This is a genomic window from Streptomyces sp. NPDC050564, from assembly GCF_044457265.1.
Taxonomy (GTDB): Bacteria; Actinomycetota; Actinomycetes; order Streptomycetales; family Streptomycetaceae; genus Streptomyces.
Genome location: NZ_JBITGS010000005.1, coordinates 261,739 through 345,825, shown reverse-complemented (window position 1 = coordinate 345,825; position 84,087 = coordinate 261,739). Strand labels below are relative to the sequence as shown.

General features: G+C 70.0%; 72 protein-coding genes, 1 tRNA gene and 3 pseudogenes (1 of these 76 only partly in view). 43 read left to right on the top strand and 33 right to left on the bottom strand.

All coding sequences use genetic code 11. The features are described from left to right. Positions 1-244 precede the first annotated feature (244 nt). Both ACIBK0_RS11015 and ACIBK0_RS11010 read right to left on the bottom strand, forming a co-directional pair. Entirely contained in the window at positions 245-991 is a 747-nt protein-coding gene (locus ACIBK0_RS11015; protein WP_399077961.1) for an ankyrin repeat domain-containing protein, read from the bottom strand. Between the two features lie 106 nt (positions 992-1,097). Further along, positions 1,098-1,994 carry a hypothetical protein gene (locus ACIBK0_RS11010; RefSeq protein ID WP_399077958.1) on the bottom strand — a complete coding sequence of 299 codons (897 nt, stop codon included), beginning with the start codon at positions 1,992-1,994 and terminating at the stop codon, positions 1,098-1,100. A gap of 220 nt (positions 1,995-2,214) precedes the next feature. Here ACIBK0_RS11010 and ACIBK0_RS11005 point away from each other — a divergent pair, with 220 nt between their 5' ends. The 3 genes and pseudogenes from ACIBK0_RS11005 to ACIBK0_RS10995 form a co-directional block, all read left to right on the top strand. Next, positions 2,215-2,997 (top strand): S1 family peptidase, encoded by a 783-nt coding sequence (locus ACIBK0_RS11005; RefSeq protein WP_399077956.1) that lies wholly within the window; start codon positions 2,215-2,217, stop codon positions 2,995-2,997. Positions 2,998-3,723: 726 nt separating this feature from the next. Continuing rightward, entirely contained in the window at positions 3,724-4,200 is a 477-nt protein-coding gene (locus tag ACIBK0_RS11000) for a GNAT family N-acetyltransferase (RefSeq protein ID WP_399077953.1), read from the top strand. A 120-nt stretch (positions 4,201-4,320) separates the two neighbouring features. Beyond that, positions 4,321-7,386: pseudogene (locus ACIBK0_RS10995) on the top strand (endo-alpha-N-acetylgalactosaminidase family protein); the annotation flags it as partial. Here ACIBK0_RS10995 and ACIBK0_RS10990 read toward each other — a convergent pair. Further along, positions 7,278-9,122, bottom strand: a complete 1,845-nt coding sequence (locus ACIBK0_RS10990; RefSeq protein ID WP_399077950.1) for a beta-galactosidase family protein — start codon at positions 9,120-9,122, stop codon at positions 7,278-7,280. The pseudogene ACIBK0_RS10995 and the gene ACIBK0_RS10990 sit on opposite strands and share 109 nt — an antisense overlap. Before the next feature lie 147 nt (positions 9,123-9,269). On the opposite strand from ACIBK0_RS10990, the gene ACIBK0_RS10985 reads away from it, so the two are divergent. The 6 genes from ACIBK0_RS10985 (at position 9,270) to ACIBK0_RS10960 (ending at position 17,049) form a co-directional block, all read left to right on the top strand. Then, positions 9,270-10,178, top strand: a complete 909-nt coding sequence (locus ACIBK0_RS10985; protein ID WP_399077948.1) for a helix-turn-helix domain-containing protein — start codon at positions 9,270-9,272, stop codon at positions 10,176-10,178. Between the two features lie 20 nt (positions 10,179-10,198). After that, a complete protein-coding gene (locus ACIBK0_RS10980; RefSeq protein WP_399077945.1) occupies positions 10,199-10,567 on the top strand; it encodes a chorismate mutase in 369 nt (122 codons plus the stop codon). A gap of 142 nt (positions 10,568-10,709) precedes the next feature. Further along, positions 10,710-11,261 (top strand): two-component system response regulator, encoded by a 552-nt coding sequence (locus ACIBK0_RS10975; protein WP_399077942.1) that lies wholly within the window; start codon positions 10,710-10,712, stop codon positions 11,259-11,261. A 94-nt stretch (positions 11,262-11,355) separates the two neighbouring features. Next, entirely contained in the window at positions 11,356-13,845 is a 2,490-nt protein-coding gene (pepN, locus tag ACIBK0_RS10970) for an aminopeptidase N (protein ID WP_399077940.1), read from the top strand. Positions 13,846-14,260: 415 nt separating this feature from the next. Continuing rightward, positions 14,261-15,631 carry a pyridoxal phosphate-dependent decarboxylase family protein gene (locus ACIBK0_RS10965; RefSeq protein ID WP_399077938.1) on the top strand — a complete coding sequence of 457 codons (1,371 nt, stop codon included), beginning with the start codon at positions 14,261-14,263 and terminating at the stop codon, positions 15,629-15,631. Then, positions 15,628-17,049, top strand: a complete 1,422-nt coding sequence (locus tag ACIBK0_RS10960) for a lysine N(6)-hydroxylase/L-ornithine N(5)-oxygenase family protein (RefSeq protein WP_399077936.1) — start codon at positions 15,628-15,630, stop codon at positions 17,047-17,049. Before ACIBK0_RS10965 ends, ACIBK0_RS10960 begins: the two co-directional genes overlap by 4 nt. Before the next feature lie 168 nt (positions 17,050-17,217). Here ACIBK0_RS10960 and ACIBK0_RS10955 read toward each other — a convergent pair whose 3' ends face one another. Continuing rightward, on the bottom strand, positions 17,218-19,023 hold the full coding sequence (locus ACIBK0_RS10955) for a bifunctional metallophosphatase/5'-nucleotidase (RefSeq protein WP_399077934.1): 1,806 nt from the start codon (positions 19,021-19,023) through the stop codon (positions 17,218-17,220). Positions 19,024-19,161: 138 nt separating this feature from the next. Between ACIBK0_RS10955 and ACIBK0_RS10950 the strand changes: the two genes are divergently transcribed. Both ACIBK0_RS10950 and pyk read left to right on the top strand, forming a co-directional pair. Beyond that, positions 19,162-19,899, top strand: a complete 738-nt coding sequence (locus ACIBK0_RS10950; RefSeq protein WP_399077933.1) for an SIMPL domain-containing protein — start codon at positions 19,162-19,164, stop codon at positions 19,897-19,899. Between the two features lie 211 nt (positions 19,900-20,110). Further along, positions 20,111-21,547 carry a pyruvate kinase gene (pyk, locus tag ACIBK0_RS10945; RefSeq protein ID WP_399077932.1) on the top strand — a complete coding sequence of 479 codons (1,437 nt, stop codon included), beginning with the start codon at positions 20,111-20,113 and terminating at the stop codon, positions 21,545-21,547. 102 nt (positions 21,548-21,649) lie between these two features. Here pyk and ACIBK0_RS10940 read toward each other — a convergent pair whose 3' ends face one another. From ACIBK0_RS10940 to ACIBK0_RS10930, 3 genes are all read right to left on the bottom strand, one after another. Next, a complete protein-coding gene (locus ACIBK0_RS10940) occupies positions 21,650-22,075 on the bottom strand; it encodes an alkyl sulfatase dimerization domain-containing protein (protein WP_399077930.1) in 426 nt (141 codons plus the stop codon). Between the two features lie 9 nt (positions 22,076-22,084). Continuing rightward, entirely contained in the window at positions 22,085-22,873 is a 789-nt protein-coding gene (locus ACIBK0_RS10935) for a helix-turn-helix domain-containing protein (RefSeq protein ID WP_399077928.1), read from the bottom strand. Positions 22,874-22,959: 86 nt separating this feature from the next. Further along, a tRNA-Leu gene (locus ACIBK0_RS10930) sits at positions 22,960-23,043 on the bottom strand. Positions 23,044-23,145: 102 nt separating this feature from the next. Here ACIBK0_RS10930 and ACIBK0_RS10925 point away from each other — a divergent pair. Continuing rightward, the gene (locus ACIBK0_RS10925; RefSeq protein ID WP_399077926.1) at positions 23,146-23,802 is read left to right on the top strand and encodes an ANTAR domain-containing response regulator; all 657 of its coding nucleotides are present in this window, start codon (positions 23,146-23,148) and stop codon (positions 23,800-23,802) included. A gap of 79 nt (positions 23,803-23,881) precedes the next feature. On the opposite strand, the gene ACIBK0_RS10920 is transcribed toward ACIBK0_RS10925, so the two are convergent. The 8 genes from ACIBK0_RS10920 to ACIBK0_RS10885 all read right to left on the bottom strand — a co-directional run bounded on the left by ACIBK0_RS10920 (position 23,882) and on the right by ACIBK0_RS10885 (position 33,527). After that, complete coding sequence (locus ACIBK0_RS10920; RefSeq protein WP_399077924.1) at positions 23,882-24,598, bottom strand: ABC transporter ATP-binding protein; 717 nt, start codon at positions 24,596-24,598, stop codon at positions 23,882-23,884. Next, the gene (locus ACIBK0_RS10915) at positions 24,595-25,485 is read right to left on the bottom strand and encodes an ABC transporter ATP-binding protein (RefSeq protein ID WP_399077922.1); all 891 of its coding nucleotides are present in this window, start codon (positions 25,483-25,485) and stop codon (positions 24,595-24,597) included. The genes ACIBK0_RS10920 and ACIBK0_RS10915 overlap by 4 nt, the downstream gene beginning before the upstream one ends. 5 nt (positions 25,486-25,490) lie before the next feature. Beyond that, positions 25,491-27,257, bottom strand: a complete 1,767-nt coding sequence (locus ACIBK0_RS10910; RefSeq protein WP_399078035.1) for a branched-chain amino acid ABC transporter permease — start codon at positions 27,255-27,257, stop codon at positions 25,491-25,493. Between the two features lie 5 nt (positions 27,258-27,262). Further along, positions 27,263-28,195 carry a branched-chain amino acid ABC transporter permease gene (locus ACIBK0_RS10905; protein ID WP_399077920.1) on the bottom strand — a complete coding sequence of 311 codons (933 nt, stop codon included), beginning with the start codon at positions 28,193-28,195 and terminating at the stop codon, positions 27,263-27,265. A 111-nt stretch (positions 28,196-28,306) separates the two neighbouring features. Further along, positions 28,307-29,527 carry a branched-chain amino acid ABC transporter substrate-binding protein gene (locus tag ACIBK0_RS10900; protein WP_399077918.1) on the bottom strand — a complete coding sequence of 407 codons (1,221 nt, stop codon included), beginning with the start codon at positions 29,525-29,527 and terminating at the stop codon, positions 28,307-28,309. Positions 29,528-29,925: 398 nt separating this feature from the next. Next, on the bottom strand, positions 29,926-30,588 hold the full coding sequence (locus tag ACIBK0_RS10895; RefSeq protein WP_399077916.1) for a hypothetical protein: 663 nt from the start codon (positions 30,586-30,588) through the stop codon (positions 29,926-29,928). A 136-nt stretch (positions 30,589-30,724) separates the two neighbouring features. After that, positions 30,725-31,186 carry a PaaI family thioesterase gene (locus ACIBK0_RS10890; protein ID WP_399077914.1) on the bottom strand — a complete coding sequence of 154 codons (462 nt, stop codon included), beginning with the start codon at positions 31,184-31,186 and terminating at the stop codon, positions 30,725-30,727. Positions 31,187-31,247: 61 nt separating this feature from the next. Continuing rightward, positions 31,248-33,527, bottom strand: coding sequence for an FdhF/YdeP family oxidoreductase (locus tag ACIBK0_RS10885; RefSeq protein WP_399077912.1), 2,280 nt, complete (start codon positions 33,525-33,527; stop codon positions 31,248-31,250). A gap of 124 nt (positions 33,528-33,651) precedes the next feature. Between ACIBK0_RS10885 and polA the strand changes: the two genes are divergently transcribed. Together polA and ACIBK0_RS10875 are read left to right on the top strand one after the other, a co-directional pair. Beyond that, the gene (polA, locus tag ACIBK0_RS10880; protein WP_399077910.1) at positions 33,652-36,378 is read left to right on the top strand and encodes a DNA polymerase I; all 2,727 of its coding nucleotides are present in this window, start codon (positions 33,652-33,654) and stop codon (positions 36,376-36,378) included. A gap of 481 nt (positions 36,379-36,859) precedes the next feature. Continuing rightward, positions 36,860-37,843 carry a serine hydrolase gene (locus ACIBK0_RS10875; RefSeq protein ID WP_399077908.1) on the top strand — a complete coding sequence of 328 codons (984 nt, stop codon included), beginning with the start codon at positions 36,860-36,862 and terminating at the stop codon, positions 37,841-37,843. On the opposite strand, the gene ACIBK0_RS10870 is transcribed toward ACIBK0_RS10875, so the two are convergent. Further along, positions 37,764-38,618, bottom strand: a complete 855-nt coding sequence (locus ACIBK0_RS10870; RefSeq protein WP_399078033.1) for a DUF4184 family protein — start codon at positions 38,616-38,618, stop codon at positions 37,764-37,766. The two genes, ACIBK0_RS10875 and ACIBK0_RS10870, sit on opposite strands and share 80 nt — an antisense overlap. A 282-nt stretch (positions 38,619-38,900) precedes the next feature. On the opposite strand from ACIBK0_RS10870, the gene ACIBK0_RS10865 reads away from it, so the two are divergent. The 3 genes from ACIBK0_RS10865 to ACIBK0_RS10855 all read left to right on the top strand — a co-directional run bounded on the left by ACIBK0_RS10865 (position 38,901) and on the right by ACIBK0_RS10855 (position 41,922). After that, complete coding sequence (locus ACIBK0_RS10865; protein ID WP_399077906.1) at positions 38,901-40,589, top strand: lytic murein transglycosylase; 1,689 nt, start codon at positions 38,901-38,903, stop codon at positions 40,587-40,589. 143 nt (positions 40,590-40,732) lie between these two features. Continuing rightward, complete coding sequence (locus tag ACIBK0_RS10860) at positions 40,733-40,867, top strand: SPW_0924 family protein (protein WP_399077904.1); 135 nt, start codon at positions 40,733-40,735, stop codon at positions 40,865-40,867. Between the two features lie 62 nt (positions 40,868-40,929). After that, the gene (locus ACIBK0_RS10855) at positions 40,930-41,922 is read left to right on the top strand and encodes a DUF3068 domain-containing protein (RefSeq protein ID WP_399077902.1); all 993 of its coding nucleotides are present in this window, start codon (positions 40,930-40,932) and stop codon (positions 41,920-41,922) included. On the opposite strand, the gene hrpB is transcribed toward ACIBK0_RS10855, so the two are convergent. Then, positions 41,912-44,458 (bottom strand): ATP-dependent helicase HrpB, encoded by a 2,547-nt coding sequence (gene hrpB / locus ACIBK0_RS10850; RefSeq protein WP_399077900.1) that lies wholly within the window; start codon positions 44,456-44,458, stop codon positions 41,912-41,914. The genes ACIBK0_RS10855 and hrpB overlap by 11 nt on opposite strands. Positions 44,459-44,604: 146 nt before the next feature. Continuing rightward, entirely contained in the window at positions 44,605-45,465 is an 861-nt protein-coding gene (locus ACIBK0_RS10845) for a class I SAM-dependent methyltransferase (protein WP_399077898.1), read from the bottom strand. 337 nt (positions 45,466-45,802) lie between these two features. Here ACIBK0_RS10845 and rpsA point away from each other — a divergent pair, with 337 nt between their 5' ends. Continuing rightward, complete coding sequence (gene rpsA, locus ACIBK0_RS10840; RefSeq protein ID WP_399077896.1) at positions 45,803-47,302, top strand: 30S ribosomal protein S1; 1,500 nt, start codon at positions 45,803-45,805, stop codon at positions 47,300-47,302. A 150-nt stretch (positions 47,303-47,452) separates the two neighbouring features. Here rpsA and ACIBK0_RS10835 read toward each other — a convergent pair whose 3' ends face one another. Next, entirely contained in the window at positions 47,453-48,415 is a 963-nt protein-coding gene (locus ACIBK0_RS10835; protein ID WP_399077894.1) for a right-handed parallel beta-helix repeat-containing protein, read from the bottom strand. 300 nt (positions 48,416-48,715) lie between these two features. On the opposite strand from ACIBK0_RS10835, the gene ACIBK0_RS10830 reads away from it, so the two are divergent. The 4 genes from ACIBK0_RS10830 (at position 48,716) to ACIBK0_RS10815 (ending at position 52,482) form a co-directional block, all read left to right on the top strand. After that, positions 48,716-50,242, top strand: a complete 1,527-nt coding sequence (locus ACIBK0_RS10830) for a flavin monoamine oxidase family protein (protein ID WP_399078031.1) — start codon at positions 48,716-48,718, stop codon at positions 50,240-50,242. Between the two features lie 201 nt (positions 50,243-50,443). Continuing rightward, positions 50,444-51,382: a PAC2 family protein gene (locus ACIBK0_RS10825; protein ID WP_399077892.1), complete on the top strand. Its 939-nt coding sequence runs from the start codon at positions 50,444-50,446 to the stop codon at positions 51,380-51,382. A 60-nt stretch (positions 51,383-51,442) separates the two neighbouring features. After that, positions 51,443-52,051, top strand: a complete 609-nt coding sequence (gene coaE, locus ACIBK0_RS10820) for a dephospho-CoA kinase (RefSeq protein ID WP_399077890.1) — start codon at positions 51,443-51,445, stop codon at positions 52,049-52,051. Between the two features lie 50 nt (positions 52,052-52,101). Continuing rightward, the gene (locus tag ACIBK0_RS10815) at positions 52,102-52,482 is read left to right on the top strand and encodes a tetratricopeptide repeat protein (RefSeq protein WP_399077888.1); all 381 of its coding nucleotides are present in this window, start codon (positions 52,102-52,104) and stop codon (positions 52,480-52,482) included. A 7-nt stretch (positions 52,483-52,489) separates the two neighbouring features. Here the strand turns inward: ACIBK0_RS10815 and ACIBK0_RS10810 are convergent, their stop codons facing one another. After that, entirely contained in the window at positions 52,490-52,786 is a 297-nt protein-coding gene (locus ACIBK0_RS10810; protein WP_399077886.1) for a DUF6343 family protein, read from the bottom strand. Positions 52,787-52,880: 94 nt separating this feature from the next. Here ACIBK0_RS10810 and ACIBK0_RS10805 point away from each other — a divergent pair, with 94 nt between their 5' ends. From ACIBK0_RS10805 to ACIBK0_RS10795, 3 genes are all read left to right on the top strand, one after another. After that, positions 52,881-53,867: an acyltransferase domain-containing protein gene (locus ACIBK0_RS10805; RefSeq protein ID WP_399077884.1), complete on the top strand. Its 987-nt coding sequence runs from the start codon at positions 52,881-52,883 to the stop codon at positions 53,865-53,867. Between the two features lie 69 nt (positions 53,868-53,936). Beyond that, positions 53,937-54,626, top strand: a complete 690-nt coding sequence (locus ACIBK0_RS10800) for a class I SAM-dependent methyltransferase (RefSeq protein WP_399077880.1) — start codon at positions 53,937-53,939, stop codon at positions 54,624-54,626. 130 nt (positions 54,627-54,756) lie between these two features. After that, positions 54,757-55,206 carry a DoxX family protein gene (locus tag ACIBK0_RS10795; RefSeq protein WP_399077878.1) on the top strand — a complete coding sequence of 150 codons (450 nt, stop codon included), beginning with the start codon at positions 54,757-54,759 and terminating at the stop codon, positions 55,204-55,206. 98 nt (positions 55,207-55,304) lie between these two features. Here the strand turns inward: ACIBK0_RS10795 and ACIBK0_RS10790 are convergent, their stop codons facing one another. Beyond that, positions 55,305-55,868, bottom strand: a complete 564-nt coding sequence (locus tag ACIBK0_RS10790) for an RNA-binding S4 domain-containing protein (RefSeq protein ID WP_399077876.1) — start codon at positions 55,866-55,868, stop codon at positions 55,305-55,307. 436 nt (positions 55,869-56,304) lie between these two features. Between ACIBK0_RS10790 and ACIBK0_RS10785 the strand changes: the two genes are divergently transcribed. Together ACIBK0_RS10785 and pip are read left to right on the top strand one after the other, a co-directional pair. Then, positions 56,305-57,075, top strand: a complete 771-nt coding sequence (locus ACIBK0_RS10785) for a uracil-DNA glycosylase (protein WP_399078029.1) — start codon at positions 56,305-56,307, stop codon at positions 57,073-57,075. Between the two features lie 9 nt (positions 57,076-57,084). Further along, complete coding sequence (pip, locus tag ACIBK0_RS10780; protein ID WP_399077874.1) at positions 57,085-58,047, top strand: prolyl aminopeptidase; 963 nt, start codon at positions 57,085-57,087, stop codon at positions 58,045-58,047. Between the two features lie 122 nt (positions 58,048-58,169). Here pip and ACIBK0_RS10775 read toward each other — a convergent pair whose 3' ends face one another. After that, complete coding sequence (locus tag ACIBK0_RS10775; RefSeq protein ID WP_399077872.1) at positions 58,170-58,847, bottom strand: GntR family transcriptional regulator; 678 nt, start codon at positions 58,845-58,847, stop codon at positions 58,170-58,172. A gap of 150 nt (positions 58,848-58,997) precedes the next feature. Here ACIBK0_RS10775 and ACIBK0_RS10770 point away from each other — a divergent pair, with 150 nt between their 5' ends. Together ACIBK0_RS10770 and ACIBK0_RS10765 are read left to right on the top strand one after the other, a co-directional pair. Then, on the top strand, positions 58,998-60,473 hold the full coding sequence (locus tag ACIBK0_RS10770) for an NCS1 family nucleobase:cation symporter-1 (RefSeq protein WP_399077870.1): 1,476 nt from the start codon (positions 58,998-59,000) through the stop codon (positions 60,471-60,473). A 2-nt stretch (positions 60,474-60,475) separates the two neighbouring features. Further along, positions 60,476-61,213, top strand: coding sequence for an aspartate/glutamate racemase family protein (locus ACIBK0_RS10765; protein ID WP_399077868.1), 738 nt, complete (start codon positions 60,476-60,478; stop codon positions 61,211-61,213). A 239-nt stretch (positions 61,214-61,452) separates the two neighbouring features. Here the strand turns inward: ACIBK0_RS10765 and ACIBK0_RS10760 are convergent, their stop codons facing one another. Beyond that, the gene (locus ACIBK0_RS10760) at positions 61,453-61,869 is read right to left on the bottom strand and encodes a RidA family protein (protein ID WP_399077866.1); all 417 of its coding nucleotides are present in this window, start codon (positions 61,867-61,869) and stop codon (positions 61,453-61,455) included. Between the two features lie 450 nt (positions 61,870-62,319). Between ACIBK0_RS10760 and ACIBK0_RS10755 the strand changes: the two are divergent. The 3 genes and pseudogenes from ACIBK0_RS10755 to ACIBK0_RS10745 form a co-directional block, all read left to right on the top strand. Further along, a pseudogene (locus tag ACIBK0_RS10755) lies at positions 62,320-62,673 on the top strand (nucleotidyltransferase domain-containing protein); the annotation flags it as partial. A gap of 66 nt (positions 62,674-62,739) precedes the next feature. Next, the gene (locus ACIBK0_RS10750; RefSeq protein ID WP_399078027.1) at positions 62,740-63,471 is read left to right on the top strand and encodes a hypothetical protein; all 732 of its coding nucleotides are present in this window, start codon (positions 62,740-62,742) and stop codon (positions 63,469-63,471) included. A 694-nt stretch (positions 63,472-64,165) separates the two neighbouring features. After that, a complete protein-coding gene (locus ACIBK0_RS10745; protein WP_399077864.1) occupies positions 64,166-66,037 on the top strand; it encodes an FUSC family protein in 1,872 nt (623 codons plus the stop codon). A 3-nt stretch (positions 66,038-66,040) separates the two neighbouring features. On the opposite strand, the gene ACIBK0_RS10740 is transcribed toward ACIBK0_RS10745, so the two are convergent. Beyond that, positions 66,041-66,994, bottom strand: a complete 954-nt coding sequence (locus tag ACIBK0_RS10740; RefSeq protein ID WP_399077862.1) for an endonuclease/exonuclease/phosphatase family protein — start codon at positions 66,992-66,994, stop codon at positions 66,041-66,043. A gap of 147 nt (positions 66,995-67,141) precedes the next feature. Between ACIBK0_RS10740 and ACIBK0_RS10735 the strand changes: the two genes are divergently transcribed. The 3 genes from ACIBK0_RS10735 (at position 67,142) to ACIBK0_RS10725 (ending at position 68,503) form a co-directional block, all read left to right on the top strand. Further along, positions 67,142-67,408, top strand: a complete 267-nt coding sequence (locus tag ACIBK0_RS10735) for a hypothetical protein (protein ID WP_399077860.1) — start codon at positions 67,142-67,144, stop codon at positions 67,406-67,408. A 65-nt stretch (positions 67,409-67,473) separates the two neighbouring features. Then, on the top strand, positions 67,474-68,184 hold the full coding sequence (locus ACIBK0_RS10730) for a DUF899 domain-containing protein (protein ID WP_399077858.1): 711 nt from the start codon (positions 67,474-67,476) through the stop codon (positions 68,182-68,184). A gap of 145 nt (positions 68,185-68,329) precedes the next feature. Beyond that, positions 68,330-68,503, top strand: coding sequence for a hypothetical protein (locus ACIBK0_RS10725; RefSeq protein ID WP_369245843.1), 174 nt, complete (start codon positions 68,330-68,332; stop codon positions 68,501-68,503). A gap of 94 nt (positions 68,504-68,597) precedes the next feature. Here ACIBK0_RS10725 and ACIBK0_RS10720 read toward each other — a convergent pair. The 3 genes and pseudogenes from ACIBK0_RS10720 to ACIBK0_RS10710 form a co-directional block, all read right to left on the bottom strand. Then, positions 68,598-70,459, bottom strand: a pseudogene (locus ACIBK0_RS10720) (ABC transporter ATP-binding protein). A gap of 262 nt (positions 70,460-70,721) precedes the next feature. Then, positions 70,722-71,087 carry a hypothetical protein gene (locus ACIBK0_RS10715; RefSeq protein ID WP_399078025.1) on the bottom strand — a complete coding sequence of 122 codons (366 nt, stop codon included), beginning with the start codon at positions 71,085-71,087 and terminating at the stop codon, positions 70,722-70,724. Positions 71,088-71,164: 77 nt separating this feature from the next. Beyond that, positions 71,165-71,929, bottom strand: a complete 765-nt coding sequence (locus ACIBK0_RS10710; protein ID WP_399077856.1) for an ATP-binding protein — start codon at positions 71,927-71,929, stop codon at positions 71,165-71,167. A 179-nt stretch (positions 71,930-72,108) separates the two neighbouring features. Here ACIBK0_RS10710 and ACIBK0_RS10705 point away from each other — a divergent pair, with 179 nt between their 5' ends. From ACIBK0_RS10705 to ACIBK0_RS10695, 3 genes are all read left to right on the top strand, one after another. Then, complete coding sequence (locus tag ACIBK0_RS10705; protein ID WP_399077854.1) at positions 72,109-72,969, top strand: helix-turn-helix transcriptional regulator; 861 nt, start codon at positions 72,109-72,111, stop codon at positions 72,967-72,969. Further along, positions 72,970-73,233 carry a DUF397 domain-containing protein gene (locus ACIBK0_RS10700; RefSeq protein WP_399077852.1) on the top strand — a complete coding sequence of 88 codons (264 nt, stop codon included), beginning with the start codon at positions 72,970-72,972 and terminating at the stop codon, positions 73,231-73,233. 104 nt (positions 73,234-73,337) lie between these two features. Beyond that, positions 73,338-74,141 carry an SAM-dependent methyltransferase gene (locus tag ACIBK0_RS10695; RefSeq protein ID WP_399077850.1) on the top strand — a complete coding sequence of 268 codons (804 nt, stop codon included), beginning with the start codon at positions 73,338-73,340 and terminating at the stop codon, positions 74,139-74,141. On the opposite strand, the gene ACIBK0_RS10690 is transcribed toward ACIBK0_RS10695, so the two are convergent. Next, complete coding sequence (locus ACIBK0_RS10690) at positions 74,054-74,512, bottom strand: hypothetical protein (RefSeq protein WP_399077848.1); 459 nt, start codon at positions 74,510-74,512, stop codon at positions 74,054-74,056. The genes ACIBK0_RS10695 and ACIBK0_RS10690 overlap by 88 nt on opposite strands. A gap of 113 nt (positions 74,513-74,625) precedes the next feature. Further along, positions 74,626-76,035: a PLP-dependent aminotransferase family protein gene (locus ACIBK0_RS10685; RefSeq protein WP_399077846.1), complete on the bottom strand. Its 1,410-nt coding sequence runs from the start codon at positions 76,033-76,035 to the stop codon at positions 74,626-74,628. A gap of 47 nt (positions 76,036-76,082) precedes the next feature. Between ACIBK0_RS10685 and ACIBK0_RS10680 the strand changes: the two genes are divergently transcribed. Further along, positions 76,083-76,610: a carboxymuconolactone decarboxylase family protein gene (locus ACIBK0_RS10680; RefSeq protein ID WP_399077844.1), complete on the top strand. Its 528-nt coding sequence runs from the start codon at positions 76,083-76,085 to the stop codon at positions 76,608-76,610. A gap of 176 nt (positions 76,611-76,786) precedes the next feature. Here ACIBK0_RS10680 and ACIBK0_RS10675 read toward each other — a convergent pair whose 3' ends face one another. From ACIBK0_RS10675 to ACIBK0_RS10665, 3 genes are all read right to left on the bottom strand, one after another. Beyond that, entirely contained in the window at positions 76,787-78,274 is a 1,488-nt protein-coding gene (locus ACIBK0_RS10675) for a glutamate synthase subunit beta (RefSeq protein WP_399077842.1), read from the bottom strand. Between the two features lie 336 nt (positions 78,275-78,610). Then, on the bottom strand, positions 78,611-79,090 hold the full coding sequence (locus ACIBK0_RS10670) for a DUF1772 domain-containing protein (RefSeq protein WP_399077840.1): 480 nt from the start codon (positions 79,088-79,090) through the stop codon (positions 78,611-78,613). A 311-nt stretch (positions 79,091-79,401) separates the two neighbouring features. Next, positions 79,402-80,094: a DUF2293 domain-containing protein gene (locus ACIBK0_RS10665; protein ID WP_399077838.1), complete on the bottom strand. Its 693-nt coding sequence runs from the start codon at positions 80,092-80,094 to the stop codon at positions 79,402-79,404. A gap of 232 nt (positions 80,095-80,326) precedes the next feature. Between ACIBK0_RS10665 and ACIBK0_RS10660 the strand changes: the two genes are divergently transcribed. The 3 genes from ACIBK0_RS10660 to ACIBK0_RS10650 all read left to right on the top strand — a co-directional run bounded on the left by ACIBK0_RS10660 (position 80,327) and on the right by ACIBK0_RS10650 (position 82,005). Beyond that, on the top strand, positions 80,327-80,959 hold the full coding sequence (locus ACIBK0_RS10660; RefSeq protein WP_399077837.1) for a uridine kinase: 633 nt from the start codon (positions 80,327-80,329) through the stop codon (positions 80,957-80,959). Between the two features lie 59 nt (positions 80,960-81,018). Next, the gene (locus ACIBK0_RS10655; protein ID WP_399077836.1) at positions 81,019-81,432 is read left to right on the top strand and encodes a PPOX class F420-dependent oxidoreductase; all 414 of its coding nucleotides are present in this window, start codon (positions 81,019-81,021) and stop codon (positions 81,430-81,432) included. Between the two features lie 144 nt (positions 81,433-81,576). Continuing rightward, positions 81,577-82,005, top strand: a complete 429-nt coding sequence (locus tag ACIBK0_RS10650) for a CBS domain-containing protein (RefSeq protein WP_399077834.1) — start codon at positions 81,577-81,579, stop codon at positions 82,003-82,005. 103 nt (positions 82,006-82,108) lie between these two features. On the opposite strand, the gene corA is transcribed toward ACIBK0_RS10650, so the two are convergent. Continuing rightward, positions 82,109-83,236 (bottom strand): magnesium/cobalt transporter CorA, encoded by a 1,128-nt coding sequence (gene corA / locus ACIBK0_RS10645; protein ID WP_399077832.1) that lies wholly within the window; start codon positions 83,234-83,236, stop codon positions 82,109-82,111. Between the two features lie 260 nt (positions 83,237-83,496). On the opposite strand from corA, the gene ACIBK0_RS10640 reads away from it, so the two are divergent. Beyond that, a protein-coding gene (locus ACIBK0_RS10640) for a methyltransferase domain-containing protein (protein WP_399077830.1) crosses the window boundary here: on the top strand, positions 83,497-84,087 show its 5' portion. 204 nt of this gene lie beyond the right edge of the window; the window shows 591 of its 795 coding nt (coding positions 1-591); the start codon lies at positions 83,497-83,499; the stop codon falls past the right edge of the window.

The window sequence follows — 84,087 nt, the reverse complement described above, 5'->3', positions numbered from 1 at the left end:
GGGGGGGGCCCGCCCCCCCCGGGGGGGGGGGGGGGGGGGGGTTCTTGGGGGGGGGGGGGGGGGGGGGGGGGGGGGGGGGGGGTTTCCCCCCCCCCCCCGCCCCTGCCCGTCACTCGGGGTCTCCGCCCCCAACCCCCATCGGGCTGAACGGCCTTGTCCTCAAACGCCGGAGGGGCTGAAAATCAGCCCCTCCGGCGTTTGACGGGTACGGCGAAGAGGCGAAAAATCCCTGAACGGCCCCCGCTCAGGGAGCCGCCCCCAAGGCCGTCTCCAGAAGCGCCGCTGTCTCGGCATGCCCCGTCTGCTGGTCGTCGGCGGCGAACGGGTGACCTTCCGCGTCGAGGAGCTGGACCTCGACGATGATGCCGTCCTCCGCCGGATAGCGGTGGGTCGCGTACGGGTGACCGGGGCCGTGGGTCCGGGCCAGGCCCGCGCGGAGTTCGGCCTCCACGTCCAGGGACAGCCACCGGCGGGCCTCGGCGAGAGCCTCGGCGACCGCCTGCGCTCGGTACGCGAGAAGGACTCGCACGCACCCCGGCGAACCGCGGTGCGCGGCCGCCACGAGCGGCGGCTCGCCGGTCGGGCCGGGCCGGTTCGGGTCCGCACCGGCCGCGAGGAGGGCCTCCGCCACCTCGGTGTGTCCGCGCCGCAGCGCCCACGTCAGGGCGGTGAAGCCGAACGCCTCCACCGTGTCCGGGCCGGCCCCGGCCGCGAGCAGTGCGCGCACCACCGACGTATGGCCGCCGCAGGCCGCACCGCACAGCGGAGCGTCCGTACCCTGACTGAGCCGGTCGGGGGCTGCGCCGGCCGCCAGCAGCAGTCGTACGATGCCGGGTTGGTCGCTCACAGCGGCCAGATACAGCGCCGTCTGGCCGTCCTCGTCCACCGACTCCGGGCTCACGTCGGAGCGCAGCAGCAGCCCTACGACCGCGTCCTCGTCACCCTCGTACACAGCGGTGAAGAGGCGCGCCGCGGGGTCGTTCGTGCTCATCCTTCGACCCTCGCTCGCGAAGGACGCCTGAGGCAAAGGCTTTTGGGGTGTTCTGTCTCACCTCTTACGCCTCACCTCTCACTCTTCGCCCCTCACATCTCACCGGTCACGTGTCGCACTCCAGCACCGTCCGGCACAGCGCGCAGCGTGCCCGAACCCGGCCGCGCACCGGCACCCTGATCCGCTGGTGGCAGGTCGGGCAGGGGAACGACACACGCAAGGGGCCGCGGGTGTCCGGGGTGAAGGCGTAGGGGACACCGGGGTGGGAGCCGGGGGCGTGGTGGTCCTGGGCGTAGCGGCGGTCCTTCGCGTAGCGGCGGCGGCCTGCCCAGCCGGCGGCGGTCAGCGGGGGCTGCTGTTCGTCGCGGCGGGCCTGCGCCATGCCCTTGGCGTACGCGGTGTACGCCTGCGGGCTGGTGAACCAGATCGCGGGGTCCTCGCCGAAGACGAGGGCACGTTTGGCGAGGACGTAGCCGAACTCCTCGGGAGTGAGGTAGCCGAGCTTCTGCGAGGACGCCGCGTCCTCGCGGTAGGCGTCAAGCAGGAGCCAGCCGGCGCCGAGGTACGTCGCGGCCGTGTCCGTGAGGATCTCGGTGTCGCGGGTGCCGGGGAAGGAGAGGTCGAGGCGGTGCAGATAGACGTGCATCACCTCGTGGGCGAGGGCGGCGCCGATGTCGCGGCGGTGGGTGCGGAAGCGGTCGTTGAGCTCGATGAAGTACTCGGGGCCCGCGGCGAGTTCGACGTTCGCCGCGTGGGTCATCTCACGGAAGCCGATGATCATCCGGGCGTCCGGCAGCCGGTAGTGCCGCACCATCTCGCGGGCCACGCGCTGCGCGCCCAGATGCAGGTCGTCGATGTCGGCGAAGGCCACGTCGGCGGGGGCCACGCTGGTCGCGAAGGTGTGGATGGTGTCGTACGAGAGCCGCTTGTAGAGCGCGGTGATCGACGCCCGCACCATGTCCAGATGCGGGAAGCCGTGCTCGACAGGTCCGCCGTTGGCCACGTCCGCACCCCCTGAAGACGTCAGCACTGGATTCCACTCTAAGCGGGCTTTCTCCCGGCGGCGGGGTGGCCGGGCGCACGGAGCGGTGTCTGGCCGGAATGCGGCTCTTGCCCGGGCTGCGTGGCGGTCCCCATAATCCGCACCAGCTTGGCAGGGGCATGCCATCACAACCTCTCCATGCCCTGCGCCTCGCGTTCAACCCCCCACGAAAGGAAGCGCGTTGAAGTCTCTCAAGAAGTCCAGCTTCATAAGAAGAGCGCTCGCCGTTGCCACGGTCGCGCTCGCCGCGGTGTCTCTGCAGCCGCTGTCCGCCCAGGCCGCGCCCGCGCCCGTCGTCGGCGGGACCCGGGCCGCGCAGGGCGAGTTCCCGTTCATGGTGCGGCTGTCCATGGGCTGTGGCGGCGCCCTCTACACCAAGAGCATCGTTCTGACCGCCGCGCACTGCGTGGACGGCTCGGGCACCAACACCTCCATCACCGCCACCGCCGGCGTCGTCGACCTGCAGAGCAGCAGCGCGATCAAGGTCAAGTCGACCAAGGTGCTCCAGGCGCCCGGCTACAACGGCAAGGGCAAGGACTGGGCCCTGATCAAGCTCGCCAAGCCGATCGAGCAGCCCACCTTGAAGATCGCCACCACCACCGCGTACAACAACGGGAACTTCACCGTCGCCGGCTGGGGCGCCACCCGCGAGGGCGGCGGTCAGCAGCGCTACCTGCGCAAGGCCACCGTACCCTTCGTCGACGACGCCACCTGTCAGCAGGCGTACGGCAGTGACCTCGTCCCCGGTGACGAGATTTGCGCCGGATTCGTCCAGCAGGGCGGCGTCGACACCTGCCAGGGCGACTCCGGCGGGCCCATGTTCCGCAAGGACAACACGGGTGCCTACATCCAGGTCGGGATCGTCAGCTGGGGCCAGGGCTGCGCCGAGCCTGGATACCCGGGCGTGTACAGCGAGGTCTCGACGTTCGCGGCCGACATAGCCCGGGCGGCGTCCGGACTGTGAGGGCCGGGGCCGTCGCCCCGTACGCATGACGGTGCGGGCGCCCGTGACCCCGGTTGCGGGCGCCCCGCTGCGCCGGTCCCATGGAGGGGAGAGCCCGTTTCCGGGTCCCGTTTCCGGGTCCCGAATCGGGAGCCCCTTTCCGGAGCCGTCTCGGGAGCCGGCCTCGGCCCCACCGGCCTGGAGGTACGCGACGACGGCACCAAGCGGCTCCCCGGCCTCCCCGGCAGCGCCTTCGGTTTCGTCGGTCTCACCGAACGCGCCACCGCCCTTGGGGGCACCCTCACGGCCGGCCCCGCACGGGAGGGCGGCCGGCAGGTCCGCGCGTGCTGCCGTACGAGAAGACCGGCCGGCGATGACGCGGCAGCGTACGGCGGTGGAAAGCCCCCCTCGGCTGTGGCGTGCGTCGTGCGCCGGCGGTGGGAGTGCGTTCGGTTGTGGTGCGTGTCCGGCGGTGGGAAGGCCGTTGGCTGTGGTGCGTGACCGGCGGTGGGAAGGCCCTCGGCTGTGGCGTGCGTCGTGCGCCGGCGGTGGGAGTGTGCTCGGCTGTGATGCGTGTCCGGTAGCGGGAGTGCGCTCGGCCGTGGCGTCCGGTGGCGGAAAGGCCCTCGGCTGTGGTGCGTGTCCGACGGAGGGAGTGCGCTCGGCCGTGACGCGTGACCCGTGCCCCGTGCCCCGTGCCGAAAATGCCTTCGGCGGTCGTCCCGGGGCGCTGGCATACTCCGCGCCATGACCACCGAAGAGCACCCCGCCGACCCCACCCAACAGCTGCCCGTCTCCGCATCGTTGGAGGTCGGCGGCAAGGACCGCGCCCTGGAGCGGCGGCTCGACGACGAGCTCACCGCGTTCAACGCGGAAGCCACCGGCGCCGGTGTTCCCGCGCCGCTCTCGGTCCGCGTGACCGACGCCGCGGGCGAACTCGTCGGCGGGCTCACCGCCTGGGTCTGGGGCAGTTGCTGCGCGGTCGACATGCTGTGGGTGCGTGCGGACCAGCGGCACGCGGGCTGGGGGAGCAAGCTGCTCCGGGCGACCGAGGAGGAGGCCGCCCGGCGCGGCTGCGCCGAGATGATCGTCTCGTCGTTCACTTTCCAGGCCCCCGACTTCTACCGCGGGCACGGCTACCGCGAGACGGGCCGCACGGAGGGCATCCCGGGCGGGCATCAGGACGTGCACTTCCACAAGGTGCTGCAGGCGTCGGACCGTTAGACCACCGACCCGTTAGTCCAACTCCTCTCCCTCCTTTGTCCATGGGCACGTTCGCCCCACCCGGCGCAGGCTGACGGCACGGAACCCGCCCCCAGGAGGAGTGACTTGCAGCCCTCAGCCATGCCTTCACACGCCCTGCCCTCGGACTCGTTCGCACCCACCCGCCGCGCCGTCGTCGCGGCGGGCGCCGCGGCCGGAATCGGGGCCGCACTCGGTATGCCGGGTACGGCCTCCGCCGAGGCGGCCGCCTCCGGCGAGGACCTCGTCATCCGCTCCCGCGCCCTCGAGGTCCGCGTCGCCGCCGCCTTCCCGCGGATCGTCTCGTACACCGACCGCGCCACCGGCGCTGTCCTGCACGGTCAGGAGGACGAGGTCACCTCCGTGCTCGTCGACGGCACCGAGCGCACCCCGACGGTCACCGCCACGGCGGGCGACACCGCGGTCGCGTACCGGCTCGCCTTCGACGGCGGCACCACGATCGACGTCGAGATCTCCGTGACGAACCGTCAAGTGGCCTGGCGCGTCACGGAGATCGCGGACACCGCGGCCCTCCCCGTCGGAACGCTCCGCATCCCCGGCCTCGCCCTGCTCTCCGTCCGCAGCGATCAGTCCGGCGCCCAACTCCTGGCCGCCCGCATTCAGTTGGACAAGTCCCGGAGCGGCGACACCCTGCTCACCCCGACCGCCGACAGCCCGACCGACACGGCCACCGGATGCGCGTACGCCGTCGTCGCGCACCACGGACTCGCGGCTGCCGTGGAGACCAACACGGTCTATGACAAGCCCGACGGCACCAGCTCGTGGGAGAACGGCAGGCTGTGGCGGCAGACGGTCCGCAAGGACGGCTACGTCAAGGCGCAGCTCACCCCCGGGCAGTGGACCCACCGCGCGGCGACCGCCACCGACACCGAGCCCCTTCCGTACGCCACGGTCATCGTCACCGGCGACCGCAACGGGGACGGCGTGATCGACTGGCAGGACGCGGCGATCGCCTTCCGCGACATCATGGTCAGCCCGCTCGGCGCCGACGAGACGTATCTGCGTGTCGTCCCGCACATTCCCTTCAACTTCGCCTCGCAGGCCACCAATCCGTTCCTCGCCACCCTCGACAACGTCAAGCGGATCTCCCTGGCGACCGACGGACTGCGGCAGTTCACCCTCCTCAAGGGCTACCAGTCCGAGGGCCACGACTCCGCGCACCCCGACTACGCGGGCAACTACAACGAGCGCGCGGGCGGCCTGGACGACCTCAACACCCTGGTCGGCGAGGGCAGGAAGTGGAACAGCGACTTCGCCGTCCACGTCAACGCCACCGAGTCCTACCCCGTCGCCCACGCCTTCTCCGAGACCCTCGTCGACAAGACCAACGAGCAGTGGGACTGGCTGGACCAGTCCTACCGGATCGACCAGCGCCGCGATCTCGTCTCCGGCGACATCGTGCGTCGCTTCGCGGACCTGCGGGCCGACGCACACCCTGCCCTCAATTCCCTCTACATCGACGTCTTCCGCGAGTCTGGGTGGACCTCCGACCGACTCCAGCGCGCCCTGCGCGACCAGGGTTGGCACGTCACCTCCGAGTGGGGCCACGGCCTGGAGCGCTCCTCTCTGTGGTCGCACTGGGCGACCGAGACGGACTACGGCCCCGACACATCCCGCGGCGTCAACTCACGGCTCGTCCGCTTCATCCGCAACCACCAGAAGGACGTCTTCGCCGACAAGTGGCCCACCTTGCTGGGCATCGCCCGCATGGGCAACTTCGAGGGCTGGACCGGCAAGACCGACTGGACCTACTTCTACGACCTGATCTGGACCCACTCGCTGCCCGCCAAGTACCTCCAGGCGTTCCCGATCAGGACGTGGGGCGAGCACGAGATCACCTTCGAGGGGGCCACGTCCGTCTCCGACGCCGACGGCACCCGTCGCATCACCACCGACGGACGGCTCGTCTACGACGGAGGCTCTTATCTCCTCCCCTGGGACCCCAAGAAGCCCACGAAGCTGTATCACTACAACCCCGCGGGCGGCAGCAGCAGCTGGCGGCTCCCGCGCGCATGGGAGGGACTGTCCCGGGCCGCCCTGTACCGGCTCACCGACCAGGGCCGGGTGTTCCTGACATACGTCCCCGTACGCGCCGGCAGGATCACCCTCGACGCCTCGGCCAAGCAGCCGTACGTCCTCTACCGCACCCGCGTCGCCGACACCCCCGACCCCGCCTGGGGCCAGGCCACTCCGCTCCACGACCCGGGCTTCAACTCCGGCTCCCTGAAGGGCTGGACGGTCAGTGGTCCCGCCTCCGTCGAGCTCAGCGACCTCGGCGACTACGAGCTGGTGATCGCCTCCGGCGGCGCCGCCACCGTCTCCCAGCGGCTCACCCGTCTGAAGCCCGGCCCGTACGCCGCCTCCGTCCAGGTCGAGGTCGGCGAGAGCGCGGACGACACCCGCAAGGCGTCCCTCCACATTCGTACCGCCGACGGTGTCACCGCCGCCAACTGGACCGAGACGTCCACCGCGGGCAACTACGTCGCCGCCGACCGCAAGCACGGCACCCGCTTCCAGCGGCTGTTCACGTACTTCACGGTGCCCGAGGGCGGCGGAGGGGTCGACCTCACCCTGCGCGCCGCCGCCGGGCACGCGCGCGTGCGGTTCGACAACGTAAGGGTCGTGCCGGCACGCCCTACGGCGAAGCAGGGCACCCTCGTCTTCGAGGACTTCGAGAACGTCCCCCAGGGCTGGGGCCCCTTCGTCAAGGGCGACGCGGGCGGCGCCACCGACCCGCGCACCCACATCGCCCAGCGGCACGCGCCGTTCACCCAGCGCGGCTGGAACGGCAAGACGATCGACGACGTCATCGACGGCTCCCAGTCGTTGAAGTCGCGCGGCGAGAACGACGGCCTGGTCTACCGGACCGTGCCGCACACCGTCCGGTTCGAGCCGGGCAGCCGCTACCGGGTCACCTTCCGCTACGAGAACGAGAAGGCCGGGCAGTACTCCTGGATCACCGCCGTCGACCGAGGGGCGACGACGAGCGAGACCGACCGCACCGACCTGCCCGTCGCCACTGAACCGGCCGAAGTGACCTACGAGTTCACCGCGCCCCGGGACGGCGAGGCCTGGGTCGGACTGCGCAAGATCGGGGACGACGGCACGGCGGAGTTCTCCCTGGACTCCTTCGAGGTCACCGAGGTCTCCAGGGTCACCGAGGTCTCCTGAGACGGTGGAGCCTCCTGAAGCTCCAGCACCCACACCTCGTTGACGCCCTCGCGCAGGACAGGACCAGGGACGTACAGCGAGCGCTGTGGACCCACGGACCAGTACCGTCCGAGATTGAATCCGTTGATCCAAACGAACCCCCGGGTCCAGCCCGGGAGTTCGAGGAAGGCGTCCCCGGCGCCGCGCACCTCGACGGTGCCGCGGTACAGGCCGGGGGCGCCGTCCTCGGGGAGTTCCCGGAAAGGGATACGCCCGATGTCGTCCAGGGCGTCGAGACGCAGCCCTCGCGCCCGCACTCCGTGCAGATACTGCCGCTCGTGCAGCACGCCCCCCGTGATGCCCTTCGGCTCGCCGGTGCGCGGCCCGTAGTTGACCCTCCCCAGGGACTCCACCCACAGCTCCACGCGCGCGTGCCCCACGACGGGCTCCTTGAGCTGCGGCTCGTCCTCGGTGAGCACCCCGGCCCGCGCGCCGTCGACGTACGCCACCGCGAGGTCCCGCAGCCCACGCAGGGTCAGCGGATAGGGCTGCCGGGGGCCGGGCACGGTCACCTCGTACTTGACCAGCCCCTGGTCCACGTCCAGTTCCTCGAAGGTCGGCGGCACGGGGTACTCGCCCCCGGGGCCGCCCAGCGTCTCCAGGACGGCGTCCAGGGAGGCCCATTGCCGAAGGCCGGCCGACGCGGACGCCCCGAGGCGCGCGGGCGGCGGCGGTACGTCGGGCAGCGGCCCGTCCGCGTACCCGGCGAGGATCTCCCGGAAGCGCCAGAACTTCTCGGTGGGGCGCCCGAGCTCGTCGATCGGCGCGTCGTAGTCGTAGGAGGTGACGTCCGGCTCCAGCGGGCCCTCGTGCAGATCGCCGCCGCCCCGGTTGGCGCCCGCCCAGCCGGCGAAGTTGGTGCCCCCGTGCGCCATGTAGACGTTGACCGAAGCCCCGCACTCCAGGATCTCCCGCAGCGCGTCCGCCGCGTCCCCCGGATCGCGTACGACGTGATCGGCGCCCCAGTGGTCGAACCAGCCGCACCAGAATTCCATGCACATCAGCGGGCCCTTCGGCCGGTGCCGGCGCAGTGTCTCGAAGGCCACGCGCGCGTGGGAGCCGAAATTGGCGGTCGCCAGGATGCCGGGGATCGAACCGCCGGTGAGCATGTGGTCCTCGGGGCCGTCCGAGGTGAACAGCGGAACGCTCACGCCCTCGGCGCGCAGCAGCTCGGCCAGCCGGCGCAGATACACCTGGTCGGAGCCGTAGCTGCCGTACTCGTTCTCGACCTGCACCATCAGCACCGGGCCGCCACGGTCGATCTGCCGCGGCACGATCTCGCCCAGCAGATGGTGGAACCAGCGCTCCACATGTCCCAGATACTCGGCGTCCCGCGTCCGGATCCGCCCGGTCAGCCAGTGCGGCAGCCCGCCGTTGTCCCACTCGGCGCAGATGTACGGCCCGGGACGCACGATCGCCCACAGCCCGGCCTCACGCGCCGCGTCCAGAAAGCGGCCCAGCTGCCGGACCTCCCGGAAGACGCCGGGGCGAGGCTCGTGGAGATTCCACGGAACGTACGTCTCCACACAGTTGAGCCCCATCGCCCGCAGCATCCCCAGCCGATGCGCCCACTGCTCCTCGTGCACCCGGAAGTAGTGCAGTGCACCGGACAGCAGCCGCACCGGGCGTCCGTCCAGCAGAAAATCCGTGTCCCCCACCGTGAACTCGCTCATGGCCACACGATCACCCCCTGGCGGCGGCCGCGTCCATGGACAAAGATCAGCGCTGATTGGACGCAAGCGACGCGTACGGGCACGCAGTGACGTTCAGGTACGTGTGCAGACACGCCGGAGTCGCCGAGCGGGGCGGGAGAAAAGCGGATGTACCACACCTGGATGCGCTATTTCACCCCCGCACCTGTCCATCACCGGCTCGGCCTCGCCTGCCTCGGCGTCGGCCTCCAGCACGGCGAGCTGCCCGTCGTCGGACCGCGCAACCTCGACCACCACGTCGCCGTCGTGATCAGCGCGGGCAGCGGCTGGTACCGGACCCCCGACGGGCACCGCCACCGAGTCACCGCGCCCGCCCTGATCTGGCTCACCCCCGGCGTACCGCACCACTACGGGCCCGACCCGAGCTGGGACGAGTGCTTCGTCGACTTCACCGGGCCCGCGACAGCGACATACACCGAACTCGGCTACATCGAACCGGACCGGCCCGTCGTGCCCCTCGCCGACGCGGGCGCCGCCCGCGCCGTCGTCGGCCGCATCGCCCGCGCCGCCCGCCGCGGCAACCCCCTCCTCGAGGTCGAGACGGGCGCCGCCGTCCACGAACTCCTTGTCGCCCTGCGCCGCGCCCGCGCCGACCTCGCCCCTGACGGCGACGAGGTCCTGCAGGCCCTCGCCCGCGACGCCTTCCAACCGCTGTCCGTCGCCGAACACGCGGCCCGGCACGGGATGACCCCCGCCGAACTGCGCACCGCCGTCCGCCGCGGCGCCGGATGCAGCCCCAAGGACTACCTCCTCGGTATCCGCCTGGGCCGCGCCAAGGAACTCCTCGCCGCCACCGAGCTCCCGGTCGCCGCCGTCGCCCGCCGCGTCGGCTACGACGATCCCGCCTACTTCTCCCGCCTGTTCACCCGCCGCGTCGGCATGGCGCCCGTCCGCTTCCGCGAGCAGCAGGGCCGAACCGTCCCCGGCGGCTGGAGCAACCGGATACCGGACCCCGACGATCCGCCGATGATCGAGGGGCCGCACGCCACCCAGGGACCCATGATCGAGCCGCTGTAGGCCACGTAGGGTTGGACCCCATGACGACGAGCAACACCAACGAAGCGACCGGCGGCGGAAGCGGCCAGGTCGACCCCGCGGTCCGCGCCGAACTCGCCCGGCTGCGCGACAGCATCGACAACATCGACGCCGCCGTCGTGCACATGCTCGCCGAGCGGTTCAAGTGCACCCAGCAGGTCGGCCACCTCAAGGCCGCACACCAGCTGCCGCCCGCCGACCCGTCCCGAGAGGCCCACCAGATCGCCCGGCTCCGCCGGCTCGCCGAGAACGCCAAGCTGGATCCGGCCTTCGCCGAAAAATTGCTGAATTTCATCATCGCCGAGGTCATCCGCCACCACGAGCGCATCGCGGACGACGCGGGCAACGGTACGGCCGACGCGGGGGAGTGACACCGGGCGGTCGCAGCGTGCATGCTGCGTGAGCACTCTTCGCCGGGCACTCGCCGCCGGCACTTCCCGCCACAACCACGGGCGCACCTCGTGAGTCGGAACGGGCAGAAGCTGGTATGTCCAAACGAGGGGACGTCGGGCCATGCCGTCTGATGCCAAGATCCTCATCGTCGATGATCATGAGGACACGCTGTACGCCCTGGAGAGCGCGCTGGCCCCGCTCGGCTACCAGGTGTCCCGCGCGACCAGCGGCGACGAAGCGCTCAAGGAAGTCCTGCGCGGCCAGGTCGGGCTGCTCCTCCTCGACGTGCGCATGCCCGGCGTCAGCGGCCTGGACGTCGTGCGCTACATGCGGCGCGTGGAGCAGACCCAGCACATCCCCATCATCCTGCTCACCGGCTTCGGCCCGGACGCCGAACTCGCCTCCATCGCCTTCGGCCTCGGCGTCGCCGACCTCGTCATGAAGCCCGTCGACCCCTGGGCGCTGCGCACCAAGGTCCGCTACCTGTACGACACCCACCGGCGCCACCGAGCCCTCGAACGGGAGCTGCGCGAACTGCGCGCCCAGGCCAAGGGGCACATACCGCCCGTCCCCGTCCCCGTCCCCGGCCCAGGCCTGCCGCACCCGGACACCCGTGTCCCCGGCCGCCGCGAGGTCCGCAACAAGAAGCTGGAGCAGGATCGCACCCCGTAGCCGACGCGCGCCTGCCCCCGCGGCCACCGTGGGACATAAAGCTCGTATCGGGCCACCTCTGTGCCCTGTCAGCAGCATCAGGCAGCATGGCCCCATGTCCGTACTGACGCGCGACGAAGCGCAGACCCGTGCCAAGCTCCTCGACGTCCACCACTACGGGATCGAACTCGATCTGACCCGCGGGGACGAGACCTTCGACTCCCTGACCGTCATCCGGTTCACCGTCCGCGCCGACGCGGACACCTTCGTCGAGCTGAAGCCCGCCGAGCTGCGCTCCGTCACCCTCGACGGGCAGCCCCTCGACCCCGAGACCCTCGTCGAGAACCGGCTGCCGCTCAAGGGACTGACCGCGGGCGAGCACGAGCTGCGCGTCGACGTCTCCATGCGCTACTCCCGCACCGGCGAGGGCATGCACCGCTTCACCGACCCCACCGACGGCGAGACCTACCTCTACACCCAGCTGTTCATGGAAGACGTCCAGCGTGTCTTCGCCGCCTTCGACCAGCCCGACCTGAAGGCCGTCTTCGACCTGTCCGTCACCGCCCCCGACGGCTGGACCGTCCTCGCCAACGGCGTCACCGAGCACCTCGGGGAGGGCCGCTGGAAGGCCGCGCCCACCCCGCTGATCTCCACCTACCTGGTCGCCGTCGCCGCGGGACCCTGGCACTCCGTCCGCACCGAACACCGCGGCCTGCCCTTCGGCATCCACTGCCGCCGCTCCCTGGCCCCCCACATGGACGCCGACGCCGACGAGATCCTCGACGTCACCCGCGCCTGCTTCGACCGCTACCACGAGAAGTTCGACGAGCCCTACCCCTTCGACTCCTACGATCAGGCGTTCGTCCCCGAGTTCAACGCCGGCGCCATGGAGAACCCCGGGCTCGTCACCTTCCGCGACGAGTTCATCTACCGCTCCGCCGTCACCGACACCGAGCGGCAGACCCGCGCCATGGTCATCGCCCACGAAATGGCCCACATGTGGTTCGGCGACCTCGTCACCCTGCGCTGGTGGGACGACATCTGGCTGAACGAGTCCTTCGCCGAGTACATGGGCTACCAGACCCTCACCGAAGCCACCCGCTTCACCGACACCTGGACCGACTTCGGCGTCGCCCGCAAGTCCTGGGGCTACGACGCGGACCAGCGCCCCTCCACCCACCCCGTCGCCCCCGACCCGGACGCCGTCCCCGACACCGCGTCCGCCATGCTCAACTTCGACGGTATCTCCTACGCCAAGGGCGCCTCCGCCCTGCGCCAACTGGTGGCCTGGCTCGGCGAGAAGGACTTCCTCGCCGGCATCAACACCCACTTCGCCCGCCACAAGTTCGCCAACGCCACCCTCGCCGACTTCATCGACAACCTCGCCTCCGCCACCGAACGCGATGTGCACGCCTGGGCCGACGCCTGGCTGCGCACCACCGGCGTCGACACCCTCACCCCCACGATCACCGCGGCGGCCGACGGCACCCACACCCTCACGGTGCGGCACGACGGCAGCCGCCCGCACCGCATCGCCGTCGGCCTCTACGACCAGGACCTCACCGGCGAGGGCCGCCTCACCCTGCGCGAGCGCCTCGACGTCGACGTACCGCAGGCCGAGCCGACGGCGATCGGCAAGCGCCCCGCCCTGCTCCTCCTCAACGACGGCGACCTGTCCTACGCGAAGGTCCGCTTCGACCCCGCGTCCTTCGAGACCGTCCACGCGGCCCTCTCCGGCCTGCCCGACCCGCTCACCCGGGCCGTCGTCTGGAATGCCCTGCGCGACGCCGTACGCGACGGCGAACTGCCCGCCATGGCCTACATCGACGCCGCCCGTGCCCACCTCCCGCACGAGACCGACCTCGCTCTCGTCCAGGGCGTCCTGTCCTTCGCGGCCGCCCACATCGCCGACCGCTACCTGGCGCCCGAGGAGCGCCCCGCCGCCCTCGCCACCCTCACCGCCCTGTGCCGCGACCTCATCCGCCGCACCGAGGACGGCTCCCACCCCGGACTGCGCCTCACCGCCGTACGCCACTTCATCGACGTCGCCGCCCACCCCGACACCATCAGTGCCTGGTTCTCCGAAGGCACCGTGCCCGGCGGTCCCGAGCTCGACCCCGAACTGCGCTGGCGCATCCTCGGGCGGCTCGCCGTCCTCGGCGCCGTCGACGACGCCGTCATCGACGCCGAACTCGTCCAGGACCCCAGCGCCACCGGCCAGGAAGGCGCGGCACGCTGCCACGCCGCGCTGCCCGACCCCGAGGCGAAGCGCACGGCATGGGAGGCGATGTTCTCGGCCGACGACCTCTCCAACTACCTCTTCACCGCCACCGCCCAGGGCTTCTGGCAGCCCGAACAGGCCGACCTCGTCCGCGAGTACGTCGAGCGCTACTGGCCCGACGCCGTGGCCGTCGCCGCCCGCCGCGGCCCCGCGATCGCCGAGGCCGCGGGCCGTTGGGCCTTCCCCGTCCACGCCATCTCCGCCGAGACCCTCGCCCTCGGCGAGGCCTGCCTCCGAGACGCCGACCCCATCCCGGCACTGCGCCGCAAGCTCGCCGACCAACTCGACGACCTGAAAAGGGCATTGCGGGTACGCGAGGCGTAGGGTTCCCGCCCACGCCCCCGGGCCCCGCTCAAAGAACTCCCAGTTGCCCGCGCCCCTTCAGGGACGCGGGCAACTGCGCGGCCAGCCTCCACCCACCCTCAGCCGAAAGCTGCACGGGACGGGCAGGGCCGGCGGGGGCGAACAAAACCCACCGCATCCACAGGCGGCCGGCGGTCATCGAACAGCAGGTCTGCGACAACGGGCCCACAGTGGACCCACTCCTTCGGCGCCCCACGTCAATACGAGACGTCAACCCGGCCCGGGCGCAAGACATCTAGCACCTTCGCCGACCCAACACGTTTCCTCCGCACGGCAGTACCCCCTTTTGGGTCGGATCGTTTCCTATACGGGCGCGCAGACCCCAAATGCGTACACCCTTGGATTCCCCGCGCCGCGCGCCCACCGGAGGACCCCCATGAGCACGCCGCCCCTCGCCTCAGGCCCCGAAGGTCCCGGCGCACTGCGGCCGTTGCTCGAGACCGTCCTCGACGCACTCCAAGAGGGCGGCGCCGCCCGCGGAGGACCACTGCCCGCGGGGGGACCCGAGGCGGTGGCACGGCGCGTACGGGACGCGGTCGGCGACGTACTGCCCCGGCAGGGCGGCGAGGACGCCCTGCACATCCTCGTGCGGGCCCTCGCCGAGGGCGCCGCCGACCCCGCAGACCCGCTCTGCGCGGCCCACCTGCACTGCCCACCCCTCGCCGTCGCCACCGCAGCCGACCTCGCCGCCTGCGCCCTCAACCCGTCCCTTGACTCCTGGGACCAGGCGCCGGCCGCCTCGGAGCTGGAGGCCCTCGTCACCAGGGCACTGGCCCACGAGGTGTACGACGCGCAAGGCGCCGCCCTCGTCACCACCGGCGGCACCGAGTCCAACCAGCTCGCCCTCCTCCTCGCCCGCGAAGCCCACGGCGGCGTGCAGCTCGTCTGCGGAGCCAACGCCCACCACTCCCTGCACCGAGCCGCCTGGCTGCTCGGCCTGCCCGACCCCGTCGTCGTCCCCGCCCCTGCAGGAACGATGGACCCGGCCGCCCTCGACGAAGCCCTCACCGAGTTGCACGGCCCGCGCGGCTCCTTCGTCGTAGCCGCCACCGCGGGCACCACCGACGCAGGTCTCATCGACCCGCTGCCCGACATCGCCGACCTGTGCGCCGCCCACGGTGCCCGCCTCCACATCGACGCCGCCTATGGCGGAGGCCTCCTCTTCAGCGACCGGCACCGCGCCCGACTCGACGGGCTCGGCCGCGCCCACACCGTCACCCTCGACCTGCACAAACTCGGCTGGCAGCCCGTCGCCGCCGGACTCCTCGCGGTACGCGATCCCAACGACCTCGCCGTACTGGAACACCGCGCCGACTACCTCAACGCCGACGACGACACCGAGGCAGGCCTCCCCGACCTCCTCGGCCGCTCCCTGCGCACCACCCGCCGCCCCGACATCCTCAAAATCGCCGTCACCCTCAAAACCCTGGGCAGGGACGGCATCGGCGCCCTCGTGGACCAAGTCTGCGCCCGCGCCGGAGAGCTGGCCGACCTGATAGCCGCCCACCCCGGCTTCGAGCTCTACGACCGGCCGGTCATCAGCACCGTCCTGTTCCGGCCCGCGGGGGCCACCGACGACACCATCGCCGCCGTACGCCGCACCCTCCTGCACGAAGGCCGCGCCGTCCTCGGCCGCGCCGCGCTCGACGGCCGCCTCTGGCTCAAAGCCACGCTCCTCAACCCCTACACCCGGCCGGGCGACCTGGCCGCGCTCCTGAAACTGGTGGAAGGACACACACCCCGATGAGCCCGACGCCCACCCCTCCACGCCCCGCCGCCGAAGCACCCCGCGACCTGGTGGGGATCGGCATCGGCCCCTTCAACCTCTCCCTCGCCGCCCTCGCCCACCCCCTCGTCGAACTCGACACCGTCTTCTACGAACAACGCCCCGGCTTCGACTGGCATCCCGGCCTCCTCATCGACGGCGCCACCCTCCAAGTTCCCTTCCTCGCCGACCTGGTGACCCTCGCCGACCCCGTGAACCCGTGGTCGTTCCTCAACTACCTCAAGGCCCGCGAACGCCTCTTCCCCTTCTACTTCGCCGAGCGCTTCCACATCCAGCGCGCCGAATACGACGCCTACTGCCGATGGGTCGCCGACAGCATCCCCGGACTCCACTTCGGCCACCAGGTCGACGCCGTCCGCTGGAACCCCGAACGCGCCCTGTTCGAAGTCGACTTCACCCAGCTCGGCACCGACGGAGAAGCCCAATCCCTCGGCCGCTCCTACACCCGCAACATCGTCCTCGGCGTCGGCACCGCCCCGCACATCCCCGAACCCCTCAAACCCCTCGTCGAAGCCCCGGGCGTGCCCGTCATCCACGCCTCGGACTACCTCAAACACCGCGAGCAGTTCCTCACCGCCGAACACATCACCGTCATCGGCGCGGGGCAGTCCGGCGCCGAAGTCTTCCTCGACCTCCTGCGCAACCGCCCCTCGGGCCGCGAGAAGATCCACTGGCTCGCCCGCACCGAAGCATTCGCACCCATGGAGTACTCCAAGCTCGGCCTGGAACACTTCACCCCCGACTACACGCGCTACTTCCACGCCCTCACCGAACCCGTCCGTGACCGGCTCGTCGCCGCCCAATGGCAGCTCCACAAAGGCATCGACGCGGACACCATCGCCGCCATCCACGACGAGCTCTACCGCCGCACCCTGCACGGCGGCTGGCCCGACGCCGTCCTCACCCCCGCCGTCACCGTCCGCACCGCGGGCCGTGTCGCCACCGCCAAGGTCGAACTCCACCTCGAACACGGCCAGCAGGGCGCCCGCTCCCGGCTCACCACCGACGCCGTCGTCCTCGCCACCGGCTACCGCGAACGCCCCCTCGGTCAGATCCTCGCCGGACTCGACCCCTATCTGCGCCGCGACGGCAGCGAACGCCCCCGTATCGACGACCAGTTCCGCCTGGTCCTCGAACCCTCCGTCGCCGGTCACGTCTACGTCCAGAACGCCGAACTCCACACCCACGGCGTCGGCGCCCCGGACCTCGGCCTCGCTGCCTGGCGCAGCGCCACCATCCTCAACTCCCTCACCGGCAAGGACCCCTACCCGCTGCCCGGCCGAACCGCCTTCACCACCTTCGGACTCGAACCGCGCCCGCAGGTCCCACCCGCACGCCGGACGACCCCGGCCCTCACCTCCCTCGTCGAGGGACGGTAAAACGCCGGCGGGCGCGGAAGACGCCCGTCGGCGACGAGGCCGCCCGGCGTGCGACTCAGCAACCGCTACGGCAACGCGCCCCTGGACATCGCCGGGGCGCGCGTCGCCGGACGGACCGCTCTGGAAACGGACCGCTCTGGAAACGGACCGCTCTGGAAACGGACCGCTCTAGAAGACGGGCGTGCCGTCCCGCGTCAGCTTCCAGTCCACCGAAGCGAACTCCTTCGGGTCGAGCGTGCCCTTCGCGGTCACCCACTCGGAGATCCGCGTACGGATCTCCGTCGACTCAGACCACACCTCGGTGGCCGAAGCGACATGCGGGAAGGCACCGCCGCCATTGGCGCGGTAGTTGTTCACCGCCAGCACGAACTGCTGCGCGTCGTCCAGCGCCGCGCCGTTGTAGGTCAGGTTCTTGATCCGCGAACCTTCCGCCTGCGCGATGTCGATGTCGTACTGAAGACCCGACACGTAGTCGTAGTTGTAGTCCGGGCGGTTGTTCGCGTTCGTCAGCTTCTCCACGTCGATCGTGGCGTCCGCCGCCGTCTGCACGAAGTAGTTCGCCGAGTACTCCAGGTACGCCCGGATCTGCGCCCCCGTCATCACCTTCGCGACCAGTGTGTTGTCGTACACGTACAGGCTCGACAGATCCCGGATCGTCACGTCGCCGGCCGGAATCTCCGACGTACGGGAGAACGGCGACGCCTGCGCGATCACCGGCAGCGACGCGTACGCCGTGCCCGCCAGCGCCGCCTTGACCACGTCCTCCTGCACCTTGGTGATCAGGTCGATGATCGGGGCGTCCTTGTACCGCGCCTCCACCGTCGTCAGCGTCTGGGTCGCCGTACCGACCACCTGGTTGACGTACGCCACGACCACGTCGTGCTCGTCCTTCAACAGCTTGGTGATCTTCGGGTCGTCGGCCACCGAGTTCGAGTTGCGGACCGCCGCCGCCACCGACGCGACCTGCCACTTCCCCTTCTCGAGGACCAACTCGAAGTCGAATACCGACAGCCGCTCCGCGTACGCCAGCGGCTCCGACAGCACGACCGTCCTGCCGGTCGCCGCGTTGGTGACCTTCAGCTCGGGAATCTCCACATGCGCGTGCCCCACGAGAATCGCGTCGATACCCGGCACCTGCTGCGCGACCAGCGCCGCCGAGTTCTCGACGTACGGCAGCTGATCACCGTACGACGAGGTGCCCGACGAGCCGGAGTGCGCCGACACGACCACGACGTCCGCACCCATGGACCGCAGCTTCGGCACCCACTTCGCCGCCTGCTCCTCCAGGCCCGGGAACGTCAACCTGCCCTGGACGTAGGCCTTGTCCCAGATCGCGATCCCCGGGTTCGTCAGACCGAGGACCGCCACCTTCACCGGCGGGGCGCCCGGGACGTGGAACTTCTTGATGAAGTACGGAGGGAACGCCGGCTTCAGCGTCTTCGCGTCCAGCGCGTTCGCGCCCAGCAGCGGGAAGCGACACTGCGACTCGAACTTCCGCAACGTCTCGATGCCGTAGTTGAACTCGTGGTTGCCGAGCGCCGCGGCGTCGAACCCGATCGCGTTCATCGCCTGCGCCATCGGGTGGACGGGACCGCCCTTGGCGGTGATCGGGTCCACCTTCGCGTAGTAGTACGTCAAAGGAGTGCCCTGGATCGTGTCGCCCGCGTCCAGCAGCAGCGTGTTGCAGCGGCCCTTCTCCTTGCGGATCTCGTTCACCAGCGTCGAAATCCGCGCAAGACCCTGCGCGTTGCCCGCCTTGTCCGTGTACTCCGCGTCCTTGAAGTAGTCCCAGTTGAAGACGTGGCCGTGCAGATCCGTCGTGCCCATCACCGTCAGCGAGTACCGCTTCGGGGACTTCTTGCCCCCCGAGACCTCGGCAGCCCGCGCCGCCGGAGCCGCGGCCGCCCCGGCGAGCGCGACCCCCGCACCCGTCACGGCGGACTTCTTCAGGAACTTCCGGCGGTTCAACGGCATCTCTGTGGCTCCTCGGGAAAAGGTCAACGACGCGCGTAGATTCTGGCCCAACAGCCAACCCCGCAACAGGTCCAGGAGGTTTCGATCTGATGACCTGTGAGCGCCACAACCGGCCCTCCCGGTGACAGAGTGGGACGTATGGCCCCCACCGCGGACTCCACCTCACAAGAACCCCAACCCGCCGTCCCCTACGGCACACCCGAATCCCCGCGCATCGCCGTGCGAGGCGAAGCCCACCTCGAAGTCGACCCCGAGATCGCCCGCATCGGCATCACCGTCGAGGCCCACGGCCGGGACCGCCGCGAAGCCCTCGCCGATCTCACCCGCCGCAATGCCGCCGCCCTCGACCTCGTCAAGTCGTACGGCGACGCAGTCGAACGCCTGGAAACCGGCGCCTTCTCCATCAGCCCCGAACTCAGCAGACGCGGCCGCGGCGAACGCGTCCGTACGTACCACGGCCGCGTCCACATCAGCGCCGAACTCACCGACTTCACCGCACTCGGCGAACTCACCTCCGCACTCGCGGACCGCGACCTCACCCGCGTCGACGGCCCCTGGTGGGCCCTGCGCCCCGACTCACCCGCCCACCGCACCGCCAGGCAGCAAGCCGTCCGGGAAGCCCTCCAACGCGCCCGCGAATACGCCGAGGCGCTCGGGACCCACCTCTCCGCCCTCGTCGAACTCGCCGACATCGGCGCCGAAAGCACCCCACCGTATGCGTTCGAAGCCCAGGCCTCCCGCGCCATGCGCACCAGATCCGCCTACGGCGGCGGCCCCATCGAGGACGAAGCCGCCGCCCTCGACCTCGAACCCCAACGCCAACACGTCTACGCCCAGGTCAACGCCCGATTCACGATGGCGCCGCCGCAGTTGTAGAGAAAGTGACGGTCGGTGACCGACTGCTTCTCCTGTGCGGGCTCGCGCAGGTGAATGGATAAATGCGACCGAGGTGTGCCCAAATCCCGTTCTGCTCATCGGAGCGCACCCTCGCACAATTCAACAGTTGTCAATAGCTCTTCACGCAAAGGTTGTTGGGTAGTCACGTCCGACCAATTCTCTACCCGCCGGTAAGGCCTAGGCTCGAACCATGCGCCGAGCAAAAATCGTCTGTACATTGGGCCCCGCCACCGACTCGTACGACCAGATCAAGGCCCTGGTCGAAGCCGGAATGGACGTAGCCCGCTTCAACCTCAGCCACGGCACCTACGCCGAACACGAGGAGCGCTACCACCACGTGCGAAAGGCCTCCGACGAGACCGGCCGCAGCGTCGGAATCCTCGCCGACCTTCAAGGCCCGAAGATCCGACTCGGCCGCTTCAGCGAAGGCCCCGTACTCCTTGAACGCGGAGACACTTTCACCCTCACCGTCGAAGAAGGCGTCGAAGGTGACCGCCAGACCTGCGGAACGACCCACGAAGGGCTCGCGGCCGACGTCACCCCCGGTGAACGCATCCTCGTCGACGACGGCAAAGTCACCCTAGAGGTCACCGCCGTCGACGGCCCCCTCGTCCACACCACCGTCGTCGAAGGCGGCATGGTCTCCGACCACAAGGGCCTCAACCTTCCCGGCGTCGCCGTGTCCGTCCCCGCCCTCTCCGGCAAGGACGAAGCAGACCTCCGCTGGGCCCTCCGCACCGGCTTCGATGTCATCGCACTGTCGTTCGTCAGAAGCGGCAAGGACATCCACGACGTCCACCGCATCATGGACGAAGAAGGCCGCCTCCTCCCCGTGATCGCCAAGGTGGAGAAGCCCCAGGCCGTCGACAACATCGACGACATCGTCGCCTCCTTCGACGGCATCATGGTCGCCCGCGGCGACCTCGGCGTCGAGATGCCCCTGGAACAGGTCCCCATCGTCCAGAAGCGCGCCATCAAGCTCGCCAAGCGCAACGCCAAGCCGGTCATCGTCGCCACCCAGATGCTCGACTCGATGATCGACAACTCCCGCCCCACCCGTGCGGAAGCCTCGGACGTCGCGAACGCGGTCATCGACGGCACGGACGCGGTGATGCTGTCCGGGGAGACCAGCGTCGGCAAATACCCCGTCGAGACGGTCAGGACCATGGCGCGGATCGTGGAGGCGGCGGAGGAGGACATCCTCGCCAAGGGTCTCCCGCCCCTGACCGAACGCAACAAGCCCCGCACCCAGGGCGGCGCCGTCGCCCGAGCCGCCGCCGAAATGGGCGACTTCCTCGGCGCCAAGTTCCTCGTCGCCTTCACCCAGTCCGGCGACACCGTCCGGCGCCTGTCGCGCTACCGTTCGCCCATCCCCCTGCTGGCCTTCACCCCGGCCCAGGCCACCCGCTCCCAGCTCAATCTCACCTGGGGCGTCGAAACGTTCCTCGGCCCCCACGTCGACTCCACCGACGCCATGGTCGACCAGGTCGACGAACTCCTCCTCAATTACGGCCGCTGCCAGAAGGGCGACATCGTCGTCATCACCGCAGGCTCCCCGCCCGGAGTCTCCGGCTCGACGAACCTCGTACGCGTCCACCACATCGGCGAGGACGACAGCCCCAAGTAGGACGACAGTCCCCAGTAGTTCGCAAAGCGGGGCCCTTCTCAAGGAGAGCCCCGCTTGGGCATTCCTACGGCGTGACGGTGTTGAAGTCCGCCGGCGTCACGATCACCGAGAACAACTCGGGGAGCGGCGCCCTGTCGCCGGAGGTCGGAATCGACCGCAGCCCCTACCGGCCAACAGCCGCAACAACTGGGCTTCGGCCGCTCGGCAATGGGCTCCGCGAAAACTCGAGGATTGAGCGGAGTCGCCGCAAAACCGCAGATCGCCATCCCGAATGAATCCCCGAGCCTTCGAAACAGCGGTCGGCACCCCGCCCGATGCCTTCACATACCGCTTCGCCTCCGCGACTGGCGGATGCTCCCACAAATGCGCGGGATTCCCATCGAACCAGCCCAGGTGACGCTGATAAATACCCTTCACGTGATGGCTCGGAGACCCGTAATAACCCCGGTTCGCCCACACCTCGGCAAGCGCCGGAGGCAGCACGAACTCCTCCGCGCTCTCCCACCCGGGCGAGCGGTGACGGGTCATATTGCGGGGTCAGTACTTGGGGCCTACGTGGGTGTCCATGAGGGCGACGGAGGCCTTCTTGGCGACGGAGATGTTGTAGGGGCTCCCGTTGCGGGTGCTGTGGGTCCATTGGATGCCGAGCTTGTCCAAGGTGTCGGTGTAGAGCTGGCGGATGTCGTCGGAGACGTTGGTGAAGAAGTACCGGGGGTACTCGTAGCGCTTGCGCTCACCGCCGACGAGACGGGTCGTCCAGTTGGTGATGCGGCAACCGTCGGAGTGGATGAGCCCGCGGATGAACTCCCACGGGTGGACGTCGACGATGGCTTGCTGCCAGGGAACGAGGTCGATTCGGCGCTCGTGTTTCTTGCCGGGGCCGTGCTGAGGGAAGAGGCAGTGCAGGTGTTTCGAGTAGACCTTCACGTTGCTGCAGCCGGTCCTGCGGACGCGGCACACGGCGTTGTCAGGAAAGACAGCGCGCATGGCTCGCTCGCAGCCGTCCATCAGACCCGACCACGATTCGGTGCAGGTGATCATGAGATTGGGCACGCGGTGCTCGGAGTAGCGGCTGATGTGGCCATCGCCTAGATACAGACCGAGCAGGTAGCTGTACGAAGGTGCGTCCAGGTCGCGTCCGTCGCATCGGGGGCACTTCGGGTCATGCTTCCCTGGACACTCGCCGCGTTTCGCGCGGTCGATGTGCTTCCAGTAGCCAACCGTGCCGAGTGGGACGTTGAGCTTCCGCGCTACGTCTGCGTTCCCGGTACCGCCGCGCAGCAGCGTGAGTGCCTTCTGTCGCACCTCTGTGCCGTGAAAGTTCATGCGAGCACTGTGTGTCACTGACCGTGACCCTGTGCACGAAAAAGCGGATGTTCACGAGAACGCGAACCTCCGCTTCTTCCTGAAGGTGCCCGGTGTGGGATTCGAACCCACATGCCCAAAGGGCACGGCATTTTGAGTGCCGCGAGTCTGACCAGTTCCTCCAACCGGGCAAGTTGTGGAGCTGTCGGGAAGCATACCGGGTGACCAGAGCTCCCTGCAGCTAGGTAGGCTCTTGAGCAGCAGCACTGCCCGGCCCGTAACGAGGAGCCCCCGTGACCGCCCCCGAGTCGCCCCAGCCCGTAGACGCGCCCGACGACGACAAGTCGCACGTGCCTCCGCTGACGACCCGCGTCGTCATCGCTGAGGACGAGGCGCTGATTCGTCTCGACCTCAAAGAGATGCTGGAGGAAGAGGGGTACTCCGTCGTAGGCGAGGCGGGCGACGGTGAGCAGGCCGTCGAGCTGGCCCGGGAGCACAAGCCGGACCTGGTGATCCTCGACGTGAAGATGCCCAAGCTGGACGGGATCTCGGCGGCGGAGAAGATCGCCGAGGAGTCCATCGCCCCCGTTCTCATGCTGACCGCCTTCTCGCAGCGCGACCTCGTCGAGCGTGCGCGCGACGCCGGCGCCATGGCGTACCTCGTGAAGCCGTTCAGCAAGAGTGACGTCGTACCGGCGATCGAGATGGCCGTGTCGCGGTTCACCGAGCTGAAGGCGCTGGAGAAGGAGATCGAGGATCTCACGCAGCGCCTGGAGACGCGGAAGCTGGTCGACCGTGCGAAGTCGGTGCTGCAGACCGAGTACGGGCTGACCGAGCCTGCCGCGTTCCGGTGGATTCAGAAGACTTCCATGGACCGTCGTATGTCCATGCAGCAGGTCGCCGAGGCAGTCATTCAGGACGCCGAGGAGAAGAAGTCCGCGAAGGGCTAGTTCCAGCCCCGCTGCACAGCGAGAGAGGCCCGCGCCCCCCTGACAAGGGCGCGGGCCTCTTCGTATCCCCGGAGTGAACTCAGTCCTCGCCGAGGTACGCCTTTCGTACGGACTCGTCGTGCAGCAGGTCCTGCCCGGTGCCGGAGAGGACGATGTTGCCGACCTCCATGACGTGTCCTTGGTCGGCGAGGGAGAGCGCCGCCTGGGCGTTCTGCTCGACGAGGAGGATGGTCGTGCCGGAGGCCTTGAGTTCGGCGATGGTGGCCATGATCTTCTGCATCATGATCGGCGAGAGGCCCATGGAGGGTTCGTCGAGCATGAGCAGCTTGGGCTGGGACATCAGGGCGCGTCCCATGGCCAGCATCTGCTGTTCGCCGCCCGAGAGGGTTCCTGCCGCTTGCTTACGGCGCTCGCCCAGGATGGGGAAGAGGTCGTACGCGCGCTGGATGTCCTTCTCGATGCCTGCCTTGTCGGAGCGCAGGAACGCGCCGAGTTGGAGGTTTTCGGCGATCGTCAGCCGGGGGAAGATGTGACGTCCCTCGGGGGAGTGGGCGAGGCCCAGGGCGACGATCTTGTGGGCGGGGACTCCGGAGAGGGGTTGGCCGTCGAAGAGGATGCGGCCTCCGCTGGGCTTGAGGAGCCCGGAGAGGGTGCGCAGGGTGGTCGTCTTGCCGGCTCCGTTGGTGCCGATGAGGGTGACGATCTGCCCGGCCTCGACGGTGAAGGAGATGCCCTTGACGGCTTCGATCTTGCCGTAGGCGACCTTGAGGTCTTCGACCTCCAGCAGTGCGGTCACTGGGCGGTTCCTTCCTTGCTGGTGCTGCTCTGCGCGTCGTTGGCGTCGGAGGCTTCCGCGGCCTCGGCGGCTTCGACTTCGGCGACTTCGTCGTCGCCCGGGGCGCCTTCGAACGGTTCACCGAGGTAGGCGGCGATGACGCGTTCGTCGCCCTGGACGACCTCCGAGGTTCCCTCGACGAGCTTTTCGCCCTGGACGAGGCAGGCGACGCGGTCCGACAGGTTGAAGATGAAGCGCATGTCGTGCTCGATGACGAGGACGGCGATGCCCCGGTCGCGGATGGCGAAGACGAGTTCTTCGGTCGCCCGCGTTTCTTGGGGGTTCATGCCGGCGGTGGGTTCGTCGAGGAGCAGGAGGCCGGGCTCGCTGGCCATGGCGCGGGCGATTTCGAGCTTGCGCTGTTCGCCGTAGGGGAGGTTGCGGGAGAGGTGGTCGGCCTTGTGGGCGAGGCCGATGAACTCCAGCAGTTCCATGGCGCGTTCACGCGAGGCTGCCTCCGCCTTGCGGAAGCCCGGGCCGCGGAGCAGGGCCGACCACAGGCCCTCCTTCGTCCTGGTGTGGCGGCCGACGAGCACGTTTTCCAGGACGGTCATGTTGGCGAAGAGCCGGATGTTCTGGAAGGTGCGGGCGATGCCGGCGCTGGTGACCAGGTGCGGCTTGGGCGGGAGGACGGTTCCTTTGTAGGAGACCTTGCCCTCTGTCGGCACGTACAGGCCGGTCAGGCAGTTGAAGAAGGTCGTCTTGCCGGCGCCGTTGGGGCCGATGAGGCCGACGATCTCGCCGGTGTTGACGGTGAGGTCGACGCTGCGTACGGCGGTGAGGCCGCCGAAGCGCATGGTGACGCCGCTGGCTTCGAGGACGGGCGTGGGGGCTGTGGTGGTGGTCATGTGGGTCACGCCCCTGCCTTGGTGACGCCGACGGTGCTGTCGGGCAGGCCTTGTTCGGGGATGTCGAGTTGGCCGGTGTCGTGGAATTCGAGCTGGCGGCGGCGGTTGGCGATGATGCCCTCGGGGCGGAAGCGCATGAGGATCACCAGCGCGAGGCCGAATGCCAGGAGCTGGTACTCCTTGAGGAAGCTGAGCTTCTCGGGGAGGAGGTAGAGCAGCGTGGCGCCGAGGATGGGGCCGTTGACGGTGCCCATGCCGCCGAGGACGACCGCGGCGAGCAGGAAGGCGGAGTTCGGGGGCACGGAGCCGGCGAACTGGTACGGGGCCGGGTTGACGCTGTATCCGACGTGGGCGCTGACCGTACCGGCAAGGCCTGCGAGCGACGCACCCAGCGCGAAGGCGATGAGCTTGACGCGGAAGCCGTTGATGCCCATGGCGGTGGCGGCGGTCTCGTCCTCGCGGATGGCGATCCAGGAGCGGCCGATCCGGGAGTCGGCGGCGCGGTTGAAGACGAGGACGACCAGCGCGGTGATGAGCAGCATCAGCAAGAAGTAGTTCGCGAAGCGGCCGAGGGTGACTCCGCCGACGTCGTGGGTGCTTCCGAAGTTGAACCCGAAGATCTTGAGGTCCGGGATCATGGAGATGCCGTTGGGGCCGTTGGTGAGGTTGGGCCCGGAGGAGCCGTCCATGTTGTTGACGGAGATGCGGAAGATCTCTCCGAAGCCCAGGGTGACGATGGCGAGGTAGTCGCCGCGCAGTCGCAGGGTGGGGGCGCCGATGAGGACGCCGAAGACGAGCGATGCGGCCATACCGGTGAGCATGGCGGCCCAGAAGGGGAACTGGACGCCGGAGAAGCGGGAGAACTCGGAGCCGGAGACGAGGGCCGCGGCGTAGGCGCCGACGCCGAGGAAGGCGACGTATCCGAGGTCGAGGAGTCCGGTGAGGCCGACGACGATGTTGAGGCCGAGGGCGACGGTGGCGACGACGAGGATGTTCACGCCGAGGTTGGCGTTGTGCTCGTTGTTCTCGACGAAGGGGAAGATCGCCGCGGCGAGGAATGCCATGGAGGTGGCGAATCCCTTGTGGCGGGCGTTGAGTTCGGCGAAGCGGTCGAAGAGTCCGGCGGTGAGCAGGGCCCAGGTGCCGAAGATGATCAGGAGCAGGTAGCCGAGGAACGTTTCGCTTGCGTCGGGGTCGACGCCGATGCCGTAGGTGAAGACGATCAGGGCTACGACGGTGGCGCCGGTGATGACGAGGCGCTCGCCCCAGGCGGGGAGCTTGGCGGCCGGGGGGATGTTGTCGGGCTTGCTGACCCAGTCCTTGAAGGTGTCGCCGGGGCTGGGGAGTGCCAGGGCGCCGAGGAGGGCGACCAGGGAGCCGACGGCGGCGATGTAGGCGCCGGGGTCGAGGGCGACGAGGCCCTTGAGGTCGACGGCGATGGCGATGGCGCTGAACCAGCTGACCGCGAACGCGGAGGCGGTGGCGAGGACGACGGGCTGGGTGGCGCCTGCCGGGTTGAGCCAGCCGAGGCCGCGGACGCGCCAGAGGGTGAGCGCGAAGAGCAGGGTGAGGGCGCCGGCGACGAGGTCGAGGATCTGGAGTCCGGCCGGGGAGCCGTAGTAGGTGAGGTCCCCGGGGAAGTCGGACGTGTAGGTCCAGGACATGAAGGTGCTGGCGATGGTGGCGAGGGCGCCGATGGCGATGAGGGCGCGGGCGGCCGTCTGGGGGAGTGCGATCAGTCCGCGCTCTGCCGTGTTCTCGATGGTTGCCATGGTGCTCACGCCCTGTCCGCGACGCGTTCGCCGACCAGGCCTTGTGGCCTGAACAGCAGTACGAGGATGAGGAGGACGAAGGCCCAGACGGAGGACCAGCCGCCGCCGCCGAGCTGCTGCATGCCGGGGATGCCGTCGATGTAGCTGGTGGCCATCGTTTCGGCGAGGCCGAGGACGAGTCCGCCGATCATGGCGCCGTAGATGTTGCCGATGCCGCCGAGGACGGCTGCGGTGAAGGCCTTGAGACCCATCTGGAAGCCCATGTCGTACTTCACCGTGCCGTAGCGCAGGCCGTACGCGACGGCTGCGACGGCGGCGAAGAAGCCGCCGATGGCGAAGGCGATGACGATGATGCGGTTGGTGTCGATGCCCATGAGCTGGGCGGTGTCCGGGTCCTGTGCGGTGGCCTGCATGGCGCGGCCGGTGCGCGAGAGGCGGACGAAGAAGGCGAGGGCGGCCATGCAGATGGGGGCGGCGATGATGACGAAGACGGAGCCGCTCTGGACGCTGACGGAGCCGATGTGCCAGGGACCGAAGGGGAGTTGCGGGAAGTTGATGTCGGTCTTGGCGTCGGGGTACCAGTTGAAGACGGCCTGCTGGAGGGCGAGCGAGAGGCCGATGGCGGTGATCAGTGGTGCGAGGCGTGGTGCTCCGCGAAGTGGTCGGTAGGCGAAGCGTTCCGCCCCGACGGCGATGAGGACGGCGACGAGTCCGCCGCCTATCAGCATCGCTGGAAGGGCTATCCACATGGATGTGCCGTCGGGCAGGACGTAGAGGTAGACCGTGAGTGCGCCGAAGCCGCCGGTCATGAAGATCTCGCCGTGGGCGAAGTTGATGAGCTGGACGATGCCGTACACCATCGTGTAGCCGATGGCGATCAGCCCGTACATCGAGCCGAGGAACAGCCCGTTGGCCAGCTGCTGCGGCAGGGTGTTCACCGCATGGCCTCCATGTGGTGGGGAGAGTTGAGCAGGGCGTATGAAACGGGCCGCGCGGTGACGGGTGGTCTGGCCGCGCGGCCCTTGGGTGGTGCTAGCGGCAGGTGGAGATCAGCCGTTGAAGGTGCCGCTCTTGACGGCCTTCCACTTGCCGTCGACGACCTGGTAGACGGTGAGCTGCTTGTTGGTGGTGTCGCCGTACTGGTCGAAGGAGACCGGGCCGGCGATGCCGTCGAACTTCGTCTTCTGGACCTCGTCCACGATCTTGGCGCGGGCGCCGTCGGGGATCTTGCCGTCCTTCACGACGTTGCCGATGGCCTTGATGATGGCGGTGGCGGCGTCGTAGGAGTAGCCACCGTAGGTGCCGTAGTCGCCCTTGAGGCCGGAGGCCTTGTACTTCTTGATGAACTCGGCGGCGGAGGGCAGGGAGTCGACGGGCTGGCCGACGGAGGTGACGAGGTCGCCTTCGGAGGTCTTGCCGGCGGTCTCGATGTAGGTCGGGGTGAACATGCCGTCACCGCCGAAGAGCGGGATCTTGGCTCCGCCGTCCTTGAGCTGCTTGGTGAGCTTCTCGGACTCGTCGTACTGGCCGCCGTAGTACACGAGGTCGGCCTTGGCGTTCTTGATCTTGGTGACGAGAGCCGAGAAGTCGGTGTCGCCGGTGTTGACGTGGTCCTCGCCCGCGACCTTTCCGCCCGCCTTGGTGAAGCCGGCCTTGAAGAGCTTGGCGAGGCCGGCGCCGTAGGTCTGCTTGTCGTCGACCACGAACACCTTGCGCTTCTTCAGGGTGTTGTAGGCGTAGTCGGCGGCGAAGCCGCCCTGGAGGGCGTCGGTGGTGGCGGTGCGGAAGTACGTCTTGAAGGGACGCGACTTCGAGGTCTGCCAGTTCTTGCCCTGGGTGAGCTCGGGCGCCGTGTTGGACGGCGAGATCTCGACCAGGTTGGCGGTGGCGAAGACCTGCTGCATCTGGGTGGCGACGCCGGAGTTCAGCGGGCCGACGACACCGAGGACCTTGTCGTTCTGGACGAGCTGGGTGGCGTTCTGCTGGCCGGAGGCCGGGATCGCCTTGTCGTCGAGCGCAACGACCTTGAACTTCACGCCGGGAACGGTGTTGTTCTTGTTGGCGTCGTCGACAGCGATCTGGACGCCGCCCTGGATGCCGAGGCCGGTGGCGGAGTTCTGACCGGTCAGCGGCGCGTCCACGCCGATGATGATCTCGGTCTTCTTGCTGCTCTTGCTGTCCCCGCTGTCGTCGCGCGAGCCGCAGGCGGTCAGCGTGAGTGCTCCCGTAGTGAGCACGGAGGTGAGTATGACCAAAGAACGCTGTCGCACGTTGAATCCTCTCCCTGGCGCGGCACCCCAGGGTGGGGGCCGTGAGTCTCGCCGGGCCGTACTGGGTGGTACAGGCCGTGCAGTAGACGCGCCCGGCGGCGCGGTGACTGGCCGTGACTATAAGCGCAGGTAGGGGGAGCTCACAGGAGCCTAAGGAAGGCTGTGACGCTCTTGTTATGCGGGGGATGTCCTGGCGGGAACAGAATGGTCAATTCGGGCATTTCAGGATGCAGTTCGAGGATGTTGCTACCTGTTCGCATCGTGAGAACGCCCTGTTCCGGTTCATGGGGCAGAGCGGGTTCGGCTGTTGTGGCTGTGGGCTGGGGCATTGCGTCACACGCGGCGCGGAGGGTCGTGGGGCGCGAGCATTGCTTCATTACGGCAGAGGTAACCCACTGTTACCGGCGTGTGAGGCCGCGCCAAGTGTCCCGGTCGAGAGAAGTGGGCGCGGGGGAGGCCGTGTTGGGGAAGCAGGCGGCGCGCAGGTCGGTCCACAGGTCGCGCGGGTAGGTGCCGCCAAAGAGAAAGCTCTGCTGCTGCCGTGCGGTCCTGTTGCTGAGGAGCAGGTCGAGGTGGGGGAGGTCGAGGGCGGGCGGCAGGGCGGCGCACTTGTATACGGAGATGCGCACGGTGATCAGGCGGGGAGACCCGGCCTTCACTGTCAGTGGCAGTGGGGGTGTGGTGGTGGCGGCCAACTCGGGTAGTCCGGGGCCGACTTGGTGGACGGTGACGGGACTGCCGCGGGCGACGTCGATCTCGAACCGGTAGGTCGCGGAGGTGGGCCCGCGGCCCTTGTAGTGGAGGGTGGTGACGCCGGCGGGCCAGGGGTAGGGATTCGGGGTGGCCTGGGTGACCGGGCTCGGGTGCAGGGTGAAGAAGGTGCCGGTGGCAGCCGCGGCGACGATCAGGGCCTGCAGGAGGCGACGGCGGGAGCGGGGGAGCGCCGCCCAACGGGTGGTGGCGGGCGCGGATTTCGACCACAGCAGGTCGGTCGGGGAGTCCTCGTGAGGGCCGTCGGTGTCATCGGGGTGGTACGGCTCGACGGGCCCGATGCCGGTCATGCTTCACGCTATGCCGGAGCGTGGGGCTCCGCCAATGCCCGCTCGCGCCCCGGGGCACCGCGCGGCGGGTGCCCCGGCGCTTAGGGAGGCGGGCGAACTCCCGCACCGCGCACCGGGGAGCGGGTGCCCTTCGACGTCAGTGGGTGGGCGCGTCCTTGAGGACGCAGGTCAGGCGGGCGCTGCAGACGCGCTTGCCGTCCTCGTCCGTGATGGCGATCTCGTACGTCGCCGAGGTGCGCCCGCGGTGTACGGGTGTGGCCACGCCGGTGACCAGGCCGGAGCGCACTCCGCGGTGGTGCGTGCAGTTCAGGTCGACGCCCACGGCGATCTTGGAGCTGCCGCCGTGGAGCATGGCGCCGACGGAGCCGATGGTCTCGGCGAGGACGGCGGAGGCGCCTCCGTGCAGCAGGCCGTAGGGCTGGGTGTTGCCCTCCACCGGCATGGTGCCCACGACGCGGTCCGAGGAGGCCTCGACGATCTGCACGCCCATGCGGGCGCCGAGGTGGCCCGCGGAGAACAGCGCGGGCAGGTCGACGCCGAGCGCGGCGTACTCGTCGATGACCTCTTGCGGGAACTTCACGGTGTGCTGCTCGCCCATCGGGCCCGGCTCCGTTCGTCGTGGATCGCTTCGTCGTGGATCACTCTCACTGAGCAAACGCTCAGTCGGTTGCTGATTGTTCCAGACGTACGACGACGGACTTGCTGGCAGGGGTGTTACTGGTGTCGGCGGTCGCGTCCAGCGGGACGAGGACGTTCGTCTCCGGGTAGTAGGCGGCCGCGCAGCCCCGCGCGGTCGGGTAGTGCACGACGCGGAAGCCGGGCGCACGCCGCTCGACGCCGTCCGTCCACTCGCTGACCAGGTCGACGTAGGAGCCGTCCGAGAGCTTCAGCTCACGCGCGTCCTCGGGGTTGACGAGCACGACCCGGCGACCGTTCTTGATCCCCCTGTAGCGGTCGTCCAGGCCGTAGATCGTGGTGTTGTACTGGTCGTGCGAGCGCAGGGTCTGCAGCAGCAGGCGGCCCTCGGGGAGCCTCGGGTATTCGACGGGAGCGGCCGTGAAGTTGGCCTTGCCGGTGGCCGTCGGGAAGCGGCGCTCGTCGCGCGGGGCGTGCGGGAGCGCGAAGCCCCCGGGGTGCGCCACGCGCGCGTTGAAGTCCTCGAAGCCGGGGATCACGCGCGCGATGCGGTCGCGGATGGTCGCGTAGTCCTTCTCGAACTCCTCCCAGGGCGTACGGGATTCGTGCCCGAGGACCCGGCGGGCGAGTCGGCAGACGATGGCCGGCTCGGACAGCAGTTGCCCGCTCGCGGGCTCCAGACGGCCGCGTGAGGCGTGCACCATGCCCATGGAGTCCTCGACGGTCACGAACTGCTCGCCGCTGCCCTGGAGGTCGCGCTCCGTGCGGCCGAGGGTCGGCAGGATCAGGGCACGCGCGCCCGTGATCGCGTGTGAGCGGTTCAGCTTCGTCGACACATGCACGGTGAGGCGGGCGCGGCGCATGGCCGCTTCCGTCACCTCGGTGTCGGGCGACGCGGAGACGAAGTTGCCGCCCATCGCGAAGAAGACCTTCGCCTCGCCGTCGCGCAGGGCGCGGATGGCTCGTACGACGTCGTAGCCGTGCTCGCGGGGCGGTGCGAACCCGAACTCCTTCTCCAGGGCGTCCAGGAAGGCGGGGGCGGGGCGCTCGAAGATGCCCATCGTGCGGTCGCCCTGCACGTTCGAGTGGCCGCGCACCGGGCACACGCCCGCGCCGGGGCGGCCGATGTTGCCGCGCAGCAGCAGGAAGTTGACGACCTCGCGGATCGTCGGCACGGCGTGCTTGTGCTGGGTGAGGCCCATCGCCCAGCACACGATGGTGCGCTCGGAGGCGAGGACCATGCGGAGGGCCTCGTCGATCTTCTCGCGGGTGAGGCCGGTCGCGGTGAGGGTCTCGTCCCAGTCGGCGGCGCGGGCGGCGGCCGCGAACTCCTCGTACCCATGGGTGTGTTCGCCGATGAACTCCTCGTCGACGGCGCCTTCCGTGTCGAGGATGAGCCTGTTCAGCAGGCGGAAGAGGGCCTGGTCGCCGCCGAGGCGGATCTGCAGGAACAGATCGGTGAGGGCGGCGCCCTTGAGCATGCCCTGGGGGGTCTGCGGGTTCTTGAAGCGTTCGAGGCCCGCCTCGGGCAGCGGGTTGACCGTGATGATCTTCGCGCCGTTCGCCTTGGCCTTCTCCAGGGCCGACAGCATGCGCGGGTGGTTCGTGCCGGGGTTCTGCCCGGCGACGATGATCAGGTCCGCCTTGTAGAGATCGTCGAGCAGGACGCTGCCCTTGCCGATGCCGATGGTCTCGGAGAGGGCCGAACCCGAGGACTCGTGGCACATGTTCGAGCAGTCCGGCAGGTTGTTCGTGCCGAGCTCGCGGGCGAACAGCTGGTAAAGGAAGGCGGCCTCGTTGCTCGTGCGCCCGGAGGTGTAGAAGAGGGCCTCGTCGGGGGAACCGAGGCTCTTCAGGTCCTCGGCGACGATGTCGAAGGCGCGCTCCCAGGTGACCGGCTCGTAGTGGTCGGCGCCCTCGGGGAGGTACATGGGGTGTGTGAGGCGGCCCTGCTGGCCCAGCCAGTAGCCGCTGCGGGTCGCGAGGTCGGTCACCGGGTGCGCGGCGAAGAAGTCGGGGGTGACCCGGCGCAGGGTGGCCTCCTCGGCGACCGCCTTCGCGCCGTTCTCACAGAACTCCGCCGTGTGCCGGTGCTCCGGCTCGGGCCAGGCGCAGCCCGGACAGTCGAAGCCGTCCTTCTGGTTGACGCGCAGCAGGGTCAGCGCGGTGCGGCGCACACCCATCTGCTGCTGTGCGATGCGCAGGGTGTGCCCGATGGCGGGCAGCCCGGCTGCGGCGTGCTTCGGCTCGGCGACCTGCGGCGCGTCCTGAACCGGATCGCTTTTCGGCGGCTTGCTGGCCATCGCTGAACCCCTTCGCGTGCACACGTCCCCTGTAGATATTCGATCCTCGCACGCGGCACCGACAACGACGGTGCCCGGTCCCGGGCGGTCCGCACTGTCAGTGCGCCGTGGCAGGATCGGGGGCGTGGCAGAAACAGCATCGAAGAAGACCGAGAAGAAGCCTGGCAGCGGCCGTCCGCGCCTCATGCTCATGGACGGGCACTCGCTGGCGTACCGCGCGTTCTTCGCGCTGCCCGCGGAGAACTTCACCACCGCGACCGGCCAGCCGACGAACGCCATCTATGGTTTCGCGTCGATGCTGGCGAACACGCTGCGCGACGAGGCGCCCACGCATTTCGCGGTGGCGTTCGACGTATCCCGCAAGACATGGCGCTCCGAGGAGTTCACCGAGTACAAGGCGAACAGGTCGAAGACCCCGGACGAGTTCAAGGGGCAGGTCGAGCTGATCGGCGAGCTCCTCGACGCGATGCACGCCCAGCGGTTCGCGGTCGACGGCTTCGAGGCCGACGACATCATCGCGACCCTGGCCACGCAGGCCGAGGCCGAGGGCTTCGAGGTGCTGATCGTCACCGGCGACCGCGACTCCTTCCAGCTGGTCTCCGAGCACACGACGGTGCTGTATCCGACGAAGGGCGTCTCGGAGCTGACCCGGTTCACTCCGGACAAGGTCGTCGAGAAGTACGGGCTGACGCCGGCGCAGTACCCCGACTTCGCGGCGCTGCGCGGCGACCCGTCCGACAACCTGCCGGGCATCCCCGGGGTCGGCGAGAAGACGGCCGCGAAGTGGATCAACCAGTTCGGTTCGTTCGCGGAGCTGGTCGAGCGTGCCGACGAGGTCAAGGGCAAGGCCGGGCAGAATCTGCGCGACCACCTGGAGGCGGTGAAGCTCAATCGCCGTCTCACCGAGATGGTGAAGGACGTGGAGCTGCCCAGGACGGTCGCGGACCTGGAGCGCGCGGCGTACGACCGCAAGGCCGTCGCGATGGTCCTGGACACCCTGGAGATCCGTAACCCGTCGCTGCGCGAGCGGCTCCTCGCCGTCGACCCGGGCACCGAGGAGGCCGAAGGGACGCAGCCTGTCGCCGCGGGCGTCGAGCTCGACGGCACGGTGCTGGGCACGGGCGAGCTGCAGCAATGGCTCGCCGAGCACGGCACGACGGTCCTCGGTCTGGCCACCGTCGACGCGTGGGCGCTGGGCACGGGCTCCGTGGCCGAGGTCGCGCTCGCCGCCGCCGACGGTGCGGCCGCGTGGTTCGACCCGTCGCAGCTGGACGAGGCCGACGATAACGCGTTCGCGAAGTGGCTCGCCGACCCCAAGAAGCCCAAGATCATGCACAACGCCAAGGGCGCGATGCGGGTCTTCGCCGAGCACGGCTGGAGCATCGAGGGCGTGTCCATGGACACCGCGCTCGCCGCCTATCTGGTCAAGCCCGGGCGTCGCTCCTTCGCGCTGGACGCGCTGTCCCTGGAGTACCTCGGTCGGGAGCTGGGGCCCGCCGCCGCGGCCGACGGCCAGCTCGCCTTCGGCACCGACGAGCAGGCCGAGGCCGATGCGCTGATGGCGCAGGCCCGCACGATCCTCGACCTGGGCGAGGCGTTCGGCGAGAAGCTGACGGAGGTCGGCGCGGCCGACCTGCTCCGGGACATGGAACTGCCCACGTCCACGCTGCTGGCCCGCATGGAGCGGCACGGCATCGCGGCGGACAGGACCCACCTGGAGGCCATGGAGCAGATGTTCGCGGGCGCCGTGCAGCAGGCGGTGAAGGAGGCGCACGCGGCCGCAGGGCACGAGTTCAATCTGGGCTCGCCCAAGCAGCTCCAGGAAGTCCTCTTCGGCGAGCTGGCCCTGCCGAAGACGAAGAAGACGAAGACGGGCTACACGACGGACGCGGACGCGCTGGCGTGGCTCGCGACACAGACCGAGAACGACCTGCCGGTGATCATGCTCCGCCACCGCGAGCAGGCGAAGCTGCGTTCCACGGTCGAGGGCCTGATCAAGACGATCGCGGCGGACGGCCGCATCCACACGACGTTCAATCAGACGGTGGCGGCGACCGGCCGCCTCTCCTCCACGGACCCGAACCTGCAGAACATCCCGGTCCGTACGGACGAGGGCCGCGCCATCCGGCGTGGCTTCGTGGTCGGCGAGGGCTTCGAATCCCTCATGACCGCCGACTACAGCCAGATCGAACTGCGCGTCATGGCCCATCTGTCGGAGGACGAGGGCCTGTTGGAGGCGTTCACCTCCGGCGAGGACCTGCACACCACCGTCGCCTCCCAGGTGTTCTCCGTGGAGCGGTCCGCGGTCGACGCGGAGATGCGGCGCAAGATCAAGGCGATGTCGTACGGCTTGGCGTACGGGCTGTCGGCCTTCGGCCTCTCCCAGCAGCTGAACATCGACGCGGGTGAGGCGCGGGCGCTGATGGACACCTACTTCGAGCGCTTCGGAGGCGTACGGGACTATCTGCGCCGCGTGGTCGACGAGGCGAGGGCGACGGGCTACACGGCGACGCTCTTCGGCCGCCGCCGCTACCTGCCGGACCTCAACAGCGACAACCGCCAGCGCCGCGAGGCGGCCGAGCGCATGGCCCTCAACGCCCCGATCCAGGGCACGGCGGCGGACATCGTCAAGATCGCCATGCTGAACGTGGACCGCGCGCTGCGCGAGGCGGGCCTCAAGTCCCGCATGCTCCTCCAGGTCCACGACGAAATCGTCCTGGAGATCGCCCCGGGCGAGCGTGCCAAGGCCGAGGAACTCCTCCGCCATGAGATGGCGTCCGCCGTCGACCTCCGGGCTCCCCTGGACGTGTCCATCGGCTCGGGCGCGGACTGGGAGTCGGCGGCGCACTAGCCTGCGGCGCACCAGCCTCCGGCGGCTGAGCGGCTGGGCGGCTCCCGCCGAGGGGCCTTGTCTGCGGACGGGGAGGCGCTGCCCTGCGGCCCGCGCTTTCAGGGGCCCGGCACCGCACGGTGCCGGGCCCCTGCATGTCCGCCCGCGATGGCGAGAACTCGGCGTTGTTCGGCGAGAGCCTCCACGGCGCTCGGCGGTGCCGAACCGGCCGGAAGCCCTGGGGTCGCCCGCGGGGCGAGCGTCGTCCAGCGGGGCCGGGACAACCGGGCCCCGGCCCCAAAGGCGGCCCGCAGGGCATGCCCCACCTCGGCCCAGCCGGAGCCGAGCCCCCGGCACGCGGGGCCGCCCGCGGGGCAAGCCCCACCCGGGCCGAGCCGGAGAGCGCAGGCCCGCCGTACCCGCCCAACCCCCGGAGGGAACCGTCACCCGCGTGGCCCCCGCAAAGGCGCCCCCCGCCCAGAGGGGCCGTAAGGATGCGGGCATGGGCATACGCACGCTCCACTGCCGCACGGCCATGGCCACCGCCGTCGTCCTCGCGGCCACAGCTGTCGTCTCGGCGCTTCTCGCGCCGACACCCGCGGTCGCCGCGGAAGCCAGCACCGCTCAGGTGCCAGCGGCCTGCCGCTCCACCCGTGACCCCGGCCTCGCCGCCCGGCTGTCCCGCGACATCCATGCGGCGCTGTCGTCCCGCCAGGGCACCGTCTCCGTGGCGGTCAGCGACGACGACACCGGCCTGACCTGCGCCCTCGCGAGCGAACGGCAGTACGACTCGGCGAGCATCGTCAAGGTCGTGATCATGGAGGGCACCCTGCGGCGGGCGGAGGAACTCGGCCGCTCACTCACCGACTGGGAACTGGCCAACATCCGCCCAATGATCATCAGGTCGGACAATACGTCCGCCCGGCGGCTGTGGACCGATCTCGGGCACGCCTACCTCGGTCGCCTCCTCGCCCGCGTCGGGACGTCCGGGACCCTGCTCGGCCCGGACGGCTACTGGGGCCTGACCCGCACCACGGCCGCCGACCAGATGCGGCTGCTGGACGTGCTCACCAATGCCCGCTCGTTCCTGAAGACCCGCGCCTACGGCCTGAAGCTGATGAGCCAGGTCCGCAGCGACCAGCGCTGGGGGGTGCGCGCCGGCATGCCGAAAGGCCTCAAGGCCCAGATGAAGAACGGCTGGCTGCCCCGGGCGACGCACGGCTGGCGGGTGCACAGCGTGGGCGCGTTCACGGGCCCCCACCGCACGTACCGCATCGTCGTCCTGTCGCACGACAACCCGACGATGGCGTACGGGGTCCGCACCATCGAGCGCATCGCGCAGGCCGTGCACCGCGGTCTGAACCCGGGACGCGGCGTGATCCAGAGTGCCACCCCGGAGGGCGTGATCAGCGAGAAGTCGGACGGCTCGGCTCCCTATGAGCCGCTGCCGGGCTGGGACGAGCAGGAGCCGGACGCCACACCCTGACCCCCACGGCGTACAGCCCGAGGCCGAGCACCAGGCCCGCGCCCGCACCGAAGCACAGTGGCGGGATCAACTCCCACGGCTTCGCGCGGGAGCCCCAGTAGGCCCACCAGCGCGAAGCCCGCTGCACCGCGCCCACGAGCGCGCAGCACCCGAGAACGGCAGCCGCCAGCCACCGGTCGGAGGCGGACAGCACCGGCACCCCCACGGGTTCGCCGGAGGACGTCCGGCGCAGCGCGACGACCACGAAGACCGCGATCACGACGGCCGCCACCGCCGAACTCCCGTACTGCGCGTACAAGAACACCGGCGTGCCCCCGACATCCCGCCCCAGCACGGGGAGCAGCCGCACTCCCCATCGGTCGTGATGCGTGAACGCGTCCCACACGACATGCGTCAGCGCGCCGAGCACAGCGGAGCCGTACCACCACAAGGCTGTCGACGTACGCGGGCGTCGGCGTGGCGCCCCGCAGCGCAGCAGCCGTGCCGGACGCCCCTGCCGGGCCGGCGGCAGCAGCGCCACCAGGGGCTCGCGCAGCACCAGCCAGGCACCCACGAGTGCCCACGCGACGAGCACGTCGAAGGTGAACACGCCGGTGAACGAATGCGTGAAGGCGCCGAACTCCATCGCCCCGGGCAGCACACTCGCCGCGTAATAGGTCATGTCGGGAGCGAACGAACCGGCCACGAGAACGGCGGGAACCAGACGGCCACGACCGCTTCCGTCACCGCGCACGGCGGGCAGCACGGCCGCCGCATGGCTGAGAGTGAAGGGCAAGTCGTCCCCCTGCGGCTGATGTCGGGCGGTCATGTCCGCCCCGCTGATCGCTGACGCCCAGTATGAGGGACGTGTGAAAACACCTGAGTAGGCCACGCGGACGCGGCATTCCGCGCAGCATCACACATGGCCAACCGGTGAATACCGGGCGCGAACGGGTGCCCGGGCGACGGAAGTTGTCGTAGGGTCACCTGGGTCACCGTGCCGGGAAGCACGGTCGAACACCAGCAGGAAGCGCACGACGAAGCGCGGAAGCGGTCGTCCACGGGAGGGGTTCACTCAATGGCGGCGCATTTCGGCAGGAGGCTGCGCAAGGGGGCGGCTACCACCGCCGTGGCCGCGGCCGCGGTCGCGGCTCTGTCCGCGTCCCAGGCCCCGGGAGTGACCACCGACGACCACGGCAGACAGACGACCGGCGCCGAAGCCGCACCGGACGCGAGCGGCGACGACACCGCGACCGGCAACTCGCGCTACTACACGGACCTGCCGCCGCTCGACAGCCCGAGCCCGTCACCGACCGTCGGTACGCCCGTTTCCAGGGGTGACGCCGAGGCGGGCATCCCGGCGACCGTCCTCGATGCCTACAAGAAGGCCGCGGCGTCCCTGAGCGAGTCCAAGCCGGGCTGCAACCTGCCCTGGCAACTCCTCGCCGCCATCGGCAAGGTCGAGTCGGGCCAGGCCCGCGGCGGCCGCGTCGACGCGAGCGGCACGACGTACTCGCCGATCCTCGGCCCGGTCCTCAACGGCAATGGTTTCGCGAACATCAGCGACACCGACAACGGCGTGTACGACGGCGACTCCACGCACGACCGCGCGGTGGGGCCGATGCAGTTCATCCCCTCCACCTGGGAGTGGGCGGGCCGCGACGGCAACGGCGACGGCAAGAAGGACCCCAACAACATCTACGACGCGGCCCTCGCGGCCGGCCACTACCTCTGCCGGTTCGACCACGACATGTCGGTCCAGTCGCAGATGAACGCCTCGATTCTCAGCTACAACAACTCGACGGCGTACCTGAACACGGTCCTGTCGTGGCTCGAGTACTACCGCAAGGGCACCCACGAGGTGCCGAACGGCACGGGCACGCTGCCTTCGCACAACAGCGACGACAACTCCGGGGCGAGTCCCCGCCCGACGCCGCCCGCGCCCTCGACGCCGAGCCCGAAGCCGAGCACTCCCAAGCCGGGAGACGGTGGGTCGAGCAGTCCCAGCCCGGACCCGTCCACGCCGTCCACTCCCTCGACGCCGCCGCCGAGTCCGACGCCGCCCACCCCCACCGAGACCGTGGACCACCTGGAGGACGCGGGCACCGGGAAGCTCACGGCGACGGCGGGCGACACGTTCGCCGAGAAGGTCGCCGTACGGACCGAGACCGAGGCCGGCAAGGCGGTGGGGAAGGTCCGGGTGCGGTTCACGATCGTCGGCGACGACACGGACGCCACCTTCACCGGGGGCGAGACCGTCGCCACGGTCGTCACCAACAGCACGGGTACGGCCACCGCGCCCGCGCTCGTCGCCGGCGAGAAGACCGGCGACTTCACGGTGCGCGCCACCGTCGTCGGCCGCGTCATGGCCGGCCTCGACTACGCGGCGACCGTCACCCCGCGCCAGGCCGACACCCTCACCCGCACCAGCGATACCGCGCTGACCTGCGTGCCGGGCGGCGAGTTCGCCGACCAGGTCGAGGTGAAGGCCACCTACAACGGCGCCGTCGCGGACAAGGTCGCGGCCACCGCGACGCTCATCAAGTCGGCGGACGACGCGACCGAGAACGACAAGGGACCGTACTTCAAGGACGCGGACGGCAAGACCGTACGCACCCTCACGGACCTCACCACGGACGCCGACGGTGTGCTCAAGCTCCCGAAGCTGTACGCGGACGACAGCACCGGCACGTTCCTGCTCCGTATCAACACCACGGGCGGCGCGACGCTGACCGTGGAGCTGAAAGTGGCGGCAGCCACCTCGTAGTCCGTACGCGCGTCCAGGGCGCTCCTCCGCTTCCGGGCGGAGGAGCGCCCTTGTCCATGTGTGAAACGTGTTCTCATCTCGGCCCGCCGTTGCTACGGTGCCGGACCTGACGAACTATCAGTTCCTGGCTCTCGGGAGGCCGCATGCGTGCCCTCATCGCCGCCGCGATCGGTCTCGCCGTGGCGCTCGCCCTGGTGCTGACCATCACGGCCATGGGCTCACCGGCCGGAAAGACGTCACCGAAGCCGTTGCTGACCACTGTGCCCGAACATCCGTAGCAAGTGCCCCGCACCCGTACCCCGTGCCCGCACCCCCGTAACTCCCAGGGAGGGACGCCGAGATGCGTCGCAAGGCAAGCCTGATCCTGCTCGCCTTCGCCGTGTTCTTCACGGCGCTGTCCCCACTGCTGCGCTGGTACGCCTTCCCGCGCCTGGCGAAGATCCCCGCCAACCAGTACCAGGACATGGTCCTGGAGGCGAAGGACGCGACTCTCCTCGACTACGGCACCATGAAGGCCAGGAAGGTCCCCAAGGTCACCGTCGTACAGACCCTCAAGGGCAACGTCGAAGCCTCCGAGAAGATCGAGAAGACCGCGGGCCGGGACGTCGTCGTCTGGGACTCGCTCTCCTACATTCAGGGCCCCGACGGCAAGATGGTCTCCAAGATCCCCGAGCGCTACATCTTCGACGCGCACAGCCAGGAACCCGTCCACGCCACGGGCGAGATGGTCGACGGCGACCCCGTCACACGCGAGGGCATCGAGTTCAAGTGGCCCTTCATGACGGAGAAGCGGGACTACGAGTACTTCGACATGCAGACCCGCACCACCCACCCCATCCACTACAAGGGCACCGAGAGCTTCCGCGGAGTCAAGGTCTACTACTTCGAGCAGACCATTCCCTGGACCAAGGTCCACTTCCCCAAGGCCATGCCCGTCAAGGGCATCACCCAGGAGTCGCTCGCCAAGACAGGGACGACCATCTGGTACACGACGGTCCGCAAGTTCTGGGTGGAGCCGGTCACCGGGGCGCCCGTCTACGGCGAGGAGATTCACAAGGAGGAACTGCGCGGCGGGACCCTGCTGGGCGGCCGTGACAAAGTGACCGCCTTCTCCGGGCACGTGAAGATGCGCGAGGACTACATCAAGCACACGGTCGACCTGGTCAAGTCGAACCGCACCCTGGTCCTCCTGATGACCTCGTACCTCCCCTGGGGCTTCCTGCTCCTGGGCGCCGGTCTGCTGTCGGTGTCGTTGTACCTGGAGGCCCGCAGCCGCAGGCCCGGCGATCCGGCGCCGACTCAGGCCGAGGAACCCGAGTCGGTCACCGCCTGAGCCGGGCGTTGGTGTGCCGGGTGGGCTCGGCGGTGGCCGGGTCCTCGGGCCAGGGGTGCTTGGGATAACGCCCGCGCAGTTCGGCCCGCACGGCCTTGTAGCCGTCCCTCCAGAACGAGGCGAGGTCGGCGGTGACGGCGGCGGGCCGTCCTGCGGGGGAGAGCAGATGCACGAGCACCGGCACACCGGCGGCGCGGGGAGTCTCGGCCAGCCCGAACATCTCCTGCAGCTTCACCGCCAGTACGGGACGTTCAGGATCCTGGTAGTCGATCCGGATTCTGGACCCACTCGGCACCTCGATCCGCTCCGGCGCGAGCTCGTCGAGCCGCGCGGCATCGCCGGTGGCCCATGGAAGCAGCCGGCCGAGCCCCTGACCGGCATCGATCCTCCCCAGGTCGGCCCGCCGACGCGCCCGCCCGAGCTCCGGCTCCAACCATTCCTCCACGCGCGCGTGGAGGGCGTCGTCGCGCACGTCGGGCCAAGGAGCACCCAGGTGGTGGTACAGAAAGGCGAGCCGCTGGCGCAGCAGCTCCGCGTCTCGCGTCCACCGCAGCAGCCCGAGCCCCTCCTCCCGCAGTCCCTCCAGAAGAGCCTCTCGTACGAGCCCGGAGTCGGCGTCCTTCATCGGGCGCACTGCCAGCTCCACGGCCCCCAACCGCTCCACCCGCCGCGCAACGACGTCCCCGCCCGCCCAGTGGACCTCGTCGCCCTCGGCATACAGGCTCCCCGCGGCCCGACGCGCCGTCTCCTCGTCGATGGCGGCGCCGAGCCGTACACGCGCGTGCCCGGCGCCCACGGGCCGATCCGCCACCGCCACAGCGAGCCAGGACGCCCCGCGCAGCCCCGAGCCGTCCCCGAGCTCGGCCCGGGTCCCGGAGGCCATCAGATAGGAGCCGCCTTGCGCTCGCGCGACCCGCTCGGGGAAGGCGAGGGCGGCGACGAGACCCACGACGCGGTCGTCCCCGGCACTCGCCCGCCCACCCGTCACGCCGGAGGCGGGCGTGGAAGGCGCGGTGGCCGTCTCGCTGCCGGTTGAGGCGCCGGCCAGCAGGCGCCGGGCCTCCGCACGCCAGCGACCGGCGTAGGCGTCACTCCCACGCCGGGCGGCACGCCACGCCGCGGCGAGGTCGTCGCCGTACTCCCGAGGCGGCTCCTCGCTCAAGAGGGCGACGACCTCGGAGGCCCGCTCCGCACCGACCGAGGGCGCCGCGTCCAGCAGCGCCCGGGCCAGCCGCGGGTGCAACCCGAGCCGGGACATGAGCGCGCCCCGTTCCGTGGCCCGCCCCGCGGAATCCACCGCACCGATGGCCGACAGAACCGAGCGCGCCGCGGCCATCGCCCCACCCGGCGGCGGGTCGAGGAGTGCGAGCCCCGTCGCCTCCGGGTCGCCCCAGCAGGCCGCCTGGAGGGCGAACGCCGTCAGGTCGGCCACCTTGATCTCCGGCGCGGGGAAACGGGCCAGACGCGCGTCCTCGGCCTCCGCCCAGCACCGGTACACCGCTCCCGGCGCCTCACGCCCGGCGCGCCCCGCCCGCTGCCGCCCCGCCGCCTGCGAGGCCCGTACGGTCGTCAGCGCGCTCAGCCCGCGCGCGTGGTCCACCCGCGGCTCCCGCGCGAGCCCGGAGTCGACGACCACCCGTACTCCGGGAACCGTCAGCGATGACTCGGCCACCGCGGTCGCGAGGACCACCCGGCGCCGTACTCCCGGCGACAGCACCGCGTCCTGCACCGGGGCCGGCGCCCGTCCGTGCACCTGAAGCACGTCGATCTCGCCGAGGTCCCCCAGCTGCCCGGCGACCCGCGCGATCTCCCCGACGCCGGGCAGGAAGCACAGCACGTCCCCCTCGCGCTCGGCCAGCGCCCGCCGCACCACCGACGCCACATGCGTCAGCAGCGCCGGGTCCACCCGCATCCCGTGCGGCGGCCGTACCGGGCGTACCGGCGGCGCCCACACCACCTCGACCGGATGGGAGACGCCCTGCGCCTCGACCACCGGCGCGTCGCCCAGTAGCCGGGCCCACCCCTGGGCGTCCGTCGTCGCGGACGCGGCCACCAGTCGCAGCTCGGGGCGGAGAGCGGCCCGTACGTCCAGCAGAAAGGCGGCCACCGTGTCCGCGTCCAGATGTCTCTCATGGCACTCGTCGAGCACGATGACGTCGACGCCCGCCAGCTCCTGGTCCCGCTGGAGCCGCTGCAGCAGGACACCGGTCGTGACGACCTCCACGCGCGCGCGGCGGCCGACGACCCGCTCCCCGCGCACGGTGTAGCCGACGCTCTCGCCCACCTTCTCGCCGAGCAGCCACGCCATCCGCCGCGCGGCGGCCCGGGCGGCGATCCGCCGCGGCTCGGCGACGACGACCCGGCGCAGCGGCCGCCCGTCCTCCAGCAGACCGGCGAGCTCCAGCGGGACGAGGGTCGTCTTGCCGGTGCCGGGCGGCGCCACGAGCACCGCGCTGCCGCCGCCCTCCAGGGCGTCGTTCAGGCCGGGCAGCGCGCCGCGTACGGGCAGCAGGTCCAGGGCGTCGAAACGGATCACGCCCCCAGTCTCGTACGAGCGTCAAACCAGTCCCGTCCGCGCGTCGAAATGCCGTGTCGCGCGCGTGCGGGCCGTCACGCACACGCGCGCGACAAAGAAGAGGGGCCCACGCACGCGTGGGCCCCTCATTCTTTCTTTCTGTGCGTTCAGTCCCGCTCGCAGACGAAGATCGCCGTCCCCGGGATCAGATTCCCGCGCAGCGGGGACCAGCCGCCCCACTCCTGGGTGTTCCAGGCGGGCCACTCCGGCTCGACGAGGTCGACCAGGCGGAACCCGCCGGCCACGACGTCGCGGACGCGGTCACCGATCGTCCTGTGGTGCTCGACGTACATCGCGCGGCCCTCTTCGTCCTGCTCCACATAAGGAGTGCGGTCGAAGTAGGAGGCGGCGACGCTCAGCCCCTCGGGGCCGGGCTCGTCCGGGAACGCCCAGCGGATCGGATGCGTCACCGAGAAGACGAAGCGGCCCCCGGGGCGCAGCACCCGGCATACCTCCCGCAGGACGCGGACCGGGTCGGCCACGAACGGCAGCGCGCCGTAGGCCGAGCACGCGAGGTCGAAGGAGCCGTCGGCGAACGGCAGGGCGCCCGCGTCCGCCTCCACGAGCGGCACGGAACCGCCGATGCGCAGCGCGTGCTGGAGCTGGCGGTGGGAGAGGTCCAGGGCCACCGGACGCGCCCCCTGGCCGGCCAGCCAGCGCGAGCACTGCGCCGCGCCGGCGCCGATCTCCAGGACGTCCTTGCCCTTCAGGTCCTCCGGCGGGCCGAGCAGCTCGGCCTCCACCTCGTCGAGACCCTCGGGTCCCCACACGAAACGGTCGTCTCCGAGGAACGTGCCGTGCTCGATCTGGTACTCGTCCGCGTTCCGGTCCCACCAGCCACGACTGGCGCGGGAACTCTCCGTGACGCCGGCGTCGCGTCGGGTGGCTTCGGGTTCGAAGGGTTCGGGCTCTTGGATGATCGGCTCCCTCGTCGTACTCTTCCGTCCAACCCGTCTCGGGGATGTCACGACAGAGGCGCGCTACGGCCCGCGTGGCCTCATGAGACAGGTCTTGTGCCGGGTATGCGGCGATCCGCCCCGGGTGTGCGCCTTCGCGCATTGACCCTGCCCGGCTGCCCCCGTATGCTACAAGTTGCGCTGCGGGCCTGCGCTCCTCAGACGTAGCAGGCTGCGCTCGCATCTGTATGTATGTCCCCTCGGTTTTCGAGGCGCCACTGGGATGTGTTTGTAAAAACACCGTCCAGGTTGGGCGCTTCCTTGGCTGTCCGGCCTTCTGCAGAGCGAAACGGGCTCCCGGCGTAAGCAGTACCTACGACTCACCGTCCGTACCGGAGCCCTTTCCCACATGACGAGCAGCACCGAGACCACCGCCACCACCCCGCAGGTTGCGGTCAACGACATCGGTAACGAGGAAGCCTTCCTCGCCGCGATCGACGAGACGATCAAGTACTTCAACGACGGCGACATCGTCGACGGCGTCATCGTGAAGGTCGACCGGGACGAGGTCCTGCTCGACATCGGTTACAAGACCGAAGGTGTCATCCCGAGCCGCGAGCTCTCGATCAAGCACGACGTCGACCCGAACGAGGTCGTCGCCGTCGGTGACGAGATCGAAGCCCTTGTTCTCCAGAAGGAGGACAAGGAAGGCCGCCTGATCCTCTCGAAGAAGCGCGCCCAGTACGAGCGCGCCTGGGGCACCATCGAGAAGATCAAGGAAGAGGACGGCATCGTCACCGGTACCGTCATCGAGGTCGTCAAGGGTGGTCTCATCCTCGACATCGGCCTCCGTGGCTTCCTGCCGGCTTCCCTCGTCGAGATGCGCCGTGTCCGCGACCTCCAGCCCTACGTGGGCAAGGAGCTCGAGGCCAAGATCATCGAGCTGGACAAGAACCGCAACAACGTGGTCCTGTCCCGCCGCGCCTGGCTGGAGCAGACCCAGTCCGAGGTTCGCCAGACGTTCCTCACCACCCTGCAGAAGGGTCAGGTCCGCTCCGGCGTCGTGTCCTCGATCGTCAACTTCGGTGCCTTCGTGGACCTGGGTGGCGTCGACGGTCTCGTGCACGTCTCCGAGCTCTCCTGGAAGCACATCGACCACCCCTCCGAGGTTGTCGAGGTCGGCCAGGAAGTCACCGTCGAGGTTCTCGACGTCGACATGGACCGCGAGCGCGTCTCCCTGTCGCTCAAGGCGACGCAGGAAGACCCGTGGCAGCAGTTCGCCCGTACGCACCAGATCGGTCAGGTCGTCCCGGGTAAGGTCACCAAGCTCGTTCCGTTCGGTGCGTTCGTCCGCGTGGACGAGGGCATCGAGGGTCTGGTCCACATCTCCGAGCTGGCCGAGCGCCACGTGGAGATCCCGGAGCAGGTCGTCCAGGTCAACGACGAGATCTTCGTCAAGGTCATCGACATCGACCTCGAGCGCCGCCGCATCAGCCTCTCGCTGAAGCAGGCCAACGAGTCCTTCGGTGCCGACCCGGCCTCGGTCGAGTTCGACCCGACCCTGTACGGCATGGCCGCGTCCTACGACGACCAGGGCAACTACATCTACCCCGAGGGCTTCGACCCCGAGACCAACGACTGGCTCGAGGGCTACGAGACCCAGCGCGAGGCCTGGGAGCACCAGTACGCCGAGGCGCAGCAGCGCTTCGAGCAGCACCAGGCGCAGGTCATCAAGTCCCGCGAGGCCGACGCCCAGGCGGCGGCCGAGGGCGGCGACGCGGGTGCGGCTCCGGCCGCTGCCGGCGGCGGCGGTTCGTACTCCTCGGAGTCGGACGACACCTCCGGCGCCCTGGCGTCGGACGAGGCCCTCGCCGCGCTTCGCGAGAAGCTCGCGGGTGGCCAGAGCTGAACCGTGTAGGTTCCGCTAGGCAGTAGCTGGTCGGTGGGCCGTACCCCTTGTGGGGGTGCGGCCCACCGCTCTTTTGTGTTCACTCCTCGGGTGTGCGGGGGCTGACCGTGCAGCGCCCCGCGCCTCTGCGGGGCGCTCCTTCGGACGACGCTATGGAGTGACCGTGATGTTGGTGAGGCCCTTGCCTCCCGTCACCGTGTTCGTCGCATAAACGGTCGTCTGGCAGCTCGCGCCGTAGTTGGTCACGTTGATCGCGAGCTGTTTGTCGCCGGTCGCGCCCGTCAGGTCCGAGGTGTTGGAGCGGAACACCGTGCCGCAGCCCCAGCCGGACTGCTGGGTGTGGGTCTCGTAGCCGTCGTTCGTCGTGGACGTGCCCTTGTTGTTCTCCACGAGGACGTCGTTGCCCTTCACATCGACCCAGGAGTCGTCGTAGTTGGCGCCGGTGAGGCCGCTGCCGTCGAAGGTGTTGCCGGTGATGCGGGCGCCGGTGGTGCCCTCCTTGATGTCGACGTTCTCCCCGCCCACGTCCGGGCCGATCGTGTTGCCGGTGATCTGGATGCGGTCGCTCTTGTCGGAGGTTCCTCCGGCCGTTCCGACGTACACGCCCTCGCCCATGCCACGGCCGTCGTTGCCGGTGTCGTAGATCTTCGAGTTCTTGATCACGCCGTCCGTGCTGGAGTTGCGGAAGTGGACGCCCTCCATGTCGAGTCCGTGGACGGTGACCGTGTCGACGACGACCCCCTTCGCCGAGTCGATCACGATGCCTTTCTGTCCGCCGGTGATGGTGAGGCCCTGGACCGTCCAGTACGCGGCGCCGTTGAGATGGAGTCCGTAGCCGCCGCTCGCCTTGAGGACGGCCTTCGAGGATCCGGTGAGGGTGATGCGGGAGCCGGAGCTCGCCGCCGTCGACGCCTTGAAGTTGCCCGTGTACGTGCCGTCGGCGAGGTGGATCGTGTCGCCGGGGGATGCCGAGGTGAGTGCGGACTTCAGCTGGGCGGCGGTGGAGACCTCGATGACCTGGGCGGCCTCGGCCGGGGGAGCGGTCAGGGCTGCGCCGACCGTGGCTGCCGTCGCGGCGAGCAGCGGGATGAGGAGCGTGCGCCGGATACGCATGTGGGGGGACCTTCCCGTCGGTTCGCATAGAAGCGTGTTCCTGCACATGAACGTTGGGTGCCTACATGAACGTAAAAGTGCCGCATGCTCGCGTCAAGGTCTGGACCAGTCCGGGTGTGCGGGGAGGGAAACGTGGCAGATACACGAGTAACTCCAGCGCCGTAACAGGTCGTTGCCAGGATCCCCGGGTCATTCAAGATCGTGAGGGGAGCCGAAGTCATGGCAGCACAGCGACGATCCACCGACGCGAGCCGGCGCACCTTTCTCCGCACTGTGGGTCTCACCGGTGGTGCGGGCGCGATGTTCGCCACCATGGGCGCCCTCGGCCTCGCACCCACCGCGCAGGCCGCAGGACGTGAACAGCCCTTCCGTGCACTGAAGTCGAGCGATTTCACACTCACAGGACGCGGCGCCGCCAAGGTCGTCATCGTCGGCGGCGGCATCGCCGGACTCGCGTCCGCGTACGAGCTCGGCAAGGCGGGCTACGACTGTACGGTCCTGGAGGCCAGGGACCGCACCGGCGGCCGCAACTTCACCGTGCGCGGCGGCGATACGACCACCGACCTCTACGGCAATACACAGACGGCCCGCTTCGGCGAGGGCCACTACATGAACGCGGGCCCCGCCCGCCTTCCGCAGTGGATGATCACTCTCGACTACTGCCGCGAACTCGGCGTCCCGATCGAGGTGTTCACGAACACGAACGCGGACGCGTACCTCTACAACGAGTCGACCGGCATGACCAAGCCGATGCGATACCGCACAGCCAAGGCCGATGTCTACGGCTACGTCTCCGAGTTGCTCGCCAAGGCCACCGACAAGGGCGCTCTCGACAAGGAGCTGACCGCCACCGACCAGGAGAAACTCGTCGAGTTCCTCAAGGACTTCGGCGAACTCGGCGACAAGCTGACGTACGAAGGCGGTGAGCGCCGCGGCTACACCACCGTCCCCGCCGCCGCGGGAACCCCCGGTGCGCTCCTCGGTGACATCCCCACCGCCTCCGAGGTCTTCGCCACCGGCGTCGGCCGCTACTTCTCCTTCGAGTTCGGCTTCGACCAGGCGATGCTGATGTTCCAACCGGTGGGCGGCATGGACCGGATACCGAAGGCGCTGACGAAGGCGATCGGGGCCCACCGCGTCCGTACGGGCGCCGTGGTCTCCAAAATCACCGACAAGGGGAGTGGCATCACCGTCACCTACACCCAGGGCGGCCGTACGCAGTCCATCGACGCCGACTACTGCATCGGTGCCCTGCCGCCCAACATCCTCGCCAAGATCCCGCACAACCTCGGCTCCGGAGTGCAGAGCGCCCTGGAGGCGATCACTCCCTCGTCGGCGGCCAAAATCGGTCTCGAGTACCGTTCGCGCTGGTGGGAGCTTGATCACAACATCTACGGCGGTATCACCGAGACCGACCAGGACGTCACCCACATCTGGCACCCCTCCTATGGCTTCCACGGCGAGCGTGGCGTGCTGATCGGCTACTACAACTACGGGGACGACGCCGACTCGTACGCGAAACTCACCCCTGAAGAGCGCGAGAAGCGCGCGGTGGCCGCAGGTGTGAAGATCTACGGCGAGAAGTACCGCACCGAACTCGCGTCCTCCTTCTCGCACCATTGGCGCCAGACACCCCACCTGGAGGCCGCCTGGCACGACACCCCCGGCGGGCCCGACGACGCCCGCTACAAGGCGCTGAACGAGCCCACCGGGCGGGTCTACTTCGCGGGCGACTGGCTCAGTTACACCGACGCCTGGCAGCACGGTGCCTTCACCTCCGCACGCAAGGCGGTCACCGCGCTGCACGCGCGCGTGCTGTCCTCGTAACCCACGCGCGTGCTGTCCTGGTAGCCGTCGGTGGATGCCCGGACAGCCCTCTGCGGATGACTCGGCATCCGTCCGCGGATGTCCTTCCAGCCGCTCGTGGCCGCTGAGAAGTCGGTAAGAGGCGGCGGCGCGGAGCGCGGGCGGGAATGCCCGCGCTCCGCACCACGTTGTGGAGTACGAACACGAGGAGGAGCGGTCACAGTGCTTGATCCGCAGGGTTTGTACGCATGGGAGCCGAAGGGCTTGGCCGTTGTCGACGTGGCGCTCGCCCAGGAGTCGGCAGGTCTTGTCATGCTCTACCACTTCGACGGATACATCGACGCGGGCGAGACCGGCGACCAGATCGTCGACCGGCTGCTCGACTCGCTGCCCCACCAGGTCGTGGCCCGCTTCGACCACGACCGGCTCGTGGACTACCGGGCCCGGCGTCCGCTGCTGACGTTCAAGCGCGACCGCTGGACCCAATACGAAGAGCCCACGCTCGACGTACGCCTCGTGCAGGACGCGACGGGGGCGCCCTTCCTGTTGCTGTCCGGCCCTGAGCCGGACGTGGAGTGGGAGCGCTTCGCCGCCGCCGTGCAGCAGATCGTGGAGCGGCTCGGCGTCCGCCTTTCCGTGAACTTCCACGGCATCCCCATGGGCGTCCCGCACACGCGCCCCGTGGGCCTCACCCCGCACGGCAACCGCACCGAGCTGGTGCCCGGCCACCGCAGCCCCTTCGACGAGGCGCAGGTGCCCGGAAGCGCCGAGTCCCTCGTCGAGTACCGCCTCATGGAGGCCGGACACGACGTCCTGGGCGTCGCCGCGCACGTGCCGCACTACATCGCCCGTTCCCCGTACCCGGACGCCGCGCTGACCGTCCTGGAGTCCATCACGGCCGCGACCGGCCTGGTGCTCCCCGGCATCGCGCACGCGCTGCGTACGGAAGCACACCGCACGCAGACGGAGATCGACCGCCAGATCCAGGAGGGCGACGAAGAGCTCGTCTCCCTCGTCCAGGGCCTCGAGCACCAGTATGACGCCGCGGCGGGCGCCGAGACGCGGGGCAACATGCTCGCGGAACCGGTGGACATCCCCTCGGCGGACGAGATCGGCTTGGAGTTCGAGCGATTCCTGGCGGAGCGCGAGGGCGACGCCTAGCCCTGGTTCAGGGGCTCCCTGTCGAAGGGCCTGTCAGTGGCAGGCCCTAAGCTGCTGGGCATGCTGAAGGTGGGTCTGACCGGTGGTATCGGCGCCGGCAAGAGCGAAGTGTCGCGGCTGCTCGTCGAGCACGGCGCGGTGCTGATCGACGCGGACAGGATCGCGCGGGAGGTCGTCGCGCCCGGAACCGCTGGGCTCGCGGCGGTCGTCGACGCCTTCGGCGAGGACGTGCTCGCACCGGACGGCAGCCTGGACCGGCCCAAGCTGGGCTCGATCGTCTTCGCCGACCCGGAGAAGCTGGCCGTCCTCAATTCGATCGTGCACCCCCTGGTGGGCGCCCGCTCCCGCGAACTCGAAGAAGCCGCCTCCGGAGAGGCCGTCGTCGTACACGACGTGCCCCTGCTCGCCGAGAACGGCCTCGCCCCGCTGTACGACCTCGTGATCGTCGTCGACACAAGCCCCGAAACGCAGCTCGACCGCCTTCTACGGCTGCGCGGCATGACCGAGGACGACGCCCGCGCCCGCATGGCGGCCCAGGCCCCGCGCGAGAAGCGCCTGGAGACCGCGGACATCGTCATCGACAACGACGTACCACTGGAGGAGTTGGAGCGGCGCGTACGGGAGGTATGGGCCGATCTCGTCCGTAGGGCCCACCGGCCCCAGGAATAGCAGCCCCCTGCGGGCGCGTTGAACCCTTGCAGTGAGGGAAGGACTCTGCCGTGCCCGAGACCAGCGGTTCGACCGGACGTACTCCGGAGACGCATGTCATCGACTTCCGCGCCGCCGAGCAACTGCTTGCCGCGCGGGACCCGCGGGGCGCGGTGAAGCTGCTCGACTCAGTCATCGCCGCGCATCCGGAGAACACGGCAGCCCGGCTGCTGCGCGCGCGTGCCTTCTTCGCCGCCGCGCAACTGCGCCCCGCCGAGCTGGAGTTCACGATCGTCCTGGAGCGCGAACCGGACAACGCGTTCGCGCACTTCGCGCTCGCCCGCACCTATGAGCGCCAGCGCCGCCCCGAGCAGGCGAAGCGGCACTTCAGGCTGGCGGCTGCGCTCGACCCGAAGCCGCAGTACCTGGAAGCGGCGCGCTTCGAGACGTGACGCTCGGCTAAGGGTGCCGGTGCCGCCTCGGCCGGTATGGCGGGAGGCGGCTCTCCGGCGGCGAGTAGGGCGGAACGTCGGGGCCCGGCTGGTAGTGCGGCCCCTGGTGGATGTGCCGCAGGATCATGGCCATGTCCACTGTGACGATCAGCCACAGCACGCCGCACGCTGCCGCCCATCCGGGCCGGCCGGCCAGGGCAAACGCGGCCGTCCCGAAGATCGCCCAGATCAGACCCCACAGGCTCAGCCAGAAACGCAGCCGCAGAGCACTGCGCGCTGTCGTCGGTTCACTGCCCGTACGCATCAGGATCACTACTCCTACTGGGAAACGTACTCTTCGTGGTGCACGTTCACCATGGGAGAGCGGTCGGACCGCCGACCGACGGGGGGAGGCGACGGTGCTGCTGGAGGCACTGCGGGCGGACGCGAGGCTCGCGGAGTGGCTGAAGGACCTGGAGAGCGAGGACACGCCCCGGGTGGAAGCGGTGCTTCCGGACGCGGACGAGCTGCCCGACGTCCTGCTCGACCTGACCGTGGCCCACGAGCACATCAATGAACTCGTCGCGCTGCGCGCCCGGTTGGCGGCGGACCCGGAGGCGATGACACTCCTCGCGCGCTGCGTCGGACGCTTCGTACGGGACATGGGGGAGATGGGCAAGGGCTGGGAGCCGCCCGCGTTCCCCGCGTCGACGGGGGCGCTCGGGCGCTGCTTCCATGTGTACGTCTTCATCGCGGCGCTTCCGTATGTGCGCGCCTATCACCAGGAGCGCGGCGTCCCGGAGGACGTGTCCCGGCGCACCCTCGCCGACCTCGGCCGACATGTGGCCGTGCACCACAGACGGGTCGGTTCGCCGGGGTTGCTGTTCCCCTGGTGGATCGCCCTGCACTTCCACGGCGAGCTTTTCCAGCTGGGCCGACTGCAGTTCCAGCGGGCTCGACTGGGCCGGCACACGGGGGGCGCCGTCGCGGCGGCGGGCCTGGGCCTGGGCCCCGGCGATCCCTGCCTGAGCCTGCACATCGCCGACTTCCGCGGCCCCCTGTCGCCCACCGCCTGTGACCGGTCGCTCGCGCTGGCACGGGAGTTCTTCGCCCGCCACTACCCCGACGAGCGCCACGAAGTCGCCGTGTGTCACTCCTGGCTGCTCGACCCGCAGCTCAAGCGGTATCTGTCGGCCGACTCCAACATCGTCCGCTTCCAGGACCGCTTCGAGACCGCGTACGAGGAGAGGACCCCTGACGACGGGGTGCCCGTCGGCTTCGTCTTCGGCGATCCCGAGCTGCCGGTGGACGAACTGCCCCGGCGCAACAGCGTCGAGCGGGCGGTGGGTGACCATCTGCGCGCGGGCGGGCACTGGTACGGCGGACAGGGATGGTTCGCACTGTAGCGCGCCACTCGAACGAGTGAATGAGTGCGAGATGGGAACGGGCCGATGAGGGCGGCCCGTTGGACGGATATGAGGATCGAGAAGCGTCAAGGACACGAGGGAACCGGACCCGGCAGCATCACACCGGACGGCTGCGCGGTCGAGCTCTACGCGCGCCTGCCCATCGGGGGCGAGCCGGACATCATCACCGCGGCGGTGCCCGCGGGCGTGCACATTCTGGAACTGGGCAGCGGGGTCGGACGGATGACCCACCCGCTCCTGGAGCGCGGTTTCACGATCACGGCCGTGGACGAGTCCGCCGAGATGCTGGAGCGGGTGCGCGGAGCGCGCACGATACGCAGCACGATCGAGGACCTCGACCTGGGCGAGACGTTCGACGTCGTCATGCTCGCGTCGTTCCTCGTGCACACCGGGGACCCCGCGGAGCGGCGGGCGTTTCTGCAGACATGCGCGCGCCATGTGGCGGAGGACGGCTGCGTGTTGATCCAGCGCGAGGGGGAGGACTATCACACGAACGTGCCCCGCGAGCGGGTCGACCCCTCCGGCTTCACCCTACGGATCGTGTCGGCCGAGCCGGTGGGCGACGGGGTGAACTCCGTCCACGCGGAGTACGAGTTCCCCGACGCCACGTGGACCCAGACCTTCCGGGCGCGGCCCCTGACGAAGGACGAGTTCGAGGGGGCCCTGGGGGAAGCGGGGCTGAGGGTGGATCGGTACTTGACGAAGGACGGGGTGTGGGTGAGGGCGGTGAAGGGGTGAGCCCCCCAGGTACGGGACGGGCAGGGGCGGAGGGGGCGAAATAAATCCCGTCCCGCGCCGATGAGTTCCGCTCGTCCGCCCGGTCTACCTCTGTGAAAGCAACGGCTACCGCTCACACAGGAGACCCCCCATGTCCGACACCACCGCCCCCGTCACGGCCGTGTCCCCCGCCGCCCCCGCCACCGGCACCCCCCGCGCCCGCCGCGCCCGCATCTCCCTGACCGCCCTGCAGATCGTCCTCGGCCTCTTCTACGCGATCGCGAGCGCGCTGCCCAAGCTGATCGCGCACCCGTCGGCCGTGGAGTCCTTCGACAAGCTCGGCTGGGGCCACACGGGCATGTACATCATCGGCGCACTCGAACTCGCCGGAGGTATCGCCCTGTTGGTCCCGCTGCTGGACTCCGTGGCGGCGGTGGCGCTCAGCGCACTGATGGTCGGCGCGTTCATCGTGAACGTCACCGTCATCCACGGCCCGTACGTGGCGACCCCGCTGATCCTGATTCTGCCGCTCGCCCTGATCGCGTGGGCCCGGCGGAGTCACACCACGGACCTGCTCCGCCTGGTGCGCCGACGGTCGTGACGGCCGTAGGCCGTGCAAGGCGGAGGGCTCCCCCGTATCCATCAGGGGGAGCCCTCGACGTCGTACGGCTGAGGAACCGGCGCCCGGCCGCCCATGCCTCAGGAGCCGGCGGGACCGCCCTCCCGGCCGGCGGGGCGAGACGAGCGGGAGGAGCCGGGCGAGCCGGAGGGCCCGGCAAAACCGGAGGAACCGGAGGCCAGTCCCCGCAAGCGCTCCAGCTCGCGCCGGTCCCGCTTGGTCGGGCGTCCCGCACCCCGGTCGCGGATACCGGCAGGGGCGACGGCCTCGCGCGGGGGAGGCGGCGGGCTGTTGTCGACGTAGCACTCGGCGGCGACGGGTGCACCGACCCGCTTACGGATCACACGCTTTACGACGACGACCCGCTCTCGGCCGTCGTGCCGCACCCGCACCTCGTCCCCGACGCGCACGGCGTACGCGGGCTTGACGCGCTCGCCGTTCACCCGGACATGACCGCCCCGGCAGGCGGTGGCGCCCATCGAGCGGGTCTTGACGAGACGGACGGACCAGATCCAGCTGTCGACGCGCACGCTCTCGCCACCCGCCCGACCGGCGGCCTCGGCGGCGGTCACCGCGTCATCGGAGCCACGCGCACCACCGGCACCCGTGCTCTTCTTCTCCCCGCCAGCACCCTGAGAAGCCATGCCCTCGACTTTAGTCCCCGCGGCCCGGGACGCCGGGTGGATTTTCCCCTCGCGCGATCCACGGCGCGGACCCCGCACGGACCCCGTACGGCCCCGTTCGCCGGCCCGCGGGGCCACGGTGATCATGAACAATTCGAAGATCACCGACATCGTTCCGCACACCATCGAGGCGTCGGAGCCGAGCAGCTCGCCGCGCGGCAAGGGGGTCGCGGAGGGCACGTCCGCCAGCGTCTTCGTGAACATCGTGTGCGTCGTGAACCTGCCGCCGGCCTTCCCCGTCCCCTCCACCCCCGGCCACGACAAATACCTGCGTTTCATCCGGCCGCTCCTCGCGATCCCTCCCTGCTCCCTGCTGCCTGCTGCCCTGCGGTTCGTGGCGGTGGGGGGCGGCGATGGAGTAGTCGTGCCCGTGACTTTCCGGTCGTACGGTGAAGCCATGGACAGCAGGGGCCTGGACGGCAGCGGGCAGGGGGGCAGGGGCGCGGATGGCAACGGTCCGGACGGCAGGGGCCTCGCCGAACTGGACACGCGGATCACCGGGTGCCGGGCCTGTCCGCGGCTCGTCGCATGGCGCGAGGAGGTGGCCCGCACCAAGCGCGCCGCCTTCGCCGACCAGACGTACTGGGGCCGCCCGGTCCCAGGCTTCGGACCGGCCGACGCCTCGCTGCTCATCGTCGGACTCGCACCCGCCGCGCACGGCGGAAACCGGACCGGGCGGATGTTCACGGGGGACCGGTCCGGGGACGTGCTCTACGCGGCGCTTCACGACGTGGGTCTTGCGTCGCAGCCCCGGTCGGTGTCCGCCGACGACGGCCTGGAGCTGTACGGCGTACGCGTCACCTCGCCCGTGCACTGCGCGCCGCCCGCCAACAGGCCGACGCCCGCGGAACGGGACACCTGCCGGCCCTGGCTCGTACGGGAGTTGGAGCTGCTGCGGCCGACGCTGAGGGCGGTGGTGGTGCTCGGGGCCTTCGGGTGGCAGGCCGCGCTGCCCGCGTTTGCCGAGGCGGGCTGGACCGTGCCCAGGCCACGGCCCGCCTTCGCGCACGGAGCCCATGTGTCGCTGGATGGGCTCGAGCTCTTCGGCTGCTTCCACGTCAGCCAGCGGAACACCTTCACCGGGCGACTGACCTCCGCCATGCTGCGGGACGTGCTGAGTACGGCGGCTCGTGCGGCGGGGCTGACGCCCCGGCCGTACGCGGGTTAGCCTCGCCCGATGGGCCCCTATCCGGAGATCGAACCTTACGACCACGGAATGCTCGACGTCGGCGACGGTAACCGCGTGTACTGGGAGGTCTGCGGCAACCCGCGCGGCAAGCCCGCGGTGATGCTGCACGGCGGCCCCGGCTCGGGGTGCGGTGCCTGGTACCGGCGGTACTGCGACCCGGAGGCGTACCGCATCGTCCTGCTCGACCAGCGCGGCGCCGGCCGCTCCACACCCAGCGCGAGCGCGTACGAGACGGACATGAGCGTCAATACGACGGCCCATGTGATCCGGGACCTGGAGCTGCTGCGCGGCCACTTGGGCATCGACCGGTGGCTGGTGTGGGGGGTCTCATGGGGGTCGGCGTTGGGGCTGCGATACGCGCAGACGCATCCGGACGCCGTGTCCGAGCTGGTGCTGACCGGGGTGACCACCGGCTCGAACGCCGAAGTTGCCCTGCTGACCAGGGGACTTGGCCAGATCTTCCCCGAAGCCTTCGAGCGGTTCCTCGCCGAGCTGCCCGAGGACGAGCGGGACGGGAACCTCGCGGCCGCGTACAGCAGGCTGATCGAATCGCCCGACCCCGAGGTGCGGGTCCGGGCGGCGCGGGCCTGGACCGACTGGGAGACCGCGATCGTTCCCGCGCCGCCGCGGTCCGTACAGCGCTACGAGGACCCGGCCTTCCGCATGGGCTTCGCCCGCACGGTCACGCACTACTGGGGCAACGACCATTTCCTGGGGGAGGGCAACGACGAGGGCGTCGTCCTGCGCGATGCACCCCTGCTCAAAGGCATCCCCGGCACGCTGGTCCAGGGCAGCCTCGACTTCGGAAATCTGCTGGGCATCGTCTGGCGCCTCCACCAGGCCTGGCCCGGCAGTGAGTTGACCGTCGTCGACGACGTGGGCCACAACGCGGGGGCTCCGGGGGTGGTGGACGTGCTGGTGGCGGCTACGGACAAGTACGCGGCTCGCTGACGATGGCGCGTAGGTGGCGCCGGCCGACGAAGGCGCGTACGCGGCTCGCTGGAGAGGGCATGAACGCGGCTCGCCGGTGAGCACGTACGCGAACCCGCCGACCGGGACAAGTGCGGGACTCGTCAGGTGAGTTGCGTGTCCCCGAAGAGGTGCCGCACTGTCGATCGGTAGTTGGCCTGGACGTGCGCGAGCGCGTGTGCGCGGGCCCGATCCGGGTCGCCGGACGCGATGGACTCGTACAACTCGCGGTGCTCGGTGAGGAGTTGGGGCCACTCCTCGTTCCTTCGGGTGAGCCAGCGCAGTCGGCCGTCGACCGGCTCCATGACGGAGATCAGCAGGTTGTTGCCCGCCATGGCCAGGATGCGGTCGTGGAAGCGGGTGTTGATGTCGGTGATCGCCTCCGCGTCGTCCGCCTGGGTCGCGGTCGCCGCGCGGTCCAGCAGCTCCTCCAGTTCCGCGAGGGCTTCCGCCGTGGCGCGGGACGCGGCGAGTCCGGCCGCGTAGACCTCGAGGGCCTCGCGCAGTTCGAAGAGTTCCTTGACGTCGGTCGGAGTCAGACGGCGCACAACGGTCCGACGCGGCGTCTCGAAGAGAACGAACCCCTCGGCGACCAGCGCGCGGATCGCCTCGCGGACCGGAACCCGGGAGACCCCGAAACGCTCGGCCAGCTCGCGCTCCACCAGGCGGTCGCCGGGGCGCAGCCGACCCGCGATGATCTCCTGCCGCAGCGCGGCCAGGACGCGCTCACGCACCGCGCCGAGGGGTTCCCGTTCCGCTCCTAGGGGTTCGATCTTCGTCATGGGGCCATCTTCGCCGACTCGGAGGGTGTTTTACGGAGCCGTAACGGCACGGACATCGGTCAGAACGGTTGACGGAGAGACTATGAAGCAGTTTGGTATACCAAACGTGCTCCATAAGGCCGCCCCCCGTCCCCTCGCCATGGAGGCCCCGTGTCCCTCGCCGACAGTGCCGAAGCCACCGGCGCACCAGCGTTCGTCCCCGACCCTCGGCTCACCAACGAAGACCTCGCGCCCGCCGAGAAGCGCAACTGGAAGGTCTTCGACCTCTTCGCCATGTGGATGTCCGACGTCCACAACCTCGGCAACTACACCTTCGCCGCAGGTCTGTTGGTGCTCGGCATGAACGTCTGGCAGATCTTCACGTCGCTGCTCGTCGGCTTCGTGCTCATCTACGGCGGCATGAACCTGATGGGCCGCATAGGACAGCGCACCGGCGTGCCCTTCCCCGTCGTGAGCCGCATCAGCTTCGGCGTCTGGGGTGCCAACATCCCCGCGCTGATCAGGGCGATCATCGCCATCATGTGGTACGGCATCCAGACCTATCTGGCCTCGGTCGCCGTCAACGTCATGCTGCTTGCCGCCTGGCCCGGCCTGGAGTCGTGGACCCACCACTCCTTCCTCGGCCTGGACGCGCTCGGCTGGACGTCCTTCCTCGCGCTGTGGCTGATCCAGGCGATGATCATCAGTCAGGGCATGGAGTCGGTCCGCAAGTTCCAGGACTTCTGCGGTCCGGCCATCTGGCTGGTGATGATCGCGCTGGCCATCTGGGTCCTCGCCAAGGCCGGCTGGAGCATCCCGCTCACCTCGACCCCGCACCCGGTCTCGGCGGGCGAGCAGTGGCGCCAGTGGTTCGGCGCGGTCGGGCTCATCCTCGCCACCTACGGCACGCTGATGCTCAACTTCTGCGACTTCTCACGCTTCGCGCCCAGCTACCAGACGGTCAAGCGCGGCAACTTCTGGGGCCTGCCCATCAACTCCACGGCCTTCGTGATCGTGTCGGTCATCGTCACGGCGGGCTCCATCGAGGCGTTCGGCGAGGCCATCACCGACCCGGCGCTGCTCGTCGCCAAGGTCGGCAACACCTGGATCCTGGTCCTCGGCGCCCTGACCTTCGCCATCGCCACCATGGGCGTCAACATCGTCGCCAACTTCGTCTCCCCGGCGTACGACCTCGCCAACGTCTGGCCGCAGAAGATCACCTTCAAGGTCGGCGGCATGATCAGCACGGTCGCCGCACTGGTCGTGACCCCCTGGAACCTCTTCTCCAACCCCACCGTCGTCAACTACTTCCTCGGCGGCCTCGGCGCCTTCCTGGGACCGCTGTTCGGCGTGATCATGCTCGACTACTACTGGGTCAAGCGCGGCCGTGTCGACGTCGAGCAGCTCTTCAACGCCCAGCCGGGATCGCGGTACTACTACCGCAAGGGCGTCAACCCCAAGGCGCTGTGGGCCTTCCTGCCTTCGGCGGCGGTGGCCGCGGTCCTCGCCCTGGTGAAGGACTTCAGCGACGTGGCCCCGTACTCCTGGTTCATCGGTACGGCGCTGGCAGCCGGACTGTACGTGGTGCTGTGCCGCGCGGAGCGCGCCGCCGAGCCGAATCCCGCTCCCGTTGCCGTGGAGGGCTGAACGTGCGGATCGTCGTCACCAACTGCAATACGACGCAGGAGATGACCGAGGAGATCGTACGAGGTGCCCGGGCCGCCGCAGGCCCGGGCACCACCGTGCTCGGACTCACCCCCGCCTGGGGACCCGAGTCCGCGGAAGGCTGGCTCGACAGCTATCTCTCGGCGGCGGCCGTCCTCGACACCCTGCGGACATACAAGGGTCCGTACGACGCCGTGGTCTTGGCCGGGTTCGGGGAGCACGGGCGCGAGGGCGCACGGGAGTTGGTGGACGTCCCCGTCGTCGACATCACCGAGGCGGCGGCTCACCTCGCGTGCCTCCTCGGCCGCCGGTACGGCGTCGTCACCACGCTGGAGCGATCGTGCGGCCAGATCGAGGACAGCCTGGAGACGGCCGGAGTGGCGCGCAACTGCGCCGCCATCGTGGGCACCGGCCTCGGCGTCCTCGACCTCGGCGACGCGCAACGCACCGAGGAGGCGTTCGTCGCGGCTGCCGAACGTGTGGTGGAGGCCGGAGCCGAAGTGCTCGTCCTCGGCTGCGCGGGGATGACGGGACTGCAGCGGGCGGTGGGGGAGAAGCTGGGACTGCCCGTCGTCGACGGGGTGGCCGCGGCGGTCAGGCTCGCCGAGTCGCTGGTGTCGCTGGGGCTGAGGACGAGTCGGGTGGGGGGTTACGCACGGCCGTTGCCCAAGCGGAGGGCGTGGGGCTCCCCCGGAGCGGGGGGCTCGCGTCCGGCGGGATGATCTTGGGGGCGACCTGGTCGGTCCGGTCGTCTCCGCGCGTCGGGGGCGCGGGCGCGGGCCCGGGCTCGGGCGGGTGCCGGGACTCGGGTCAGGGCTCGGAGGCGTGCAGGGAGCTTGGCTCAGGCCCCGGCATCGGGCTCGGGTCGGGCCCCGGCTTCGGACTCGGGTCGGGCCCCGGCATCGGGCTCGGGTCGGGCCCCGGCATCGGGCTCGGGTCGGGCCCCGGCATCGAATCCGGGTCAGGCCCCGGCATCGGCCTCGGGAACGACGGCGGTCGCTGTGATCTCCACGAGCTGGCCGGTGTACCCGAGGCAGGCCACCCCGATCAGCGTCGACGAGTGCGGGCCGATGCTGAGCCCGGACGCCTCGACGACATCCCAGACAGCGGAGAGCACCGCCGGCTCACTGCCGACGACGTACACGTCCGTCGACACGACGTGCGCCATATCGCTGCCGACCGCCCGCAGTTGCTCGTCGAGATTGGCCAGCACCTGCTCGGCCTGTCGTACGGGATCGCCCTCGCCGACGATCTTCCCGTCGGCGTCGAGCGGCACGGATCCGGCGAGGAACGCCAGCTTGGTCCCGGCCTCGACCACGGACGCATGGGAGTAGACGGGCGGCGCGAAGAGGCTGGGGACGGTGACGCGCTGGATCATCTGGGCTCCTCGGGGTCGGTGGGTTCGGCCCGCCCCGCTCCGGCGCGACCGGCTTCGGTCCACGCCGCCGACGGTGGGCAACCTGCAGATGATGGGCGCGCGGCGCCCCGTACCGCATCCCATTTTCGATCGCTTCCCGCGGCGGAGCCGGCGAGACAGGCGGCGCGGGAAGCGATGTGGGCACGGCGACGGTCCGCGCGCCGGTACGACGGAAACGACTCGACAGACCTGTCACCCCGCCTCCATCCTCACCCATGCGTACCAAACACCGTGGACGTTTCACCGCCGCGGACTTCTAGCCGGGCCACGCCGGACATCCCGGCGGCCCCGCGGAGGTTCGTCATGTCCCGCACCGTCCACCACGTCCGGAGCCGACATCGCGAGACGCCCGCCTACTGGTCATCCGGCCGCCCAGCCCTGTCACCGCCCACACGCTCACCGAACTCTCTCCGGCCGCCCTCGTATCCGGCCAAGCTCCGCACCTCGGCCTCCGAGCGCTGGTACGACACCGCCCGCGCCACTCTCGCGTACGCGAAGGCCAATCACGCCCCGGCCGGCCGCCCCACAGAGGTCGCCGGCGCACTGGCGACAGCCGCCATGCAGTCCGCGCACGCGGTGCTGGCGGCACGGGGGGAGTGGGTGACGAACGAGAAGCGGTTGTTGGAGCGCGCGGAGTTGCGAACCGTCGACCGCATTATTGAGTCTCTGTCCACGGAATCGGGCCCGGATCAGCTGTCCAGCGCCCTCACGGCGGCTCAGTCGCTCTTCGAGTCAAAGGAACTGGGGGAGGCCGCGGGCCGCTGAATGGATGAGCACCCGCACGCAATAATCCTTCGAGTCATGGCCGTTGGCGCTGATACCGTCCTCGACGTGGCGAAACTCAATCAGATCATCGCAGTAGAGAAGGGCATCAAGTCCAAGTCTCATCAGGACCTGACGTCCGCTCACCATGGGCTGCAGAAGCCCGCTTTGCTGGCCGGTATCTCGCGTACCTACCAGCCCAAGGACGAGGAGGGCGAGCAGTTGCCGCCCGAGTCGACTCGGGTGCAGGTGAAGGCCGAGGATGTGTTGCGGGAGACCGCGGCGACGCTTACGCGGCTGTTTGATGTGACCGCCACCAAGGACTGGGCGAACTGCGCGGCGCGGGCCGATGTGAAGGTCGACGGGCGGGTGCTGGTCGCTGACGTTCCTGTGTCTTATCTGCTGTTTCTTGAGAAGCAGCTCACTGATCTCAACACCTTTGTTCGGAAGTTGCCCGTGCTCGACGCCTCCGAGTCGTGGGTGCAGGATCCGTCCACCGATTCCTGGAAGACGGAGCCGGTGCGGACACTCCGTACGAAGAAGGTTCCGCGGAATCACGTGAAGGCCGAGGCCACCGAGAAGCACCCGGCCCAGGTCGAGGTGTACTACGAGGATGTGCCGGTTGGGTACTGGACCACCGTGAAGTTTTCCGGGGCCCTGCCCGCTCGGCGTGTGAACGAACTCCTCGACCGGGTCGAGAAGTTGCAGCAGGCCGTCAAGTTCGCCCGGGAAGAGGCGAATGGCGTCGATGTCGTCGATCAGAGGGTCGGTGACGCCGTGTTCGGCTACCTGTTCGGGTAGCCTCGAAGACTCCCCGGCCACCACGCAATGCGGCCGGGGTGCGCGAGGAGCGCAAGCTGAAGCTGAAGCTTGTCGTGACTGCGCGGTTCCAGTGGAGGTTCGAGTCCTCCCCGCGGCACCCATCTCCCTTGCCGCGGTAGCCCAATCGGAAGAGGCAGGCCGCGATCAATCTCAGACTCTTGCTCCAGACTCAGTATTCGCCGCCGATCGCCGGATCGACCGGGCCCGGGCCCCGGTGCGCCGAAATGCTGGTTCAAGTCCAGTCCGCGCAGCTCGATGCGTGGTGGTCCAAAGGCAGGACGCGGCGACATAACGACTGACCTGGGTTCTCAAGCGTGCCGGCGTGTGAAGTGGGTGGCATCACAGGGTCCGGGGGCCGGCTACGCCCTCGGGCCCGCTCCGCGTTCAGCGGCAATCCGGGCTCGCCCTCGTTCGGCAACTTCAGGGCTCGCCCTCATTCGGCAACCTGAGGGCTCGCCCTCGTTCGGTGGCAATCCGAGCCCGCCCCGTTCCGGAACAATTCGGGCCCGCCCTCGATTGCGTTCATAAAGAACGCGGCTTTCCCGTCAAGTGTCACATCGCGGAAACGCGCAGGTTCCGTTCTCTCCAGCAACACGATCTACCGTAGACACCACCAGAGCCCGGCCGACGTCGCCCGAAGGCACCCCGCACGCCCTCGTCCGACAGGAGCCCCGTGCCACTCACCGGCGTCGCCCTACCGCCGTGGCTCGCCCATGCCTTGCGCGCGCAGCGTGGCCCCGTGCCCTGGAGTGCGGTGGTGCGCGGTGCGCTGGCCGCCGGGCCGCTGCTTCTCGTGGCCGTGCTGAGCGGTCGTACCTCTCTCGGAGTCGTCGCGGCGCTCGGTGCCATGCTCGCCGGGATCAACGACCGGCCGGGGAGCCGGCGGGCTGCCGTCAGAAGGCTCGGGGTGCCCGCCCTCGCGGGGGCCGGTGGGCTGCTCGTCGGGTCGTATGCCGGACTACACGTCGATGCCGTGGCGCTCACCCTCTTGCTCACCGGCCTCGGGCTCCTCGCCGGGGCCGTCAGTGCCATCGGGCCCGTCGCCTCCGGGTCCGGGACGCAGTTGCTCGTCGCCGCGGCCATCGGGGCCGGGATGCCGCTGCCCGAGCCCGGGTGGCAGCGTGCCCTTTTCTTCCTCGGCGGGGCGGGGTGGCTGCTCGCGCTGCGGCTCGCGCTGCCGACGACCGCGGCCGGTACCGGGGATTACCGGTTCGACGGGGAGCGGGAGGCCGTCGGGGCGGTGTACGACGCGATCGCCGCGTTGCTCGAAGCGGCGGGCGGGGCGGACGCGAGCACGCGGCGCGTCGCGCTGACCGCCGCGCTCGATCACGCGCAGGACGCGCTCGCCGGGCCCCGGCTGCGGCGGTACGCCAGTTCCGCCGCCGAGCGGCGACTGCACGCGCAGTACGCCGCCGCGTTGCCGCTCGCCGAGGCCGCGACGGCGCTCGCCTGGGCGGGCGAGGCGGTGCCCGCGCGGGCGGCGGAAGGGCCGCGGCGGCTGGCCGTCGCCGTCCGCACCGGTGCCCACACGGGGCCGGTGCCCGCGCCGGCCCGGTCCGCCCCCGCGCTGCGCGCCCTCGACGACGCGCTGCTGTATGCCGCCGACGCCTTCGACGGGGGCGGCGCCTGGGACGCCCTGCACACCCGGCGTCGTACCGCCGCCTCCCTCGCGCACACCGCGTTCGGTTCCGGAGGACGCGAGTACGGGCTTCGGGTCGCCCTCTGCTTCGGCGCCAGCGCGGCCGTGGCGCAGGCCCTGCACCAGGCCCGCTGGTATGGCAACCACTCGCATTGGTATTGGCTCCCCGCCACCGCCGTCTTCCTCGTCAAGCCCGATCTCGGGCCGCTCGCCTCGCGCGTGCTGTGCCGCGCGGCGGGGACCGTGCTCGGCGCGGTCGTCTTCGCGGGGCTCGCGGCGCTGCTGCCGCGGCCGGCCGGGCTCATCGCGCTGGTGGCGGTGTGTGGCGCCCTGATCCCTGCCGCCACACGGCACTTCGCCGCGCAGACCGCCGTCGTCACCGTCCTGGTGCTCGCGCTCGTCATGGTGGGAGGGGAGCCGCAGGCCTCTTTGAGCCGGATCGGTGAGACGCTGCTGGCCTGCGGGATCGTGCTGCTCGTGGGGCATCTGCCCGCGCTCGGGCAGCGTGGCGGAACGGTACGGGCGCGGCTCGTGCGCGCCACGGATGCCGCGGACGCCTATCTCGCCCATGTGCTGAGCGAGGGCACGACCGAGGACCGGGCCGGCCGCTGGATGCTGCGGCGCGAGGCCTATCGGGCGCTGGCCGAGGCCCGCGCCGCGATCGACCTCGCCGCCGCCGAACTCCCTGCCCTGGCACGGCATGCCGAGGGCACGGGCGAAGTCGCGGCCACCCTCGAACGGCTCGTGGACACGACCACCGCGTGTGCCGTCCAGCTCGACGACACCGGGCGGCTCACAGCCCACCACACCGAGCGGATCGCCGAACTCCTCGACGAGCTCGCCGAGCGACGAGAGCGAGCTGGGCTGATGATGTCCAAGGCGCCCGAGCTCCCCATCGCCATGTGACCGTTACGGCTGGATCCGCACCCACACCGGCGCATGGTCCGACCCCGCCGCCCCACGCCGCTCGCCCGGATCCGCACCGACCGACGGCAGCGTCAGCTGCTCCGTGCCCGGCAGGCCCGTACCCGCGGCGGTGGTGCGGTGGACCAGGCGATGGCTGACCAGGATGTGGTCGATCAGTTCGCGGCGCCCCGAGTTGATGCGGGAGTAGCGCTGCTCGGCCGGGATCAGCGGGGCCACGTCCCACAGGCGCATCGCGTCGCCCGAGTCGGGACGGTCGAACCCGGGCGTGCCGATCTCGGAGCCGGGCGGGCCCAGGAGGATCTGGGTGGTCGCGGCCTGCACCTCGTCGTTGAGGTCGCCGAGCACCGCCACGTCATGGGTGCGGCCCTCGCCGGCCAGGAGGTCGTCGGCCAGCGCGCGCAGCGCCGTGGCCTCTGCGGCCCGCCGGTACAGGGCGTACGCGCCGTAGCGGGCCCGCTCGCCCTCGTCGCGCGGCTGGAAGCGCCCGCCGGGGTACGACAGCAGCTTCGACTTCAGGTGGCAGACGGCCACTCTGAGAGTCATCGCCCGGGTGGATATCTCCACGGCCAGGAAGCCGCGGCCCGCGTGCGACACGGTGGCCCCGGTGTCGTCTGCCTGCACGGGGCGCAGCAGCTCGGGGAAGACGTTCGTGTCGGCCAGTATCCGCGGCACCACTCGGCTGAGGAAGCCGACCCTGATCCCGCGGTCGTCCGGATGGCCGGAGAGCGTGACCTGCCAGTCGCCGTCCAGCATTCCGGCCAGGTCCGCGAGCGCGTCCGGGTCCCCGACCTCCTGCACGCCCAGCAGCGTCGGGTCGAGTTCCGTGATGACGGCGGCCAGGGCGGCGAGCTTGGTCTCGTACGCGGCCTTGTCCTTCGGTCCGAAGGGGCCGCCGGGCCGGTACAGGTTCTCCAGGTTCCAGGTGCCGAGGAGCATGCCGGCTCCTTCCAGAAGGCGGGTCGGTGACTCAGAAGGTGCGCTTCGTGAGGCCAGGGTGCTCGCGCAAACGGCCCGGCGACAGGGCTGGGACGGGATGCGCGGTTCACCTCCCCCCGCGGCACGACCCCGTCGTACGGTGACGCAATGACGCAGCCTCCCGCTGACCTCATCATCACCGGATGCACCGTCCTCGTGCACGACGATCACGAGGAGATCGGGTTCGTCGAGGACGCCTCGATCGTCGTACGAGGTGGGGCCATCGAGGCGATCGTCGACGACGTACGAGACCTGGACGCCGTCGAGCGCATCGACGCCCGCGGTCAGGTGGCGAGCCCGCGGCCTGCTCGCGCTTCCGGTGACGTACTGACGTACCTGACGTACCTGACGTACCGAGAAAAATCTCGGCGATAAGCCGATGAGTTCTGCTTCTGCGGCCGGTCACCACACAGAAGGCACTGTCTCCGTAGGAGGAGCACATGACGCTTCCGCAGATCGTCTCGCGTGAGGAGTGGCGCGCCGCGCGCGAGGAACTGTTGGCCAAGGAGAAGGCCGCCACGCGCGCGCGTGACGCGCTGAGCGCGGAGCGGCGCGGGCTGCCGATGGTCGAGATAGACGAGGAGTACGTGTTCGAGGGCGGCGACGGGAAGGCGACGCTGCTCGACCTCTTCCGCGGGCGGCACCAACTCGTCGTCTACCACTTCATGTTCGCGCCCGAATGGGACGCCGGCTGCCGCAGCTGCTCGGCGTTCCTCGACCAGATAGGGCACCTCGCGCATCTGTGGGCCCGCGGGACCGAGTTCGCCTCCGTGTCCCGGGCGCCGCACACGAAAATCCTGCCCTTCAAGGCACGCATGGGCTGGACGGTGCCCTGGTACTCGTCGTACGACAGCGACTTCAACTACGACTTCCAGGTGTCCTTCAAGGGGAGCGACGATGGTGGCGGGGGCTGCGGCGAGCCCTACGAGCGTCCGGGCGTCAGCTGTTTCCTGCGGGACCGCGACCGCGTCTTCCACACCTACTCCACGTACGAACGTGGCCTCGACGGGCTCGGCTCCACGACCAGCTTCCTCGACCTCACCGCACTCGGACGGCAGGAGGAGTGGGAGCTGCCCAAGGGGCGCGCGTCGGCGCTGGGGGCGCCCGCGGGCAGCGAGCGGATCCGGTACCACGACGAGTACGAGGACTGACACGGCGGGTAACCGGAGCTGAGAGTTCCCTCACTGCGAACCCGTGGCCAAGTGTCGACTACGTCTCAGTACCGTCACGTGGCGAGCCGTTCACCCCATGGAGGGCGTTTAACTCTATGAGAACAGCGCTACATGGAGGTGCAGGGTGAACGGGCGAACGGTGCTGGAGCGCTTTCCCGCCGGTGGGCCGCGCGGGTCGTGGCCCGCGGAGGAGTTCGCACAGGCGCGCCGCCAGGAGGGCCAGGCCGCTGAGGTCGTCATGGACCTCTCCACGGACGCGTTCCTGGTGGTCGTACGAGGTGTCGACGTCGTCGAGTGACACTCGGGCGAACGATCGGGTGAGAGGCGGGCGAACGGTCGGATGAGACGCGGGGTACTGCCGAGCGACACGGGGTGCGCATCGCCGAACGAGGTCAACTCGCCTTCGGCGCGGGCGGATGCGTCGCGAACTGCTCCGCCTGCAGCGAGTACAGCTCCGCGTAGATTCCACCCGTGGCCAGGAGCTCGTCCGGACTCCCGGATTCCACGAGGCGGCCCTGGTCGAGGACATGCACGAGATCGGCGTGGCGCACGGACGCCAGCCGGTGTGTGATGAGGATGACCGTCTGGCCGGTGCCCGCGAGCGCCCTGATCTTCTCGAAGACCTCCAGCTCGGCCCGGGCGTCGAGCGCCGCCGTCGGCTCGTCCACGATCAAGATGGCGCCGCGCCGGTACGCGGCCCGTGCGATGCCCAGGCGCTGCCACTGCCCGCCCGACAGCTCGTGCCCGCCGCTGAAGCCGCGGGCGAGAAGGGTGTCCAGGCCACGCGGCAGATCCGCCACGACGTCCTCCGCGCCGGCCTCGGTGACCGACGAGGCAAGGCGTTCGTCCGTCAGCGGGGCGGAGGTGCGGCCGACCGCGACATTCACGCGCGCCGTGAACGGCCACCGCTTGAAGTCCTGGGCCACCATCGCGATGCGCTCCGCGAGTTGATGCCGGTCCGCGGTCGCCGCGTCGACGTCGTCCCACAGGATCCGGCCGCGTTCGGGCGCGTAGAGGCCTGCGAGCAGCTTCACCAGAGTCGTCTTGCCCGAGCCGTTCTCGCCGACCAGCGCCACGATCTTGCCGAGTGGCACGCTGAGGGTGACGTCCGCGAGCGCGGGCCTGGTCGAGGTGCCTGGGTAGGTGAACGTGACGTTCTCGAAGCGGATTTCACTCGGGTCGACGGGGAGCGGATCGCCGCCCACCGGGATCGCGCGCTCGGCGGCCTCGACATACAGGCGCTGCAGGTCGCCGACGAACAGGGCTTCCTCGTGCAGGGAGTTGACCTCCAGGACGAGCGTGTCGAGGCTCGCGGAGCCGGTGCGGATCGCGATCACAGCCGTACCGGCGACGGAGAGCGCCATCGCGCCGGCCAGCAGCAGCCCGCCGAGGGTTGCATACGTCGCCACGGTGGCAAGTCCCGTCCAGGCGGCGGCCATCAGACCGGTGCGGGCGGAGAGCCGGGCCAGCCGGGCCTGTTCCGCCTCGGCGGTCTCCGACATCGAGCGGAAGTGGCGCAGCAGGAAAGGCCCGACGCCGTGCACGCGGATCTCCGGCGCCGCGGCGGGCTCGGTGAGCAGACTACTGATCAGGTGCCCGGCGCGGGCGTGCTGCACCCAGGTGTGGAACGACTCGTAGCGGCGCCGCGCGATCGTCAGCGCGCTCCAGGCGCTCGGCAGCGTCATCGTGACGAGCAGCGGCAGCAGCGCGGGGTGCAGCACCGTCAGGACGCCCGCCGCCGCGCACAGCGAGATCATCGCGTTCACGACACGGGTGGCGATGGTGATCATGCGCCGGGCGGACTGGGCGCCGTACTGCGCCGTGTCGAGCAGTTTGTGGAAGGCGTCGTCCTCGATCGCGGCCAGCTCCACGGCCGCCGCCCGCTCCAGGTACAGCTCGGTCGCCACCCGCTCCACCTTCGGCTCCAGGCGTCCGGTGGCGTACGTCGAAGCGGCCCGCAGCATCGCACCGACCAGCATCACGGCAGCGACGGTGACCAGCGCGGGGAGCGCGCCGCGTAACCGGTCCTCGACCGGACCGCTCGTCATCAGCCGCCCGAGCACGCTGTTGACCGCCAGCAGGCTGACAGCCTGGGCTCCGCCGCGGGCCAGCTCGGAGACCAACACGACACGGGCGGCGCGCGGGTCCGCCTTCCAGGCGAGGCGGAAACTGGACGCGAGCAGCGACGGCAGCCGGGTCACCATCGCGCGGAAGTTCAACTCCAGGAGGCGTCGGCGTGTTGGGACCAGCCCATGTCGTAGCGGAGCGGGCCGCCGAAGAGCAGGTGTTCCGAATCGGACGGGGGTGGCCTGTCGTCGCCGCGCTTCTTCTTCCCCGCCGATTTTCGTGCGGTCTTCCCCACCGTTGGCCTCCCCCAGGAATGGACGAACGGTCCATTCCCCAGGAACGCGGCGCTCCACGCGTGGTGGCCGTGGGGTTTTGCGGCGACCGGCGCACCGACGGGCGCACTTCGGGCACTCCTGTGGCGCCTGTGGCCCCGCCCCCGACCGGCGGCCCTACGCGCTGATCGGACGCGACCAAGCGGGTGTGGTCCCGGTGATCCGGCACAGGGCCAGGTAGAGGGGGATCGGCGGGGTGTACGGGAGCGTGCCGTCCGGTTTGTGGATGAGCCCGGGCGCGTCGGGCGCGTCCGGTACGACCGCCCCCGTGGCGTAGCGCGCGGGCGCCGGCCACTCCAGCGCGACGTCGGAGTCGGAGGGCACGATCCACCACCAGCGTGCCCCGTCGGCGTAGACACAGCCCACACGGGGCAGCCGCGGCAGCAGGAGCGATCCGAGCCGGGCGGGCACCGACACCGCGTCGCAGCCCAGCGGCACAGTCATGCCCTCCGGTACGAGGAGACGCCTCAGCGGCCCCGGCATCCGCTGCCCGCGCTTCAGACGGACCAGCGTGTCGAGGCTCAGGACCTGCGCTCCAGGCCCCGCCGCCGACGTACCCCTCACACCCTCCCCCAATCTCGGCCCCGCTCGGCCGGGGGGACCCCTGCGGTCCCCGTTCCCCAGAACGCCTCCGTCCCGGCGCCCCGGCCGTCGGCCGGTGGTTTCTTCGCACTCCAGCCCAGGTCGGACCGTACTTCGGTGTCCCTCGCGCTCCAGCCCGGGGCGCACCGTATTTCGTTGTGCGTGGCGCTCCAGCTCCAGCCCAGGTCGGACCGTATTTCGGTGTCCGTCGCGCACCAGCCCAGGTCCGAACGGGCTCCGGTGTCCGAGTCGGACCCGTCCGTGGTGCGCTCCAGCTCCGCCCAGACCAGCAGTCCGGGCCCGGTGTCCTGGGCCCCCCAGGCCCTGGACACGGCCGCGACGAGGAGCAATCCCCTCCCGTGCTCCTCCTCGGGCCGCTGCGGCGAGGGGTGCGGCTCACCCGGAGCGCATCCCTCGTCACGTATGGCTATCCGTACTACGTCGTCGCGGTCGTGCAGCTCGCACACGACGTGCTCGCCGGCGGCGTGCACGATCGCGTTGGTGACCAGCTCGGAGATGACGAGGGCCGCCGTGTCGCAGGTGTCCTCGCACACCGCCCAGTGGGACAGCCGGGCACGCGCCAGACGTCTTGCCTGAGCGACGGATCCCGGGTGTGCGGCCAACTCGAAGCGGAACCGGCGCTCGGCGGCCGCGCCGGGGCGGAGCCCTGCGGTGGCACGGAGGCCGATCCGGTCTTCGGCGGCGTCTGTTCCTAACGGCGCGGACGGAGTCACGCTTGCCACTATCGCCCCGCCGTGAACACTTGGCAAGTGTCACTCTGAAAAATGCAGAGTGCCGTGTGACTCGGTCAGGGCGCGTGGCACACTGCTCGCAACAGCACGTCGAGCGGCGCCAGTTGGGACAGTCGAAAGAGACCCCGAACGGCGCCGCCCGGGCTGTCCGGACTCAGTGGAGGTGGGACGTGAGCGAACCGCGGTCCGCGCCGACGGTCGGTCAGGTCGTCCTCGGCCGGCGCCTGCTGGACCTGCGGGAACGCGCGGGTCTCAAGCGTGAGGAGGCCGCGCGCATCCTGCGTGTCGCGCCCGCCACGGTCCGCCGTATGGAGATGGCCGAGGTCTCTCTCAAAATCCCCTACCTCCAACTGCTGTTGAAGTCGTACGGCGTCAGCGACGAGGAGGCCGAGGCCTTCGTCCAACTCGCCGAGGAGGCCAACAAGCCCGGCTGGTGGCAGCGGTTCCACGACATCCTGCCGGACTGGTTCTCGATGCACGTGAGTCTGGAGGGCGCGGCCGCGCTCATCCGCTCGTACGAGCCCCACTTCGTGCCCGGACTGCTGCAGACCGAGGACTACGCCCGCGGCGTCCTGAAGGCGGGCGCCATCGGCCAGACCAGACCCGAGGACATCGAGCGGCATGTGGCGCTGCGCATGCAACGCCAGGATCTGCTCACTCGTGAGGGCGCACCCCGGATCTGGGCCGTGATGGACGAGACGGCCCTGCGCCGCCCCGTCGGCGGTCCCGAGGTGATGCGCGCCCAGATCGACAAGCTGCTCCAGGCCACGAAGCTGCCCAATGTGACGCTGCAGGTGATCCCGTTCTCCTCGGGTCCGCACCCTGGCACGTACGGGCCCTTCGTGCTGTTCCGCTTTGCCATGCCGGAACTCCCGGACATGGTCTACAGCGAGTACCTGACCGGCGCCGTCTACCTGGACGCGCGCTCGGAGGTGGCGACCCACCTCGAGGTCATGGACCGCATGGCGGCTCAGGCCGCCACAGCACATCGCACGAAGGAGATCCTCCGGGATCTCCGCAAGGAGCTGTGAATGGAACGCATCAAGCCGCGGATACGCAATGTGCGTATCTACAACGGAATGCCTGCTCGCGACCTGGGCAACGAGGGCTGGCACAAGCCGTGGAGCGGCGGAAACGGCGGCAACTGCCTGGAGGCGATGAAGCTCGAAGACGGGCGTATAGCGGTCCGCCAGTCGGCGGACCCGGACGGACCCGCCCTCATCTACACACCGGGCGAGATCACCGCCTTCATCCAGGGCGCGAAGGCGGGAGAGGCGGACTTCCTTCTCTCCTGACCCACTTGCGCATCATTTTTCCCAATTCCCTTATTTGGCAGTGACTTGAATACTTACCGCAGTGATTCGAATACTTGCCGCGGCACGGACTTACGGAGACGGTCATGACCGGCCAGCCCCCCATCGAGATCGACACGAGCAAGCCGCATCCGGCGCGGATGTACGACTGGTATCTCGGCGGCAAGGACAACTATCCCGTCGACGAGGAGATGGGGCGGCAGATGCTCGCCCTCGATCCGAGGGTGCCGGTGATGGCACGGGTCAACCGCGCGTTCATGCACCGTGCCACTCGCTGGCTGGCCCAGAACGGCGTACGGCAGTTCCTGGACATCGGCACCGGGATCCCGACCGAGCCCAACCTGCACCAGGTCGCCCAGCGCATCGCGCCCGACGCACGCATCGTGTACTGCGACAACGACCCGATCGTGCTGGCCCACGCGGCGGCCCTGCTGCGCAGCACGCCCGAGGGGGCGACCGAGTACCTGCAGGCCGACGTGCGCGACCCGGACGCCATCGTCGACGGGGCGAAGAAGGTCCTGAACTTCAGCCGGCCGGTGGCGCTCTCCCTCGTCGCGCTGCTGCACTTCGTCTCCGACGAGGACGGCGCGCGCACCCTGGTCGACCGGCTGCTGGCCGAACTCCCCTCCGGCAGCTGTCTGATGATGACCCACGCCACAGCCGACTTCACACCGGAGGAGTCGGCAGCCGCCATCGAGAAGCTCAAGGCGGTCGGCGTCACCCTGGCGCTGCGCTCCCGCGAGGAGTTCGCCCGCTTCTTCGACGGCCTCGAGCTGGTCGAGCCGGGCGTCCAGGTGCCTCATCAGTGGCACCCCGAGCTGGGCGAGCCGGTTCCCGGGCAGGACGACGGGGTCGTTCCCGGGTACGGGGCGGTGGGTCGCAAGGCCTGACCGGTCAGAACCAGGACCACGTGCGTCGGGGCGTCCACCAGGCCGCTCACGGCCACGGCCGGGAGCGGCGGCTGCTCCGCGCGGCCCGGACCGAGGCTCGGCCCGTAGTGGATCTGCTCGATCGACGGCGGTCCTACCGCGAGATGGCTGCCGAGCTTGGCCCGGTCGAGCGGCACGGACGTCGAGTCCCGGCAGCCCTCCCAGAGTTGGCGCGCGGCGAGGACCCGCCGCCGATCCGTCATGTCCTTGCCGCGCATGTCGATCCGGACGGGTACGGAGGTCGCCTCGTCGTCGTTCTCGTGCTCGTCACGGGTGCGGGTGAGTTCGGCGAGCCCGCCCGCGAGCGCGGTGAGCAGAACGGCACCGACCACGCCGACGGCGACCAGGCGGGCGGTCCGGCCCGGTCGCGGCGGGCTCCGAAGGGCGGCAGATCGTCGAGGTCGACCCGGCCGGATCGGGCGCGCGCTCGACCGACGTGAGACGGTCAGCCCGGTGGAAGCACCCCGCACAGCGCGTCGAGAGCCGCCCCGTAGGCATGCTCCGCGGGCGTCGCATAGCCGACCACCAACCCGTCCGGCGCGGCCATCACCGCCGCCGGGTGCCGGAACTCGGCGAGCCCGTCGAGCGCTACGCCCTGCCACACCGCGGCCTTGACCGCCGACTGCTCGGTCCCCGGCGGCAGCCGCAGCACCGCGTGCAGCCCGGCCGCGATCCCGGTCACCTCGACGTGCGGTGCCCGCGCGGCGAGCGCGGCGACGAGCCGGTCCCGTCGCCCCCGGTACCGCTGCCGCATGCGCCGCACGTGGCGGTCGTACGACCCGGAGACGATGAAGTCCGCGAGCGACAGCTGGTCCAACACACCGGCCCAGGCTTCCCGTTCGCCCTTGACGGCGATTACGGCGTCGACGTACCGCTCCGGAAGGACCATCCAGCCCAGCCGCAGCGCAGGCGACAGGCTTTTGCTGACCGAACCGATGTGGATGACCCGCTCGGGGTCGAGGCCCTGTACGGCGCCGACGGGCTTGCGGTCGTAGCGGAACTCCCCGTCGTAGTCGTCCTCCAGAATCACCCCGCCACGCGCGCGTGCCCAGTCGATCACCGCGGCGCGCCGCTCGGCATGCAGCGGACCACCGGTCGGGAACTGGTGTGCGGGCGTGAGAAGTACGACCCGCTCCCTGCCCAACCCGGCCACCTGGGCGCCGTCTTCGTCCAGGGGCAGCGGTGCGGTCCGTACGGACGCGGCGGCCAGCAACTCGCGGTGGAAGCCGAGGCCGTACGACTCGACAGCCAGCGGGCCCCGCAGGACGGCGGGGAAGAGCAGTCGCAAGGCGTGTGCGAAGCCGGAGCAGATCACGATCCGTCCGGGCTCCGTACGTACACCACGCGCGCGTGCCAAGTACTCGGTGAGCGCCTCGCGCAGTTCGATCCGTCCCGCCGGATCGCCGGGTCCGAAGGCCTCGTTGGGCGCCTGCTGGAGGGCCCGGCGGTACGACGTGAGCCAGGCGGCGCGCGGGAACGAGGCAGCGTCCGGGGTGCCCTGCCGCAGGTCGTGCCGGGGTCCACGCGCGCGTGGCGGCGCCTTTTTGGGTACGCGCGCGGGGGCGCCCGGCGGCGCGGCGCGCTCGGCGACCCGTGTGCCCGAGCCCTGCCGGGCGGTCAGCCAGCCCTCTGCGACGAGTTCGGCGTACGCGTCGGCGACGGTGTTGCGCGCGACGCCCAGGTCGGCGGCGAGCGAACGGTACGGCGGCAGCCGGGTGCCCGGCGCGAGCCGGCCGCTGCGTACGGCCTCGCGCAGTGCCCGGATCAGCGCGGCCCGCCGCGCGCCCGAACCCGACAGCTCCAGGTGCAGGTCGGCGCCGATGCGTTCCGCGTAATTGACCCATGATTCCGCCACAGAAATGCACCCTACAGCCGGTCTTTCCGGCCCGTAGATTCATGGTCATGACGACGAACACGATGCACACGACGGCCGGTGCCTCCTCCACCTCCTCCGCTGCTGCGAGCGTGGCGCCCGTGGCCGAAAACCCCCGCCTCGACTTCGCGAAGTCCGCCCCGAAGGTCTTCCGGGCCCTCATCGGCTTCGACGCGGCGGCCCGCCAGGGGCTCGACCCTGCCCTCGTCGAACTGATCCAGATCCGCGCCTCGCACCTCAACCACTGCGCCTACTGCCTCCACATGCACACCAACGACGCCCGCAAGGCCGGCGAGAGCGAGGACCGGCTGCACATGGTCGCGGTGTGGCGCGAGGCCCGGCACTTCTTCACGACCCGGGAGCAGGCGGCCCTCGCGCTGACAGAGGCGGTCACGCGTGTCGCCGACGCGGGCGTGCCCGACGACGTGTATGCGCAGGCCGCCGCGGTCTTCGACGATCAGGAACTGGCTCACGTCCTGGCCCTGATCTTCACGATCAACACGTGGAACCGTGTGGCGCTGTCGACGGCCAAGGTGGCGGGCACGGACGAGCGCTAGACCACACCGGGCGCGGAGGATCTCCGACCGGGACCGATGGGGCTATTGGGGCTGGTGGGGTGGTAACTCCGTTCCGTCGCAACGGCGAGGATCACGACGGCCCGGTTCGGCGGTGCCGAACCGGGCCTCATTGCGCGACGTTGGGTGGCATTCAGTGGCACTCGGTGGCGGGATTCCTAGACCTTCATGGGGCGGTCGTAGGGCCCGATCGGCGCCGGCAGGCGAGACACTCCCGAAAGGAAGCGATCCACCGCGGCGGCCACCGCGCGGCCCTCGGCGATGGCCCAGACGATCAGGGACTGCCCGCGGGCCGCGTCCCCGGCGGCGTACACCCCGGGGACGTTGGTCATGAAGTCCGCGTCGCGGGTGATCGTGCCGCGCGGTTCGAGGGCGAGGCCGAGCTGGTCGATCAGGCCGTCGTGGCGGTCAGGGCCCGAGAAGCCGAGGGCGAGCAGCACGAGGTCGGCGGGCAGGGTTCGCCCGGAGCCGGGGACCGGGCGCCGCCGCTCGTCGACCTCGACGAGGTGCAGTGAGCGCACATGCCCGTCCGCGTCCCCGGTGAAATGGAGCGTGGACGCCGCGAAGAGCCGGGCGTCCGCGTCCGCCGCGGGCGCCGTCCCCAGCACGCCGGCCTCCTCGTGTGCGGCCGAGAGTCGATAGATCTTCGGGTACGTCGGCCACGGCTCGACGTCCTCGTCGCGCTCCGCCTCCGGCTGGGCATAGATGTCCAGTTGGGTCACGGATGCCGCGCGCTCCCGTACGGCCGTCCCCAGGCAGTCGGCGCCGGTGTCACCGCCGCCTACGATCACGACGTGCCTGCCGGCCGCGGACAGCGGCGAGACCTCCAGATCCCCCTCGCACACCCGGTCGGCCAGCGGCAGATATTCCATCGCCTGATGGATGCCCGCCAACTCCCGCCCAGGTACGTCGAGTTCACGCCACGCCGTGGCGCCAACGGCGAGTATGACCGCGTCGTAGCGTGCCTTGAGGTCGGCGGCGCGGATGTCCGTGCCGATGGCCGTCGACGTACGGAACTTCGTTCCCTCCGCCCGCATTTGCTCGAGCCGCCGGTCCAGGTGCCGCTTCTCCATCTTGAACGCGGGGATCCCGTACCGCAGCAGCCCGCCGATCCGGTCGGCCCGCTCGTACACCGCGACGGTGTGTCCGGCCCGCGTCAGCTGCTGGGCCGCGGCGAGCCCGGTGGGTCCCGACCCGATCACCGCGACGGTCCGTCCGGAGAGCCGGTCCGGCGGCCGCGGTGACGTGAAACCGTCCTCCCAGGCGCGGTCCGCGATGGCCACCTCGACGTTCTTGATGGTGACCGCGGGCTGGTTGATCGCGAGCACACAGCCTGCCTCGCAGGGTGCGGGACACAACCGCCCGGTGAACTCGGGGAAATTGTTCGTGGCGTGCAGCCGGTCGCTCGCCGCCCGCCAGTCGTCCCGCGAGACGAGGTCGTTCCACTCGGGGATCAGATTGCCCAGTGGACAGGCGTCGTGGCAGAAGGGGATCCCGCAGTCCATGCAGCGATCGGCCTGTCTGTTGATGATCGGCAGCAGCGCCCGGGGGACGTACACCTCGTTCCAGTCCCGTACGCGTTCCTCGACGGGCCGGCGCGGGTACTCCTCGCGTGGTGTGGTCATGAATCCCTTGGGATCGGCCATGGCCGTCTCCCTTGCGTACGCGACGGGCACGAGGCCGCGCGGCCGTCGGGCGCCAACGCCCACGACCGTCGGTCGACACTCCTTTCACGCCACGATACGTCGCCTCCGTGGGCGTCGCCGCTCAGCTGAGGGGTCGCTTCCGGGGGCTGCTCGTCGCGCGTGCGCCGCCGTCGTCGTCGGCGGGGTCTGCTCGTCGCGCATGCGCCGCCGTCTTCCGCGGGGATTGCTCGTCGCGTATGCGCCGCCCTCGGATGCGTCGCGCATGCGCCGCCCTCGGGTGAGGCCGGCGTGCGCCCCGGGTTTTCCAGCGCCGCGCCCTCGGGGCGGTCGTGTGCCTCAGGTGAGGGCGAGCGTGTACGAGATCGCCGCACCGGCCGACGCGATCGTGCGGACATGGTTCCACGTCGTCCACTCGCGCACGTACGTACGCCAGTAGACGGCGGTCTCCGGTGTCCCGGGGTCCATCTTGAGCAATGCCTCGTTGCGCGGCACGTTCGCGACGACCGTCACCCCGAACGACCCGAACAGATACAGCGCGCTACCCAGCAGCAGTTCCACCGCCCCGTCGTCCGGCAACAGCACGAACGTCACCACGGCAAGCACGGCGCACAGCCCCGCCGAGCCGACGAACACCAGCATGAACGCCGGGCGCAACGCGGCGACATTGATCGCGTTCATCGCGGCGACCCCCTGCGCGGGCGGCAACTCGGCGAGCCCCCTCATCACGAACGTCGAGAACCCGCAGAACACCCCGGCCACCAGCCCGCAGCCGAGCACCCCCAGCAACGTCAGCACGAAATACGGCCCATCGATCATGACAACCCCCGCATCGATCCCCGAGATCAAAGATCCTGCACGGCGCACTACCGTCACCACAAGTGAAATCTCGTACGGGGACAGTGACCATGGTCGAGGGACGCGGGCGCATGCGCGAGCGTCCAGGCGACGTGTCCGGACGATGCCGACCCGGCATGACCGGGCAATGCCGACATGGTGCGGCCGGGCGATGCCGACCCCGGCGTGGCCCCGCGCTGCCGCCGCTGCAGGTCGGCGCTGTCGGCGCGGCCGAGCGATTGAAGCGGCCGAGGCGGGCGGTTGAAGCGGTCGAAGCCGTCGACGGTGCCCGGTCACGTCGGCGCACGCCCGGCGTGCCACCCCCGCAGAGTGGCGTCCACCGTCCCGGTGATCCGCCGCCGCGCCTCGTGCCGCGGCACACCGCTCATCAGCATCTGGTCGTACGCAGTGTCCGTGTGTCGTACGGAGGCACGGACCGCCGCGGTCACCGCGGCCTCGGACAGCGCCCGACCAGCGGCACTGCGCCCGACCCGCCCGCTGCCGCGCACCGAGGCGTGTGCGGCGATCGCCCGTGCCCGGTCGGCCGGGCAACCGGGAAACAGCCGGCGTATCTCCCGCGCGAACGCGTCCGTGAACCGCAGATCCTCCGCCGCCCGCCGCCGCGCGTCCCGCACTCTGCGTCGCCGCCGCGCCTCCGCGTCCGCCAGGCACCGTTCCTCGGCCCGGGCGAGCGCCGCCTCCTCGACGAGGACGCCCTGCCGCTCGTATCGGCTCCGCCGCCGGTTGAACCGCACCACCACGGCCGACAGCGCACTGCCCTCCCTCGACCTCCGCGTCAGCGCCGTGTCACCGCGCGGCAGGAACACCAGATGCCCGAGATCCGCGCAGTCCAGACACCGCGGCAGCCCCTCCTCCAGCACCAGCAGCGCCAGCGGCCCGGTCCGGCACTCGGCACAGTGCCGCTTCTTGAGCGGCTGGATGACGAGAAGTCCGGTGCGGTGTGGGGGAGTTGCGATCGGTGCCATACGCGGTTCATTCCCCCGTCCGCCCCGGGGATCTACGCCTCTGGTGAGCCGGGTGCGTCAGCAATGCTCGGGAGCAGTCCTCCGGCTGCGTCGGCCGTCGTCGGGAACCGTCCTCCAGGTGCGTCAGCCGTCGTCGGGAGCCGTCCTCCAGGGCGGTTGGCTGCGCGCCTCCTGAGCTCCTGCCGCCCGCCACCCCCACGAGAACGCCTTGTGATCGCGGCATCATGGGCCTGTGCGACTCGAAGCGATCACCTGGGAACGGCTCGGCGACCTCCTTGCCGAGCGTCTGCTGGACCTGAAACCGGACGACGGCAGCCCCTGGCCGCGCATCGCCTTCGACGGAGCGCCGGCCGCCCGCCCCGGCGATCTCGCGCACCGGGTCTCGGAGGCGCTGCGCATACGCGGCCGGTCCTCTCTCGTGGTCGGTACGGAGGACTTCCTGCGCCCCGCGTCGCTCCGGCTCGAATACGGCCACCGGGACGTCGAGGCCTATTACGACGGCTGGGTGGACACCGGCGCCCTCTGGCGCGAGGTCTTCGGCCCCCTCGAAGCGGGCGGCAACGGCCGCGTCCTGCCCGACCTCTGGGACCCGGCCACCGACCGGGCCACCCGCAGCTCCTACGTTCAACTCCCGCCCGGCGGTCTCCTGTTGCTGCACGGCCCCCTCCTTCTGCGCCACTGGTTCCCCTTCGACCTCAGCGTCCACGTGCTCCTGTCCCCGGGTGCCCTCCGTCGTCGTACCCCCGAGGCCGAGCACTGGACACTCCCCGCCTTCGAGCGCTACGAGGCCGAGGTGGACCCGGGCGGCACGGCCGACGTCCTGGTTCGCGCCGACGATCCGCGCCACCCGGCGTGGAACGGCTGATCGAAAGTGGCGTCCCCCAGGGGCTTTTATATGCGCGTGCATGTAGTTACCCTGAATCCATGACGCTCTCCGCCGACGACCCGGCCGCCTTCGACGACTCCGTCCGCACCCTCCTCGACGGCAAGAACTTCGCCAGCGTCGCCACCCTCGGCCCCGGCGGCGCTCCCCAGAACTCGGTGGTCTGGATCAAGCGCGAGGGTGACACCGTCCTCTTCTCCTCGACCGCCGGACGCCAGAAGGTGCGCAACCTCCAGCGGGACCCCCGCATCAGCCTCTCGGTCTTCGACCTCGCCAACCCCTACACCTCGGTCGAGATCCGCGGCACCGCCGAGATCCTCCCCGACGACGCCAAGCGCCTCCCGTACGAGCTCTCGCACAAGTACCTCGGCATCGATCCTCCGGCGGAGAAGGGCGACGAGGTCCGCGTGATCATCCGCGTCGTGCCGCAGAAGATCGTCGGATTCTCGGCCTGACCCCGGGCGGGCCGACGTGGCGGGCAACCCCGGTAACCGCGCACTTCCGGGTGCGCATCCTTGGGGACACGGCAAGAATGTAGGGTGCCGGGACTAGCGGTGTGTTCCGCGCCGCGCCGGCCGTCCGGCACCGGGAGGTACTTCATGACCACCGCCGGAGACATCATGCACCGTGGTGCCCAGTGGATTCCCGCCCACGAGACCCTGGACCGCGCCGCCCAGCTGATGCGCGAGCTCAACGTGGGCGCCCTGCCCATCAGTGACGAGAACGAACGACTCTGCGGCATCCTCACGGACCGCGACATCGTCGTCGGCTGTGTGGCCATGGGCCACGACCCGGCACGAATCACCGCGGGTGAGATGGCCCAGGGCACACCGCGCTGGATCGAATCGGGCGCCGATGTCGGCGAGGTGCTCCAGGAGATGAAGGGGCACCAGATCCGTCGGCTTCCCGTGATAGAGAACAAGCGACTGGTCGGCATGATCAGCGAGGCCGACCTGGCCCGGCATCTGACGGACGAACAGCTTGCCGCCTGGGTCGAGAGTGTCTACGCGAGGAGCGCGACGGGCTGACCCCGGCTCATCCTTCCTGCCCTCTCGATCCGCTTGTTCCCCCTGTCCAGCCATTGGGTGGTCCGCGCGCTCGTCCGGCCGGCCGTGCCGGGCGAGATGCGTGTCAGAGCCATCCGTTGCGCCTGAATCCCCGGTACAGGACAAGGCAGGCGACGGATATCACGCCTATGACGAGGGGGTAGCCGAACCGCCAGTGCAGTTCTGGCATGTTGTCGAAGTTCATGCCGTACACCCCGCAGACCATCGTCGGGACGGCGATGACGGCCGCCCACGCGGTGATCTTCCGCATGTCCTCGTTCTGTGCCACCGTCACCTGCGCGAGGTGCGCCTGCAGGATCGAGTTGAGCAGCTCGTCGAAGGCGGCGATCTGCTCGGTGACCCGCAGCAGATGGTCGGAGACGTCCCGGAAGTACGCCTGTATCTCCGGGGCGACCACCCGTATCGGCCGGGTGGAGAGCTCCTGGACCGGGCGGGCGAGCGGGACCACGGCCCGCTTCAGTTCGAGGAGTTCACGCTTGAGCTGGTAGATGCGTCCGGCGTCCGTCCGCGCGCCGTTCTCCGCGAAGACATCGGCCTCGACCTGGTCGATGTCCGCCTGAACCGAGTCCGTGACGTGCACGTAGTCGTCGACCACATGGTCCGCGATCGCGTGCAGTACCGCGGCCGGTCCCTTGGAGAGCTGTTGCGAGTCGGCCTCCAACTCCTCGCGCAGCGGGCCCAGGGAGCCGTGTCGTCCGTGCCGCACGGTGATGACGAAGTCGGGACCGACGAAGACCATGATCTCGCCGGTGTTCACCACCTCGCTGTTTGCCGTCAGTTCCTTGTGCTCGACGTAGCAGACCGTCTTGAACACCGCGAACAGCGTCTCGCCGTACCGCTCCAGCTTCGGGCGCTGATGGGCCTCCACCGCGTCCTCGACGGCGAGTGGGTGCAGGTCGAAGAGCTCGGCGATGCCGGCGAACTCCCGGTCCGTCGGCTCGTGCAGGCCGAGCCAGACGAACCCCTCGTCGCTCTTGCGGATCTGCTCCACGGTGTCGACCAGATCGCGGCCGCCCGGGACGCGGGCGCCGTCCTGGTACGCCACGCAGTTCACCACCGCGGAGCCCAGCGGAGACCGGGCGGGGTGACTCAGGTCGACACGGGCGCGCCGCCGCGTCAGCCGCGCCACCTTGCGGAGGCCGTCGACCGCGCCGAGGGCCGTGACCTTCCGCAGATTCCCTGCCATGGACATCTGGATCTCCTTGCGTGGATCCCCTCGCGCCGCACTTTGCGCCTTGGCGCGCCAGTCTGCCAGGCCTGATCGAGCACCGGAAAAGCCTGGGGGAACGGATTCTTCCGTTCCGGTGTGTGTTTCAGCGCGCAGATGGGGTTCGGCCGAGTGCGTGGGCTGCGCTCGCCCGAGCGCGCGGACTGTGTTAACCCGAGCGTGCGGGGGGCGACAACGGAGCGTCTACGATTCGCGACAAGCCGGTCAACTGGGATGATCGTCCTATGACGCGAACCGACGGGTATCTCCTCGACAACCAGCAGAACGAGGCGGGACAGCGCTTCGAAGCCTTCGCCGCTCTCTTCGACCCCACGACGTTCCGGCACATCGAGCGCTTCGGTATCGGCCCCGGCTGGCGCTGCTGGGAGGTCGGCGCGGGCGGCACGTCCGTGGTGTCCTGGCTCGCCAAGAAGGTCGGCCCGACCGGGCGGGTCATGGCGACCGACATCGACGCCTCCTGGGCGGCCTCCGCCGCCCGCCCGCCGGTCGAGGTTCGCGTCCACGACGTGGGCGCCGAGGAGCCGCCGGGAGAAGGCTTCGACCTTGTGCACGCCCGGCTCGTGCTGGTCCATGTGCCGGACCGGGAGCGGGCGTTGCGGTCGATGGTCAAGGCTCTGCGGCCCGGCGGTCGGCTCCTCGTCGAGGACGCCGACCCCGCGCTGCAGCCGCTGCTCTGCCCCGACGAGTACGGCCCCGAGCAACAGCTCGCGAATCGGCTGCGCAAGGGCTTCCGCAGCCTGCTCGCCGAGCGCGGCGCCGACCTCGCGTACGGCCGCAAACTGCCGCGGCTGCTCCGCCAGGCGGGTTTGGGCGGC

Bases quoted from the DNA above. Each gene is read 5' to 3' on its own strand.
- ACIBK0_RS11015 (WP_399077961.1), bottom strand. From the start codon at position 991: ATGAGCACGAACGACCCCGCGGCGCGCCTCTTCACCGCTGTGTACGAG.
- ACIBK0_RS11000 (WP_399077953.1), top strand. From the start codon at position 3,724: ATGACCACCGAAGAGCACCCCGCCGACCCCACCCAACAGCTGCCCGTC.
- ACIBK0_RS10990 (WP_399077950.1), bottom strand. From the start codon at position 9,122: ATGAGCGAGTTCACGGTGGGGGACACGGATTTTCTGCTGGACGGACGC.
- ACIBK0_RS10985 (WP_399077948.1), top strand. From the start codon at position 9,270: ATGTACCACACCTGGATGCGCTATTTCACCCCCGCACCTGTCCATCAC.
- ACIBK0_RS10980 (WP_399077945.1), top strand. From the start codon at position 10,199: ATGACGACGAGCAACACCAACGAAGCGACCGGCGGCGGAAGCGGCCAG.
- ACIBK0_RS10975 (WP_399077942.1), top strand. From the start codon at position 10,710: ATGCCGTCTGATGCCAAGATCCTCATCGTCGATGATCATGAGGACACG.
- pepN (WP_399077940.1), top strand. From the start codon at position 11,356: ATGTCCGTACTGACGCGCGACGAAGCGCAGACCCGTGCCAAGCTCCTC.
- ACIBK0_RS10965 (WP_399077938.1), top strand. From the start codon at position 14,261: ATGAGCACGCCGCCCCTCGCCTCAGGCCCCGAAGGTCCCGGCGCACTG.
- ACIBK0_RS10960 (WP_399077936.1), top strand. From the start codon at position 15,628: ATGAGCCCGACGCCCACCCCTCCACGCCCCGCCGCCGAAGCACCCCGC.
- ACIBK0_RS10955 (WP_399077934.1), bottom strand. From the start codon at position 19,023: ATGCCGTTGAACCGCCGGAAGTTCCTGAAGAAGTCCGCCGTGACGGGT.
- ACIBK0_RS10950 (WP_399077933.1), top strand. From the start codon at position 19,162: ATGGCCCCCACCGCGGACTCCACCTCACAAGAACCCCAACCCGCCGTC.
- pyk (WP_399077932.1), top strand. From the start codon at position 20,111: ATGCGCCGAGCAAAAATCGTCTGTACATTGGGCCCCGCCACCGACTCG.
- ACIBK0_RS10940 (WP_399077930.1), bottom strand. From the start codon at position 22,075: ATGACCCGTCACCGCTCGCCCGGGTGGGAGAGCGCGGAGGAGTTCGTG.
- ACIBK0_RS10935 (WP_399077928.1), bottom strand. From the start codon at position 22,873: ATGAACTTTCACGGCACAGAGGTGCGACAGAAGGCACTCACGCTGCTG.
- ACIBK0_RS10915 (WP_399077922.1), bottom strand. From the start codon at position 25,485: ATGACCACCACCACAGCCCCCACGCCCGTCCTCGAAGCCAGCGGCGTC.
- ACIBK0_RS10910 (WP_399078035.1), bottom strand. From the start codon at position 27,257: ATGGCAACCATCGAGAACACGGCAGAGCGCGGACTGATCGCACTCCCC.
- ACIBK0_RS10895 (WP_399077916.1), bottom strand. From the start codon at position 30,588: ATGACCGGCATCGGGCCCGTCGAGCCGTACCACCCCGATGACACCGAC.
- ACIBK0_RS10890 (WP_399077914.1), bottom strand. From the start codon at position 31,186: ATGGGCGAGCAGCACACCGTGAAGTTCCCGCAAGAGGTCATCGACGAG.
- ACIBK0_RS10885 (WP_399077912.1), bottom strand. From the start codon at position 33,527: ATGGCCAGCAAGCCGCCGAAAAGCGATCCGGTTCAGGACGCGCCGCAG.
- ACIBK0_RS10875 (WP_399077908.1), top strand. From the start codon at position 36,860: ATGGGCATACGCACGCTCCACTGCCGCACGGCCATGGCCACCGCCGTC.
- ACIBK0_RS10865 (WP_399077906.1), top strand. From the start codon at position 38,901: ATGGCGGCGCATTTCGGCAGGAGGCTGCGCAAGGGGGCGGCTACCACC.
- ACIBK0_RS10860 (WP_399077904.1), top strand. From the start codon at position 40,733: ATGCGTGCCCTCATCGCCGCCGCGATCGGTCTCGCCGTGGCGCTCGCC.
- ACIBK0_RS10855 (WP_399077902.1), top strand. From the start codon at position 40,930: ATGCGTCGCAAGGCAAGCCTGATCCTGCTCGCCTTCGCCGTGTTCTTC.
- rpsA (WP_399077896.1), top strand. From the start codon at position 45,803: ATGACGAGCAGCACCGAGACCACCGCCACCACCCCGCAGGTTGCGGTC.
- ACIBK0_RS10835 (WP_399077894.1), bottom strand. From the start codon at position 48,415: ATGCGTATCCGGCGCACGCTCCTCATCCCGCTGCTCGCCGCGACGGCA.
- ACIBK0_RS10830 (WP_399078031.1), top strand. From the start codon at position 48,716: ATGTTCGCCACCATGGGCGCCCTCGGCCTCGCACCCACCGCGCAGGCC.
- coaE (WP_399077890.1), top strand. From the start codon at position 51,443: ATGCTGAAGGTGGGTCTGACCGGTGGTATCGGCGCCGGCAAGAGCGAA.
- ACIBK0_RS10810 (WP_399077886.1), bottom strand. From the start codon at position 52,786: ATGCGTACGGGCAGTGAACCGACGACAGCGCGCAGTGCTCTGCGGCTG.
- ACIBK0_RS10800 (WP_399077880.1), top strand. From the start codon at position 53,937: ATGAGGATCGAGAAGCGTCAAGGACACGAGGGAACCGGACCCGGCAGC.
- ACIBK0_RS10795 (WP_399077878.1), top strand. From the start codon at position 54,757: ATGTCCGACACCACCGCCCCCGTCACGGCCGTGTCCCCCGCCGCCCCC.
- ACIBK0_RS10790 (WP_399077876.1), bottom strand. From the start codon at position 55,868: ATGGCTTCTCAGGGTGCTGGCGGGGAGAAGAAGAGCACGGGTGCCGGT.
- ACIBK0_RS10785 (WP_399078029.1), top strand. From the start codon at position 56,305: ATGGACAGCAGGGGCCTGGACGGCAGCGGGCAGGGGGGCAGGGGCGCG.
- pip (WP_399077874.1), top strand. From the start codon at position 57,085: ATGGGCCCCTATCCGGAGATCGAACCTTACGACCACGGAATGCTCGAC.
- ACIBK0_RS10775 (WP_399077872.1), bottom strand. From the start codon at position 58,847: ATGACGAAGATCGAACCCCTAGGAGCGGAACGGGAACCCCTCGGCGCG.
- ACIBK0_RS10760 (WP_399077866.1), bottom strand. From the start codon at position 61,869: ATGATCCAGCGCGTCACCGTCCCCAGCCTCTTCGCGCCGCCCGTCTAC.
- ACIBK0_RS10740 (WP_399077862.1), bottom strand. From the start codon at position 66,994: ATGCTCCTCGGCACCTGGAACCTGGAGAACCTGTACCGGCCCGGCGGC.
- ACIBK0_RS10735 (WP_399077860.1), top strand. From the start codon at position 67,142: ATGACGCAGCCTCCCGCTGACCTCATCATCACCGGATGCACCGTCCTC.
- ACIBK0_RS10730 (WP_399077858.1), top strand. From the start codon at position 67,474: ATGACGCTTCCGCAGATCGTCTCGCGTGAGGAGTGGCGCGCCGCGCGC.
- ACIBK0_RS10715 (WP_399078025.1), bottom strand. From the start codon at position 71,087: ATGCCGGGGCCGCTGAGGCGTCTCCTCGTACCGGAGGGCATGACTGTG.
- ACIBK0_RS10700 (WP_399077852.1), top strand. From the start codon at position 72,970: ATGGAACGCATCAAGCCGCGGATACGCAATGTGCGTATCTACAACGGA.
- ACIBK0_RS10695 (WP_399077850.1), top strand. From the start codon at position 73,338: ATGACCGGCCAGCCCCCCATCGAGATCGACACGAGCAAGCCGCATCCG.
- ACIBK0_RS10680 (WP_399077844.1), top strand. From the start codon at position 76,083: ATGACGACGAACACGATGCACACGACGGCCGGTGCCTCCTCCACCTCC.
- ACIBK0_RS10675 (WP_399077842.1), bottom strand. From the start codon at position 78,274: ATGGCCGATCCCAAGGGATTCATGACCACACCACGCGAGGAGTACCCG.
- ACIBK0_RS10670 (WP_399077840.1), bottom strand. From the start codon at position 79,090: ATGATCGATGGGCCGTATTTCGTGCTGACGTTGCTGGGGGTGCTCGGC.
- ACIBK0_RS10665 (WP_399077838.1), bottom strand. From the start codon at position 80,094: ATGGCACCGATCGCAACTCCCCCACACCGCACCGGACTTCTCGTCATC.
- ACIBK0_RS10655 (WP_399077836.1), top strand. From the start codon at position 81,019: ATGACGCTCTCCGCCGACGACCCGGCCGCCTTCGACGACTCCGTCCGC.
- ACIBK0_RS10650 (WP_399077834.1), top strand. From the start codon at position 81,577: ATGACCACCGCCGGAGACATCATGCACCGTGGTGCCCAGTGGATTCCC.
- corA (WP_399077832.1), bottom strand. From the start codon at position 83,236: ATGTCCATGGCAGGGAATCTGCGGAAGGTCACGGCCCTCGGCGCGGTC.